This is a genomic window from Undibacterium sp. JH2W (assembly GCF_049340425.1).
GTDB lineage: Bacteria > Pseudomonadota > Gammaproteobacteria > Burkholderiales > Burkholderiaceae_D > Undibacterium.
This window is the reverse complement of sequence record NZ_JBMPOT010000012.1, coordinates 109,012-224,354: the sequence shown is the minus strand read 5'-3', so window position 1 is coordinate 224,354 and position 115,343 is coordinate 109,012. Positions and strand designations below refer to the sequence as shown.

97 protein-coding genes are annotated in these 115,343 nt (G+C 52.5%); 53 read left to right on the top strand and 44 right to left on the bottom strand.

What is annotated here, in order from left to right; genetic code table 11:
• The first annotated feature begins 23 nt into the window (after positions 1–23).
• The gene (locus ACO0LC_RS19405; RefSeq protein ID WP_423006096.1) at positions 24–869 is read left to right on the top strand and encodes a sulfurtransferase; all 846 of its coding nucleotides are present in this window, start codon (positions 24–26) and stop codon (positions 867–869) included.
• 179 nt (positions 870–1,048) lie between these two features.
• Here the strand turns inward: ACO0LC_RS19405 and ACO0LC_RS19400 are convergent, their stop codons facing one another.
• Positions 1,049–1,750: a ZIP family metal transporter gene (locus ACO0LC_RS19400; protein WP_423006141.1), complete on the bottom strand. Its 702-nt coding sequence runs from the start codon at positions 1,748–1,750 to the stop codon at positions 1,049–1,051.
• On the opposite strand from ACO0LC_RS19400, the gene ACO0LC_RS19395 reads away from it, so the two are divergent.
• Positions 1,689–1,820 carry a hypothetical protein gene (locus tag ACO0LC_RS19395; protein WP_423006143.1) on the top strand — a complete coding sequence of 44 codons (132 nt, stop codon included), beginning with the start codon at positions 1,689–1,691 and terminating at the stop codon, positions 1,818–1,820. The genes ACO0LC_RS19400 and ACO0LC_RS19395 overlap by 62 nt on opposite strands.
• A gap of 241 nt (positions 1,821–2,061) precedes the next feature.
• Positions 2,062–3,132, top strand: coding sequence for a tetratricopeptide repeat protein (locus ACO0LC_RS19390; protein WP_423006094.1), 1,071 nt, complete (start codon positions 2,062–2,064; stop codon positions 3,130–3,132).
• Positions 3,133–3,348: 216 nt separating this feature from the next.
• Here the strand turns inward: ACO0LC_RS19390 and gorA are convergent, their stop codons facing one another.
• The 3 genes from gorA to ACO0LC_RS19375 form a co-directional block, all read right to left on the bottom strand.
• Positions 3,349–4,701, bottom strand: coding sequence for a glutathione-disulfide reductase (gorA, locus tag ACO0LC_RS19385; protein ID WP_423006092.1), 1,353 nt, complete (start codon positions 4,699–4,701; stop codon positions 3,349–3,351).
• A gap of 104 nt (positions 4,702–4,805) precedes the next feature.
• Positions 4,806–5,687, bottom strand: coding sequence for a dienelactone hydrolase family protein (locus tag ACO0LC_RS19380; protein WP_423006090.1), 882 nt, complete (start codon positions 5,685–5,687; stop codon positions 4,806–4,808).
• Between the two features lie 113 nt (positions 5,688–5,800).
• Positions 5,801–6,211, bottom strand: a complete 411-nt coding sequence (locus ACO0LC_RS19375) for a lysozyme inhibitor LprI family protein (RefSeq protein ID WP_423006088.1) — start codon at positions 6,209–6,211, stop codon at positions 5,801–5,803.
• Positions 6,212–6,308: 97 nt separating this feature from the next.
• Here ACO0LC_RS19375 and ACO0LC_RS19370 point away from each other — a divergent pair, with 97 nt between their 5' ends.
• Entirely contained in the window at positions 6,309–6,557 is a 249-nt protein-coding gene (locus ACO0LC_RS19370; RefSeq protein ID WP_423006086.1) for a hypothetical protein, read from the top strand.
• 220 nt (positions 6,558–6,777) lie between these two features.
• On the opposite strand, the gene ACO0LC_RS19365 is transcribed toward ACO0LC_RS19370, so the two are convergent.
• The gene (locus ACO0LC_RS19365) at positions 6,778–8,850 is read right to left on the bottom strand and encodes a hypothetical protein (RefSeq protein WP_423006084.1); all 2,073 of its coding nucleotides are present in this window, start codon (positions 8,848–8,850) and stop codon (positions 6,778–6,780) included.
• Between the two features lie 341 nt (positions 8,851–9,191).
• Here ACO0LC_RS19365 and ACO0LC_RS19360 point away from each other — a divergent pair, with 341 nt between their 5' ends.
• The 5 genes from ACO0LC_RS19360 (at position 9,192) to ACO0LC_RS19340 (ending at position 14,991) form a co-directional block, all read left to right on the top strand.
• Positions 9,192–10,439 carry a putative Na+/H+ antiporter gene (locus ACO0LC_RS19360; protein WP_423006082.1) on the top strand — a complete coding sequence of 416 codons (1,248 nt, stop codon included), beginning with the start codon at positions 9,192–9,194 and terminating at the stop codon, positions 10,437–10,439.
• Between the two features lie 22 nt (positions 10,440–10,461).
• Entirely contained in the window at positions 10,462–11,451 is a 990-nt protein-coding gene (locus tag ACO0LC_RS19355; protein WP_423006080.1) for a DUF4424 family protein, read from the top strand.
• 184 nt (positions 11,452–11,635) lie between these two features.
• Entirely contained in the window at positions 11,636–12,619 is a 984-nt protein-coding gene (locus ACO0LC_RS19350) for a gamma-glutamyl-gamma-aminobutyrate hydrolase family protein (RefSeq protein WP_423006078.1), read from the top strand.
• 28 nt (positions 12,620–12,647) lie between these two features.
• Entirely contained in the window at positions 12,648–13,844 is a 1,197-nt protein-coding gene (locus ACO0LC_RS19345) for a cation:proton antiporter (protein WP_423006076.1), read from the top strand.
• 1 nt (position 13,845) lies between these two features.
• Entirely contained in the window at positions 13,846–14,991 is a 1,146-nt protein-coding gene (locus ACO0LC_RS19340) for a YbdK family carboxylate-amine ligase (protein ID WP_423006074.1), read from the top strand.
• Between the two features lie 31 nt (positions 14,992–15,022).
• Here ACO0LC_RS19340 and ACO0LC_RS19335 read toward each other — a convergent pair whose 3' ends face one another.
• Complete coding sequence (locus ACO0LC_RS19335) at positions 15,023–15,403, bottom strand: hypothetical protein (RefSeq protein ID WP_423006073.1); 381 nt, start codon at positions 15,401–15,403, stop codon at positions 15,023–15,025.
• 205 nt (positions 15,404–15,608) lie between these two features.
• Between ACO0LC_RS19335 and ACO0LC_RS19330 the strand changes: the two genes are divergently transcribed.
• From ACO0LC_RS19330 to ACO0LC_RS19320, 3 genes are all read left to right on the top strand, one after another.
• Positions 15,609–16,169, top strand: coding sequence for an HD domain-containing protein (locus ACO0LC_RS19330; RefSeq protein ID WP_423006071.1), 561 nt, complete (start codon positions 15,609–15,611; stop codon positions 16,167–16,169).
• 250 nt (positions 16,170–16,419) lie between these two features.
• Entirely contained in the window at positions 16,420–16,962 is a 543-nt protein-coding gene (locus tag ACO0LC_RS19325; RefSeq protein WP_423006069.1) for a cysteine hydrolase family protein, read from the top strand.
• Positions 16,963–17,145: 183 nt separating this feature from the next.
• Complete coding sequence (locus ACO0LC_RS19320; RefSeq protein WP_423006068.1) at positions 17,146–17,619, top strand: hypothetical protein; 474 nt, start codon at positions 17,146–17,148, stop codon at positions 17,617–17,619.
• Between the two features lie 68 nt (positions 17,620–17,687).
• Here the strand turns inward: ACO0LC_RS19320 and creD are convergent, their stop codons facing one another.
• The 5 genes from creD to cdd form a co-directional block, all read right to left on the bottom strand.
• The gene (creD, locus tag ACO0LC_RS19315) at positions 17,688–19,112 is read right to left on the bottom strand and encodes a cell envelope integrity protein CreD (protein WP_423006066.1); all 1,425 of its coding nucleotides are present in this window, start codon (positions 19,110–19,112) and stop codon (positions 17,688–17,690) included.
• 89 nt (positions 19,113–19,201) lie between these two features.
• Positions 19,202–19,627 (bottom strand): hypothetical protein, encoded by a 426-nt coding sequence (locus tag ACO0LC_RS19310; RefSeq protein ID WP_423006064.1) that lies wholly within the window; start codon positions 19,625–19,627, stop codon positions 19,202–19,204.
• 183 nt (positions 19,628–19,810) lie between these two features.
• Complete coding sequence (creC, locus tag ACO0LC_RS19305) at positions 19,811–21,250, bottom strand: two-component system sensor histidine kinase CreC (RefSeq protein ID WP_423006062.1); 1,440 nt, start codon at positions 21,248–21,250, stop codon at positions 19,811–19,813.
• Positions 21,247–21,969, bottom strand: coding sequence for a two-component system response regulator CreB (gene creB, locus ACO0LC_RS19300; RefSeq protein WP_423006060.1), 723 nt, complete (start codon positions 21,967–21,969; stop codon positions 21,247–21,249). Before creB ends, creC begins: the two co-directional genes overlap by 4 nt.
• A 72-nt stretch (positions 21,970–22,041) precedes the next feature.
• On the bottom strand, positions 22,042–22,443 hold the full coding sequence (gene cdd / locus ACO0LC_RS19295; protein ID WP_423006058.1) for a cytidine deaminase: 402 nt from the start codon (positions 22,441–22,443) through the stop codon (positions 22,042–22,044).
• Between the two features lie 51 nt (positions 22,444–22,494).
• On the opposite strand from cdd, the gene ACO0LC_RS19290 reads away from it, so the two are divergent.
• Both ACO0LC_RS19290 and ACO0LC_RS19285 read left to right on the top strand, forming a co-directional pair.
• On the top strand, positions 22,495–23,967 hold the full coding sequence (locus tag ACO0LC_RS19290; protein WP_423006056.1) for a diguanylate cyclase: 1,473 nt from the start codon (positions 22,495–22,497) through the stop codon (positions 23,965–23,967).
• Positions 23,968–24,133: 166 nt separating this feature from the next.
• Positions 24,134–24,802 carry a DUF5610 domain-containing protein gene (locus ACO0LC_RS19285; protein WP_423006054.1) on the top strand — a complete coding sequence of 223 codons (669 nt, stop codon included), beginning with the start codon at positions 24,134–24,136 and terminating at the stop codon, positions 24,800–24,802.
• A 136-nt stretch (positions 24,803–24,938) separates the two neighbouring features.
• Here ACO0LC_RS19285 and ACO0LC_RS19280 read toward each other — a convergent pair whose 3' ends face one another.
• Complete coding sequence (locus ACO0LC_RS19280; protein WP_423006052.1) at positions 24,939–25,913, bottom strand: MBL fold metallo-hydrolase; 975 nt, start codon at positions 25,911–25,913, stop codon at positions 24,939–24,941.
• A gap of 111 nt (positions 25,914–26,024) precedes the next feature.
• Between ACO0LC_RS19280 and ACO0LC_RS19275 the strand changes: the two genes are divergently transcribed.
• A complete protein-coding gene (locus tag ACO0LC_RS19275; RefSeq protein ID WP_423006050.1) occupies positions 26,025–26,900 on the top strand; it encodes a LysR family transcriptional regulator in 876 nt (291 codons plus the stop codon).
• A 369-nt stretch (positions 26,901–27,269) separates the two neighbouring features.
• Here the strand turns inward: ACO0LC_RS19275 and ACO0LC_RS19270 are convergent, their stop codons facing one another.
• From ACO0LC_RS19270 to rbsK, 7 genes are all read right to left on the bottom strand, one after another.
• The gene (locus tag ACO0LC_RS19270; RefSeq protein ID WP_423006048.1) at positions 27,270–28,112 is read right to left on the bottom strand and encodes an isopenicillin N synthase family dioxygenase; all 843 of its coding nucleotides are present in this window, start codon (positions 28,110–28,112) and stop codon (positions 27,270–27,272) included.
• A gap of 12 nt (positions 28,113–28,124) precedes the next feature.
• Positions 28,125–29,123 (bottom strand): nucleoside hydrolase, encoded by a 999-nt coding sequence (locus ACO0LC_RS19265; protein ID WP_423006046.1) that lies wholly within the window; start codon positions 29,121–29,123, stop codon positions 28,125–28,127.
• A 404-nt stretch (positions 29,124–29,527) separates the two neighbouring features.
• Positions 29,528–30,499, bottom strand: coding sequence for an ABC transporter permease (locus ACO0LC_RS19260; RefSeq protein ID WP_423006044.1), 972 nt, complete (start codon positions 30,497–30,499; stop codon positions 29,528–29,530).
• The gene (locus ACO0LC_RS19255) at positions 30,496–31,578 is read right to left on the bottom strand and encodes an ABC transporter permease (RefSeq protein WP_423006042.1); all 1,083 of its coding nucleotides are present in this window, start codon (positions 31,576–31,578) and stop codon (positions 30,496–30,498) included. Before ACO0LC_RS19255 ends, ACO0LC_RS19260 begins: the two co-directional genes overlap by 4 nt.
• Positions 31,579–31,672: 94 nt before the next feature.
• Positions 31,673–33,202, bottom strand: a complete 1,530-nt coding sequence (locus ACO0LC_RS19250; RefSeq protein WP_423006040.1) for an ABC transporter ATP-binding protein — start codon at positions 33,200–33,202, stop codon at positions 31,673–31,675.
• A 134-nt stretch (positions 33,203–33,336) separates the two neighbouring features.
• Positions 33,337–34,341, bottom strand: a complete 1,005-nt coding sequence (locus ACO0LC_RS19245; RefSeq protein ID WP_423006038.1) for a BMP family lipoprotein — start codon at positions 34,339–34,341, stop codon at positions 33,337–33,339.
• Positions 34,342–34,656: 315 nt separating this feature from the next.
• Positions 34,657–35,586 (bottom strand): ribokinase, encoded by a 930-nt coding sequence (gene rbsK / locus ACO0LC_RS19240; RefSeq protein WP_423006036.1) that lies wholly within the window; start codon positions 35,584–35,586, stop codon positions 34,657–34,659.
• A gap of 437 nt (positions 35,587–36,023) precedes the next feature.
• Between rbsK and ACO0LC_RS19235 the strand changes: the two genes are divergently transcribed.
• Entirely contained in the window at positions 36,024–36,713 is a 690-nt protein-coding gene (locus ACO0LC_RS19235; protein ID WP_423006034.1) for an aspartate/glutamate racemase family protein, read from the top strand.
• Positions 36,714–36,761: 48 nt separating this feature from the next.
• Here the strand turns inward: ACO0LC_RS19235 and ACO0LC_RS19230 are convergent, their stop codons facing one another.
• The 3 genes from ACO0LC_RS19230 to ACO0LC_RS19220 form a co-directional block, all read right to left on the bottom strand.
• Positions 36,762–37,832, bottom strand: a complete 1,071-nt coding sequence (locus ACO0LC_RS19230) for a DUF1176 domain-containing protein (protein WP_423006032.1) — start codon at positions 37,830–37,832, stop codon at positions 36,762–36,764.
• Positions 37,833–38,310: 478 nt separating this feature from the next.
• Complete coding sequence (locus ACO0LC_RS19225; RefSeq protein ID WP_423006030.1) at positions 38,311–38,502, bottom strand: Thivi_2564 family membrane protein; 192 nt, start codon at positions 38,500–38,502, stop codon at positions 38,311–38,313.
• 106 nt (positions 38,503–38,608) lie between these two features.
• Positions 38,609–38,944 carry a collagen-like triple helix repeat-containing protein gene (locus tag ACO0LC_RS19220; RefSeq protein WP_423006028.1) on the bottom strand — a complete coding sequence of 112 codons (336 nt, stop codon included), beginning with the start codon at positions 38,942–38,944 and terminating at the stop codon, positions 38,609–38,611.
• A 490-nt stretch (positions 38,945–39,434) separates the two neighbouring features.
• Here ACO0LC_RS19220 and ACO0LC_RS19215 point away from each other — a divergent pair, with 490 nt between their 5' ends.
• Entirely contained in the window at positions 39,435–40,667 is a 1,233-nt protein-coding gene (locus tag ACO0LC_RS19215; protein ID WP_423006026.1) for an ATP-binding protein, read from the top strand.
• A 10-nt stretch (positions 40,668–40,677) separates the two neighbouring features.
• Positions 40,678–42,360, top strand: a complete 1,683-nt coding sequence (locus ACO0LC_RS19210; RefSeq protein ID WP_423006024.1) for a hypothetical protein — start codon at positions 40,678–40,680, stop codon at positions 42,358–42,360.
• Between the two features lie 179 nt (positions 42,361–42,539).
• On the opposite strand, the gene ACO0LC_RS19205 is transcribed toward ACO0LC_RS19210, so the two are convergent.
• Positions 42,540–44,318, bottom strand: a complete 1,779-nt coding sequence (locus tag ACO0LC_RS19205; RefSeq protein WP_423006022.1) for a hypothetical protein — start codon at positions 44,316–44,318, stop codon at positions 42,540–42,542.
• Between the two features lie 412 nt (positions 44,319–44,730).
• Positions 44,731–45,030 (bottom strand): hypothetical protein, encoded by a 300-nt coding sequence (locus ACO0LC_RS19200; RefSeq protein ID WP_423006020.1) that lies wholly within the window; start codon positions 45,028–45,030, stop codon positions 44,731–44,733.
• Between the two features lie 149 nt (positions 45,031–45,179).
• Here ACO0LC_RS19200 and ACO0LC_RS19195 point away from each other — a divergent pair, with 149 nt between their 5' ends.
• From ACO0LC_RS19195 to ACO0LC_RS19165, 7 genes are all read left to right on the top strand, one after another.
• Entirely contained in the window at positions 45,180–46,280 is a 1,101-nt protein-coding gene (locus ACO0LC_RS19195; protein WP_423006018.1) for a PfkB family carbohydrate kinase, read from the top strand.
• A gap of 49 nt (positions 46,281–46,329) precedes the next feature.
• Positions 46,330–47,256: a pseudouridine-5'-phosphate glycosidase gene (locus ACO0LC_RS19190; RefSeq protein ID WP_423006016.1), complete on the top strand. Its 927-nt coding sequence runs from the start codon at positions 46,330–46,332 to the stop codon at positions 47,254–47,256.
• 30 nt (positions 47,257–47,286) lie between these two features.
• Positions 47,287–47,889 (top strand): hypothetical protein, encoded by a 603-nt coding sequence (locus ACO0LC_RS19185; RefSeq protein WP_423006014.1) that lies wholly within the window; start codon positions 47,287–47,289, stop codon positions 47,887–47,889.
• A 407-nt stretch (positions 47,890–48,296) separates the two neighbouring features.
• On the top strand, positions 48,297–50,195 hold the full coding sequence (locus tag ACO0LC_RS19180; protein ID WP_423006012.1) for an SEL1-like repeat protein: 1,899 nt from the start codon (positions 48,297–48,299) through the stop codon (positions 50,193–50,195).
• A 597-nt stretch (positions 50,196–50,792) separates the two neighbouring features.
• Positions 50,793–51,770 carry a sterol desaturase family protein gene (locus tag ACO0LC_RS19175; protein ID WP_423006010.1) on the top strand — a complete coding sequence of 326 codons (978 nt, stop codon included), beginning with the start codon at positions 50,793–50,795 and terminating at the stop codon, positions 51,768–51,770.
• Positions 51,771–51,787: 17 nt separating this feature from the next.
• Positions 51,788–52,921 (top strand): sensor histidine kinase, encoded by a 1,134-nt coding sequence (locus tag ACO0LC_RS19170; RefSeq protein WP_423006008.1) that lies wholly within the window; start codon positions 51,788–51,790, stop codon positions 52,919–52,921.
• A gap of 14 nt (positions 52,922–52,935) precedes the next feature.
• Complete coding sequence (locus ACO0LC_RS19165; protein WP_423006006.1) at positions 52,936–53,757, top strand: LytR/AlgR family response regulator transcription factor; 822 nt, start codon at positions 52,936–52,938, stop codon at positions 53,755–53,757.
• Positions 53,758–53,795: 38 nt separating this feature from the next.
• Here ACO0LC_RS19165 and ACO0LC_RS19160 read toward each other — a convergent pair whose 3' ends face one another.
• The 3 genes from ACO0LC_RS19160 to ACO0LC_RS19150 all read right to left on the bottom strand — a co-directional run bounded on the left by ACO0LC_RS19160 (position 53,796) and on the right by ACO0LC_RS19150 (position 55,741).
• Positions 53,796–54,329, bottom strand: a complete 534-nt coding sequence (locus ACO0LC_RS19160; protein ID WP_423006004.1) for a hypothetical protein — start codon at positions 54,327–54,329, stop codon at positions 53,796–53,798.
• A 93-nt stretch (positions 54,330–54,422) separates the two neighbouring features.
• Complete coding sequence (locus ACO0LC_RS19155) at positions 54,423–55,529, bottom strand: patatin-like phospholipase family protein (RefSeq protein ID WP_423006002.1); 1,107 nt, start codon at positions 55,527–55,529, stop codon at positions 54,423–54,425.
• Positions 55,530–55,543: 14 nt separating this feature from the next.
• Positions 55,544–55,741 (bottom strand): hypothetical protein, encoded by a 198-nt coding sequence (locus ACO0LC_RS19150; RefSeq protein WP_423006000.1) that lies wholly within the window; start codon positions 55,739–55,741, stop codon positions 55,544–55,546.
• 223 nt (positions 55,742–55,964) lie between these two features.
• Between ACO0LC_RS19150 and ACO0LC_RS19145 the strand changes: the two genes are divergently transcribed.
• The 3 genes from ACO0LC_RS19145 (at position 55,965) to ACO0LC_RS19135 (ending at position 63,238) form a co-directional block, all read left to right on the top strand.
• Positions 55,965–59,273 carry a hypothetical protein gene (locus ACO0LC_RS19145; protein ID WP_423005998.1) on the top strand — a complete coding sequence of 1,103 codons (3,309 nt, stop codon included), beginning with the start codon at positions 55,965–55,967 and terminating at the stop codon, positions 59,271–59,273.
• Positions 59,270–60,925: an SWIM zinc finger family protein gene (locus ACO0LC_RS19140; protein ID WP_423005996.1), complete on the top strand. Its 1,656-nt coding sequence runs from the start codon at positions 59,270–59,272 to the stop codon at positions 60,923–60,925. Before ACO0LC_RS19145 ends, ACO0LC_RS19140 begins: the two co-directional genes overlap by 4 nt.
• Before the next feature lie 381 nt (positions 60,926–61,306).
• Positions 61,307–63,238, top strand: coding sequence for a reverse transcriptase family protein (locus ACO0LC_RS19135; protein WP_423005994.1), 1,932 nt, complete (start codon positions 61,307–61,309; stop codon positions 63,236–63,238).
• A gap of 200 nt (positions 63,239–63,438) precedes the next feature.
• Here ACO0LC_RS19135 and ACO0LC_RS19130 read toward each other — a convergent pair whose 3' ends face one another.
• Together ACO0LC_RS19130 and ACO0LC_RS19125 are read right to left on the bottom strand one after the other, a co-directional pair.
• Positions 63,439–63,909 (bottom strand): cache domain-containing protein, encoded by a 471-nt coding sequence (locus ACO0LC_RS19130; protein ID WP_423005992.1) that lies wholly within the window; start codon positions 63,907–63,909, stop codon positions 63,439–63,441.
• A gap of 206 nt (positions 63,910–64,115) precedes the next feature.
• On the bottom strand, positions 64,116–64,880 hold the full coding sequence (locus ACO0LC_RS19125; protein ID WP_423005990.1) for a creatininase family protein: 765 nt from the start codon (positions 64,878–64,880) through the stop codon (positions 64,116–64,118).
• Between the two features lie 508 nt (positions 64,881–65,388).
• On the opposite strand from ACO0LC_RS19125, the gene ACO0LC_RS19120 reads away from it, so the two are divergent.
• A complete protein-coding gene (locus ACO0LC_RS19120) occupies positions 65,389–65,742 on the top strand; it encodes a DUF1428 domain-containing protein (RefSeq protein WP_423005988.1) in 354 nt (117 codons plus the stop codon).
• A 209-nt stretch (positions 65,743–65,951) separates the two neighbouring features.
• Here the strand turns inward: ACO0LC_RS19120 and ACO0LC_RS19115 are convergent, their stop codons facing one another.
• Entirely contained in the window at positions 65,952–66,878 is a 927-nt protein-coding gene (locus tag ACO0LC_RS19115; protein ID WP_423005986.1) for a LysR family transcriptional regulator, read from the bottom strand.
• Between the two features lie 122 nt (positions 66,879–67,000).
• On the opposite strand from ACO0LC_RS19115, the gene ACO0LC_RS19110 reads away from it, so the two are divergent.
• The 3 genes from ACO0LC_RS19110 (at position 67,001) to ACO0LC_RS19100 (ending at position 69,092) form a co-directional block, all read left to right on the top strand.
• Positions 67,001–67,741, top strand: a complete 741-nt coding sequence (locus tag ACO0LC_RS19110) for an SDR family oxidoreductase (RefSeq protein ID WP_423005984.1) — start codon at positions 67,001–67,003, stop codon at positions 67,739–67,741.
• Between the two features lie 131 nt (positions 67,742–67,872).
• Positions 67,873–68,085: a tautomerase family protein gene (locus tag ACO0LC_RS19105; RefSeq protein ID WP_423005982.1), complete on the top strand. Its 213-nt coding sequence runs from the start codon at positions 67,873–67,875 to the stop codon at positions 68,083–68,085.
• Between the two features lie 302 nt (positions 68,086–68,387).
• A complete protein-coding gene (locus ACO0LC_RS19100) occupies positions 68,388–69,092 on the top strand; it encodes a glutamine amidotransferase (protein WP_423005980.1) in 705 nt (234 codons plus the stop codon).
• A gap of 78 nt (positions 69,093–69,170) precedes the next feature.
• Here the strand turns inward: ACO0LC_RS19100 and ACO0LC_RS19095 are convergent, their stop codons facing one another.
• Positions 69,171–70,058: a LysR family transcriptional regulator gene (locus ACO0LC_RS19095; protein WP_423005978.1), complete on the bottom strand. Its 888-nt coding sequence runs from the start codon at positions 70,056–70,058 to the stop codon at positions 69,171–69,173.
• A 167-nt stretch (positions 70,059–70,225) separates the two neighbouring features.
• On the opposite strand from ACO0LC_RS19095, the gene ACO0LC_RS19090 reads away from it, so the two are divergent.
• Positions 70,226–71,395 (top strand): agmatine deiminase family protein, encoded by a 1,170-nt coding sequence (locus ACO0LC_RS19090; RefSeq protein WP_423005976.1) that lies wholly within the window; start codon positions 70,226–70,228, stop codon positions 71,393–71,395.
• 110 nt (positions 71,396–71,505) lie between these two features.
• Here ACO0LC_RS19090 and ACO0LC_RS19085 read toward each other — a convergent pair whose 3' ends face one another.
• Entirely contained in the window at positions 71,506–72,396 is an 891-nt protein-coding gene (locus ACO0LC_RS19085; protein WP_423005974.1) for a LysR family transcriptional regulator, read from the bottom strand.
• A 145-nt stretch (positions 72,397–72,541) separates the two neighbouring features.
• Here ACO0LC_RS19085 and ACO0LC_RS19080 point away from each other — a divergent pair, with 145 nt between their 5' ends.
• The 3 genes from ACO0LC_RS19080 to ACO0LC_RS19070 all read left to right on the top strand — a co-directional run bounded on the left by ACO0LC_RS19080 (position 72,542) and on the right by ACO0LC_RS19070 (position 74,322).
• Positions 72,542–73,405: an MBL fold metallo-hydrolase gene (locus tag ACO0LC_RS19080; protein ID WP_423005972.1), complete on the top strand. Its 864-nt coding sequence runs from the start codon at positions 72,542–72,544 to the stop codon at positions 73,403–73,405.
• 83 nt (positions 73,406–73,488) lie between these two features.
• Entirely contained in the window at positions 73,489–73,878 is a 390-nt protein-coding gene (locus tag ACO0LC_RS19075; RefSeq protein ID WP_423005970.1) for a nuclear transport factor 2 family protein, read from the top strand.
• A 24-nt stretch (positions 73,879–73,902) separates the two neighbouring features.
• Positions 73,903–74,322 (top strand): hypothetical protein, encoded by a 420-nt coding sequence (locus tag ACO0LC_RS19070; protein WP_423005968.1) that lies wholly within the window; start codon positions 73,903–73,905, stop codon positions 74,320–74,322.
• Here the strand turns inward: ACO0LC_RS19070 and ACO0LC_RS19065 are convergent, their stop codons facing one another.
• On the bottom strand, positions 74,323–75,189 hold the full coding sequence (locus tag ACO0LC_RS19065; protein WP_423005966.1) for a LysR family transcriptional regulator: 867 nt from the start codon (positions 75,187–75,189) through the stop codon (positions 74,323–74,325).
• A 96-nt stretch (positions 75,190–75,285) separates the two neighbouring features.
• Between ACO0LC_RS19065 and ACO0LC_RS19060 the strand changes: the two genes are divergently transcribed.
• Together ACO0LC_RS19060 and ACO0LC_RS19055 are read left to right on the top strand one after the other, a co-directional pair.
• Positions 75,286–76,203 (top strand): DMT family transporter, encoded by a 918-nt coding sequence (locus tag ACO0LC_RS19060; protein WP_423005964.1) that lies wholly within the window; start codon positions 75,286–75,288, stop codon positions 76,201–76,203.
• 17 nt (positions 76,204–76,220) lie between these two features.
• Positions 76,221–77,582 (top strand): aminopeptidase P N-terminal domain-containing protein, encoded by a 1,362-nt coding sequence (locus ACO0LC_RS19055; RefSeq protein ID WP_423005962.1) that lies wholly within the window; start codon positions 76,221–76,223, stop codon positions 77,580–77,582.
• Between the two features lie 35 nt (positions 77,583–77,617).
• Here ACO0LC_RS19055 and ACO0LC_RS19050 read toward each other — a convergent pair whose 3' ends face one another.
• Positions 77,618–78,343, bottom strand: a complete 726-nt coding sequence (locus ACO0LC_RS19050) for a metallophosphoesterase family protein (RefSeq protein WP_423005960.1) — start codon at positions 78,341–78,343, stop codon at positions 77,618–77,620.
• Positions 78,344–78,838: 495 nt separating this feature from the next.
• Here ACO0LC_RS19050 and ACO0LC_RS19045 point away from each other — a divergent pair, with 495 nt between their 5' ends.
• The 3 genes from ACO0LC_RS19045 (at position 78,839) to ACO0LC_RS19035 (ending at position 82,313) form a co-directional block, all read left to right on the top strand.
• On the top strand, positions 78,839–80,602 hold the full coding sequence (locus tag ACO0LC_RS19045) for a DUF4214 domain-containing protein (protein WP_423005958.1): 1,764 nt from the start codon (positions 78,839–78,841) through the stop codon (positions 80,600–80,602).
• 99 nt (positions 80,603–80,701) lie between these two features.
• On the top strand, positions 80,702–81,295 hold the full coding sequence (locus ACO0LC_RS19040; RefSeq protein WP_423005956.1) for a hypothetical protein: 594 nt from the start codon (positions 80,702–80,704) through the stop codon (positions 81,293–81,295).
• A 229-nt stretch (positions 81,296–81,524) separates the two neighbouring features.
• A complete protein-coding gene (locus ACO0LC_RS19035; protein WP_423005954.1) occupies positions 81,525–82,313 on the top strand; it encodes a hypothetical protein in 789 nt (262 codons plus the stop codon).
• Positions 82,314–82,355: 42 nt separating this feature from the next.
• Here the strand turns inward: ACO0LC_RS19035 and ACO0LC_RS19030 are convergent, their stop codons facing one another.
• Positions 82,356–83,567, bottom strand: a complete 1,212-nt coding sequence (locus tag ACO0LC_RS19030) for a DUF6585 family protein (protein ID WP_423005952.1) — start codon at positions 83,565–83,567, stop codon at positions 82,356–82,358.
• 284 nt (positions 83,568–83,851) lie between these two features.
• On the opposite strand from ACO0LC_RS19030, the gene ACO0LC_RS19025 reads away from it, so the two are divergent.
• Positions 83,852–85,498 (top strand): serine hydrolase, encoded by a 1,647-nt coding sequence (locus ACO0LC_RS19025; protein ID WP_423005950.1) that lies wholly within the window; start codon positions 83,852–83,854, stop codon positions 85,496–85,498.
• Positions 85,499–85,635: 137 nt separating this feature from the next.
• Here the strand turns inward: ACO0LC_RS19025 and ACO0LC_RS19020 are convergent, their stop codons facing one another.
• Positions 85,636–85,950: a hypothetical protein gene (locus tag ACO0LC_RS19020; protein ID WP_423005948.1), complete on the bottom strand. Its 315-nt coding sequence runs from the start codon at positions 85,948–85,950 to the stop codon at positions 85,636–85,638.
• A 315-nt stretch (positions 85,951–86,265) separates the two neighbouring features.
• On the opposite strand from ACO0LC_RS19020, the gene ACO0LC_RS19015 reads away from it, so the two are divergent.
• The gene (locus ACO0LC_RS19015) at positions 86,266–86,853 is read left to right on the top strand and encodes a metal-dependent hydrolase (RefSeq protein ID WP_423005946.1); all 588 of its coding nucleotides are present in this window, start codon (positions 86,266–86,268) and stop codon (positions 86,851–86,853) included.
• Positions 86,854–87,078: 225 nt separating this feature from the next.
• Here the strand turns inward: ACO0LC_RS19015 and ACO0LC_RS19010 are convergent, their stop codons facing one another.
• Complete coding sequence (locus tag ACO0LC_RS19010) at positions 87,079–87,543, bottom strand: pilin (RefSeq protein WP_423005944.1); 465 nt, start codon at positions 87,541–87,543, stop codon at positions 87,079–87,081.
• A gap of 822 nt (positions 87,544–88,365) precedes the next feature.
• On the opposite strand from ACO0LC_RS19010, the gene ACO0LC_RS19005 reads away from it, so the two are divergent.
• The 6 genes from ACO0LC_RS19005 (at position 88,366) to ACO0LC_RS18980 (ending at position 97,356) form a co-directional block, all read left to right on the top strand.
• Positions 88,366–89,802 (top strand): MFS transporter, encoded by a 1,437-nt coding sequence (locus tag ACO0LC_RS19005; protein WP_423005942.1) that lies wholly within the window; start codon positions 88,366–88,368, stop codon positions 89,800–89,802.
• 438 nt (positions 89,803–90,240) lie between these two features.
• Positions 90,241–91,224: a LacI family DNA-binding transcriptional regulator gene (locus tag ACO0LC_RS19000; RefSeq protein WP_423005940.1), complete on the top strand. Its 984-nt coding sequence runs from the start codon at positions 90,241–90,243 to the stop codon at positions 91,222–91,224.
• A gap of 60 nt (positions 91,225–91,284) precedes the next feature.
• A complete protein-coding gene (locus ACO0LC_RS18995; RefSeq protein ID WP_423005938.1) occupies positions 91,285–92,514 on the top strand; it encodes an AGE family epimerase/isomerase in 1,230 nt (409 codons plus the stop codon).
• Entirely contained in the window at positions 92,504–93,418 is a 915-nt protein-coding gene (locus ACO0LC_RS18990; protein WP_423005936.1) for a carbohydrate kinase family protein, read from the top strand. The genes ACO0LC_RS18995 and ACO0LC_RS18990 overlap by 11 nt, the downstream gene beginning before the upstream one ends.
• A 64-nt stretch (positions 93,419–93,482) precedes the next feature.
• Complete coding sequence (locus tag ACO0LC_RS18985; RefSeq protein WP_423005934.1) at positions 93,483–94,871, top strand: glycoside hydrolase family 47 protein; 1,389 nt, start codon at positions 93,483–93,485, stop codon at positions 94,869–94,871.
• Between the two features lie 43 nt (positions 94,872–94,914).
• Positions 94,915–97,356: a GH92 family glycosyl hydrolase gene (locus tag ACO0LC_RS18980; RefSeq protein WP_423005932.1), complete on the top strand. Its 2,442-nt coding sequence runs from the start codon at positions 94,915–94,917 to the stop codon at positions 97,354–97,356.
• Positions 97,357–97,554: 198 nt separating this feature from the next.
• Here the strand turns inward: ACO0LC_RS18980 and ACO0LC_RS18975 are convergent, their stop codons facing one another.
• The 5 genes from ACO0LC_RS18975 to ACO0LC_RS18955 form a co-directional block, all read right to left on the bottom strand.
• Positions 97,555–98,289 carry a copper homeostasis protein CutC gene (locus tag ACO0LC_RS18975; protein ID WP_423005930.1) on the bottom strand — a complete coding sequence of 245 codons (735 nt, stop codon included), beginning with the start codon at positions 98,287–98,289 and terminating at the stop codon, positions 97,555–97,557.
• A 3-nt stretch (positions 98,290–98,292) separates the two neighbouring features.
• The gene (locus ACO0LC_RS18970) at positions 98,293–99,267 is read right to left on the bottom strand and encodes a glucokinase (RefSeq protein WP_423005928.1); all 975 of its coding nucleotides are present in this window, start codon (positions 99,265–99,267) and stop codon (positions 98,293–98,295) included.
• A 1-nt stretch (position 99,268) separates the two neighbouring features.
• Positions 99,269–101,713 carry a glycoside hydrolase family 31 protein gene (locus tag ACO0LC_RS18965; RefSeq protein WP_423005926.1) on the bottom strand — a complete coding sequence of 815 codons (2,445 nt, stop codon included), beginning with the start codon at positions 101,711–101,713 and terminating at the stop codon, positions 99,269–99,271.
• A gap of 11 nt (positions 101,714–101,724) precedes the next feature.
• Entirely contained in the window at positions 101,725–104,394 is a 2,670-nt protein-coding gene (locus tag ACO0LC_RS18960) for a beta-mannosidase (protein ID WP_423005924.1), read from the bottom strand.
• Between the two features lie 110 nt (positions 104,395–104,504).
• Positions 104,505–106,397: a beta-N-acetylhexosaminidase gene (locus tag ACO0LC_RS18955; protein WP_423005922.1), complete on the bottom strand. Its 1,893-nt coding sequence runs from the start codon at positions 106,395–106,397 to the stop codon at positions 104,505–104,507.
• An 859-nt stretch (positions 106,398–107,256) separates the two neighbouring features.
• Here ACO0LC_RS18955 and ACO0LC_RS18950 point away from each other — a divergent pair.
• The 3 genes from ACO0LC_RS18950 (at position 107,257) to ACO0LC_RS18940 (ending at position 112,362) form a co-directional block, all read left to right on the top strand.
• Complete coding sequence (locus ACO0LC_RS18950) at positions 107,257–110,391, top strand: TonB-dependent receptor (RefSeq protein WP_423005920.1); 3,135 nt, start codon at positions 107,257–107,259, stop codon at positions 110,389–110,391.
• Between the two features lie 118 nt (positions 110,392–110,509).
• A complete protein-coding gene (locus tag ACO0LC_RS18945; protein WP_423005918.1) occupies positions 110,510–112,027 on the top strand; it encodes a tryptophan halogenase family protein in 1,518 nt (505 codons plus the stop codon).
• A gap of 17 nt (positions 112,028–112,044) precedes the next feature.
• On the top strand, positions 112,045–112,362 hold the full coding sequence (locus ACO0LC_RS18940; protein ID WP_423005916.1) for a carbohydrate-binding protein: 318 nt from the start codon (positions 112,045–112,047) through the stop codon (positions 112,360–112,362).
• Here the strand turns inward: ACO0LC_RS18940 and ACO0LC_RS18935 are convergent.
• Positions 112,278–112,919, bottom strand: coding sequence for a glutathione S-transferase family protein (locus ACO0LC_RS18935; RefSeq protein ID WP_423005915.1), 642 nt, complete (start codon positions 112,917–112,919; stop codon positions 112,278–112,280). The genes ACO0LC_RS18940 and ACO0LC_RS18935 overlap by 85 nt on opposite strands.
• Positions 112,920–112,965: 46 nt before the next feature.
• Complete coding sequence (locus tag ACO0LC_RS18930; protein ID WP_423005914.1) at positions 112,966–114,030, bottom strand: helix-turn-helix transcriptional regulator; 1,065 nt, start codon at positions 114,028–114,030, stop codon at positions 112,966–112,968.
• Positions 114,031–114,588: 558 nt separating this feature from the next.
• Here ACO0LC_RS18930 and ACO0LC_RS18925 point away from each other — a divergent pair.
• Positions 114,589–115,343, top strand: a 755-nt coding sequence (locus ACO0LC_RS18925) for a carbohydrate-binding protein (protein WP_423005912.1), incomplete at its 3' end; no start/stop codon positions are given.

Sequence of the window (115,343 nt, the reverse complement as noted above, 5' to 3'; positions counted from 1 at the left end):
TCATCTTTTTTCAGGAGACCAAGATGTACACAACATTGATCAGTGCAACCGAGCTGGCATCCCACATCGCCGATACCAACTGGGTCGTGCTGGATTGCCGCCATGATTTGATGGATACCAATGCAGGCCAGGCTGCCTATGACCAGGGCCACATCCCCGGCGCGCAATTCGTCCATCTGGACCAGCGGCTGTCGGCTGCCAAAGTGGGTGCTGATGGTGTCTTCCGTGGTCGCCATCCCCTGCCTGAAAAAGCCGACTTCATCGCTACCCTGCAAGGCCTCGGTATCAATAACGATAGCCAGGTCATCGCCTATGATGCGCACGGCGGCATGTTTGCCGCACGCCTGTGGTGGATGTTGCGCTGGGTAGGGCACAGGGCAGTCGCCGTGCTTGATGGTGGCTTGCCAGCCTGGCTGGCAGCAGGGCAGCCAGCCAGCACAGAGGCCCCGGTTACACACAATGGCGGCTTCGCCGAGCGGGATTCACTGGTGCACACAGTTGATGTCATCCAGGTATTGGGCAATATCAGCAGTGCAGCCAAAACCCTGGTCGATGCCCGCGCCGCTGACCGTTTCCGCGGTGAGAACGAAACTATCGATCCTGTCGGCGGCCATATCCCTGGCGCCAAAAACCGCTTCTTCAAAGATAATCTGCAAACTGATGGCCGTTTTAAACCCGCAGAGCAGTTGCAGCAGGAATGGACTCCTATTATTGGCGATGCCAGCAGGGCCATCATGCAATGCGGCTCTGGTGTTACCGCCTGTCACAACCTGCTGGCACTGGAAGTGGCGGGTTTGCCGGGGGCAGCCTTGTATCCGGGATCGTGGAGTGAGTGGTGTGCGGATGCGTCTAGGCCTGTGGAGCGTTGAGTTGAGACGGGAAAGCCTGCAATCGTAGGTTGGGCTACGTTTCACCAGCCCAACACTCGGCGTTTAAATGACGTATACGTTAATGGAGGCCCAGTGTTGGGCTGATAAACCGTAGCCCAACCTACGAGGCCCGGCTCAACCTACTAAGCGCAGCCTAGCGAGGCCAGACTGGTCAAAGATCACCTATGACTAGTCACAAACAACACCAGCACCACCCCCAGTGACACCAGAATAATTTGCGGTATCGTCTCTTTCAAGGTCGCCCGTCTCTGCATCTGCGGCATCAGGTCACTGACCGCAATGTAGATAAACCCGGAAGACGCAAACACCAGCACATAGGGGATCATGCCGCTGGCGCTTTCCAGCGTGTAATAGCCAAGCACACCGCCCACCACCCCCATCATGCTGCAGATCAGGTTATACATATAGGCACGCATGCGGCTGAAGCCAGCATTCAGCAAGACGATGAAATCACCTATCTCTTGCGGGATTTCATGGGCGATGATGGCCAAGCCAGTTACCAGACCCAGCTTGGGGTTGGCCAGAAAAGCTGCGGCGATCAAAATGCCATCAGTGAAATTATGCAAGCCATCACCCACCAGTATCATCCAGCCAGCCTTGCCTGCCTCATGCGCATCATGGCCATGCTCATGATGATGGCCATCGCCTTCATGGTGATGTGAATGACGCAGGATGGCGAATTTTTCCAGCAAGAAAAAAGCCAGCAAGCCGCCCAGCAGGCAGGCAAACAGCGTACGCGGGTCAGCGCCGGATTCAAAAGCCTCAGGCAAGGCATGCAGCAAAGAAGTGGACAGCATGATGCCCACCGACAAACTGACCATGCGCTCCACCACTTTGGATAGTAGCGAAAACGAAAATATGGCAGCAGCAGTGATGCTCAGGACACCAGCAATCGTGGTAGCAAACAGGATAGATAACAGCGTGGAATGAATTTTAAGCCTCGGGAATTTGCAACCAGGTTGCAAATTAAAGCATATTGCGGGGGTTTCTGCAAATGCAGTCTTCACTTGCAGCGATGTCCGCGTCATGAGCATCCGCATAAACTCTTTGGCAATGGCGGCATGGGTAATCGTGAAATGCTTTTGTGCTGTAATAATGGGTATTGTATTTTTGCTACAATACCATCAATGTACTTTTACCTTTTCATCAGCTGCAACTGAACCACAGACAAATGAAAAAACGGACTTTATATTCCCTGTTAGTGTTACTGGCCTTTGGCATCTCTAGTCAGGTTCAGGCGGCGAGTAGTGCAAAGAATAATCAGGAAGCTCAACTCGATGGTTCACCAGTTTGCACGCCAGTACCTGTATCCAAATGCTGGAAGCGTCTCGCTGATTATCTGGAGAAAGCAAAGCCGCCTGAGAACGAGCGTGAATTTGGTGATCAGTTATTTTCTTATATCATGATGGCAAAACTGGCGTATTGGGCGAAAGATTTTGCTGATGCGAAAGAAATTAACCAGCTTGCGCTGGAGTTCAGTAAAAAAAGAAAATTTACAGGAAGAGATGCCGATATGAGCGCCAGTTTGTTTGGCGTCATGATCAATATCAATCTGGCGAATCTTGCCCTGAGCAAGCATGAGTATGCAGAGGCATTGAACTATCTGGACCAGTATTCCTCCATCTGGGAAAAATTGGGCGAACAGGGTGGTGAACCGGGCGAGCTTGTGTTGATGCGCTGTGCCGCCTTGATAGGCATGCAGCGTGGCAGCGAAGCCGAGGTCTTGCTTGAGCAATTGCTGAAGAAACTCAATTTTTCCGGGCAAGCTCCCTGGGAAGCTAATCCAATCGGTTTAGAACCAGTCAATCCCTATGAGGCAGGGCGCCGTATTGCCGCCCATTTCATGCGGGAAGGAAAGTATGACAAAGTCCTGGCCCTGTTGCAAAGCATGGAGCAGAGGCGCACACAGACCATTTCACAAATGTCCAAGGATCCCGTAGCGGGAGGATATTGGGCCATCCATGGTGAGCCAACCGCCTTGCTTGATGATCTGGCTGCGATTTACCTGAAACTCGGCCGCGACGCCGAGGCTGAACCATTATTGCGCGCATCTTTACTGGTGCAGGAAAAGAACGCTGGCAAGAGATTGCCGCTGTTGCTGACCAGGCTGGCTGAACTGAGCCGGCGCAAAGGCCAGCTTGCCGAAGCTGATGCCCTCATGTTGCGGGCGAAAGCAATCCCCAGGCAAGAGCAATGGGAAAGGATAGATCCATTGGCGCAGACTCTGGGCTACATCGACTGAACAAAGCAGGGCCGCTGTGAATACTGTGAATACTGTGAATACTGTGAATACTGTGAATACTGCAAACAGCCCGCCTGCAGGGTGCGTTGTAACACCCCGATTTTGCATTATTGTTCTCGTTCTACCACCACGACCATCACAGCCGGTGTGTTACAACGCAGCCTACTTGGCTGCAAACAGTCGGCAGCACTTCTCTGATGCGACAACTTCCTGAAGCTACACCACCGCCGTCCTCATCGTCACAAACTCTTCTGCCATCGTAGGATGCACGCCTATGGTGGCGTCGACTTGTGCTTTGGTCACGCCGCATTGCATGGCGACGGCAAAGCCCTGGATGATTTCACCTGCATCTGGCCCTACCATGTGCATGCCCAGTACGCGGTCGGTATTGGTGTCGACGATCATCTTCATGAGGCAGCGTTCGGTTGAGCCTGACAGTGTGTGCTTGAGGGCCTTGAATTCGCTTTTGAAGATTTTCACGTGCTCATGTTTTTCTCTTGCCCTGGCTTCTGTCAGGCCTAGCGTCGCGACATTCGGGTGACTGAATACGGCAGTGGCGATGTTTTCATATGACATCAGCTTGCGGCCGTGCTGGAACAGGTTGGCGGCAACGATCATGCCTTCGGCCAGGGCCACGGGCGTCAATGCCACGCGGTCTATGACATCGCCTATGGCATAGATGCTTTCGACATTGGTGGTGAAGTGTTCGTCAACGATGATGGCACCATTTTCACTGACCAGTACACCGGCATTTTCCAGACCCAGGCCTCTGACATTCGGTTTGCGGCCAGTGGCGAACAGGATGCAATCACTGTCAATTGTGCGGCCATCGCTGAGCGTCACACGTTTATTCTCGTCGCTGGTTGTGATGGAAACTATCTTGGTATCAAGGGCAATCTCCACGCCTTTTTTGCGCATTTCTGCAATCAGGAAATGGCCAAGGTCGGCATCCATGCTGCGCAAGATCTGGTTGCCGCGTTGCACCAGGGTTACATGGCAACCCAGGCCATTGAGTATTGAGGCCAGTTCTACGGCGATATAGCCGCCGCCTTGCACAACGGCACGACGTGGCAAGGCAGGTAGGTGAAAGAATTCATCTGAAGTAATGCCCAGTTCACTGCCCGGCAATTCTGGCAGGATAGGGTGGCCGCCCGTGGCAATCAGGATATGCCTGGCGCGATACTGTTTGCCATTGACGGCGACAGTATGCGCATCGATGATCTGGGCATGACCGGCGATGATATCCACCTTGGCATTCGTCAGTATCTGGGCGTAGATGCCGTTGAGCCTGGTGATTTCCTTGTCCTTGTTGGCGATCAGCGTGGCCCAGTCAAACTGCTGTTCACCCATGCTCCAGCCAAAACCGGCGGCATCGGCAAAATCCTCATGGTAATGGGCAGCATAGGACATCAGTTTTTTTGGTATGCAACCGGCATTCACACAAGTCCCACCCAAAGGCCCGGCTTCTGCCACGGCCACGCGTGCACCATATTGTGCAGCAAAACGGCTGGCCCGCACGCCACCAGAGCCAGCACCTATCGTGAATAAATCATAGTCATAAGTGTGCATGCCGGGTTTCCTTGGGTGAGAATGAGTGAAGTAGTTAGATAGGTGGGTAGATAAGGCAAATCCGGCTTGCCCCGGATTTGTCAGGCTCAGGCTGGGGAAATGAATCAGGCTAGGCCATTGGCCTTGAACCAGGCCAGGGCACGGTTCCAGCCATCCTTGGCATCGGCTTCATTATAGCTGGGGCGGTAATCGGCGTTAAAGGCATGGCCAGAGTTTTCATAAACCTTGAATTCTGATTTGCTATTGCCTTTTTTGAGTTCGACTTCCATCTTGAAGATGGATTCTACAGAAATGCCCTGGTCTTTCGCGCCATACAGGCCCAGTACTGGGGTTTTCAGGCCAGCAGCGATATCGATAGGGTGCTTGGGTGTCAGTGCAGTCGCTTCGCCAACCAGGCGGCCATACCAGGCTACGCCGGCCTTGACACTGGGGTTATGGGCCGAATACATCCAGGTAATACGGCCACCCCAGCAAAAGCCGGTGATGCCCAGGCGCTTGGTGTCACCGCCATTATTGCCTGCCCAGGCTACGGCTGCATCGAGATCACCCATGACCTGCGCATCGGGCACCTTGGAAATGATTTCTTTCATCAGTTCGGCCACACTGGGTGCATTCCTGGCATCGCCCTGGCGCACAAACAATTCAGGTGCTATAGCCAGATAACCCTGCTTGGCAAAACGGCGCGCTACATCGGCAATATGCTCATGCACTCCAAAAATCTCGGAGATCACCAGGATCACCGGCAAATTGCTCTTGCCTTCAGGCTTGGCAAAATACAGCGGCACATCTGCCCCAGCCACGGTCAGTTTGGCTACGCCATCGGTCAAACCAGCACGATCAGTCTTGATCATGGTTTGCGCGCATACCGGCGCAACCGCTGCGGCAAAGCCGACACCAACTGCAGTCTGTATAAAACTGCGACGATTGACCGTCGTATTGTCTTCTGTACTGCCAACCAGGCTATTAAAGTCTTCGCGATACTGCATGGTGTTCTCCTGTAAGTTTTCTTCGTGGATGTACTTGCTGAAGTGAAACGTAGTATGAAACAGCAGTGAATTGTACAACCGATTCAGTGAACTTACTTGTCAGGCACTGGTGTTCAAGGTGCAGGCAGCAATGGAGGCGTGCTGTCTGCAAAAGTCAGATACGCTTGCCAGACATCGCGGGTACGGTTGAGTGTCAGGTCTAGCTGGCATTGTGCTATCTGGCGGTAGCGTATGCCGCCACCGGCCCAGAACGTGTAGACATCGCCGCAATGGGCGGAGCGGTAGTCTTCCCAGGCTTTTTGTGTCGTCTCCAGATTGATCCTGCTTTGGCTTGTCTGCTGCAGGCGCGACTTGGCGGCTTGCAGGTAGCTGGACAGTTTCTTGTTGGCCTTGTCCACTTCACCTGCCATGCACTGGGTTTCTTTTTGGGTAGCGCTCATGTTGGCGCACAAGGCTTTTGCATGTGCCGTTGTATTCGCCATGAGGTAGAACAGAGGCAGCATTGCCAAGTGCACAGATTTCATGATTTCCTTTTGCCAGGATGGGTTGACTGCATCCACACTGAAATAGTGCTCAGCAAATAATAGCATAAAGAAATTATATTTAAATTAACATGGACTTGTGGAAATTGTTTTCACTTCAAAGCATGCGCTGTTTTTTCCGGACGCAAGAACAGTGCAGACCCGCCAGGATAAATCTGTCAATGAATTAAGCACCCATACCCTGCTGCATGACGAGCACAGGCAAGACTGGTGCATGTGGCTGCAAGCAACTGCAGCGCAGCAAGTAGACTGGGATAGTGGCCCGGTGTTTGCCGATTCCAATGGCGCACTGGAAGCCGCCAGGCGCGGCCATGCAGTGCAATCTTAAAGAAGCTGTGATTAACCTTTTATTTCAAATTTTGCAGATGTAGGAGCGGCTGCAGCCGCAAATGCTGGATGCGGTTGACAATGACCGATACGGTGAAATGTTCGCGGCTAAAGCCGCTCCTACGGCATGAAGCAAGTGTTAGTTGATCCTGTTTCAAAAACACCCACTATTCGATCACGGCATGGCGGTCCATACTGCAACAAGGCTTCCTGCAATAAAATTATTTAGCCTTGGCACAAATCTCACGCCCAATTTCTAGCGCACCATTCTTGCTCAACCACGCGGCTGCTGCATCAGCTTTCAGGCAATGGGCCCAGGCCAGTGCTGTCACACCATTCTTATCTTTTGCATTCAGGTTCAGTTTGAATTTTGAGGCGGCCATCAGGTCCAGCAGATCGGGCTGGTTTTTGATGACGGCTTGCCAGTAGCTTAAAGAACCGTCCGGCAATGCATTATTGGGATTGGCACCAAATTCAATGAAGGTCTTGACCAGGTCTGCGCGGCCAGATTCTGCCGCAAAGTCCAGGGGATAACCACAAGCCTGACAGCCTGCTGCACTATTCACATTATTGTATTTTGTCAGCATGGCGCGTATCAGGTCTTCACGGTGAGGGCGGACGCCAGTAAAGCGCAAATATAGCATCAATAATTCACCAGAAATTTTCGTCTTCCCATTTGAGTATTCATAATTCTTGTCCAGGCGCAGGCCGCGGGCAATTAACTGTATGATTTTTTCTGGATAATGATGCGCAAAGATGCCTATGTTATTGGGGCTTTGTTGCGCAAACATATGGTTGATATCGGCACCCGCACTGATGAGAAAATCAACTTCTTGCCAATCCAGTTTCTTCTCATAGCTGGCCGCCTCCAGCACATTGGCAAGGATAGCTTCTGCCTCCGCGGGTGGCAATATCGTCCTGGCTTTACTGGCTTTATACTTTTCCTTGGCAGCAGCTAATAAGATCGCATAGGCTGGCTTACCCCAGGCATGTGACAAGACGCCATCGCGAAGAGGGTTGGCACCGTGATCGAGCAAACGCTGCACTGCTGCCAGGTTTTTGCTATCCATGGCATGGTCCATGAGGGTACGGTCATTGATAGCATCTGGCCCTGCCTGTGCCAGCAAGTAGTCAAAAACGGCAGGGTTGACTTTGCCGATATCGCGATACCGCTGTAATAACTCCAGAGCGACCGTCCAGTCTGGTAGCGTTGATTTTTTTTCCTGCTTTTCATGGGGAAATGCCAGGAATTTTTTTTCATTGAATTTTTTCAAAACACGCAAGCCCAGTTCTGCTGGCATGGATTGTGTGTGTTTGAGCAACTCCGTATTCGAGTAGCCATTTTCATAAGGCATAGGCGCTGTCAGGTGTGGCAAGACAGTTTGTTCGAATAAATCATAAAATTCTTTTTGCAATGGCAAGACTACATCCCAGTCATCATTGCCCCTGAGCAGGCCACTGCCGGCACTCAGCCATTGTGCATCGCCTTTCTCATTACGCGGCACCTGTCCGGCGAGTAACAGTTCTTTAAAATTATGAAGAATCGCTGCCCTGTCTTTTTCTTCCTTGGCTCCCATGTTAGGAAACCGGATCATTTCAGATGACAACCATTGCCCGCACAGATATTCCAACTGGGTTTCTGGTGAAAGCTTCCTGAACCAGGTCTTGGTGCTGTCTCCCAGACTGTCATAAGCGGCTTGTTTAAGATCAGGCAGTTTGTTGCCTGGGCATAGGGCGGTATCCGGCACTTCTTTGCCTTCGGGTCTTTGCTTCAGTGGTTCTGGTGCAGGAGGGGAAATGCCTTTCGCGGCGACCGGGTATAAGTCTATGGCCTCCAGCATGAAACCTTGCATGATGTAGTACACATAGCCGGTAGCGAGCTTCTGGGGCATGTAGGATTTTTGAGTAGGCGAGCTGACTTGTATGGAGGTGCCCGCAGGCAGTTTCATCAAGACTCTACCGTCCACCCACATGCCGCACGAGGTCTTCAGCACGCTTTCATTATTGAGTAGTTCGGACAATTTTTCTGGAGGCACGAAATCGCTCTTGCTAAAATTGGCATCCCATTGCTGCGCGCCGGACGGCATGCGATAAGCAAGCGCGCCATATACTTTCTCTACCCTGATAATGGCTGGACCATTTTTTTCGCGGGCAAAGTCACTGAGTAAATCATCTTTGCATCCTGCCATGGCACTGCCAGAGAACAGGCCAGTCAAAAGTACGAGGAAATATGGGATACGAAAATTATGCATATGAATTTGTGTAGTGTTGATCTCGTTGAAGCGGTTTTGCATGACAGGTGAGACGTCATATTGATAAACATGTGAAGCGCATCTCGTCGTTTCAAACTTGTTGACTATGGAAACCTGCCTTCGCTATTTCCTTTTATATCCATATAAATTTTCTTTGTTTTTGCAATGTACTCTCCAGCCAGTTTTCTTATTGATTTGATTGAGCGAGCTGAGAAACTCTAAAGCTGGAAATGGCAATCAAGCAGCTGCAGAACAGTTTTTTCTGGAGTATGGCAGGGGGCCGATAGGAAGATGAATATCGTCCCATCTTACACCGGTTTTTGTCCTAAGCCAGAGTAAGCTCGTGTAAGATATGTATCCATATTTGAGGAAAGAAAACAGTGATGACTTTAATGGAAACATTAGGTGCCGTGATCTTTGGCCTGGCCTTGTTGCATACTTTCAGCGCCAAGTTTTTTGAAGTATTGGCACATAAAAGTGTGACCCATGCGGGCCTGTTTCATTTGCTAGGTGAAGTGGAGGTCGTGTTTGGTTTCTGGGCCTTTGTACTCATCGTGGTCATGGCCCTGGTGGCGGGTGGTGACGCTGCCGTGAGCTATGCCGAATCACGCCAATATACCGAACCCTTGTTTGTCTTTGTCGTCATGGTGGTGGCCGCTTCACGGCCAGTATTGGAAATCGTTGCTCGCTTGCTCAAGAGCCTGGCTGCCTGGACGCCTGTGCCAGATGCTATCGCCATGGTCTGGTTCGGGCTGGCCGTGGTACCACTGCTGGGCTCGCTGATCACCGAGCCTGCTGCAATGACCCTGGCAGCCCTGATGCTGGCCCCCAAAATTTTTCGCAAGGATATGCCAGAATGGCTGAAATATGCTGCCCTGGGCGTGCTGTTCGTCAATGTCTCCATCGGTGGTACGCTGACTTCTTACGCCGCGCCGCCAGTGTTGATGGTGGCGGCGGCCTGGCAATGGGATAGCGTATTCATGCTGGCGACTTTTGGCTGGAAAGCCCTGGCGGCCGTGTTGTTCAATGCGACTGTCGTGACCCTGGTTTTGCGCAAACATATCGCTGCTGCAGCGAGTGAAGAGTCGGTACTCGTTGAGCCTGTACCGCTCATCGTCAGCCTGATCCATCTGGTATTTCTGGCAGGTGTGGTTTTGTTCGCCCATCACCCAGTATTTTTTCTTGGTTTGTTCCTGTTCTTCATGGGTTATACCCAGGCTTATGAACGTTACCAAAGTCCATTGATCTTGAAAGAAGGCTTGCTGGTAGGCTTCTTCCTGGCCGGTTTGGTGGTGCTGGGCGGCATGCAGCAATGGTGGTTGCAACCCATCGTGTCTGGCCTGGCTCCACATACTTTGTTTTTTGCAGCGATCAGCCTGACGGCCATTACTGATAATGCTGCACTGACTTACCTGGGTTCACTGATTGCAGGCCTGAGTGAGCAAGCCAAATACCTGCTGGTGGCGGGCGCTGTTGCCGGTGGTGGTTTGACCGTGATTGCCAATGCCCCCAACCCGGCAGGTGTGGCTTTATTGAAGCGTGGTTTCAATGATGAATCGATAGGCGCTCTGGGCTTGCTGCTGGGTGCTTTGCCGCCGACAGCGGTGGCGGCCTTGATGTTCTTGTTGTGAATTTGAGTTGAATGAAAGTGATATGAAAAAAATCTGGATACTTCCCCTGCTCTTACTCTCTTCATTCCATGTCATGGCAAACGATGGCATAGGCTCCCTCGGTGTCGGTGGCATCGTGTTCAGGAAAACCGAGGCTATCGCCATGAAGAAAGAGGTACTCAATGTCAGTTGGAAAAAAATATCGGTCGACTATGAGTTTCTCAACGAATCAGATGCGGACATTACGGAAACCATATTCTTCCCCTTACCGGATTATGAGGTAGATCCCTCGCCTCGTCACGCCGGGCAACCTGGTGGCTTTTCCATTAGCGTTGATGGTAAAGCAGTAGGGTATAAAACCATCATGCAGGCATTTGAATCAGCAAAAAGTACTGAGGACATTACAGGCGAGCTCAGGAAGATAGGCTTGAGCGATGAGCAGATTGCCTTCTTTCCGCAAGAAAGTCCTTTCAATGTCAAGCTCAAGCCGCTGAGCAAAAAGCAAATGGCGCAACTGCAAAAGAAAGGCTATCTGAAAGATTTAGGTGAACCCGTACCTGGCTGGACAGTGCGTGTCGCCTACCAGTGGCAGCAGAAGTTCCCGGCGGGAAAAATCATTCGTGTACACCATGAGTATGCACCTTTCCGGTCTGGTGGCCCCTCAGAATCGGGTTCCATGGATAAGCAGGTCAAGCCGTATTGCGCAGATAAAACCTATCTTGATTCCTGGCGCAAACTGCATGCCACTGACAAGGACAATGTGCGCGTCACCAATACCGTGGTTGATTACATACTCAAGACGGGCAATACCTGGAAAAATGGCATAGAAGACTTCACCCTGAACCTGAACAAGGAAAGCGCACAGGAATTGATTACCCTGTGCTTCCCGGGCGACTTCAAGCGCATATCACCGACAAAATTGCAGCTACATCTGCTGAATTTCAAACCGACGGAAGACTTGTCTGTGTTCTTTGGAAATATAGAATCCGGGGCAATGATGCCTGAAGAAGACCAGGCACCGCGGCTCAAATAAGGCATCGGTATGAGGGGCACGCAGGTTTATAAGTAGATGTTTGCCAACTATCTGCTAAGATGTGAGTAGCTGTTTACGGTCTTAAGCATGTGCGCGATCGTCAACAGCTTCCAAAGAAGCCAGTGGCAATACCGCAAGATGTAAGCACTTGAAGTTCACTTTTTCAGCAATGGATATACATGCCATGAGTGACGACAATACCAAGCCAGCATCTGAAGATACTTACAGCGCACAGCCAGCGCGGCCTGCGCCTGAAAGCCTGCCTCCCGCTCCAGCAGATCATGCCATCCAGCCTAAATATCTAGCCAATGAGTCGGCCTGGCGCAGTTTTGCACGCATTCTGACCGCACGCCTGCGCGCCAGTTCGATACGTACGGCAAAGAGTATTACCCACCGTACTTTGCGCATAGGTGTTTCTGCCAGGATATTTCATCCGCAAGCAGGGGCCAGGGGCTTGCCCAGCAAGACCCTGCAATACCTGGAAGAATCGATCGCCCAATGGGTCATGGCGCGGGATGTCATGGTTTTCATGATTCCCTCGGTCAATACCAATGGTTTGATACGCCCCAGCAATATACGCTTGCGCGATTATGCCAGCCACCTTGATGGCCTGGTTTTGCAAGGCGGGGCTGACGTGGCACCTGAGAGTTATTCCCAGCAATCCACCCGCCCCGAATGGGCTGGTGACCGCACTCGCGACATGTATGAGCTGGAACTCTTGCATGAGTTTATCGAGGCCGACAAACCCTTGCTGGGCATATGCCGCGGCTGCCAGTTATTGAACGTTGCTTTTGGTGGCAGCCTGCATCAGGACATCCTCACTGAAGTGCCGGGGGCCATCGCCCACGTTAATGACTTGTATGACCAGCATGGCCATGATTTGCAATTCACCCCGCAATCTTCATTGGCAAAATTATTTCCGACAGAGGTAGCTGCCAGGGTGAATTCCATCCATCATCAATCCATCAAGACCCTGGGGCGGGACATCAGGGTAGAGGCGATTTCACCAGCCGATAACATCGTTGAAGCCATACGCTATCAAAACGCCAAATTCGTGGTTGGCCTGCAATGGCATCCTGAATTTCATTTGACGGGGCAAAGTGATTTGCTCGATTGCACCCCCATACTAGACAGTTTTTTGCGCGCCGCCAGAGAAACCCGATTTTAAAAAAAGCCAGGCGCCTTGAGGAGATAGCATGACTGAGTTTTCCATCAACGTCAGCCAGATGGCCTGGCCCTGCATCATGGCGCTGGCATGGTTATTGGGTGATATCGCGTATCGAAGCCTGCGCCTGCCGCGTATCAGCGTGTATGCCTTGACTGGTTTTGTGTTGGTGAATCTGTTTCCCGATTATCTGACACCGCTGGATAATCATAGCCTGGTGCTGCTGGCGAATATCGCTTTTGGCCTCATCCTGTTTGAATTTTCCTATCGTATTAATTTGCGCTGGCTGAGCCTCAATCCCTGGATAGCCGTAACAGGCTTGCTGGAAGCCGCCGCTGCTTTTGCTGCCGTGTATTGCGTGGCATTCTGGTATGGCAGTACACAGTTGATGTCTTTGCTGCTGGGGGCACTGGCGATGTCATCTTCACCTGCTGCCGTGTTACGCGTGATTAACGAGCAACGCAGTTCTGGCCAGGTCAGCGAACGCATACTGCATTTGACTGCCATCAATTCTGTACTGGCAGTATTTGCCTTCAAGCTTATCCTGGTGTTTTGGGTCATGCAAACTTCTGGCGATTTCTTGCAAGCCTCGGCCCACAGTTTGCGTGTCATGCTGGTGGCTTGTGCCTCATTGCTGGCAGGCAGTGTATTTGGCATCTTGCTGCCTACGATTTTGCGCTGGCGTGGCCGGCAGGCGCAGGATGCGACCCTGGGCTTTGCTTTTGCGGTCATCGTGCTGGTGGCACTGATGCATGCCTGCGGTCTGTCCCCCATATTGGCGACGCTGGCCTTTGGCCTGATCGCCAGACACAGGCGCATCAGCCTGGGGCGCACCCAAAGAAACTTTGGGATACTGGGTGAATTGCTGACTGTCGTGCTTTTCGTTTTTGCTGCTTCCACACTGGACTGGCAACAGGTGCTGGCGGGGGCCATGCTGGGCGGCCTGCTCTTGCTCATGCGCCTGGGCAGCAAAATCCTAGTCACCACCTTGCTGGCACCGGTCAGTGGCATTTCCATGCGCAAGGGCTTGCTCACAGGTCTGGGGTTGGCACCGGTTTCTGTCTTCTTGCTATTGAATCTTGAGCAGCCCATCAGCTTTGGCATGGCTTACAACAATGAATGGTTTGCCCTGGTCGCCATGACCCTGATACTGGAAATTGCCGGGCCAATCCTGACCCAGTTGGCCCTGTTCGCCGCCAAGGAAACACCGGAAGAAATGGAGCAATAATATGCCACTGCCAGACTTCACAAATTCAGCCGCACTCTCGGTAGGAGTAGAGCTGGAATTGCAACTGGTCAGCCTGTCTGACTTTGATCTCACCGCTGCCAGCCCCGACCTTTTGCATTTGCTGGCCAAGCGGCCTTTTCCTGGCAATGTGACGCCAGAAATCACCCAGAGCATGATAGAAATCTGCACCGACGTGCACACCACACATCTGGACATCCTGCACCAGTTACAGGAAATACGCGACACCCTGGTGCATGCCGCTGATAGACTTAACATAGGCATTTGTGGTGGTGGCACCCACCCTTTCCAGAAGTGGACAGACCGCAAGATATTTTCCAAGCCACGCTTTGAACAAGTCTCCGCCCTGTATGGTTACCTGGCCAAGCAATTCACTATCTTTGGTCAGCATGTACACATAGGTTGCACCTCGGGTGATGATGCCCTTTTCTTGCTGCACTCACTCAATCGCTATGTGCCGCACTTCATTGCCCTGTCGGCTTCTTCACCCTATGTGCAGGGTGGGGATACCCTGTTCAATTCTGCCCGTCTTAATTCTGTGTATGCCTTCCCTTTGTCAGGGCGCGCGCCTTTCTTGCTGAACTGGGATGAGTTTTCCAACGTTTATTTCAGCAAAATGGAAAAAACCGGTGTCGTCAAAAGCATGAAGGATTTTTATTGGGACATACGCCCCAAGCCTGAATACGGCACCATAGAATTGCGCGTTTGCGACACCCCGCTGAATGTGGAAAGAGCCGCCGCCCTGGCCGCCTACCTGCAAGTCCTGTGCGCCTATCTGCTGGAAAAACGCGAAGCACCACCAGCCGAAGATGATTACCTGGTGTATAACTACAACCGCTTCCAGGCTTGCCGCTTTGGTTTTGACGGCGTCACCGTGCACCCCCAAACTTATGAAAAAACGCTCTTGCGCGAAGACATACTCGCCAGCCTCAGCAAACTCAAACCCCATGCAGAAAGCCTGGGGGCCCAATCTGCATTAAGCCATTTAAGCGAAGTCGCCCGCACCGGCAATGATGCACTCTATCTGCGTCAGCAATACCAGGAAAGCGGCAGCCCGGAAGGCATGGTGCATTCTGCCATCCACATGTTCCGCGACCGGCGCAGGCAGGTCAGGTGGGTGGCGATGTAGTTCTGTGTTGTCGGGATGACTTCTGCTCTTTTTATAAACCCATGGCGTGTAATTTAGCGCGATAGTCAGGGTTTGTCAGGCGCAGGCGTGAAGCGCGTATGTCACGGCGCAACTTGAAGATACCGGCGATTGTCATCAGCGCAACGAAGAAGAGCAGGGTTTGTTTGAAATAGTGAGTGAAAAACGCGCTGTCTACCAAGTGCAGCCATTTCATCAATGTTATAAAAGTGACGGCCATAAATATGCTACCTAGGACGACAAAGACGCTACTCAATACCAGCAGAGCAACTTTGCGCAGCCAGGGCTGCAAATCCCATTCAGTAATTTCCTGGTGCAGGTTGGTGCAGCCACAATTTTCACAATTGAAAAACGGTTGCCCTATGACATCAAGATAAGTGCCTGAATGCTGCAAGGGAGTTTTACACTTTCCGCATGAGATGTTTTGTATAATCATTGCTCGATTTGATCCTGTTAGCAGACTTGTCGGTAACAAGCATCGTCATGTTAGTAGCTGTGTCATGGATTTGGCAATCCACATCAGGCAGAATTGCCCCCTCTACCTACCTTGGTATGTGGTTGCTGCCAAACAAAGCATGGTTTTATTGAAAGGGATGCAAATGAATCACTGGACCCCGGATATTTACGAAAAAGCCTGGTCGTTTTCTTCGCGCCAGCATAGCGGGCAAACCTATGGTGGCAAGGTAGAAGGTGAGCGTGTGGAGTACATCAATCACATTGCCAGCGTCGCCATGGAAGTGATCTGGGCCTTGCAAGCTAATGTTACGGCAGATGGTGCATTGGCCGTGCAATGTGCACTCTTGCATGACACCATAGAAGACACCAGTGCCAGCTATGAGCAATTGAGGGCAGAGTTTGGCAAGGCCGTAGCCGATGGTGTGCAAGCCCTTTCCAAGAATACCTCACTGCCGGGCAAGGCTGAGCAGATGCGCGACAGTCTCAACCGTATACGGCAGCAACCGGCAGAAATCTGGATGGTCAAGATGGCGGATCGCATCACCAATCTGTATCACCCACCGCATTACTGGAGTAATGAAAAAATACTCGCTTACCGTGACGAAGCGCAAATCATCCATGATGAATTGCTGATCGCTGACTTTGGACTGGCGCAGCGTTTGCAGGCCAAGATCAATGCTTATCCGCAGTTCCTGAAAAAATAAATGTCCCGTGCTTGACTATTGCTTTTGCAATAACTAGACTCTCCGCATGAGATTTCAATTGACCACAATGACCGGCTTCACTACCACCACGACTACCACAGGTAGTAGCGGGGTTGGCTGGCGTATGTTTGATTGAGACATTACTGGTAGTGAGCAAACTACCTGATACAGCAAACCCCGCCAGCGATGAGCGGGGTTTTTTCTTGCCTGTACGCTGGCAAACTGACGATGAAAAAAAGGAGTCATAAAGATGGAGCAACAATCATATACAAACCCTGCCTTGCTGGTCATTGATATGCAGGTGGGCCTGTTCCAGGGCGGGCGCACTGTGCATGCAGCCGAGCAGGTGCTGGAGAATGTCAAGCTTGTGCTGGCCAAGGCGCATGCTGCCGGTGTGCCCGTGTTTGCCGTGCGCCACACAGGCCCGCAAGGCTCACCCATAGAAGCAGGTAGTCGCAATTGGCAAATCATGCCTGCACTGGAAATTGATTTGGCACGCGATACCGTATTTGAAAAGACCAGGCCCAGCTGTTTTGAAGGGACAGATTTATTACAGCAATTGCGCGCAAAAGGCATTCAGGAGCTCATCATTTGCGGACTGAAAACCCAGTACTGCATCGATACTAATTGCCGCGCTGCCAGCGAGCTGGGTTTCAAGGTCATCCTGGTGGAAGATGCACATAGCTGCAATGACACAGAGCTGCTTCCTGCCAGCACCATCATTGCGCATCACAATACGACTTTGCAGGGTTTGTTTGCCAGCCTGGTTAAGACTGAGGATTTGCATTTTTAGCGCTTCCTGCAAAAGCCGCTGGCCTCATGCGATCGAGGCTGGTGGCCAGCAAGAGGCAGGAGCGATGATGGAAATTGCAAAAATTTCAATTGCGACTAGAATAAGTATGGTCAGGCTGGTTTATCCCACAGCCAAGTATCTGCCATGACATCACCTGCGCAAATCCTGAATACGGAGGCAAGAATGAAATTACTGCGTTTTTATGTAGAAGTAGGAGGTGAGGAATTTGATGCCGACAGGTTTGCCCTGGCGGCGGATGAGCAGGAACTTGATGGGGCTGTATCCCGCATCATCGATAACAGCAAGACACTCAAGCGCTGGGGGGCGGATGCACAGGTAATGGTCAATCTGGCAGGTGCAGAAGCGCCAGCCAATCATGGCGGGAGCAGGCAATGGTGCACAGGCCTGGTGGAATATGCAGCAGAGGCACAAGCAGGCGCAAATTTGCCAGCCTGGCTGGCAGAAGAAGCGCAATTGCTGGACTTTATAGCGCAGGTCAAGAGCAGATTACCTGACGTGGCGAGTTTTTGTGTAGGCGAATATTTCATCTTGCTGAGGCTGATCTATGCCACTTCCGGCGCTGGCCTGCATTATTCCGAAACCCTGATGCGCAGCCTGGCAGAGATCAACGCAGGGCTGACGATAGACCATGCATGAAAAAAAGCAGAACCTTGCATATGCTGCCTGCAAGGTTCTGCTTGTGATACCGTGAGCTGATACTACTATCAGACGTGATCGTAAGCACTGTCCGTGACAGGCTGGCCCAGGCTGTACCAATCGACTTTGCGGGTCGCCAGCATGATACCTGACAAGACAGCAAACAGCAGCAAGCTGCCCATCATCATGGCATTGTTTTCTGAACTCAATAAACCAAACAGGATGCCGTATAAGACCGTCAATGCTGCACCAAATCCCAGGCCACGCTTCCAGTTATGCAGCACATTAGCCAGATAAATGCCGATGAGTAAAATACAGGCTGCGCTGGCCGTCAGATAGGCTAGCACGAAGCTGATTTTTTCTGACAGGCTGACCAGCAGTAAGAAGAAAATCACCAGCGCCAGACCAACCAGGGTGTATTGCACAGGGTGGATGGGCAATTGCTTCAAGACTTCAAACAAGAAGAAGGCGGCAAAGGTCAGGGCGACAAACATCAGGCCGTATTTGACGGCGCGGTCAGCCTGGCTGTAGATATTGACTGGCTCAATGAAGGAAACACTGAAGACATCTATAGGTGATGCTGTTGATTCGGGATTGTCCATTTCAGATGAATTGCCTGTACGCATATTGACTGCTGCGCCTGCATTTTCCAGCTTAGTCATTTGCAGTTGTGCATTGCTGGATAGCGAAGAAATATTCCAGCTGGCGCTGACACCCTTGTCATCATTGGTCCTGCCTTTGGGCGAAGGCAGGAAGCGACCACTGTATTGCACATGCTGCCAGTTCGAAGACAGCTTGACCTGATTGTTTTTTGCGAGTGGTGCAAAACTCAGTTTTTCTATGCCATCGACATCCAGGTCTATCTTGAATTTAATTTGTTTCGCATCCGCCAGCTTCATGGCATCCAGGCCAGCATGGATGCCATGCGGGAAAGCACTGAGTCCGCTACCCTGTTTGAATTCTATGCTTTGCTCATCCCAGGTGAGCTTGGGGAAGTTTTGCAAGCCACGGGTGTCGCTGAGGCCCATGGAAATATATGGTGCATCAGCCAGGGCGATGACGGCTTTGGGATTATCTTTCTGTACCATGCTGGACAATTCAGGCAGTATGAAGTCACCTGCTATTTTGTGGTGGCCGGTATAGACCAGCACTTTATGGATGCCGCGATAACGCTGGTCAGTATCGATATTACCTATGACCTGCATTTCATTCGGGTAGATATAGTGCTTTCTATTGGCCGACAACTGCCGGCGCACGGTTTTATTGAGCGTTGCATCAAAGCTCTCATCTTCCCAGGTCTCGGTATAGGGCACGACCAGCACGGGGCCAACGATGACCTGCTCACTGACAGAATCCGCCGTGATACTGCGTACCGCCTCTTCGCGGTAATGTATACGCTCCGAGATAGTGGCTTGTATCATGCCCAGCGGCACAAACAACAAGATGGTCAGCAGGCCGACGATGGCGATTTTGAATAACAGACTTCTTTGCATGACATGCTCCGGTAATGGCGAAGCTTGTAATGTAAAAAAGCGATATGCGGGGATGATGTGGTTTGTGTGAAGTACTAGAGTTTTAACGATTAATGGGGTGCTTGTAATATGTGCCTGGGCACTTGTTCAAAGCCCCATTCTTTGGGATCATGAAACGGACTTAATGGAATGTTTTCTTCTCGTTGTACATGGATAATTAGGTTTGGGTGTTTTCTTAATTTTGAGAGTGCTTCAAGTATTCCGTAACCTTCAATGATTATAGGCTGAGCATTGTTTAGACGTTTGTCTATTAGAGGAGATATTTTTGAGGTGTCTATATCGATACCTTCAAAAGGAACCAGATAGAAATCGGTCTCTATTAATGATGTATTAAAATACCACGCTAAGAATCGGCCAAATGTAGTTTTACCATGACCCAATTGCCCAGTAATTGCGATAATTATTGCAGGCCGGTTTACTAGAGCTGGCTTCAATTTTTCTATTAACGCATTAAATTCAGGCGGGCGGATGGGCATACTCTATTTTCCTCGTAGGTTGGGCTACGCCTTACCAGCCCAACACTGGGCCTTTAATAAACGAATACGTCATTGATACGCCGAGCGTTGGGCTGATGAAGCGTAGCCCAACCTACGAAATGTACAAACCGCTCAAATTTCAGTCTATATTAGAATGCTAAGCTAGATGAGTCAAAGCTAAAACTATGCCTCCAAACAAAACCTCGCTACCACTCCAACACTTCCTTGATTTTCCACGCTGATACTCCCGCCATGTAGCAAGGCCACCTCCCGCACAAACGGCAAACCCAGGCCTGTGCTTTTGGCTGCATCTGGTCGCGGCAGGGAGTAGAAGCGGTCAAAGATTTTATCGAGCGCGTAATCAGGTATGCCCGGCCCTTGGTCGCTGATGCTGATTTGCAGGGATGCTGTGCCATCAGGCTTATTGATGACACGGGCTTCTATGCTGATGGTGCTGCCTGCTGGCGCAAAGGCAATGGCATTGTCGAGCAAGTTACCCAGCGCCTGGCGCAAGAGCAATTCATCACCATTGATGCTGGTGATGCCTGCGCCCATGTCTTGCTGTAATTGTAGTGACCTGGCTTGTAGCCTGGGCTGGGCATCTTCCACCACCAGCGCCAGCAGGTGCGGGATGTTGACCAGTTGCACATTGGTCAGGCTTTGCTGTTTTTCCAGCTTGACCAGGGCCAGCAATTTGTCGATCAATTGCCGCTGGCGGGTATTCTGTTCAAGGATGTTGTTCAAAAAATGCTGCCTGTCTGCGGCAGGCAAATCTTCACGCATGAGTTCGGCCGAGCCTTGTATTGAGGCGATGGGGCTTTTTAATTCATGCGCCATGGTGTGCATGAGTTGTTCTGCATATTGCTTGCCTTCGAGCTTGTCGCGCATGGCTTCGAGGGCGCGACCGAGGCTGCCGATTTCATTATTACCGAGTTCAGGCAGGCTGGTTTTTTCGCCATTTTCTACGCTAATAGCGTAAGTTTGCAGCTTGCGCAAAGTGCGGTTCAGCCACCATGAGAACCCCAGGCCTATCAGTAATGAGGCTATCCATAACCAGGCACTGCGCTGCAAAATTTTGCGCTGGCTGTGCTTGATAAAAGGGGCAATGGTGGAGATGGGCTTGGCGACCGTCAATGAACCTATGATGCGACCATGATCGAGGATGGGTGCGGCCACATGCATGACACTGCTGGCTTCATCTTCTGGTTTGCGGCGGGTACTACGCGCACCGTATTTGCCATGCAGGGTCAGGTAGACATCGTTCCAGCGTGAATAATCCTTGCCTACATCCTGGCCTTCGCTATCAAAGATAACGATGCCCTTGATGTCGGTGATATAGATGCGGTAATCGAGGCTGGTCTTGCGCGTGCCATTGACGTTGGCATCGATACTGCGTTGCGCATAGTTTTGCATGCGCTTCATCAAATCACTGTCGGCGACTTTGCCTGCCGCCACATCGTCTGCCACCAGGGTGGCCAGCATTTGGGCCGTATCGATGAGGGTGTCTTCCAGCGTGGCGCGCACGCCGGGTTTGATTTCTTCGACGACCACATTCAGGATCAGCCAGGCACTCAGGCCCAGTATCAAGAAATAACCCAGCAGTATACGCAGGCCTATCTTCATGCAGGTGACCAGCTATAGCCCATGCCGCGATGGGTGAGGATGCCTTCATCATTTGCTTCGCCATCATCAGCGATGCCTGTGCTGCTGAGCCTGGCCTGGCGCAGTTTGGCGCGCAGGCATTTGACGTGGGCATCGACGGTGCGTTCCAGCGTGTCGGGCGCGTTGGTCCAGACGATGTCCATGAGCTGCGCACGCGAGAATAAATGGCCGGGGCTTTCCATCAGCGTCTTGAGCAGCAGGTATTCATAGCGGGTCAGGTTCAGCGTCTGGCCAAAGGCGAGTATGCGGGCTTCTTGCGGTTTCAATTCAAAACGTGGCGCGGTAGTATCTGCCGCGGTTTGCACCTTGCCTTGCTGACGTCGCAAGATGGCGCGTATGCGGGCCACTACTTCGCGTGGTGAAAAGGGTTTGCTGACATAGTCGTCGGCGCCGATTTCCAGACCGACGATGCGGTCTATCTCATCATTACGCGCTGTCAGGAACAGCACAGGCGTATCCGAGAACTGGCGCAACTGGCGGCAGACATCAAAGCCGCTGATGTCGGGCAAACCGATGTCGAGCACGATCAGGGCCGGTGGTGTTGTCGTCGTGCGCAATAGTTCCAGCGCTTGCTGGCCCAGGCTCAGGTGTTGTGGGATAAAGCCGTCGGTCTTCAAGGCATAGGCCAGGGTGTCGGCAATGCTGACCTCATCTTCGATGATCAGTATGGATTTGCTCATGCAGGAGATGATAGGGATGTTGAAAGTCCCGCACAGCGATGTTGCTGGCATGCTGTGCGGGATGGTGGAGACTTATTCCGGTTTCAGGTAAAACGCATCCGGCAATTGCTCGCCGGCGGTGGTGGTCTTGACATCCCCTTTGAGGTTAGTCAGCAGCACCGGCAATTCTGGTCCACCCAGCTCGATGATGACCTGGCGGCAGGCACCGCAAGGGGCGATTGGGCCTTCGGTATCGCCAGTGACGGCGATGGCGGCAAAATCACCGGGGCGGTAACCGGCCGCAATGGCAGAAAACAGCGCAGTGCGCTCGGCACAGTTGCATAAACCATAAGAGGCGTTTTCTACATTACAGCCATGAAAAGTCTTGCCATCCTTGGTCAAAACGGCTGCGCCGACCTTGAATTTGGAGTAGGGCGCATAAGCGGATTCACGGGCTGTATTGGCAGCTTGCAATAGTTCACTTTTGTTAAACATGTTCATCTTTCGTTGGTATAGGCGACATTGTATTATCAAACCATGTCAAATATGGTGAATCAGCTTAAATCCTCCGCACCTGGCTTAGACGGGCAGGGTGGACAGGCACAGCCCGGTTTCAGGAAGAAACTGCCGGAACTGGCTTTGGCCTTATTTGCCATGGGCCTGTACTATCTGGCGGCCCGCACCGGCATGCAATTGTTTGCATTAAAACCCAGCAATATCACCCTCTTGTGGCTGGCTTCTGGCATAGGCATGGTGATGTGCATGCGGCATGGCTTGCTGGCCCTGCCGTTGATCATGTTTGTCAGTTTTTGCGCGAATTATCCCGGCATGGCAGAAGCCCATCTGGCAAACCCGGTGTTATATACCCTGATATCGGCCACCGCCGATGGTCTGGCTGGCACGGTGGCCATGCTGATGATGCGCTTGTCCTTGCCAGAAGGCTTGCGTAAATCTACTGATCTTTTACATTTTGGCATCAAAGTCTGCCTGATACCGACCATGCTCAGCAGCCTCATTCTCAGCCTGAACCTGGCGGTGGGTGGTTATATACAATGGGAAGAGGCCGGCAATTTTTTTCGCATGCTGGTGCTGGCAGATAGTCTGGGTATTTTGCTGATCTATCCACTTTACCAGGCATGGAGTAATGATCGTCAACTGCGTCATGTTGAAGTGCAAAGACTGCTGCTGACCAGCCTGGGCGTGGGCGTCTTGCTGTATCTGGCGTTCCGTGGTTACCCCGGTTTTATCTATTTCATCCTGCCGGTGTTGCTGTTGCTGACTTTCTATGTCAGCCTGAACCTGGTGACACTGATCCTGGCGATTAGTATGGTGGCGATTATTGCCATCACAGGACAGCAACTGGGGCCTTTCCAGAGTCGTAATCTGGTGGAGGCCAACTTCATGCTGGTGTGCTTTGTTTGCACTACTACTTTTACCATCCTGGCCGTGGCCTTGCATAACCACCAGTTGCTGAGCATAGAAGCGGCCAGGCAGGAGTGGCAGCAGGCGGCTGAAGTGGATGCCCTTACCGGTTTGATCAATCGTGCCGCCTTCTTGCCCATGCTGGCAGAAGAACATCAGCGTGCTGCCCGCATGGGCCGCCCCTATGCCCTGGCCTTGCTTGATATCGATCATTTTAAAACCGTCAATGATATCTATGGTCATCAAGCTGGTGATGAAGTACTCGCACACTTTGCCAGCCTGATGCAGTCTAATATACGCGGCATAGACAAGGCTGCCCGTCTGGGCGGCGATGAATTTGCCATCCTCTTCCCTGAGTCCGATGCCAGAGAGGCAGCGGCTGCCATGGAAAGATTACGGCTACGCCTTGAACAGCATCCCATCCAGACTTCGCTTGTCCAGGTCTTGGTCACCAGTAGCATAGGTATTACCGAATACCAGGGCGGCGAGATTACGCCGGACATGGTGCGCACCCGTGCCGATCAACTGCTGTATGCTGCCAAGCATGCGGGCAGGAATCGTGTCATGTTTGATGTGGTCACCGATGAGGCAGCCTGAGCCTGTTATCTTCAAAATTTGTTATACATCAACGATCAATAGTTTTGCTTAATTGGATGATAAGCAAGAATAGTGATTTTCTTTTATCATTGTAATTTCCCTCATCTTGGTACATAACGAAGATAGTGAGGGATCAAATCTCCAAACTTTTCCCTGGAGTAATACCATGAGCATAGAAATTTCTGCAAAAGACCTCTACGTGCGTGCCTACCAAACGGCTCAAACCAAGGCACCCAAATCCGGCGACAAGGCGGCGGAAGATGCAGAGATCAAGCCTGCTCCTGACGAAAGCACCAAGGTCAGCCTGGATAGCTCGGTAGACAGCAGCCAGGAGAGTGCCGTCGTCTACAATGACCCGCGCTTGAACAAGACAGCCAAGCCAGACCTGCAAGCCCTGCTGGAAGAGTCTGATCGCAAGGCTCAGGAAATTGTCAATCTCATCAAGCCTCTGGTTGAGCAGCAAGGCCTGGAAATCTCCAAAGTGGTCAGCGGCCAGCAAAAAATCTCGGCCAGCCCAGAAGCCATCAAGGCCGCCCAGGCAGCCGTGGCCGAAGGTGGTGAATTCAGTGTGCAAAAAACAGCAGAGCGTATTTTGAGCTTTGCCAAAGCAGCCATCGGTGACGACCCCGCCAAGCTGGACAAGGTATCTGCTGCGGTTGAGCAAGGTTTTAAAGAAGCTTCGGATATTCTGGGTGGCAGTTTGCCAGACATCAGCAAGCAAACCCTGGAAGCCATACGTACAGAATTTGCACGCTGGAAATCGGATGGCATACCTAGTGGTGATACCGTGACCCTGGCAAAACCAGCCACAACCACGACTCAGAAAGCTGCTTGAGCGGAATCCTGGTATTCCGTGCGCTGTGCACACCATCTTCGCTTACTGATATGTTTTACAAGCGATGCGCATGTCGCACCCTGCGCTGCATTGCAGATGCCGCCATCACAGCGGCATCTGCAAGTCTCTTGTTTGCTTACTTCCCACCCAAGTCCTTATACGCCGCAGGCACATTCAAGCCTGGGTGCACCCAACCAAACAGGGCATAACCCGCATAGTCTGGCATGCTGACCTGCTTCACGGTTTGCTCCAGATTCAAGCCTTGGTTGATGGCTGTCTGTACCTGGCTGCGTACCGTCTCCAGATAGGCAATCTGCCATTTCAAGTCTTCCTTGCCTATGGCGACGCCATGGCCGGGGACGATGCGGGCATCTGCTGGCAAGAAGGCATCAACACGACGCAAGGTTTCCAGTGTGGCGATCAGGTGTCCATCCAGCAACCAGGGCAGGGCGGGTTTGCCAGCGATGATGGGGTTGCCACTCCACATGATCTTGCTTTCTGGTTCCCACACCCACAAGTCGCCGCCGGTCTGTGCGAAGCCAAAGTCCATGATTTCCACCACCTTGCCACCCAGGTCCAGTTTCAAGGTACTACCAGGTGCGACCAATACATCACCCGTGCGTGCCTTGATTTCTTCTATGCCGCGGCCAGTGCCAAAGTTCTTGATCATGAAAGCCTTGTCATCGTCCAGATGCGCATGGATATAAGTGCTGGTCTGGGCATGCTGGATGATCTTCGTGCTGGCAGGCATATACATATTGCCGTAGGCATGGTCACCGTGTGAACTGGTGTTGACTGCATACAGGATAGGCTTGTGGCCCAGCTTCTGGCTCAGTGCCATCACCTGTGAATTCAAACGTTTGTTGAGCATGGTTTCTATCAACAGGGCACCCTTGCTGCCAACGATCAGGCCGCCACTGGTGGCTGCTGCGCCACCTTTGGCATTGAGTTCTTTGGCGTTATTGGCATAGTAGGCATACACGCCATCCCCCAGTTTCTCGCTGACCATCTCGACCTTGTTGCCATCCCAGATGGGTTCTGCGGCTTGCGTTGCTTGTGCAACTGTTGCAAACAGCAAACCTGTTGTGATTGCCAGGATTGTGCGTTTCATATCTTTCTCCTTTGTAGTGGTTGACTCATCGATTACATACGCAGTGTAGTCACTGCATTTATGCAATACAATTAGCAATTAATGACATAATTATTTGCGAAAATGCAAAGCGTGGAAAATCTCAATGATTTGCGGCTGGTTGCCTGGATAGCCGAGACTGGTTCACTGGCAGGTGCTGCGCGTCGTCTGGGCGTGAATCATGCAACCGTATTCCGCCGCCTGAACCAGCTGGAAGCCGAAACAGGCGTGCGCCTGTTTGAACGCAATGCCGGCCGCTACCATGCAACGGCAGCAGGTGAAGAACTCATGCGCGCCGGTGCTGAGCTGGATGCGATTGCCACCAGCGCCATGCTGCGGGTGGCAGGCACAGATTTGCGCCCCAGCGGCCTGGTACGCATCTCCACCACCGACAGCCTGGCTTTGACTCTGTTGCCACCAATACTGGCCTTGTGCCGCCAGCGCTACCCACAAATCAGGCTGACGCTGGAAGTGGATAACAAATCTGCCAATTTGTCCAAGCGCGATGCCGACATCGCCGTGCGCCCGACGACCACGCCGCCAGACTACCTGATAGGCAAGCACATCGCCCCGCTGGAATTTTGCATCTATGCTGCCTCGTCCTATCTTGCCTTGCATGCAGACCTGCCACTGGATCGGCATCAATGGATAGCACTCGATGATGCCTACAGCGGCCATCGCAGCCTGCGCTGGTTGGGCAATATTCTGCCGCTGGATGAAGTCGGTTACCGCAGCAGCAGCTTTGGCCTGGTCCAACAAGCTTGTCTGCAGGGCATGGGCCTGGCGATCTTGCCTTGCATACTGGGTGACAGCTCAGATGCCTTGCAGCGGGTGGGTGAACCTATACCTGAATGTGCGGCTGCGCTATGGCTGCTGATCCATCCTGACTTGCGCGAGACTACACGTATCAAGGTGGTGTTCCAGCTTTTGCAGGAGGAGTTGGGGAAGGCGATGCTGGGGTTTGCGTAGTGCATTTTGTATCTTGCGAATACGTACACCGCAACTTAAATGCACCCCCTCAAATCCGTCATGCCGGACTTGATCCGACATCCAGTGACATTGCTGGCATACTGATGCTGCTTGCTCGCAGGCAGTGTGCAAATCATTGTTTTTGTTGCGTGTATGGTGAGACAAGCGATACGGCTTAACGACACTGGATGCCAGATCGAGTCTGGCATGACGACTGGGCTGTTAATTGCTGACGGTGGATATTGCCGTGCATAGTGCAGCACGTCAAAGAACATCAAGGTACATGGCGCAACATACAAAAAGCCCGTAACAGGAAACTGTTACGGGCTTTTCAATTGTCGAAGCTTGCAAAACCGAACTACAAAAACCTTACTTCTTCACACCCAGTTCACGCAAACGTTCTTGCAGATAACTGCCTGAGGTATGACGCTCGGACAGCACCACATCCGCACGCGGATGCAAAAAAAGTGGCAGCGAGATGCGGGATTTTTTCGCTTCTTCACCGGTAGGATTCAGTACGCGGTGGATAGTCGATGGGTAGTAGCCTGCCGAGGCTTCATCGAGCATATCGCCAATGTTCACGATCAGCATGCCAAAGTCGCAGGGCACGTCATGCCATGCATCATCCTTGCCCTGCACTTGCAAACCGGCCTGGGTTGCTGCAGGCAGCAAGGTCAGCAGGTTGATGTCGCCATGGGCCGCAGCGCGCACGGCATCCGGTTCTTCATCGCCACGCAGTGGTGGGTAATGCAGAACGCGCAGCAGGGTCAGGTCGCTGTCGGTGATCATGTCTGACAGGGGCATGGAATACTTGGCCTTGACGTCGGCAGGCGAGTGATCTTCTACCCATTGCAACAACTCCGCGGCCAGCTTGGCACCATCGTCATAGTACTGGCGCGCAGCATCTGACACTTCCTCTGGGTAACGGCCAGTAGGGTAGATATGATAAAACTCTTTCAGGTCACGCTTGGTCTGACCCTTGGCAGTCTCGGAAATACTAGGCGAAAAATAGCCATCCATTTTTTCGCGGTCGAAATCATACTTGTTCTTCGCATCGGTCTGGAAAAACTCATACCATTCCTTGTAGATGGTTTCCAGCGTGCTTTGCGACAGCGGGTGATTGGTCAAGACACCAAAGCCGGTGCGGTGCAGGCTTTCAGTGAATTTTTTTGCAGCATCGGGTGCGCGATAATCAACTGGTTCGATAAACATGATGGTCTCCCCTTATTGCGCCAGCGGTGCTTGCAACCAGCTGGATGCCAGGGTTGTATCGATCAATTGCTTACATGCCTCTGCATCGACCTTCATGCAAACACGTGTCTCTGGTTTGCTGGCTTCCCAACCTGCCTGTGGATAAGGGATAGGCAGTTTTGCCATCATGGTCTGGCCATTGCCTATGCCTTCTTTGGCGACGCGTACACGGCCAGAGCTGGTTTCGAAAATCTGCGGTGCCACCAGCCAGACAAATGCCAGCACGTCATGACCATAGCAGGCATGGCCCAGGTCTGGGCGTATGCTTTGGTAGAAGTTGGCGTAGAAGTTGACTGCGTGTGACAAGGTATCCATCGCCACGTGCTTGTGTTTTTCTGCCAGAGCCGCAAAGAAGCTCGAAGGCAAGACCACGCGATGAGTCACGTCCAGACCAACCATGGTCAAATCCCAGCCTGCTGTGAAGACCAGGTCAGCTGCATCAGGATCATTCCAGACATTGGCTTCGGCCACTGGTGAGACATTGCCTGGCTCATCAACCGTACCAGCCATCAGCACGACTTGCTTCAGCAGTTTTGGCAATTGTGGTTCCATCTTCAGGGCCAGGCCCAGGTTACCCAATGGACCAACTGCGACCAGGGTAATTTCACCCGGATGCTGGCGTGCCATCTTGACGATGAATTCAGCCGCGCTTTCTACTTCTGCCTTGCCACCGACTTCAATACGGCTGTTCAGGTTACCCAAACCATCAGCACCGTGGATGAAATCTGGCGGCATGCCAGGCGCTTTGGCGAAAGGTACAGGTACACCTTGTGCGACAGGGATATTGCGGCCAGCAATGCGCGTCAGGTACAGCGCATTGATGGTGGCTTGCTCAACATGGACATTACCAAAAGTAGTCGTGATACCAACCACATCGATATCAGGATGTGCCAGCGCGAAATACAAGGCCATTGCATCATCGACGCCTGGATCAGTATCAAAGATGACTTTATGTTTTGCTGTTGTTGACATGTGTATGCTCTCCAAAATTACACCGGCTGGCCATTGGGCAGAACCCAGTCGCGATGTGAATTGTTGCAGTTGACCCGGTTCAAGGAGGTCGAAATTATGTTTTAAAATCTTAGACCGAAAAGCTCACCACAGAGGCACGGAGACACAGAGGGGGGCACAGAGAAAAGCGGGAGAGTCATGTAGGTTGCAAATACGTAGGTTGGGCCGGGCCACGCTTGGCTACGCTTCATCAGCCCAACACTTAGCCTACAATCAACGAATACGTTATAGAAACGCCGAGTGTTGGGCTGGTAAACCGTAGCCCAACCTACAATTAGCCCAACCCTCGTTGCTCTTCACTCGCCTTTCTCTGTGCCCCTCTGTGTCTCTGTGCCTCTGTGTTGAGAGGTCTTATGTTTTTCAAATCAACGTGACTTCACAAACGGCTGGCCTATCGCTTTCGGGGCGACGGATTTTGCCATCAAGCCTGCCAGAACGATCACGGTCACGACGTAAGGTATCATTTGTATCAAAGAGCCCGGTACTTTGCCTATGCCAGGGAAGACTACGCCTTCTATCTGGACTTGCAGGGCAGCGAAGAAACCGAACATCAAACAGCCCAGGGCTGTGTGCAGCGGACGCCAGTTGCCGAATACCAGCGCCGTCAAGGCCAGGTAACCATTACCGGCTGACATGTCACGCAAAAAGAAGCCGCTTTGCACGATGGACAAATACGCGCCAGAGAATGAGCACAGCACGCCAGCGCACAGCATGGCCATGAAGCGGGTGCGTTCTACATTAATGCCCGCCGCATCGGCCGCATGCGGGTTCTCGCCGACAGCACGCAGGCGCAGGCCAAAGCGGGTGTGGTACAAGACCCAGTGTACGACAGGGATCAGGGCAAAGGCCAGATACACCAGCGCGCTATGTCCACCTATGAGCTTGGTATATACCCAGCCTATGAAGGGGATACCGGCAACTGCTTCAGAACCGGGCAAGACGATATCAAACAAACGTGCTTCACCAAGATCAGGCGTGCGGCCACCTTGCTGGAAGAAATACTGGGCGACGACAAAGGTCAAACCGCTGAGGGCAATATTGAGGGCAATACCGGCGACCAGTTGGTTACCCTTTTGCGTGATACTGACAAAGCCTTGCAGCAGCGCGATGGCAACCGAGATACCCACGCCTGCCATGATACCCAGCCAGGGGCTTTTGGTCACAAAGGCTACGGCAGCAGAGACAAAGGCGGCGGCCAGCATCTTGCCTTCCAGTGCCAGGTCAACCACGCCGCTGCGTTCTGCAAACAGGCCAGCCATGGCAGCAAACATCAATACCGGTGCATTGCGTATGGTCGATACCAGGATGCTGGAAAATTGAAAATCATCAAACATCATTTTTCCTTACGCTTGAGCAGGGCAGACAGGGCAGGGGCATACAGGTTTTCCATGGCACCACAGAACAGGATAATCAAACCCTGGATAAAGATAAACGTCTCTGGCGGGATATTGGCTTTTTCCAGCGACAGATCAAAGCCACCCTGTATCAGCGCGCCAAATAATATCGACGACAGCAAAATACCCACCGGATGCTGACGCCCCATCAGGGCAATCGCGATACCGATAAAACCAGCACCGGCAGGGAAGTTCAGGTTCAGGTAGTGGGTAGAACCCATGACAGAATTGACAGCAGCCAGGCCAGCCAGTGCACCGGATATCATCATCGTCACGATGATCGTCTTGCTGATGGAGATACCGGCATAATGCGCCGCATGCTGGTTCAAACCAGTGGCACGCAACTGGTAACCCCAGGTCGTGCGCCAGACCACGACACCGTAAATCACCAGTGCCACCAGGGCCAGCACAAAGCTGATATTCAAAGGTGTTTCACCCAGCACAGGCAAGATGCTGTTCAACTTGGGCAACCAGGATGCATCGGCAAATACGCGGCTGGCTGTGTTTTGCTGGCCAGCAGGGATGAGAAAGCTGACAATCGCATAATTCATCAGACTGGCAGCGATGAAGTTGAACATGATGGTGGTCACTACCACGTGGCTGCCGCGTTTGGCTTGCAGGTAACCCGGCAAAAAAGCCCAGGCCGCACCAAATACAGCCGCACCCAGCATTGCCAGAGGTATCAGTAACCAGCCTGGCAGGGAAGAATCCAGCCACAGTAACATTAAGGTCAGGCCCAGGCCGCCTACATACATCTGGCCTTCACTGCCGATATTGAATAAACCAGCCTGCATGGCAACCGACACCGACAAGCCGGTGAAGATAAAGGTTGCAGCATAAAACAGGGTGTAACCCAGGCCTTCAGGGTTCAGCACGGCGGCATTGATGAGTATGCTCAGGGATTCTATCGGGCTTTCGCCCAGCAAATAAATCACACCCGCCGCGACCAGTAAGGCGGAGAACAGGTTTAACAGCGGCAGGGCAAATGCGGTGGCCCAGCGTGGGAGGTCGGCTTGATTCATCTTTGTTTGGTCGCTTGTCTGTGCTTGTCTGTATTTGCTTGTTCTTGCAATATTCTTACCAGGGCTTGTTTAATCCTTGGCACTCGCTTGGTGCTTAGTGCGTATGTATACCACCCATGAGGCAACCTATCTCGGTTGCATCAAATTCTTCTGCCTTCAATTCACCCGTGATGGCACCGCCAGAGATGACCAGGATGCGGTCAGCCAGGGCGCGTACTTCTTCCAGTTCTACCGATACCAGCAAAATCGCAATGCCGGCATCACGCATCGCCAGCAGACGGGTATGCAGGCTTTCTATCGTGCCTATATCCACGCCACGGGTAGGCTGGCCTACCAGCATCAGTTTTGGGTTGGCAGCGATCTCGCGCGCCATCACCACTTTTTGCTGGTTACCGCCAGACAGCAGGGCGATACGCAAATGCGGGTCAGCCGGGCGTACATCAAACTTGGCCAGCAAGTCTGTGCAATTCTTCAAAATACTTTTGTAATCCAGCAAACCAAAGGACTTGCCGAGTTTTTTCTGGTAACCCAGGAAGCTGTTCATCATGACCGAGAAATTTTTGACGACGGCATCGCGCAAGCGGTCTTCTGGAACATGGGCTATGCCCAGGTCACGGAAAGTGGCTGGCAAACCATCGGCATCCTTGCGGCCATCAAAGGGCAAATCCTTGCCCTGCATTTGCAGCTTGCCACTGGTGGGTAGGCGCATGCCGCTCAAGATTTCCAGCAATTCACTCTGACCATTACCAGAGACACCGGCAATCGCCACGATTTCACCGGCGCGGATATTGAAACTGACATTCTTCAGCAGGCTGACTTTTTGCGAGTTCACCAGGTTCAGGTCCTTGACTTCGAGCACCGTCTCGCCCGGCGCATAGACAGCACGCGGCAAGTGGGTGACTATAGGGCGGCCTACCATCATCTCGGCCATTTGTGCCGTGGTGGTGTCCTTGGTCGCCACTGAACCGATGACGGTGCCGCCGCGCATGACGGTGACCTGGTCGGTAATCTCTTGTATCTCTTGCAGCTTGTGGGTGATCAGGATGATGGTCTTGCCCTGTTCCTTGAACAGGCGCAGCACTTCAAATAAGGAGGCGGCCTCTTGCACCGTCAATACAGCGGTAGGTTCATCGAGAATCAGGATATTGGCGCTGCGGTAAATCTGCTTGAGGATCTCTACCCTTTGCTGCACGCCGACGGACAAATCCTGTATCGTCGCCAGCGGGTCTACATCCAAAGAATAGCGTTTACAAATTTCGCGCAGCTTTGCCTCGACTTCATGACGCTTGGGTTTCAGGCGAAAACCGCCTTCGGTACCCAGCATGACATTGTCGAGCACTGTCATGTTCTCGACCAGCATGAAATGCTGGTGCACCATGCCTATGCCCAGGTTGATCGCTTCCTGGCTGTTGCGGATATGCTGTTCTGCGCCATTGATGAGCAGCTTGCCGCTGTCAGCGCGGTAATAGCCATACAGTATGCTCATCAGCGTGGACTTGCCTGCGCCGTTTTCACCAATCACGCCATGGATGGACCCCGGCGCAATGGAAAAGCTCACATCACGGTTGGCCTGTACTGCACCAAAACGTTTGGAGATCTGTTGAAATTCGACTGCTGGCTGCATACTTTAGCGTTTCTTTAAATGGCGGTGTGCAAGGGCTTATACATCAATCAGGGCGCATTTGCGCCCCTATAGTGACTTATCGTCAATCTTAATAGTCAACTCTTGGTCAAATCTTAGTCAAATGCTACCCGACATCAGACCGGGCACTTATTGCCTTCACGGAAATCAACAACCTTGACCTTGCCATTGATGATGTCTTGCTTGGCTGCATTGATACGTTTTTCCATGTCCGCGCTGACGACAGCGCGGTTATCCTTGTCCAGTGCCCAATCGACGCCGCCTTCTTTCAGGCCCTTGTATTGGGTACCGTTTTTCCAGTTACCATTTTTCAGCTGCATGAAGCTGTCATAGATAGCCTGGTCTACACGTTTGACCATGGAGGTCAGCATGCTGCCCGGATGCATGTAGTTCTGGTTGGAATCCACGCCTATGCCCAGCTTGCCTTTTTCCTTGACGGCTTGCAAAGTGCCCATGCCACTGCCACCGGCTGCTGCAAAAATCACATCGACACCGCGTTCAAACTGGGCGCGTGCCAGTTCACCACCCTTGGATGGGTCATTCCAGGCGGCGGTAGTGGTGCCTACCATGTTTTGTACTACATCAATCTTGGCTTCCGTGGCTTTGGCACCTTGTGCATAGCCGCAGGCAAAGTTGCGTATCAGGGGGATGTCCATGCCACCGACAAAGCCTACCTTCTTGGATTTGCTGGCAATTGCTGCTGCTACGCCCACCAGGTAAGAACCTTCTTGTTCCTTGAATAAGACGGAGCTGACATTGTCACCAGTAGCAACACCGTCGATCAGGACGAACTTGGTTTTAGGGAATTCCTTGGCAATATTCTGCACAGCCTGCGCCTGGGCAAAGCCAATGGCGGCGATCAGGTCTACATTCTTGCGGGCCAGATTGCGCAAGACTTGTTCAGTCTGGGTGTCGCTGGCGACTTGCACTTCGATAAAGTTGAGTTTGGTTTCTTTCTTGAAACGCTCAGCGCCTTCAGATGCAGACTGGTTGAAGGACTTGTCAAACTTGCCGCCTGCATCATAGATCACTGCAAATTTAAGGTCGGCAGCATAAGCACTGGCCGCGCCGCCGACAGCCATCAGGGTCGCCAGGGACAGGCAGATTTGCTTGAGTTTCATGAAATTTCCTTCATCAGATGTCGTTGTGCTGTTGTGCTCATGAGGAGCATGCAGCGCCCAAATTAAAAACCATGTTTTTTCGCTGCCACAGCCTGGGCTTTGTAAAAAATCAAGCCAGTCTTGAAAGCCTGTGCAAGCCTAACATGGTGCAGACATTTCGTTTCAGCCACGCGGGCGAAATTTTAACAAAAACAGTGTTGCTCAGTGTTGCTACTGGTGGGCAGGGCATGATTTATCGCCCAAGTCCAATTTGTTGTTGTGTTCTCCGGTGCTTATCCTGTGATTACCCGGCGATTATCCAGTTAATCCAGTTAATCAAGCAGCTTTCCTGAGCGCCATGAAATCCAGCACTTGCTGGCGCTGCGGTATGGATGTCTGCGCACCCAGCTTGGTGACAGTCAGTGCGGCTGTGTATTGCGCTTCACGGCTGGCGTCGATGACGCTCAGGCCATTGGCAATACCAACGGCAAAAGCGCCGACAAAGGTGTCGCCCGCAGCGGTTGTGTCCACCACATCCACCTTGACAGCAGGGATGAACTGGCTGCCAGTCTCATCCGTAATCAGGGCACCATGCTCACCCATGGTCAGCAAGACCGTGCCTGTGCCGCGTTGCAGGATTTGTTCCGATGCTGCTTTGGCGCTGTCCTGGTCTGTTACTGTTACGCCACTCAGTTGCGAGGCTTCTGTTTCATTCAGGATCAGGTAATCCACCTGGGCCAGCAAGGCATCTGTCAGGTCTTGTGCCGGGGCCGGGTTCAAAATCACTTTGACACCCTGGGCGCGGGCGATTTCTATCGCGCGGATGACGGTGGCCAATGGGGTTTCAAGCTGGCAAACCAGCAATTGCGCACCAGCGATGGCGGCTGTAGCAGCATCTACCTGTGCCGCTGTCAGTGTGGCATTTGCGCCTGCGGCCAGCACGATACTGTTGCTGCCGCTGTCATCCACCAAAATACCGGCTACGCCTGTTGCTACACCTGCTACGCGGGCCAGATGCGTCAGCTCCATGCCTTCAGCTGCCAGGCAATCGCGGGAAAAACTGCCAAAACCATCGTCGCCTACCGCACCTATGAAGCTGACCTGGGCACCCTGGCGGGCTGCAGCAACGGCTTGATTGGCTCCTTTGCCACCTGGAATTTGACAAAATTCATGGCCATGCAGGGTTTCGCCTACGGCCGGCATGCGCGGCGTGCGAAAAACCAGATCCATATTGACGCTGCCGACTACAGTGATGCGTGGCTTCATGATGCTATTCTCGGTAAAAAGTTGTCGCGCAATCGTTTGCGCAATCGATTTCGTATTTAACTATGGAGCCTGTTTAACGTCAAGCGCAATCTGATTTTTTGGTCAAAAATTGTGCAAAATTGCGGCAGACTGGCAACCATGGTTTGATTATTCTTTGCTGTCACTTTTGCTGGTATTTGCAGAGTGAGGGTTTGCTGCATCGCACCAGACTGGCTCATCAGGAAAAATTGCCATTTAAATCATCATTTATCTGCAAATATGCCAAAGCGCGCTGATTGTGGGGCTCAGCCAGTGAGATGTCAAATGAGTCAATAGATTGAGTAGGTATAGTGCATTTGGTTTGGCGACGATTTGTGTTTCAAAGCCCGAACCGCGATGTGATTTTGAGTATTATGATGTTTTGTTAAATATCATAACTTGACAGGAATGAAACAACCATGAGTTTGCATATAGGTATAGTTGGTTGTTCGGCCGCCGGGGCGGCGCTTTGTTATCGTACCATTTGTGAAGAAGGCGCCAGCTTGCTGGGCCCTCATGCCCATCCTGAAGTGAGCATGCATACGCCTTCGCTGACTTTGTATGTTGATTGCCTGGAACGTGGCGACAGGCAAGGCGTGGCTGATCTGATGCTGGCATCGGCACATAAACTGGCCGGGGCAGGGGCGGACTTTTTGATTTGCCCTGACAATACCATCCATCAGGCTTTTGATCTGGTGCAGGCAAGCTCGCCTTTACCCTGGCTGCATATTGCAGAGGAGGTGGTTACAGCAGCAGTGCAACATGGCTACCGCCGTGTCGCTATTACTGGCACCGGCTGGCTCATGGGTAGCGAAGTCTATCCTGCAGTCTTGCGCAAGCAGGGGCTGGATTTCGCTTTGCCAGATGCAAACGACCAGAAGCGCCTCAATAGCATCATCATGGATGAACTGGTCTGCGGCATCATCAAGCCCGAAAGTGTACGTGAGTATCTGGCTATGATAGACAGGCTCAAAGCAGGTGGATGTGATGCTGTCATACTGGGCTGTACTGAGTTGCCATTGATCGCCAGTGATGACAATTCCAGCCTGCCCACACTGGACTCTACTCGCTTGCTGGCGAGGGCCGCTTTGCGCAAGGCATGTGCATGATTGTGCTTGATGGTGCCGAGCCATCCAGGCTGGCCATACCTCTATTGACTAAGGTCTGGCACTTCGCACCTCGCTGACATAAGTCGGCAACACCCTGTCGCTACCTGGCCCGGGGCCACACATGGAGCTGGAAAATGCATCGGTATGCACAAATTGCCTGCCATCCCATGTCCATTTATCAGCAAACCAGCAATGCCCTACGCTACTGCCCAGTTGAGTGGATGAGATAATGCCATCCTTATATTCAGTCGCTGCCACTGTAATCAAGGCCGCCTGAAATGGCGGTTTCTCATTCACGACCCAATAAGCATCGCTGGTATTGTAGGCACCGGCACTGCACCTGGTATTGATCAGTAATTTATCGGCAGAGAGGCGGGTGACTGCGAATTTGGTTTTTCCTGCGCCGCTTTCTTGCATGTCTGCGCAATAGTTGTCACCCTTCAGTGTACTCAATAAGTCTTTATGCAGCGCCTTGTAGGAGGTGGCGATGAACTTGTCGTCACCGGCCTGCGGCAGGCTGACAGATGCAGCATAGACGACCGGGATGGGAAGGGCGGGCAAGACAGTGTCTTCATCCTTGTTACCCTTTTTGACCAGTGCAGTTTTCGTACCCAGGCGTCCCTGGCTTTCATCCATTTTTATAAAAACGGCAGCCGCTCCCTGGTCTGAGATATGCCAGCGCAGATCGCCGGTCACAAACTCTATCTTGCTGTCACTTGCCAGACTCTTGATGAGCAAGGCGACTTGCTGTTCTGACAGGTCAGCATGCAAATTCTTTTTCTGGTCTATCATCAGCCTGCCTGCGTCGAGGCCATTGATACGCATATTGAGGGCAAACCGGGCAGGTAATTTTTTGAGCAGACCCAGATGTTCGTCCCTGGCCAGCTCAATATCGCCAGTGATATTCTGGTTTTTACCTGCCTTGCGCGTCAGGACCAGGGAGATGCCCAGTTCGTCTTCTGCCGCAGGATTGCCAGCCGCCCTGCATGTTCTGGTGTTGTCACATACCAGTTGCCAGTCTTTGTGGATAAAAATTGAGCCGGGCACTTGTTGTGCAGCCAGCGGCAAGGAAAAGAGTAGTGCTGAAATTCCTGAGCAGACCAGGGCAAACCGTTTCATGTATTTCCTATATGAAGAATGTTATTGCTATTGTAGCAAAGAGCACCTATAAGAAAACTGCGGCCGCCCCGGGTCGCCCTGCACCTTTATCCTGACGTAAAAGTTCGGCTAATCGTGCCTGTATGGCCTGGACTCTGTCTGGATAGCGTTCGGCATTAATGCGGCCAAGAATTTGTTTGAGCTGTGCTTCATCGTAACTGTTGAAGTCAGGGCCATCGCCTGAGTCTTTTATATTTAGGACTTACGCAAAACCGCCCCAGCTGCGTTGCAGCAACAAGCCAAATAGCCAGCCGGGCAATTTTTTCCAGGGTAAGAGGAATCCCATCTTGTTATCCTTTGACTTTGCGCCCATGCCAGTCTGGCAAAGATAAGCGCAACAGGGCAGAGTATATACAAGATGGTGCAAACGATAGCTTCAGGCAGTGCAGGCGTAAGCCCTGGCTTGATAGCCATTACTTTCATCCGTGCCCATTTGCCACTACCAGCGCAACTGCGGCATATGTATGCCAGGCACGATGCCAAAGGCAGACAGGACGATCACAATCAGCAAGACGATGAACAGGACGCGCACTACCTGTGCCACGGGGGCTGGCAAGGGCAGTAATCCGACCAGCCACCAGACCAGGCCGAATACTACAAGATAGATAATGAGATTGATGAGCTGATTCATGATGTCGTTTTCATTAGGTGATAGAGGGAGCCAATACGTGTTTGCCCGGGCTGCGACTGATAAATGCTAAATAAAAAAGCTGACAAACACTGACTGGCCAGCTGCATTATTTTTGTGGCAGGACGACGATGGTGTCGCCAGGTTTTCCTTGTGTGCCTGGCGTGCCTTTGTCGCCAGTCGTACCCTTGTCACCAGTTGCACCCTGCATGCCGTCGGCACCTGCGGGGCCCGTGGCTCCTACGGAAGCGGGCGCACCTTTGTCACCTGTCGCGCCAGTAGTACCTGTGTTGCCTGTGTTACCAGTGGCACCCGTTGCACCGGTAGCGCCAGCAGGGCCAGGCACTGCGACGGGTACCGGGACCACCACTTGTGTAGGTTGGCGCTCACAGGCAGTCGTTGCCATTACTGTGGCGAGTGTCAATATAAGTAAAGTGTATTTCATGGAATTAGCCTAAGTGATTAAAGGAAGGATGGGGACGAAACAGCTCGATAGCGAAGTAGACATTGACCTGAATTTATTTGTAAGCAGGCAATGACAACAGCACCAGCACAGATAGCGCAATGCAGGCAGAGCATGCGCGCAAAATAAGTCCCCATCAGTGCGCTGACGAACATACGGGGACATACTTTTGGCTTATCTTGGCTGTACCGGTAATATCAGGTGTCGTAAAGCACTGGCGTCATCTACCCCAATCGGCTGAGCGGTGAGGCAGTGAGAAAAAGTGTTGGCAGGAATAAATAGAGCAAGCCCGCAGGCCATAAGGTCTGTGGGTTTTTTTGTGGCAAGTGCAAAACCATCGTCAAATTTCAGCTTTACACTAAGAAAAAATAGTACTAAGATTATTTATTGATAAATTTTCTTAGCATTTTATTGATGCATTCTTGGTATTATCTTGGCATACACAGACTAAGATCAATATAAGGCAAACTCCATGGACAACATTGCAGGAACACCGGTAGAAGGCGAAAACTTCTTTGGTCGCAGCACAGAAGTAAGGCGGCTGGCCGAGATTCTTGACAATGATGACATACTCTTGCTGGGGCCGCGTCGCATAGGCAAGACATCCATCTGCCGTGCTGTCATGGCGCATGTCAGGGAAAAAAGCTGGCATGCGATAGAAATCAATGTGGCATCCTGCCAGGACGAGCTGGCTTTCCTGGAAAAACTGCATACCGCCCTGGCACCAGAAATGGCTTCCCTCAGCAGCAAGATCAAAGAGGGCTTCATTGCCACCTTCGATGCCATCAGCGCCCGTATCAAATCCATCAAGATACCCATTCCCGGAGCAGGCACAGCCAGCGTCGACCTGGCTGAGAGTGCAACTGAAGACTGGATAGCCGTCGGCAATGAAGTCTTGCACCTGCTGGTACAGGCCAATCAGCACTGGTTGATCTATATCGATGAGCTGCCCATCATGCTCTTCAATATGATACGCAATGACACGGCGACTGGCGTCAAGCGGGTGCGCCGCTTTCTTGACTGGTTTCGCAACGATGTGCGGGCACTGCCAGACTCCCATTCAGTCAGATGGCTGGTATCGGGTTCGGTCGGGCTCGATACCCTGGTCCAGCAACATGGCATGGCCGATACCATCAATAGCCTGAATCACCAGAACCTGGCTGCTTTTACAGATGAGGTGGCGATTGCCATGCTGTTCAAACTGGCAGACCGCTATCAACTGGCACTGGACCAGGACTCTGCCGCCAAGCTGGTGGCTGCCGTGCAATGGGCGCAACCTTATTATTTGCAAAAAGCCTTTCACTATCTGCGTCAGCGCGTCAGCAGCAATGCCGACGTTGATATCGCCAGCCAGATAGAGTTCGCCATTAATGACATGGTCCAACCCGGATCGGACAATGACTTTCATCACTGGGAACACAGGCTGGTGCAACAACTGAGCAGCAGTGACGCCGCACATGCGATTGCCTTGCTGGGCCTGGCAGCACAAGATGCCAGCGGTGTCCGTCCAGAAAATCTGCTGAGCCATTTGCAGGGCCGCATGCCTAACGACAGTGCCGAAAAACAGAGAGAAGTCTTTATCAATCTGCGCGACATCCTGCAAAGAGATGCTTACTGGTGGCCAGATGAAAGCTCGGGCAATAAACGTTATCGCTTCCATCTTGAACCCCTGAGGCGCTGGTGGATCAGGAGGAACACGCTTTAATGAGCTCGCTATGATGAACCATCACTACAATCCCGACTGGCTCACAGAAGAAGCCTTGCTGGCGGGCTTTGTGGCGCGCCAGAACGACTTTGCTTTCATGCGCGCAGAACTCGCCAGAGCACCGCTGGCGGGCAGTGTCCAGCACTATTTGCTGGTGGGCGTGCGTGGGGCAGGCAAGACCACTTTATTAAAGCGCCTGGCCATTGCCATACGCCGCGACCCGGAGTTGAACAATCACTTGATCGCCCTGTCTTTTCCTGAAGAGTTGTACCAGGTTAAAAACCTGGCAGACTTTTGGTGGGTTGCATGCGAAGCCCTGGTTGATGAACTTGATTATCTTGAACAAAGCCATGAAGCAGAAAAACTTGAGCAAGCCATAGCGCAGGTGCGCACGCATACTGACAAAAATACGCTGACTGCCGATGCAGGCTTCCAGCTATTGCAAGACACTTGTGCCCACTTGCAAAAGCGTCCTGTGATGCTGGTCGATAACCTCGACATGGTGTTTGAGCGCATCGACAAATCTGGTCGCAAACTCAAAGACCCGCATTCTCCTGCTTATTGGGCCTTGCGCGAAACACTCTCCACCAGTACATCCCCCATCGTCATCGGCGGCTCGGTACGCCTGTCTGATGCCTTCATCGATTACGACAAGGCTTTCTATGATTTCTTTTTGCCCAAGCGCCTGGGCAAGCTCAGCCTGGCGGAAGTACGTAGTGTGCTGGAACACCTCGCCGATGCGCAACACCAGCCAGAAGTCAAAGAACGCCTGCACAGCAATCCGGCCCGTGTAGAAGCCCTGTTTGAACTGACGGGCGGTAATCCACGCGCACTTGGTTTGATATTTGAGCTTCTGCGTAGTGGCCCCAATAGCCGCGCAGTAGAAGACTTCGAACGTCTGATGGATATCACCACGCCTTACTACAAGGCCCGCATAGAAGACTTGTCAGAACAAGCCCAGGTCATCATGCACGCCCTGGCTGTACACGATGCCAAACTGGGTTTGCGCTTTGGCCATACTGCGGCAGAAATCGCGAATTACACCGACCTGCCCACCACCAGTATTTCTGCCCAGTTGAGCATACTGGAAAACGAAGGCCTGGTAGAAAAATCTCCCGCCCATGGACGTACTCAATACCGTATCGTTGAACAAATGTTCCGACTCTGGTTGCAAATGCGTGCAACGCGGCGCATACGGCAAAACGTGATTTCTTTGGTCAGGTTTTTTGAGTCCATGTATGACCAGGATGAGTTACGGGCCAAGCCGAAAGAGAGCGGTGAGGGTAATGCGCTTGCTCAAAAAAAAGCTATTCCTGCTGTGGCTTCGACCGAACATGTCTATGCGTCCCAGGGTAGCCAGCTACAGGCTCCCGGATTGCAAGCCTTTAGCACCCTGGAGATAGCCGGGGTACAAGAAACGCTTGAAAGCCTGACGGGAAATATTGATCTCTTGGTCAGTACAGAATTTGTAGAAAAATATCTTGCTTCGTTACTGAAAATTCCAACATCTGCGTCACGCGTCCTGGATGAAATGCGCAGCCTGGGTTACGACAAGTATGCACGCCCATTGATACTGGCCTTCGAAGCGGCGCTTGAAGATAAAGCAGATATGCTAACAGAGCTGGAGCCAGAACTGCAGGGTGCGACCATGCATATGTATGCGCGCCTGACGGGTAAGTCTGGAAAGAAATGAAGTTAACAAGTCGAGAAGTCTGAGGCAGGCTCAAGTCGGGACAGCTCTGTTTCCACGAGCCGTGAATGAAAAATAATTGCCCAAAAAATGGGCAATTGGGCAATTGTTTTTGCAGGTGTGCTTTTACATGACAGCAGCACCACTGGAACTTGCATGTTCAGTGGCGCTGCCTGCAAGTGTTACTTGCTCTTGGCTTTTAACTGCGCCGTTGGCAGCGGGGTTAATTTAGGCCAGATATGACTGGTGTTGACTGTATTCGTCGAATGACAGGCAAAGCAGTTAAGGCTGGGATATTTAGGGTTGCCGCTGACATCGCCCAGCCAGTCAGTACTGACGCCCTGGAACACGGTTTCCATGGTGGTGTTGGCCAGCATGCTGGTGCCGACCTGGTTGATGGCGCCTGCACTTGCTTTGTCGGGTGTTCTGCCGCCTGTGGTCCAGGTCGAACCTATCATGCGATAGTTTTTGCGAACATCGCCGTCAGCCAGTTGTGAGATGACGCTTTGGTTGATAGAGATGATATCGGTATTCGACTCCGGTGGCGTAATCACAGGACCAGGATGAGTGGGGTCGGCCTGGCGTGGATTCTGGTTGGAGGCAGCACCCCAGGCTTTCCAGCGCAGGGTGTTATTGGGTTTGACGACGCAGGGATTGCTTTTATCAAGACAAGTGATGGTGGTGCTGGAAGTGTCATACAGTCTTTGATCAAAAGGGCCAGTGGCACCATCCTGGCTGAACAACCACTTACCCTTGGTATCTTGCGGCACAGTCTTGGTCGCGCCATTGACATCAAAATAAGAGTATTCGGCATTGGGCGTATTGTGATCATGTTCAAAGGTCGCCCAGATCAGTTCAGGGTTACCCTTGGCACTGCCAACCACATGCATGCCGACCAGGGCTAACTCCACCTTGCGCGTTGCGCCATTTTGCAGATTGACAGACTTGATATTATTGGTATCAACTTTGGGTACTTCAGCCTTGATCGTGATGAATTTCTTTTTGGTGGCATCATCAAAACCTGTGGTTTCTATCCATGACATCTTGATTTCCATGGCCAGCGCTTCTGGTGCTGCCAGTGGCTTGAACCCCACTTTTTTTGCATAGTCAGCCACCTTGGCCAACTCTTCTGCGGTGGTGGGGTATTGCAGTTTGGCAGGATCAGCCGCAGCATTTTGCGTGAAAAAGTAGGCGTATAAATCATTGGTGACGATAGAGTAATACACCAGTGAGCCATTTTGTGCCATCAGCACATTGCCTCCGGCCTGGCCTATGGTGACGTCGACATCATTGCCAGCGGCATCCTGATACTTGAATCCGCCTTTGACATTGGCCTTGATACTTTGCACGACGTTTTCTCCCAGGCTGCCATTCTTCAACTGGGTTTGCAGTTGCAGCAGTCTTTTGTTACCCGCTGGCGGTGGCAGCACTTCAACTAACTTGCCGCTCGTGTCAAAACCAATCGGCAAGTTATGTGGCCCCAGTTGCGTCAGCATAGGGCTGAATTTCATGGCATGTTTTTGATCTTGCGGGATGAAAGTACGGGCGGGTGGTTTGCCGCCAACACTGACTTCTGGCGATACGCCATAAAAAGCCGAGGACAAAAATATCCGATCACCCCCACTCAGGTTCTTGGGCGTAGGCGACACCAGCCATAAGAACATTTGCTCTGACCATTGATAGAAACTGCAGGCCGATGCATCCGGGAAATTGACGCTGTCAGCCGGTTTGACCAGGCCATCAACTTGCACCCCAGCCGGATTAAACCATTGCGCAAAAGCTGGTGCAGGTGGTGCACCGGCTGATGGTGGTGTGGACGTAGTGCAGGTAGGTTTGACATCTGCAGGCAAGACTTGCGCCTGTGCCAATGGTGCCAGGCAGGCAGCCAGCAATAAGGCAAAGCCGCTTGCGGTTTTCACGGTACAACCAGGCAGGGCCTGGTGGCAATTGAGCTTGTTCATGGGTTCCCTCGTATTTGGATTTGGTCTGGTTTATGCTGCGCCCAACATCAGTAAGATGCAGAAAAGCAATAGATTGAAGTAGCAGAGCTATCCTGGACTGAGGCCTGATCTGCCAAGTAAAGATTAACATTTATTTATCTTAAGTTGTAAATAAGATTAGTAAATTTATTAATTGTTAAAGATTGTCTGCCCATGCATGTGCACAGATGCGACAAAGCCAGATCACTTATTGCTGGAGGGGAAGAAGTTATGCGTGAGAGGAATGGTGCCAGCGGGCATCAGCAGGAATTGCGTGTCAGGCCCGGCAGTCTTCCATTCCGCAGTTTGGACACGGTCTCTGCCTGTCATGCCAGGTTTATTGCGGCAATTTGCTCATTGCCCTTCTAGCTCAATAGGTCGCAGTTGGGCGATCTCATGTACCGCCCCTGGCTGCTTCGTACTCTCTTCTTATCTTGTCTTCTTCCTTGAACTGCGGCCTGTATTGTTCTAGCACCAGCGTCATCTCTTCTATGGACATGAGTAGTGCACGGCTACGCAGGGCTGAAAAAAACAACATCTCCTCTTCAAGTCGCTTGATTTCAGCTTCATCGGGAACCTTTGCATGATATTGGTCACCCCAGTACGCTGAGCGCAAACTGATCAAGCCGCCCAGCAAGTCATTCACTTGCCCATGACGGGTTTCGAATAAAAGTATGGTTTCGAGGTCTTCCATATCTGGTCTTTTCTAGTGGCTAATAAATAATTTTACCCCTGAGCAGCTGATTTGCTGAGGCTAGCGGTAAATTCTTCATTGACTCTGTAAAAACAAATGTTTATTATTAAAAACAATTGTTTTAAGTATCGATATAGTCCAGCAAGAAAATGACACAGCCCACCTCCAAAAAAGAACAGCTTTACCAGCTCATTGCTGCCCAGCCCTTTATCTCGCAGCAAGAACTGGCAGACCAGCTAGGTCTGTCGCGCTCTGCCGTGGCCGGGCATATCGCAGCCCTGATCCGTGACAAACGCCTGCTGGGCCGTGCCTATGTCTTGCCCGACCAGCGCCCGGTGGTGTGCATAGGCGGTGCCAATATAGACCGCAAGCTGCGCACCCTGGGGCCGGTGCAGATGGGCACCTCCAACCCTGTCAGCCAGCATGAAGCCTTTGGCGGTGTTGCCCGCAATATTGCCGAGAACCTGGCACGCCTGGGCTTGCCCACACGTTTGCTGTGTGCCGTCGGTGACGATGCTGCCGGGCAAAGCCTGCTGGCCCACGCGCAAGCTGTCGGCATCGACATCAAGGCATGCCTGCAAGCTGCTGGCATGCATAGCGGCAGCTATACTGCCTTGCTCAATGATGAGGGCGACATGGTGCTGGCCCTGGCCCATATGGAATGCTGCGAAGCCCTGACACCAGATTATCTGCACAGCCGCCAGCCACAGCGCGGCCATGCCGCCTTCACCATCGCCGACTTGAATTTACCCACGGATAGCATAGGCTTGTTATTGCAAGAAGCACATCAACAAGCCATGCCGCTGATGATGGTGGCAGTGTCTGAACCCAAGATGGCACGCCTGCCGCAAGATTTACGCGGCTTGCGCCTGCTATTGTTGAATCAGGGTGAACTTGAAGCCGCCGTCGCTCATCGCATTAATAGCGATGCCGAAATGGGTACAGCCTGCCAGCAATTGCAGCAGCGCGGCGTGCAAGATGTGATCGTCACCATGGGTGTGGATGGCGTGAGCTATACCTGCAGTGATACAGGGCTAGGCATGCGGCATTTGCCGGCACCCGCTGCCGCAGTGCGTGATGCCACCGGGGCAGGCGACGCATTTGCCGCAGGCGTGGCCTGGTCTTTATACCGTGAGCCAGATGACCTCGGTCTGGCCTGCGTATTTGGCTTGAAACTGGCAAAATTGACGCTGGAAAGCGATGCGACTGTGGCTGCAACAATTAGCCCCACTATTTTTGAAGAAGCTTAGTACACGACTAATACAGGATATTTCTTGTATCTCTAAAAAAGGAAACATCATGCAATCATACTTGGTTCTATCCGACGAAGTCCGCGCCGCCCGCCTGGCCGCCAAACCTGTGGTAGCACTGGAATCCACCATCATCTCGCACGGCATGCCCTATCCGCAAAACGTGCAGACTGCCCGCGAGCTGGAACAAATCATCCGTGATGGTGGTGCCGTGCCTGCCACCATCGCCATCATGAATGGCAAAATCCACATAGGCTTGAGTGATGAAGAACTGGAGCTGCTGGGCAATTCGCCTGATGCCATGAAGGTCAGCCGCCGTGACCTGGCCTATGCACTGACCAACAACAAACTCGGCGCGACCACCGTAGCTGCCACCATGATCTGCGCCGCCCTGGCAGGCATAGAAGTGTTTGTCACTGGTGGCATAGGCGGCGTCCATCGCGGTGCTGAAACCAGTTTTGATATCTCGGCAGATTTGCAAGAACTCGCACGCACTTCCGTTGCCGTGGTTTGCGCCGGTGCCAAATCCATACTTGACATAGGCTTGACGCTGGAATACCTGGAAACCCATGGCGTGCCCGTCGTCAGCGTGGGTCAACCAGCCTTCCCGGCCTTCTTCACTACTGACAGCGGCTACAAGGCAGACTTCCAGCTCGATACCGCAGAACAACAGGCAGAATTCATCCACGCCAAATGGACCCTGGGATTAAGCGGCGGCATCGTCATCGCCAACCCTGTGCCAGTCGAATCTGCCATGCCCAAAGAAGAAATCGAAAGCATCACCCAGCAAGCTTTAAAACTGGCTGACGAGATGGACATCAGCGGCAAAGCCATTACGCCTTTCCTGCTCAATCGCATCAAGCAAATGACACAAGGCCGCAGCCTGGAAACCAATATCGCCCTGGTCAAAAACAATGCCGTCGTCGGCACGCAACTGGCCCTGGCCCTGCATCATTTGCGCAAGCGTACGGTCTGAAAATATTTACATCATATGCGTGGGGGTAATATGGGGTTGGCAGCTAATTTTTACATTGTGACAGACTGGGATTACATCGCAAGTCTGTCAACAGAAGATGAGCTCGCAGCAGTCTTTGATGAGGCCAAAGAACGCCTGCTAGAATGCCCGACCCCGAGCGTAGAGAATAGTACAACGCCATATTGGTGTTATCTTTATGAGGCGGAATTTGCCTTAACATATTGGAAGTTTGCCGGGCGCGCAGGCAGTGAAACATATACCGATGTAATTCGTCCGATTTTGGACGAGACTACCAGAGTAAGGGCCGATGCCTGCCTGCAAGCCCTGTTCTGGCATGGTTGTGACTGTGACTTGCCACAACAACGTGATCTTGAAAAAGGTGAGCAGTTTGTCGGTTACAACCATGGATTTTTAGTCAGCATCAGGCCCGAAAATGTTAGCCACTTGCGTACTGAACTGATCTATCTAATCCAAAGATTCACACATCCTGAAATGCAGCAGGCACTCGGTGCTGCACCTGATTCAGATTACACATGTTCATGGCAAATCTGGGCGGGTTATATCGAACTTTGGCAGGCATTACTAAGCGAAGCTAATTCCAAAAACGCTGGAATACTGGTGGAAGCAACTTAGCACTTCATTACCCCACCGCGGGAGCCCGTCCAATTCCTTCATACAGTCATTTGCGCAAGCGTACAGTGTAAAAACACCGTTCTGTAAGGGGCGCCATGCGCACCAATTTATTTGCCGCGTCTATCGATGAGTGGTGCGCGTGGCGCACCCTACCGGGATGTTGAAGCACACGGACGAGTGCCACTATCTGCAAATTCCCGCGTCCGCCAAATGCAATAGCTGGCACATTTCCCAATAAACCTTACCTTGCATGTCGTCATTCCTGCGCAGGCAGGAATCCATCGCGTTAACGGCCAGGTGCTCATTGCACTTAGTGGTAATGTTAGAATCCTCCAAAGTACATCTCAGTTGCTCTACTGTATCTTACCTACGATATCCACATGGGTTTCTATCAGCATATCATCATCATGGCAGAAAACATCGACGACACGATGGAACTGCCTTCGCTCTTGCTTCACTATGACTATAGTGCACGCAAGCGCCGTTGCAATTGCCTAAAAAAAGAGAATACACTGATCTATACCTATTATAGAAAAAGTGATTATCATTTTGAGTATTTAAAAAACCTCTCTGTCATGTTTCCGACAGTACGTTTTTTGCTGTTCGAAGAATCGCCCGGGGAATGGGGGGCGTCAAGAGTCCGGCGCATGATCAATGGCAGCTTGATTGACGATTATATGGTCTGTGACGAGAAGCGTTATTTTGTTTTGTATTTTCACCCTGAAGTTTTTTATCAGTGGTTCCGTAGCGATGGACCAGAGGAACGAGCATGGGCTCATTTTTTGAGAACTTTGCCTTATGAATTTATGGATAGCTTGCCCTTGTTAAGGGATCTCGAACTGTATGAGAAATTTTCCTATCAGCCAGCACCTTATAATCCAGAAGCTGGCTATCAATTAAAAGACCGTATTCGTGAAAATCCGGCGTTTTATGGTTGGACGAGGTGTCCCTTGAAAACGCGTTATGTACGAGGGGATGCACTTCTGGATCAGCTTATCAAAGTCAGGGAGTTAGAGTTCTCAAAGCATCTTCAAGTGTTTGATAAGCATTTATTGTCTTACCAGCGTTTGGTGGATTTATATTTGATGCGTGGAAATTTGGATACAGCCGTCGCGGTATGCAAGAATCTATTAGAGATATTTTATAGCCAACAAGATCAAAATAGAGCTATTCATGGTGTCAATAAGGTTCTCAAGGTTTTAGTGCCTATTTACCTTGATTATGGTTTATATAAAGATGGCGAAGCTGTTGTAGAACAGTGTCTGTCATATATGGATGCACATGCTGCCGAGAGTGAAGATTTCATAAATACGCTTATCGAATTAGGAAAAATATATCGTGCGCAGAACCAGTATACCCAATTCCCAGTCCTCTACGAGCGTGGTTTAAAGCATTATGCAGACCGTGAAATACTTGTTGCAGACGACGTTTCGTCATTGCTGAAGTTTTCCATGTGTTGCGCCGAAATGCAACTGTTTCAACAGGCTGAGGAACTGATCAGAAAAGCGGACTGCATCTGCAGTAAAAACAATTTACCTTGTGAAGAGTCCAGATTGATCGAAATTGAGATTGTCAAGGCGGATGTTTTCCAGTTGCAGGGCAGGAAGGAGGATGCAATAAGCGCTTATAGGCGCGCCCTTGAAGGTGAGTTGAAATTAAATGGCAATAAACCAGATTTTTTGCCGGCACGTAAAATTCGTACAGCAATGTTGAAATTGCAGGGGCAGACAGAGCTTGCGAGAGAAATGCTTACACCTTTCACTAAACATAGCCTGGAAGGCCTGGATGAGAATTACTTAAAGGATGCTGGAGACAAGGGAGACCTTGATGCTCAATTATTGATGGCTGATATTAAAAATATCCGTGATCCACATCCGAGCGACGAATTCCCTCTTCCCTATGTCTGGGAATTTTATGAGAGTAACCTGGTGTATTGGTATGGCAAGGCCGCAGCGCAAGGCAATGCCATGGCCCAATGTCACATGGGTGATATGTACAGGCTGGGCATGGGTGTATTGCATGATTTTAAGATTGCCATGGACTGGTATCGCAAATCTGCAGAACAAGGGCATATCCTAGCCATGATGTGTCTGGGTATGATGTACAAGAACGGCCTAGGAGTGGAGAGAAATTTACAGCAAGCCAGAGAGTGGTTTGAACGCTACAATTCCAAATGGGCTGAACAATATATGGAAACTCGCATCTTTGAATTATTTGATGAAACAGGCTCATCAAGCCATGCGCCGGACTATCGCAAGTCGCTCATAGAAAAAATGAAAGCCAAGTTTGCTGCACAGGCTAAATGAATTTTTGTGCCTGTTATGCGTTAATGGGCGGCGTAAAACAACATTCTGTAGGGTGCGCATGGCGCACCCTACTGTCATTTCAAAGCGCACTTGTTGAGCGTCGCTATCCCATGCTGCTTGTGCCGAACCAATCCAAAAACTGGCCCCTCCTAATAAACTCTACCCCGCATGTCGTCATTCCTGCGCAGGCAGGAATCCATCGTGTTAACGGCCAGATGCTTTCACTATGACTATAGTGCAGGCAAGCTTCCTTCATTCTGTTGGAGCGGCTTCAGCCGCGAACATCCTGACCGTGCCGATCTTTTCTACATGTGCCAGGTTTTCGCGGCTGAAGCCGCTCCTACAGGGCGTATAACTGGCATCTTATTGTGGTGGCATCTGCTGACGACAAAATTTGACGCCGCATTTCTGTCATTTCGCGCCAGGCCCGGCTTTTTTCGTCGCATGCCTGTGGCAGATGCCGGTGCTTTGATCAAGCATAGGGGACGGTTCATGGTCTTCCTTCATTTTTGCTGAAACTTGCAAGACAGCATGCGCAGAGGTCTGGCTGGCCAGGGGCCCCGATTTTGTCTATGTCATTCTTGCGAAAGCCTCTCCATGAAGTCTTTAGATTACTACCTGCTCTTTGTTGCCGTACCTGTCGTATTGGTGCTGGCCCTGATCGAGGGTATCGTGCTGTCGCGTCGTCATGCTTATGACTGGCGGGCCTTTGCTGTGTCAGCGCTAGACCTGGTGAGCCGGATTGCGGTCAATATCCTGTTGCCCCTGTCGATAGCCGCGCCTTTGGTAAGCTGGGCTTATATGAACAGGTTGACGACGATACAGTTGAATACGGGTGTGGGTTTGCTGCTCTTGTTTTTGGGACAGGAATTTTGCTATTACTGGTATCACCGCGCTGCCCACAGGGTGCGCTGGTTCTGGGTCACGCATTCTGTGCACCATACGCCGAATGAATTGAATTTGTCGGCAGCAGTGCGCATAGGCATATTCAGCAAACTGTCTGGTACGGCCCTGTTTTTTACTCCGCTGATCTGGCTGGGCTTTGATGTCCGTACCGTGTTTTCTGTGCTGACACTGAATTTGCTGTACCAGTTCTGGATACATGCAAGCTGGATACCCAGGCTGGGCTGGCTGGAAGGCATCATCAACACGCCGTCTGCACACCGGGTCCATCATGCCGCCAATACGGCTTACCTGGATGCCAATTTTGGTGGTGTGCTGGTGGTTTTTGACCGCCTGTTCGGGACTTATGTGGCTGAGCGCAAAGACCTGCCTTGCCGTTATGGCCTGGTGCATCCCGTCACCAGCTATAACCCGTTCAAGATACAATTCGGTCCATGGTGGGACCTGGTGCGCGATCTGGCAAAAGTGCGTAGCTTGCGGGCGCTCTTTGGTTATTTGCTGATGCCGCCGGGCTGGGCACCCGACGGGGCTGGCAATACCACGGCAGAGCTGAAGGCACGTGAGCAGGGAGGTGGACAAACACAGCCGCAGACTCAACAACTGAATAAGGAACATAGTCAGCAGCAGAAGCAAAAACCGGGGCAAGCCCTGTTTCCATCGCCGCATAATTGACGCATAATCTGGCTACCATGTCTGCACCCCTGCCTACACCTATGCTTACACCTGCGCATGATCTACGCCGTCGCCTGCACTGGCTGTGGCGTGAATTGCGCATCAGTATTCCAGCCATGCTGGGAGCAGCCTGCTATTTCAGCATCATGTTTCGCGATCCTTTTGGGATTACGCTGGTGTATGTCGGGTGCATAGGCGTGCTGATACAGGTTTTTCTGGAATCCGGCCGTCACGGCATGGTCTGGTATTTACGTAAATATCAGCCAGCACATGCCGCGGCGAAGTATAACTGGCCGGGCTGGATCTGGATGGGGCCGTGGATCATTGTCTCGGGCGTGGCAGGATTTTATTTTGGCACCTTGCTGGCAAATCTGTTCACAGGCCAGCACCGCCAGCCTGGCGACATCCTGAACAATGCGCGCACACTGACGCTGGTGATGTCGGTGGTGCTGGTCAGTACCACTGGCCTGGTGTATCTGATTTATACGCGCGGACGCATCGCCTTGATGGAAATGCGCACACAAATTGCCTTGCGGGCTGCCGCTGAAAACCAGCTCAAGCTGCTGCAGTCTCAATTAGAACCGCATATGCTGTTCAACACCCTGGCCAATCTGCGTGTCCTGATAGGGCTGGACCCGCCGCGCGCCCAGGAAATGCTGGACCGCCTGACGGATTTTTTGCGCGCCACGCTGGAAGCTTCGCGCAACAATACCCATACGCTGGCGGCAGAGTTCGCCCGCATCGACGACTATCTTGGCCTGATGCAAATACGCATGGGGAACCGCCTGCAACATCAGCTCGATTTACCACCTGAACTTGCGCACTTGATGGTGCCACCCTTGTTATTGCAACCGCTGGTAGAGAATGCCATCAAACACGGGCTGGACCCGGTACTGGATGGCGGGCACATCGTGCTAAGTGCCCGGCGCGAAGCCGATGTCTTATTGCTCAGCGTGCGGGATACGGGCGCCGGGCTAGGGGACAGTCAACAGCAGGGTAGCCACTTTGGCCTGCAACAAGTGCGCGAGCGCCTGCAAGCCCTGTATGGCAAGACGGGCAGCCTTGAGTTATCGACAGTCGATGATGCCGAGGGTGGCAGCCTGGCCATCGTACGTTTGCCACTACAGTACTCCAGCTCACACCAGCAATAGATCGCCTATCGCCTATGAAAGCCACTGCCCTGATCGCTGAAGACGAACCCCTGCTCGCCGCCAACCTGCAAGCAGAACTGGCGCAGCTGTGGCCAGACTTGCAGGTGCTGGCCAATGTCACCCATGGCACAGCCGCCTTGCAACAGGCACTGGCATTACGGCCGGATGTGCTCTTCCTGGATATCCACATGCCAGGCATGACGGGGCTGGAAGTGGCACAAGCACTGGCAGAAGACTGGCCTGACGAAGCTGCCGCTTTCCCCCTCATCGTGTTTGTCACCGCTTATGACCAATATGCAGTGCAGGCTTTTGAGCGCGCGGCTTTTGATTATGTGCTCAAACCCGTGCAACCCCAGCGCATGGCGCACACTTGCAGCCGGGTGCAGGCGGCCTTGCAGCAAAGAGCCAGGGCAGCCACAAGTCCTGCAGTACCGGCAATGCCAGCAGTACCTGACCTGATGCAGCAACTGCGCAGCCTGCTAGACAGCAATGCAGCACCACAACAAGGGCCGGCCTTACGGGTATTGCAAGTTCAGTCTGGCAATACCATCATCATGGTGCCTGTGGATGACATCATCTATCTGGAAGCTGCCGATAAATATGTGCGGGTAGTGACAGCCAGCCGTGAACACCTGATACGCATTTCCTTGCGCGAGCTGCAACCCCAACTGGACCCGCAAGTCTTTTGGCAAATCCACCGGGGTAGCATCGTGCGCTGTGATGCCATTGCCAGCGCCGTGCGTGAAGCCAACGGTAAGCTCATGCTCCATCTGCACAACTGCCCTGATCGCCTGCAAGTCAGCCGCCTGTATCTGCATCTCTTTAAAGGTCTGTAACGCAGGGGCCGGAGATGGGGGGGCGAAAGATATCCCTGCTAATCGGACCTGGATGCATTCTCAAATTGCGGGTAGCTCGCGCCTTCCAGCATGTCTGGTACTGAGCAATTTACTCCTGGCAATTTTTCCCAGCTAGGCTCAGTTTCCGTGGTTTGCATCATATTGGCCCAATGCAGGGTCTGGCTGCCATTGAAAGAGCTAGACATCTGCATCTGGAATACCCATTGTTCATCGACCTTGCTCATCTGGCCAAAACCGGTGACAGTTTCCTGAAAATGCTTGTTGCCGATAAAACTGATTTGTACCTGGCCATTCGCCGTCACTGTGCCCAGCATGCTGCGTTGTTGAGGCGACCTGGTCTTGCCGTTTGATTCAGGATCAAATAGCAGGGCTGAGGAGACACCCCAAATATAACCATTCTTATAGCCGGAAATATGCCAGACAGTCTGGTCGCCAGTCCAGCTCAATACATTGTCGCTGCTGGAAAACTGCAAGGCCGGCAGGTCAGGATAAGTGACATACCAATAGGTGTCAGTCAGAAAATCCCAGGTAGTGCGATTGCTTGCAGACATGCTTGACTCCGTCGTTTGCTGTGATACAAATTGAGAACATCAAATCTGTTGCTGGTGTGAACTATGGTTATCTCTTACAAGAAACCAGTCAAATTATTCTTGCGGCAATTCGTGTATGACCAGGCCGGCATGCGGTGGTAAAGGTCTTTGCCATGACTTGTGGTGCAATGCGCGTTTGCAATCATTGACACCGGCAGACCAGCGGGCTTCCATGGTTGCCAGGCTGAAATCGACATCCTTGAAATAATGATCGTCCGGTAGCGCCTTCATGATGAGGTGGACGACATTGATGGTGTGGTCGCAACCCATGGCGATCAGGGGCTGCAAGTCTTCTTTTTTGCGTTCTGCGGCAGGCAGGCGTTCGCTGAGCGTGCGTATGGCGCGCTGCATGTCTTGCAGGCGCTGATAGATCAGCAATTGTTCTGCTGAACGGCTTGCATACTGTATGCTTTTATAGCGTGTCATGGCAGCAGCGATTGATGCTGGCCGGGTTTCGGTAGGGTCCCACAGATCTATCATGAAGCACAGGGCGTCGGCATGTCTTTCTTCATCAAGGAATACATCGAGTGGTGTATTTGAGTACACACCGCCATCCCAATAGGCCCGCTCGCCGATTTTGACTGGCGCAAAGCCGGGTGGCAGGGCACCACTGGCCATGATGTGCTCAGGGCCAAGACGATCTCTCTTGCTGTCAAAGACCACACCCTGGCCACTGTCGATATCCACCGCACAAATGCTGACCCGTATCGGCCCCTTGTTGAGGTAATCAAAGTCCACATATTTTTCCAGCGTGGCCTTGAGGGGTGAGGTGTCATAAAAACCGGCTTCTTCTATCGGCACCGTGGCATTGATATCCCAGGCAGCACCAAAACGCGGTTTGAAAAAACCATTGACGCCCTGCGTTATTGCCGTCAGGGTATTGAAATTATTGGTGAAATTCATCCACGGAGAAAACGTGGGCCAGAAACTGCTACGGCTTACCGCATCGGGTGCCAGGCTATCCCAGAATGCGCGCATCTGCGTGATGCGTTTTTCAGGCGGATTGCCCGCAATCAGGGCACTGTTGATGGCACCGATGGAGGTGCCTATGATCCAGTCCAGCGATGTTTCTGCTTCATGCAATTGCTGATACACACCCGCCTGATAGGCCCCCAGGGCACCGCCGCCCTGCAAAATCAATACGGTATCCTGATTGGCCATTATTTATCTTGGTTTCAGGCAAAGCCGCCGAGTTGCACAAGTTTGTGCTCTTCACCATCATGTGTGACCGAGATCAGGTCAACTTGATAGGCGGCATTCAATTCATGGCGCAGATGTGCACCCTGGCTGACTGCTGCCATAAAATCATCGCCAGCTTCTGTGGATTTGACGATTTCTTTTTGTTCATTACGGCTAATTAAACGATAGTGCATAAGTTCCTCTGGTAAATGCTTGCGTGATTGCTGCACGCATTTTATCACGCACTTTTTTTACGCATGTGACAGTATGTAAATACTGTGAAAATCCATCTTTGTAGCTAAACGTAAGTATGTATTGTTGGCAAAATAAACGATGTCATAATGCTTCGCTTTATGATACCGGAAATGCTGAAATTGTCTTGCGTTTCCGGCTGGCTATATTTTCCGGAGCATGGCTATGCAAGGCATGATTAAATTAGTGAAGCTGGTGCGCATGCAGCCCAAGGAGCGGCATTGCGAAATCGAGCTGTCACAGGCACCGCAGGCTGAAGGTGCAGCACCTGTCTATCTGGTCAATGTGCGTGAGGGCCAGCCCGATGCAGAATGGCAGGAAAGCAGCAAGACCCCTTTCCCTGTTGGCCTGAGCCAGGCAGAAAGCCTGTTTGCACAAGTGCTGGCCAGCAAGCTGGAACAGGGTTTTGTGGATACTTCTGCACCCACTATTTCTGTTCCATCGCCTCAAGCCGGGCCCGACGTCATCAATAGTGATGCCATGCAATGGGGCCATTCTTCGCAAACCCTGGTACACAAAATCAGCAAACCAGCTTCCTTGTCCGGGCAAGAAAAAATCCTGCTGGACAGGCTGCCACCACGCGCCTGGCCGGGCATGTCGCGGGCCGAGCGCACGCGCACGGTATGGCGCATAGGCGAACGCCGCTTGCTTGCTGCTGTGCCACGCCTGGTGGAATTATTGGGTACGGCCGATGCCATGCTTGACTATTGCATAGCCTATGCCATAGGTCGTTGCGGTGACGCTGGCGCAAAAGTCGCCATGCAGGAGCTGAGCCTGCGCTCGCAGGATGCACATGTCCGTCACATGGCCCTGCAAGCCTGGCTGGCATTGGCAACACCGGAAGAAGCACAGCAGTATGCACATGACTTGATCGCGCAATGGCCAGCAGACTTGCAAGCCGCCTGGCAAAAAGCCCAGCTTGCCGCCAGCCTGCAAGCAGGCATGGATGAAATCCTGCTGCTCTTGCCTGCTGCCAAAAACTGGCAAGGCTGGCGTCATGACGACTGGCTGGAGCAACTCGAGATGCTGGCCCGGGCCGGCATCTCGACTTTGGCGCGCCCCTTGTTGCTACAGCAGTTGAGCAGTTTGACTGTGAGTGTGCAGGTATTCCGTGCCTTCCGTCATTTGTACAAGACGGCAGAATTCCATGCTGACGCCGAATTGTTTGGCATCTTGCATCAGCGCTTTGAAAAAGCCTGGCCCTTGTTCTTGCTGACTTCCCATACCAGCTATGTCTACCTGGAAAGGCGTTACGTCAGTTATGCCGATGAAGTCAAAAAACCGAATACCAGAGTCGCCTATTCCAGCCTGACCCGCGATTATCTGCGTCGCCGCACCTGGCGCATCTTGCGCCGTCTGGGCGAGCTGGAAAGTACAGATTTCGCCAGCATGGCAACCGGCGTATTGCTGGCCTGTGACGATGCGCATGCTGGCAAGGCGCAGATACAAAGACTGGTTAACTGGAATTACCAAAGCCGTTCTTACACGACGGAACTGCGCTATCTCTCACCCTATGCCAGCTGGATGGTATTTAACCAGCTTGTGCACCAGCATGATAGCGATGTCAAAACCAGCCGTACTGCACTCAAGTGGTGGATACCCGCGACGACAGACGATCTCGATTATCCGCCACGCACGAAACGGCAAGAAGCCTTCCCCAAATTATGGGATGCCGCACCAGAAAAATTGCTCTACCTGCTACAACATAGTCTTTGCCTGGGCGTGCATGCATTTGCCGCCCGTGCCCTGGTCGATAACCAGGCTTACTGTCAGCAATTGAATATGGAACAGTTGCAGGGTTTGCTGCAAAGCGCCTATCTGCCGACCAAAGAATTTGCTTTTGCTATCGTCAAACAACGCTTGGCACAGCAAACTCCAGACCTCAACTGGCTGATGATTTTGCTGGCGACGGATTATCAGCCTGCCGCAGATTTTGCGCTGGACTTTATTCGCAAGACGCCAGAGCTGTATGCGCAAAACGCTGGCCTGATCCTTGCGATGATCACCAGCCCATCGCAAGGCGTGCGCGAAACTTGCCGTTTGCTGGCGCATGCTACGACTGCTGCGACACGGCAGCTCATCTTGAGCCGCTTGTCCATCTGGGCAAGGCAGACCACCATGGCGGTAAACCAGATCGACACTTTGCGAGATGAGCTGCAATGGCTGATCCAGAATGTGCTGGCAGAACAAGTCGCGCAATTGCCAGACCAGGATATTGCCGTTTGGTGCGATTTGCTGCAGTCAACGAACTTCTGGCAGCAGGCGCTGGCGACGGATATCTTGCTGGCCCACCCGGCTGGCATCGCCCATGTCTCACCATTGACACTGCGCGACTTATTACAGGATGCAGACCCTGGCAGGCAAAGCCTGGGCAGCCGTTTGTTTGCCGCCTTGCCAGTCGATGTATTACGCCAGCAGCCTGACCTCGTCGCCACCCTGGCAACAGCACTGGATACGCGTGTGCGGGCTGCCATGACACCGGTGATTACCCAACTCGCCAATGATGCTGCTTTTGCTGAAAAGCTGTTGGCACACTTTATCGATGTCATCTTTCGCAGTGATAACGCCGATGGTGAGGAGAGTGTGCACGCTGATATCATCCACTGGTGCAGTGGCCCTTTGCTGGCAGCTACGCAGGCCCTGCCTGTCGATGTGCAATGGCGTTTATTGCAGGCCCGCAGCAAGGGCGCGCAAGAACTGGGTGCCATGCTATTGATACAGGTGAGTGGTACATTGGCCGCCAGCCTCAGCGTCCTGCAATGGGCTCTGCTGGGCAGGCACGCCGTCCTGCAAGTACGACTGCGGGCACAACATTACTTCAGTCAGCATGTGCCTGAAGTGCGCGCCAACCTTAGTGAAGCACTGCGCTTACTCGATACCCGCTGGCCAGAAACCCGCTCCTTTGCAGCAGATTATTTTTCCCGCAATATCAGTGCTGATGAATGGTCGCTGAGCCAGTTGCTGGCCCTGTGTGACCATCAGCAAGCTGCCATACAAAGACTGGGCAGGCAGCTTATCACCCGCCATTTCAGGGTGGAAGATGCGGCGGAATATGTCCTGAGCCTCGCTCAACATCCATCCGCCAGCATGCAATTATTTGTCAGCCAGTGGCTGGAGCAAAGTGTGCAGACTTGTGGTGACTTGCCATCAGCCTTGCAACACTTGCAGCAATTGCAGCCTTATTTCCTCAGTGTCTTGTCGCATGTGAACAAGGCCCGTACCGTGAAAAACCGGGTGATACGCTTCTTGCAGGAACAGGGCTTATCGTCGGCAGAGCATGCCCAATTTGTTGCCCGGATCTTTACCCGCCAGGTATTGACCGTGGCGATCCAGGACAAGGAGCAATACATCCTCGGCCTGACACAGTTGCAGGCCAGCTACCCGACCCTGGCTGATACAGCCGACTGGCCCATGCAACTGATTGCCCCACGCTTGCACAAGGATGCAGCCATGATCTCTGCGGAGTCTGTATGAAGTTTGAATACCGCTACTTTGGCAATAGCCAGGTGAATGACAGTGCCACTGCCACCAGCATGCAGTTCGCACCTGATACTTTGCGCACTCCCACTTATTTTGCTGCCACCCTGCAACCCACGCTGGCACTGGCTTACCGCGAAGCCATCAGCGCCATGCATGATGTGGTGGTGTCTGACCTGCGCACCCAGCCCAAGGACAGGACAGCTTACTTTGCCTGGCTGGCAGAGAATGAAGCCAGCCTGCTGGCCGACTTCATGGCGCAGGAAAAAGAGCTGCGCGAAAGAATCGCCCCTGTGCGTGCAGAACTCACCAAGGTGCAAAATCAAAAGTATGGCCTCATGCAGCCTTTCTACAAGGCACAGCTTGAATACTTTGATTATTTGTACAAAGAAAATCGTGACATGTGGATAGTGCTGGACCCTGTCATCACGGTGCATCCCGACAAGGTTTTCTTTGAATGCTTTAGCCGCGATGAATCGACTTATGCCAGCCTGAGCTGTCGCCATAATGTCTTCAAGCACCTCGGTGAATTTGCCTGCGGCACTACGAATATTGATTATTCAGCAGACCTGTATGCAGAATTCCAAAAGATACGCGCCTATAAAGAAACCCGCTTTGAAATCCAGGCAGATGGCTTCCAGGTACAAACCGGCCATGATGAGCAATACCATGAAGCCAAGATAGATTTGCCAGACAGCTGGATGCGTGGTTTTTTGCAGGTCAGCACGGCCATGTCCCTGCCTGCCCACAAGCTCGATTTACACCCCATGGATGTGCACAGCATTTGCCACATCCTGCGCCGCAAGACTGAGCGGGTAGGGCCGCGTTCGATACGCTTCACTCTTGAGCCAGGCCAGCCCATCAGCATGCTGTTTGAACCCTGGGGCATCAAGTTGGTGTGCCAGCGTTCTGTCTTCACTGGCAAAGAAGCCGCAGAAGTCAGGATCTGGGGCCGCCGCCGTCTGCTGACGCTGGAGAGGCTGATCGCTGTTGCTGACAAGTTCAGCGTCATGCTCATGGGCACAGGCTTGCCCAGCTTCTGGATCGCTCATCTGCCAGATATGGATTACACCCTGGGCTTGTCCGGCTGGACGGCGAATGACTGGTCACGTGCCGGGCAATTTGATTTGCTGGCCCCACGCCTGGATGTCGATGACACGACGGCACAAGCCGTGGCACATGCCTTGTCGTCGCAATGGTCGGCCAGCACCGCCAGTCTGGCGCAGCAATTGCAACTTGATAGCAAGCTGGTGGCATCGGCCCTGACTGGCCTCATGCAGGCAGGTCGCGTGGTGTATGACGCGGTTGACCAGGTGGCACGCTGGCGCGATCTGGTGCGCGAACCCATCAATGTCGCCAGCCTGCGCTTTGCCAGTGAACGCGAAGCCCTGGCAGCCCAGCTCGTGCATAAAAACCTGTTACTGGATTTGCAGTCTTCTGTTATTGCCGAGGGCGGCATCGAATGGAAAGCCAGCGTCAGTGCCAGCCTCACCAATACCAAGAAACTCAGCAAGACCATGATCAGGCTGGACAATGATGACAGGCTGGTGGAAGGCAATTGCAGTTGCGATTACTACGTGCGCAACCGCATGTTCCGTGGGCCTTGTGAGCATATGCTGGCTATCCGGCAAGTAGCCAATAACAAGTGAGTTGCTGATTACAAGTTTTTACATCGTAGTTATTTACAGGAGGTGAGCAGGACATTAGAATAGATTTTGGCAGGAAGGCTCTTGCAATCCGGATGGTGTATCGCCATCCATGTTTTTTGCTTAGCTATGCATCACTGAGTTTCTCTTCACTGTGCCGGAAACGACTACCGGCGTGATGACGATGTGGATTCCGTGAACCCCATCACGCCGGTAGTCGTTTCCGGCGTCGAGTGGAGCCTCTCAGTCTGAAGGCTCTTCGATGAGCTTCCTGCCGCTTTCCCTTCTTTTGTCTGGCTCACCGTTTTTGTTCTATTTGGAAAACGTGAATTCTTTTGCACACTGATTACATCAGGCTCTCAAAAGAAAACAGAGACCAGCGTCATGACACAACAACAGCCACAGGCCGCACAGACTACCGCCGCAGCATCTGACAAACCCTTGTCACAGATGACACGCGATGAATTGTATGCCCACCTGCGCACGACCACCAAAGATGCTGTAGTCTTGCAAGAGATGCGTCGTCTCGGTTTTTGGCCCGCTGACAGCGGCAAGCCATCGGTGACCGATGAACTCATCACCCGTGAAGCGGCACTCAGCAAAGAATTGTATGAGTTGACGGATCAACTGCGTCGCGTACAAGACCCCAAGGCTGCGCTGCGCGACATGCGCAAGCAGCGTATGGCGGCAGCAAAAGAAAAACGTGAGCTGACCAAGCAAAAACATGCGCAATTGCGTCACGCCAAGGCGCTGGCCTGGCAAGAAAAGCGCCAGAACGATATCGGCTATCTGGGGGAGGGTGTTTCCACAAGCTTGAACTACACCAGCACCAATACCGACAAGCTGGCACGCTATCAATTGCCAGCGCTGCAAAAATCCCTGGACCTGGCGACAGCTATCGGCATACCGCTGGCAGAATTGCGCTTCATGAGTTTCCAGCGCAAGGTCAGCCAGGTCAGCCATTACCAACGCTTCTCTATCCCCAAAAAGACGGGGGGGCAGCGCTTTATTTCTGCCCCCATGCCGCGCCTCAAGCGTTGCCAGTATTGGGTGCTGGATCATATCCTCGCCAAAGTGCCATGCCATCCTGCGGCCCATGGTTTCTTGCCGCAACATTCCATACTTAGCAATGCCTTGCCGCATGTGGGCCAGGCTGTGGTCATCAACCTGGACTTGAAAGACTTCTTCCCCAGCATAGAATATCCGCGCGTTAAAGGCGTGTTCAAATCCCTGGGCTATGGCGACCAGATTGCCACCCTGCTGGGTTTGCTGTGTACTGAACAGGCAACAGAAGAAGTACGTGTCGATACCCAAAAATATTTCGTCGCTGGCAAAAAACGCAGCCTGCCACAAGGTGCACCATCCAGCCCCATGATCACGAATATTTTGTGTCACAGGCTCGACAAACGCCTGCATGCCGCAGCGACCAAACTGGGTTTTGTGTACACCCGTTATGCCGATGACCTGACGTTTTCCAGCAAACAAAAAGAACGTCCTCCTGTCGGCAAACTCCTGTGGCGCGTCAAGCATATCATTGCCGATGAAGGTTTCACCCTGCACCCCGACAAGCAGCACATCATGCGCCACAGCCAGAAGCAGGAGGTCACCGGCATTGTCGTCAATCACAGCCCCACCATTGATGCCAAGACCCTGCACCGCTTTCGCGCCACCCTGCATCAGGTAGAAAAAAATGGACCGGCTGCTTATCACTGGAATGGCAATACCGACGTGCTGGGTGCGCTGGAAGGCTATGCGCGCTATGTCTGCATGGTCAACCCTGCAAAGGGCCAGCCCTGGCTGCAACGCATCAAGGCCTTGCGTGCACGATATGCGGCGCAAGCGCAGCCTGCACCTGCTGCAAGGCCAACACTGCGCCAGCAAGTGGCCAATGGCAAGACGCCACAAAGAGCTAACGGCCAGGACTGGTGGCAGGCAAGAGAGGCCGCCGCGCCTGTGCTGGAACAAACCACGCAGCAAGTGGCAGCAGAAAAAAAAGCAGTGAAGGAAGAAAAGAAGGCGGCTGCTGCACCCGCAGTCAGGCTGCCTGGTGATGTGGAAAATAGTAATCACCAAACTGCCAGCGCTGCAAGCAGGGAAAACTATACCGCGACAGAAAAAAACAAACTCAATAGACGCCTGTATGGCACGCTGAGCCGGGTCTTTCAAGTCTTTTTGTGCGCCATATTCTCAGGCAGCCTGCACAGTCTTTATCCATTTACATTTGGCATAGCGCTTGTCGCCCTCAGCCTGATCACCGGCCGCAGCAGTCTTGTGTGGGTCATGCTGATGCTGGTGTTGAGCGTGATTTTGTTATAGCCAGTATAGCCAGAGTGGTGCGCATGGCGCACCGCTTTTTATCCGGCATTGATTGTTGATGGAAATAGCAGGGTAGGGGAAGGTATTTGGTTGTAATCTGATTACGGTAGCTGGCCGTGCAGAAAAATCACGGCCAGCCAGTATCGTATTAACAAAATAAATTGAATGCAGTGAAGCTTAAGAGCAGATTTATTTGTAGATTATTTGTAGATACCACAAGCAAAATAAATATCGTCAACCCGCTCTACATAAGTACTTTTGGGTTCCAGTGCCTTGGTCACCGGGTTCACCCATTTATAATCTACCCAGCCCTTGCCTTCTTTGTTGCCTGCGACAGCATTGATTTCCTTGACAAAAAATTTGCCATCGCCATCACGCATTTCACCCAGAGGTTTTCCCAAAAGCTTGGGGTTGCCGCCATGGGCCAGGGTGACGCCACCGGGTTTAACCGTGCCGGCAAATACATATAAATCCTTGTAGATGAACTGGCCCTTGGGGTCGTTCACGGCAGCATAGGTTTTCTCAGGACCATTGGCTTTGTAGTAGGCGATGACCTTCTTGATCATGTCAGTCGCTTCTTGCGCGGTGGCGTGATCGGCAGCAAAGGCAGCTCCCTGAGCGAACAGGGAGATGGAAATGGCAAAGAAGATGCTTTTGAAAAATTGTCTCATGATGTCTCCGTTATATGTTTTTATCTATGCGGCCAGGTACTTTTGATGGATAACAACAACGGATTCAGCGTAGGCTTTGCAAGCTAATTTTGCAATGCAAAGCCCAAACTTACTTTTTCAGCACCTCGCCACAAAGCCAACAGTATCAGATTTCCATGAGGAAATGTTGATGAATATTTCAGCAAGCTAATGGCGATGGGTAAAACTCAGGCAGGTTTTTGTTCTGCGCTGTATGTCTGGATATCGCTCAATAAGCCCGCAACAGCTGTGTCTATGATTTGCTGCCCTAACTCTATGGTCGCGAGGCTTGAATCTGCACCTATGCGGCCATCCGGGAAACGGGCGCGATAATCGATGGCATCGAGGATGGGGCCAGTTGGAGGTATTTTGGGTGTCAGCTCTACCTGGCGCACCTGATCCGGGTAAGCGGCATAGGTGACAGCGATTTCTGAAGGCGTAGCATGCGAACCATGGCCGACCGGGAACATCTCATGACACAGCGATGCGACATTGGGCAAGTCCCACCAGTTTTTGAGCTTCAGCGTCAATGGACAGGTTTTGTTGTTGTACGAATAGTGCGAATAAATTTGCGAGAAGGCCGCTTCGATGGTGGCGATATTGCCGCCGTGGCCATTCAAAAAATAAATGTGGTCAAAGCCATGGCGCGCCAGCGACAAAACCCAGTCCTCAATCGCTGCCATGAAGGTTGAAGGCCGCAGCGAAATCGTACCGGCAAAGCCCAGGTGATGCTGCGCCATGCCGATGTTGAAGGTCGGTGCCAGCATCAGGGTCTGGCCGTTTTGCTGGGCGACTTTTTCGGCAGCGGTGGCGATGATCTCCGGGCACATCCAGTCCGTACCCAGCAAGCCCATGGGGCCGTGTTGCTCATTCGAGCCTATGGGGATGATGACGGTTTTGGACGTGTTCAGAAAAGCCGTGATTTCGGGCCAGGTGGAATAGGCGAGACGCATGGGATTACTTTCAAATCGGGGTGGGCAGGATGCTGCTGGAGTGCTGCTGGGGTATTACTTGTGCGTCCGCTGTGGGTTTGCTAGGGACGACAAAATTCGCAGCCTCTATCTTGCCGCAAATTTTGAAAAACGCCAAATTTTTTTATCTCCCCCCCATCGCCCGTTTGGCGGTGGGATATAGATTTAAGGAATCAATAATCAGGATTCAGGATTCAGGGATCAGCAGGATCAGTATGGTGCTGGTTTAGTACAAGTACAGTACTTGCACAGTGCTTGTATCATACTAGCACCAGAGTGCTCTTGTGCTATCGTAAGTTGATGTTTTTAAAGGATAAATTTGTAAAATATTTTTTGACTCGATGCAAAAATAAACTTTACCCTGATCAAAAATTGTAGATTAAAATTCAGCCACAGCGGCAAGTCAGCTTGTGTATTTTTGTTGCTGTATATGGCACTTGAATCCACCATTTTTTCCTTCATCTAGCCGCGCCTGACCAGGAGTTTTTTCATGAAATATGTCGATGGATTTGTACTTGCTGTCCCCAATGCCAACCGCGAAGCCTACCGCCTGTATTCAGAAAAAATATCACCGGTGTTCAAAGAATACGGCGTGCTCAATATCGTTGAATGCTGGGGTGACGATGTGCCTCCCGGCAAGCTGACTTCTTTCCCCCTGGCCGTGCAATGCAAGGAAGATGAAACCGTGGTTTTTTCATGGATGACCTGGCCATCGAAAGAAGTGCGTAATGCGGCCTGGGAAAAAGTCATGGCAGACCCGCGCCTGAATTCAGAAAGTAACCCCTTGCCATGCGATGGCAAGCGCATGATTTATGGTGGCTTTGAGGTGTTGGTGGAGTTGTGATTTGTTGAGGTGATGGATGCAAAATTGAACCGCATAGCAATGTAGGTTGGGCTACGCTTCACCAGCCCAACACTGGGCGTTTAAATGACGTATACGTTTTTTGAGGCCGAGTGTTGGGCTGATAACCCGTAGCCTAGCGAGGCCCGGCCCAACCTACGAAATTTGATTGTGCTCAGCAATTCCCACAAACATCTGTTCTTTCATCAACCTCACCCCATCTTACCCTCAAGCGGCAAGACCCCAAACTTCTGCTCATACAACCCCACCAGCCAATCCACAAACACCCGCACGCGCGGTGATAACTGGCGGCGGTAGGGGTAGAGGGCGGTGACTGGCAAGGGTGGGCTTTGCCACCCGGCCAGCACTTCTACCAGGCGGCCATCGCGCAGGGCATCGGCGATGTGGAAGCGCGGCAGCTGTATCAGGCCGCAACCAGACAGGGCGCAGGTGACATAGTTCTCGGCATCATTGACTGTCATCCAGCCACCGACATCAAACTCTTGCACCTGACCGGCTATGTTTAGCACGATGGGATAGTCTATTGCTGTCGTGCTGGAAAAGAATCTGACGGCCTGGTGCAGCATCAAATCATCGGGGTGGTGCGGTGTGCCAAACCTGGCCAGATAAGCCGGGCTGGCGCACAGCACTTGCGGCATCAGCGCAAGCCGGCGTGCTACCAGCGTTGAGTCACGCGGGTTACCGCCGCGTATCACGCAATCCACCCCTTCACGTACCAGGTCTACCAGGCGGTCACCACTGCTGACCACCAGGTCTATGCCGGGATAACGCTCGCGAAATTCCTGTATGTGTGGCAACACGACTTGTGTCGCATGGGTGCCATGCATGTCTACTCGCAAGACCCCACGCGGATTGGCGGCCACATGCCGCATCGATGCTTCTGCATCATCGAGTTCACTGATGATATGCACGCAGCGCTCATAAAAAGCCTGGCCATCCAGGGTCGTGCGTACCTGACGCGTGGTGCGCTCCAGCAGGCGCGTGCCGAGGCGGGTTTCGAGTTGCTTGATGGCATGGGTGGCGCTGGCCCGGGGGATGTCCAGCATATCCGCCGCCCGGCTGAAACTGCCGGTTTCAACGATGCGGGTGAATAGCTGCAGGGTATCGAGGCGGTCCATGATTGTTGAGCTGGGTTGAATTATGTTCTGAGTTTATCAGTATTTATCTTGCTGGGTTGAATAGTTAAAGTGTAATCCATGCAGACATATCAGTCTGGATGATCTTCACCAAGGAGAGAAATATGAGTAATGAAATAACTAAGACCGCCATCGTCACCGGTGGCTCGCGGGGCATAGGCCAGGCCATTTCCCTGCGCCTGGCGGCAGATGGCTTTGCCGTCGTCGTCAATTACGCGGGCAATGTCGCCAGGGCGCAGGAGACCGTCAGCGCCATACAGGCAGCCGGTGGCAAGGCGATAGCGGTGCAGGGCGATGTCAGCGAGCCTGAGGACGTGGCGCAATTGTTTGCCACCGCCAAAGAAGTATTTGGCCGCATAGACGTGGTCGTCAACAGTGCTGGCAGCATGTCCATGACCACGATCAACACCAGCAATGTCGATGCCTTTGACAAGCTCATCGCCATCAATTTGCGCGGTGCTTTTTTGGTATTGGCTCAGGCAGCACAGCATGTAGAAAAAGGTGGGCGCATCATTGCCTTGTCGACCAGCGTGATTGCCAAATCCTTTCCTGCTTATGGCCCCTACATCGCCAGCAAGGCCGGGGTAGAAGGACTGGTGCATGTGCTGGCCAATGAATTGCGCGGGCGTGATATCACCGTCAATGCCGTCGCCCCCGGCCCGGTCGGCACCGAGTTGTTCTTCAACGGCAAGACGGAAGAGCAAGTCAATAACATCGCCAGGATGGCACCGATGGAGCGCATAGGCACGCCAGCCGAGATCGCCTCCGCTGTCGCCTTCCTGGCTGGCCCTGATGGTGTGTGGGTCAATTCACAAGTTTTACGGGTGAACGGCGGTTTCGCCTAATTTATTTTTAATGGGACTTACGCAAAACCGCCCCAGCTGCGTTGCAGCTCCTAGTCGTACTAAAGTACTGTCTTCGTCGCTACGCCTTGCTGGGACAATTTTGCGTAAGTCCTATTTAAAGGAAAAAAATCATGCCATTTGCCAATTTCAAATTCCTTGAAGGCATCATCGATGCCAGCCGCAAAGAAGAAATCATTCACCGCACCACCGCCATGTTCGTCGAATATTTCGGTGAAGGCGTGCGGCCTTATACCATGGTGCTGGTGGAAGAAGTCACCGATGGTGGCTGGGGCCGGGCGGATGAGACCCTGACGCTGGAGAAAATGGGGATGAAGGAGAAGTAAACCTGAGTCTGGTTGAGAGCGTAGGTTGGGCCGGGCTAAAGCCGCTACTGCAGTCCTTGTAGGTTGAGTTACGCTTCATCAACCCAACACTCGGCCTCAACTAACACTTACGTCATTTAAACGTCCAGTGTTGGGCTGGTAAATCGTAGCCTAGCGAGGCCCGGCCCAACCTACGAGGCTGCGGATTCGCGGCTAAAGCCGCTACTGCAGGGTGCGGTTGTCAATGATAGTATTCAATACTATATTGTTATTGTGACGTAAGGGGAATTGTCCCGACACCGTTTTTAGAAAGTTTTTCTGGCATGAAAACCGCTCTTATCATCCACCATGTCGCTTTTGAAGACGCAGGCAGTTTTCTTGCACTTCTGAAAGAGCAGGACTTTGCCATTCAGGAAGTCAATGCCAGTACCCAGAGTTGGGCCTTGCTAGACCCGCTGGCAGCCGATGTTTGTATCGTGCTGGGTGGCCCTATCGGTGCCTATGAAGATGACAATTATCCCTTCTTGTTGCAAGAGGTGTATTTCCTGCAGCAACGCCTGCATGCAGACTTGCCTACCCTGGGCATTTGCCTGGGGGCACAAGTGATGGCGCGGGCGCTGGGGGCCAGTGTTTATCCTGCTGCTGCCAAAGAGATAGGCTGGTATCCGCTGACGATGACGAACGAAGGCAAGGACACGCCAGTGCGGCATTTTGATGCACGGCATTGCAATATGTTCCACTGGCATGGCGATACCTTTGATTTGCCAGAGGGCGCGCAATTGCTGGCATCGAGTGAGGCTTGCCACAACCAGGCATATAGCTGGGGCAAGCATGGCCTGGCATTTCAATGCCACCCAGAGGTCACGGCAGCAGGGCTGGAAGCCTGGTACGTAGGCCATGCTTTTGAAATGGCACATGAGAAATTATCGGTAACGCAGATGCGCCAGCAGGCCGCTAGTCTTGCGCTGGACCTGGCACATCAGGCGCGCTTGTTTTTTACAGAATGGCTGAGGGTGTGCGGAGTGTGATGCAGGATATTTCCTGTGCCTGCATCTGTGCCTGTATTTGCGTCTGTATTTGCGTCTGTATCTCCATCGATATCTGAGTTATTTTTTTGCTTCAGCCTGCAACCAGTCAAACACTTGTTTGACGATGTCGGCCCTGGGCGTGGTCACCATGGCAGACAAGTACCAGGTCTGCCCCGCGGTTTGCGGGTAGGCATCCAGCATGCACAGGCGGCCATCATGCAGAGCTTCATCTGCCAGCAGGCGCGGCAGACAGGCAATACCACGGCCTCGTTGCACCGCATCGAGCAAGAGACGCATATCATCAAACAAAGCAAGTTTGCGGAAATGCATCAGCTCCTGCAAGAACAGCGATGCAGTTTTTTCATCGCTCAGGCTTTGTTCCAGACATAGCAAACCCGCATGCAAGTGATGTTCACTGGCGGGCAATGCATTGATGTGATCGGCCAGCGATTTGTTGGCAAGCACTACCCAGCTATCCTGCAGCCACGGCAACTCAGTCAAGCCTTCCTGCAGCAAGGGCCGGTCACTGATGCTGATATCGACATCGACTTCATCGACAAAGCGCGCTGTCATATCGGTGGAGAGCATGAGACATAGATCAGGCAGTTGCTTTTGCAGACTGGCCAGGCGGGGTTGCAGCCAGCCATGGGCGATGTGCGCAGGGCAGGTCACGACGACCAGGCCAGGGTCGAGATAAGTGGCAATCTGCCCCAGCCCGGCCTTTAGTACGGTCATCGCGCGCTGTACGCTTTTTAGCAGAACTTCTCCAGCGACATTCAATTCCACCCCACGGCCCACGCGGCGGAACAACGGCTGTTTCAGTTGCTCTTCCAGTTGTTGTACTTGATGGCTGATAGCCGATTGGCTAAGGTGTAACTCATCTGCCGCTCTGGAAAAATTGCCATGCCGGGCTGCTGCTTCAAAACCTGCCAGCAAAGTCTGTGAAGGAAGTTTTTGTTTTGACATGGATAAGATATGAGAAAACTTGATTAATAAGGACAAATAATATCGCTTTTTCTCATGATTAAAGTCAAGGACAATTCTGTACATGCCCAGATCACTGAGATATCTTGCTTTTAATGCAGGTATTTTCCAGTCTGCTTGACGCTAACATGAGAAAGCCAGAGAAAATGATGAATACCAAACGCAGAAATTTTTTGACCAGGACCATACACACCAGCGCCATCGTGCTTGCCCCTGGCTTGCTATATGCCTGCGGTGGCGAAGCCAGTTCAGAAGTTGCCAATACGCCTGTGAGCCTGACAGGCAGCAACAATAGCGCACCAAGTCAGACGGCTGAAGCCTGGCGCATGCCAGATGAAGCCGATCCACATGCAGCAACCTGGATGGCCTTTGGTGCATCAGAAGCCATCTGGGGCCGCCGCCTGTTGAATCCGGTGCGTGACAGCCTCGCAGGCATCGCCAATGCGATTGTCGCCTTTGAACCTGTGAACATGCTGGTGCGCCAGCAAGACCTGGCCCTGGCAAAACAAAAGTGTGACCCGCGCATCAAACTCATCGTGCAAGAAATCGATGACCTGTGGTTGCGTGATACTGGTGCGGTATTTGTACTTGGCAGCAAGCGCGCCAAAGCCGGGGTGGGTTTCAATTTCAATGGCTGGGGCAAAAAGCAGGCCTATGCACTGGACCGCCAGGTGGCAGCAGGCATGGCCAGGCAGACTTCCAGCAGTTTCATCAACAGCAGCCTGACGCTGGAAGGCGGTGGCATAGAAGTCGATGGCAGCGGCACGGCCATCATCACCGAGAGCTGCGTGCTCAATGCCAACCGCAATCCAGGTGTGACAAAAGCAGAATGCGAAAAAGAACTCTTGCGGGTACTCGGCATCAAAAAAGTCATCTGGCTACCTGGCATTGCCGGGGCCGATATCACCGACGGTCACACTGACTTTTATGCGCGCTTTGTTAGGCCCGGCGTGGTAGTGGCCAATCTGGATGATGATACTTCGTCGCCAGAATACCAGGTCACCAGACGCCATCTCGACATCTTGCGCAATAGCCGTGATGCACAGGGTCAGGCCTTGCAGGTTTTCCCTATCCCGGTACCGAGATCAGTGCGGCCAGCATTTGAAAACAAGAATTTTGCGGCAGGCTATATTAATTTCTATGTCTGTAATGGCGCCGTCATTCTGCCAGAATTTGGTGATGCAGAAGCAGACAGCTACGCAAAAAAACAACTGGCTGACCTGTATCCGGGCAGGCGTATCGTGCAGTTGAACATAGACCCGATAGCAGCAGGCGGTGGCGGCATACATTGCACGACGCAGCAAGAACCGCTGGCATAGTCACGGACTTGTAGAATCGTGCAGGGGCATGTAGGAGCGGCTTCAGCCGCGAATGGTCGCGGACTATTGTTGACCATTCGCGGCTGAAGCCGCTCCTACGAGCAATCAAATCACCAGGGCTGGCTGGCAAATTCTGCCACCAGAAAATCCAGCAAGGCACGTACCGCTGGTGACAAATGGCGGCGTGAAGGGAAGAGGGCATAAATGGTTCTGTCCGGTGCTTTCCATTCAGGCAGGATGATGTGCATGTCGCCTTTACGTACATGGTCACCCATCAGATAGGTCGGCAACACACTAATGCCCGCGCCAGCCAGCGCAGCTTGCAACAAAACGGTCGCGTCATTGGCATTGAAATGGCTGGCGATATCGACTTGTACGGCCACATCCTCGCGCTGGAAATGCCAGGTGTTGCGGCCATAATTGATGTGGGTCAGACAGCGATGCGCCGACAAGTCTTGTGGATGTTGAGGCAAGCCAGCCTGGTGCAGATAGGCGGGCGACGCCACCAATACCGAATCACACACTGCCAGTGGCCGTGCTATCAATAAGGGATCAGGGTCACTACTGATGCGTATCGCCAGATCAATGCGCGCTTCCACCAGATTGATGGCGCTGTCACCCGCATGCAAGTCTATCTTCAGCAAGGGGTGCAATGCCAGGAACTTGCAGACTGCGCGCGCCAGGTGTGCAAATGCAAATGATGCACTGCAAGTCAGGCGCAATTGCCCGCGCAATTCTGCATCGTCGCTGCGGGTTTCTTCTTCTATGTTTTCCATCAGCGCCAGCATTTGCTGGCTGCGGCGCAGGCATTGTTCACCGGCATCCGTCAGCGTCACGCTGCGCGTGGTTCTTTGTAGCAGGCGGGCATTGAGCCAGCTTTCCAGCTCACTGACATAACGCGTCACCATGGCGCGCGACATGTCCAGCTTGTCAGCGGTCGCACTAAAGCTGCCACTGGTCGCCACCTCGCAAAACACCCGCATTGCTGTCAGTCTGTCCATGATTTTCCCGTAATTTGATCGAATTTTGAAACAGTAATGTGCATTTTAACGGGTTTATCTGATTGAAAAATGAAATTAAACTGCAAGCACTGAATCGCTGAAGATTCATCAACTGATACTCAACTGATACATACTGGAACCCACCATGCTGCGAACTACCATCCTGGCCACTACCCTCGCCCTCACTTTCGCCTCTGCCGAGGCAGCCACACCTTTGCAGGTTAAGGTTTATACCGCTGACGGCAATAGCTTCAATGTTAATTCCACCCTGGTCTATGGTGAAAAAGAAGCCATGGTGATCGATGCTGGTTTCACCCGTGCAGATGCCTTGCGCATCGCTGCCAATGTGCTCGATAGCGGCAAGCAACTTAAAACCATACTGGTCAGCCAGGCCGACCCTGATTATTACTTCGGTGTAGAAACCCTCAAAGAAATCTTTCCGCAGGCAGAAGTCGTCGCTACGCCAGAAGTGCTGGAAAAACTGTCTGCCAAAGTGGCAGCCAAAGTCGCTTTCTGGGGACCAAAACTTGGTGTCAATGCGCCACGTACCCCCGTCTTGCCCAAGGCATTTAAAGGCAATAGTCTGACTGTCGATGGTGAAATGGTAGAACTGCGCGGCAATAAAGGCTTGCTGGCACACCGCCCTTATTTCTGGATACCTTCGATCAAGGCCATCGTCGGTGACATCGGCGTGTTTGGCAATTATCACGTCTGGACAGCAGATACCCAAACCCTTGCAGAACGCAGCGCCTGGGTTGCACAGCTCGATGAAATGGCCTCACTGCAACCCAAAATTGTCGTCCCCGGCCACATGAAACCAGGCACCGCCATCGACATCAGTGCGATTACTTTTACCAGGGGCTATTTGCTGTCATTCGAAAAAAATGCAGCGGCGACGAAAACTGGCGCAGAGTTGATTGAGGCCATGAAAAAAGCCTACCCTGATGCGCCACCAGGCTTGTCTCTGGATATCGGTGCAAAAGTGAATAAAGGTGAGATGAAGTGGTGAGTTTGCTCAAGTCAATTCACTAGAAAGGCACTGAACATGGCGAACGATGGTTCGCCATGTTGCTAACTGCGAAGCGTAAAAAAATGAGCAACCTCGCTATCATCAAAAGCACTTACGAAGGCAAGACCTCGGAAGAAAACGGCAAGAACCTCGAACGCTATCTGGCGACAGACGCCAGCTGGACAGAAGCGAAAGGTTTCCCCTATGCCGGTACTTATATTGGCCTCGCCGATATACAAAAGAATGTCTTTTACCGTCTCGCCACAGAATGGGAAGGCTACAAATTCACCGTGGAAGATTATGTCGCCAGTGGCGACAAGGTCATGGCTTATGGCACTTATAGCGGCAAGCACAAGGCAAGTCAGAAGTCTTTTACAGCCAGGGTCGCCCACCTGTGGCAATTAAAAGAAGGTAAGATCATCCGCTTTGAACAGTTTGTTGATAGTATTCCTGTTGTTGCCGCCACTAACTGATCGCTACCGATCATCAAAGATAAAATGCGTATCACATTGTTTCTTGTTTTACTTTTTTCTTTACATTGCGCTGTCGCTCAGCCGCAAGAAATAACTCATTCTTCATTCCGCTCGGGTAGTAAAGAACAGATAGAGGAGAGAATGGCTAAAGTATTTCCAGGGGCAGCAGTAAAGGAATTTGAATATGACGGAAAGTCTTTTATTTCTGTGATTGTGGATACAGGCTTCGGGACTTATCGTAAAGACGCATATTTATATTTGAAATCGAAACAGGATAATCATTTTTCTTTGCTGGTTTTCCGTAGAAGCAATTCAAGCGAAATCACCATCAAACAAGAAAGTGATGGCATCTCCCTGATTTCAAGTACAGGAAAAAAATTGGTTTATTTACCTAAAGAAGCTTTGAATCTCGATTTTGACCCGAATGAGCAAGCTAAACCATAACTAAGACCCACGCCGCTCACTCAGCACCTGCATAATCTCATTCGCCAGACACTCCGCCGCAGGCGAATTATTTTTCCTGCCCTTGATCAGCACAATATCCAGCGGCGCTATCGGTTTCAGCCCTTCTGCTTTGCCCAGGCGCACCAGATGTGCGGGCACGCTGCATTCGGCCAGGGCGGCGATTGCCAGGCCCGCTTCCACCATTGCCAGTATGCCCAGCAGGCTGGGGCTGCTGTAGGTGGAGTGATATGGCAGGCCGCTTTTTTCCAGTGCCGCGAGGGTATGGGCGCGGGCGACGCAGCCCTTGTCGTACAGGGCAACTGGCAGCGGACTTTTTTTCCACACTGCATGTTTTTCTGCACCTACCCAGACCATGGGTTCGCGGCGTATGAAGGCACCATCGAGGCCTTCATCGCGGGTGACGAAGGCCAGGTCGATGGCACCTTTCTTCAGCAAGGGCCTGAGCAACAGGCTTTGCAGGCACACCAGCTCTATTTCTACGCCAGTGAATCTCCTGGAAAACCTCTCCAGCACAGCAGGCAATAGCGAGGACACATAATCGTCGGGCGAACCCAGCACCACCTTGCCCACCACTTGTTGCGTACGTAATGCATTCAGTGCCGCCTGCTCGGTCTGCAATAGCTGACGAGCATAGGGCAATAGGGTTTCACCCGCCAGCGTCAGGGCGATGCGCCGGGTATGCCGTTCAAACAGGGGCTGGCCGAGGCTGGTTTCGAGTTTGCTGATCTGCATACTGACTGCGGCTTGTGACCTGTGCACTGCTTCTGCCGCACTGACAAAGCTCAGGCGTTCGGCGGCCAGCACAAAGGTGCGCAACTGGCTGAGGTTGAGTTCAGGGAAATTCATGATTCAGTTTTTCGAATGTATAACTTCAATTTAATCAGCTTGTCTGATGCATCAACAAAACCCATGATAGCGCAATACTCTAGCAGGGAGCAAAGCATGTCTGCATCACCAGTCACTATTCCATATAAGCGCCACGCCACTCTGGCTTACATCGCCGCCATGCTGATGCTGGCAACGCTGGGCATATTTATTCACGAAGCGGGCCTCGATGCGGTGACGACGGTGTTCTTCCGCTGCCTGTTTGCCGCCATCGCGCTGGCACTGTATTGCACGTACAAAGGCATGTTTGTTGCAAGCAATTTCTCCCGCAAGAACCTGGCTCTGGCTGTGTTTGGTGGTCTGCTCATGGTGCTGAACTGGGTCACATTTTTTGCCGCCATACAGCGCATCGGTATTTCTGTCACGACCATCGTTTTTCATGTACAGCCGTTTATCGTCCTGCTGCTGGGCGCGGTATTGTTCCGCGAAAAAATCGCTGCCAACAAACTGGCCTGGGTAAGCCTGGGCTTTGCCGGGCTGGTGCTGGCTTGTGGCTTGCAGGCTGGTGACATGCAGATGAGCGAGCAATACTTGACGGGTTTGTTGCTGACACTGACAGGTGCTTGCGCCTATGCCGGTGTCACCCTGAGCACGCGCGCCATGCGCAATATGCCGCCGCATTTGATTGCATTGATCCATTGCCTGGTTGGATTGATCTTGTTGGTAGGCTTCATCAGCTTGCCTGCCGGTGGCATACAGATACAGCAATGGGCATGGCTGGCTGGCCTGGGTTTGCTACCCACCGCGCTGGCCTATGTGCTGATCTATGGTGCTTTGCCCAAGATGCCCACTACGGCAATTGCTGTGCTGACTTTTATTTATCCAGCGACGGCAGTTGGGGTGGATTACCTGGTCTATGGCCAGCGCATCAGCCTGGTGCAAATGCTGGGCCTGATCCTGATCGTGCTGGCCAGTCTGGGTGTCAACCTGAACTGGGCCTGGCGTCCAGAAAAACATGCAGCTAGCCAGCTGTAAAACCTTGAGGATGTAGTATGTCAGAACTCGTATCCACGCACATTTACGCGAATAGAAGAGCCAGGCTCATGGCGCATATGCGTGCCCTGGGCGGTGGTGTCGCCATCATCGCCAATGCCGCAGTAGTCATGCGTAACCGCGATGTGGAATATCCCTATAGGCACGACAGTTATTTTTATTACCTGTCCGGTTTCAGTGAGCCCAATGCTGTGATCGTGATCGTGCTCGTGGCAGGGGAGCAGAATGAGTCCATCTTGTTTTGTCTTGAGCAAGACCCTGAGCATGCAATCTGGCATGGCTTTCGCCATGGTCCCGCAGGCGCGCGCGCACATTTTGGTTTTGATACGGCGTATTCTGCGACTGTTCTGGATGAACAGATGCCAGGTTTGCTGGCAAATGCAGCTGCTTTGTATCATGCGCAAGGCAGCAATGCCAGGCTGGATGCTGGCTTGCAAAGCTGCTTGCACAAGCTGCGCCAGCAAGCCCGCAATGGTGTACGCCTGCCAGCTGTCACCCACGATGTGCATGCGATCCTGGATGAGATGCGCCTCATCAAAGACGAGTCTGAAATCGCACTCATGCGCAAGGCGGCCAGCATATCGGCCGCAGCCCATGCGCGCGCCATGCGATTTACCCGGCCCGGCCAGACTGAATACCAGCTGGAAGCTGAATTGCTGCATGAGTTCCATCGCCAGGGGGCAGCAGCACCAGCCTACCCGGCCATCGTTGCCAGCGGTGCCAATGCCTGTGTATTACATCACAATCCCGGTGCCACCGTCATCAAGGCGGGTGAGTTGGTGCTCATTGATGCGGGTTGTGAATACCAGGGCTATGCCTCCGATATTAGCCGTACTTATCCGGTCAGTGGCAAGTTCAGCGCGGTGCAAAAGACTTTGTATGAGATTGTGCTGGCGGCGCAACTGGCTGCCATCGCAGCGGTGCGCCCTGGTGCAAGATTCATGGACCCGCATCAGGCAGCCATCAGGGTATTGGTGCAAGGCATGCTTGATTGCGGCCTGCTGGACAGTGAGCAATGCGGCAGTGTCGACGATGTCATCAGTCATGGCACTTATCGGCAATTTTTCATGTGCCGCACCAGTCACTGGCTGGGCATGGATGTACATGATGTCGGCGCTTACCAGGAGCCAGCAGATGCCGGAGAAAACCCCTGGCGCATGCTGTGCCCCGGCATGTGCCTGACCATAGAACCCGGCATCTACATACTGCCCGCACCTGGCGTGCCTGAACAGTACTGGAACATAGGCATACGCATAGAAGATGATGTGCTGGTCACTGACCATGCTTGCGAGGTATTAAGCCACGCCGTACCCAAGACAGTGGTAGAGATAGAGGCCTTGATGGCCAACAGGAAGGTGTAGGCTTCCCTGCTCAGTGCAGTGCAGTGCAGTGCAGTTCAGCGCCGGTGCAGCGTAGCCCAGGGCACTTCATGATCATGCTTGCCCGCCACGACGACATTGCCATCGAGATCGCTCATCCCGCATAAACCTACTCCATAGGCGTTAAAGCCCAGGCGCTCGCGGTGCTTGCTGTAGTCGATGCGGTCATGGTGGTGGCCATGGAAACTGCGGCTCACGCGCATGCGCTGGGCCAGTTCATCGATAGCGGCAAAACCATGGGGATGGGCACTGGGCGCTTCGTGGGTGACGAGGATGTCGGCGCGCTGGCTGGCCAGGTAGTTGTAGTCGGTCGGGAAGATAGAGCTGTAGTGCTTGCGAGGCAAGCCAGCGCGCCAGCGGTTTTCTTTACCGGCTTTGGCGGTGTATTCCCTGTGCGTATGAAAATTCTTTGGCCCTGGCGGTATCCAGATATGGCCGCGGAACACACCACCCAGACCGGCAATCTTATATCCCGCTACGTCGACCACGCGACCATGCAGGTTGCGATGGGCGAGGGCAGAGCCAAACAGATGGTCGTAGTCAGCATCGGTATCGGTGTCATGGTTGCCATGGATATACCAGACCTCGGTCAAGTCCAGGATGGTGGTCAATTCCACTTCCAGTGGTTGCCTGGCTTGCAAATCGCCTAGAAAAACGATGGCAGCCGGGCGCTTTTCCTGCACGGCATCAATCACGTGCTGGAAGTTGCCATGGGTGTCACCGCAAAAAAAGATGTCTGGCATGCTGGGCTTTAGTTTATATAAATGCTAGTTGTATTTTTGCAAGTTGTTGATTTATTCGGATGTCCAAATGAAAGTCTTGATCAAGACCACGCCCGACCTTGTCTATGCATTGTATCAAAACTGTTTGCCCATACTGACTATGCTGCAGGTTTGAAGTGTTAGACAGAACAAATAGAATATCCATAAGGCAGGCAGTTTTTGCCATCCTATTTTGCCATCATAAATTGGCCCGCGGCTGGCAATGCTTATATCTGGGCCTATGACAATAATGCCGCTTATCTGTATGCCTATAGCCTGCAAGCACGACAGGTTTGCAAGCGGCAGACGTTGCCATGATAGGTATTTTCAATGACAGGCTCAGTTTAGCCAGTGTGCCCTTGTTTGAAATTTCCTAGCATAAGCAATCTGGCATGCCCGGCTTTAAGTCATACAAATGTCACTTGTGTTTTTATACATCGCTGATATATTCGGGTTTCCAAATTGCTAAGGTTGATGATGAGTACTTACACTACAGTCTTACAGCAACTTTATATCGCCTATTTTGGCCGGCCCGCAGACCCTGCAGGCCTGGACTATTGGGAGAATCGCCTGGCAAGCAAGCAAATCAACATACAAGATATTGCCAAGTCTTTCAGTGAGCAGCAAGAATATAAAGCTGTCTATCTGAACAAGACCACTCCCGAAATCATCAATGCTCTCTACCTGAATTTGTTTGGGCATAGCGCTGATGCAGCGGGCATGAAATATTGGGCAGGGCAGCTGGAGAGCGGCGCCATATCCATGGGGCAAGCTGCATTGGCTATCATGAGCGGGCCCGCCGCAGCGAGCATGGATCAACAGGCACTCTTGAATAAAGTGGCGGCTGCCAGCGTATTTACCTCCAAGCTTGATACGGCAGATTCGATTATTGCTTACTCGCGTGCATACAGTGTTGATTCAGTCAAAAGCTGGCTCAAAAATATTGATGCAGATGCAGTCAATATTTTTTCTTCTCTCAATAATGTGAGCAATATTTTCTCGGGAGCCCTGGACCACAGGCCATTCCCCTCCCTGCCGGATTTTGCCCAGGAGATGAGCACCGCTCTGACCACCGTCACTGGTGGCAATGTGCTCAGCGTTATCTCAGCCGGTTTTGATACCGGCACAGGCAAGGGCATCTACAACGTGAATGGGCTGACGGCCAGTGCTGGCAGTGACATGCTGACGGTCAATACCAGCATGCTGACCGGTGGTCGTATTGATCTCGGGGCAGGCAGCGCAGATAAACTCAGCATCAGTGACAGTATCAGCAGCAAGAGCCTGAGCACGATAGATACGGCTGGCAATATTGAGATTTTGGTGCTGACAGGCGGCACATCCGGTTTGTACCAGGTCAATAATCCCGGCCTGAAAACGATAATTCTGCAGAACCCATCCTACATCGAGCAATTAACTGCCAATGATACCGTGGTATTAGGCTCGGCAGCGCCAGACACCATCATTGGTGGTGCTGGCAATGACACTATCTATGGGGGCGAATCGCGCGATGTCATCTATGGCGGTGCGGGCAACGATTATATTTATACATGGGCTGGCGATATTTTTGCCGGTAGCGGCAATGATGTCATCACGCTCAGGGATTTGACCGTCAACACTAGCCGGGTCGATGCGGGTGATGGTGATGATTTTCTCTATTCCTCTGCGAATGTAGAGGGGAGCTTGTTTGTTCGCGGCGGTAAAGGGATAGATAATATCAATGTCTTTGGTGTCTTCAGCCCAGGTTCAGGCTTGAAGACCGTGGAAATCAGTTTTGCCGATGATGCTTCCACACCAGGTATCAACACCTCGGCAGACCGCGATACTGTGAACTCATGGCTGGCCCCTGGTGTCTTGCATGTGCGTCTGGATGCTGACCAGACCAGCGCCGTGGGCATAGCTGGCAAAGCCCAGGTGCAAGAAATCCTGGGTGGCGTTAACCTTATCTTGCAAAAAAATGCCGATGTAGCCGTGATACGCTATGACATCGCGGGTGACAAGGCTGTGCTGGCCAATGTGCTGGATGGCTCCGCCTTGCTGGCCAACCTGGGTGCTCCTCTGCTTGCAGAACAAAGCGGTAATACCGGCAGTGGTTATATCTGGGCCTATGATAATAATGTCGCTTATCTGTATGCGTATAGCCATGCAACCACGACAGGTTTGCAAGCGGGAGATATTGCCCTGATAGGCATTTTCAATGACAGATTCAATACGGCCAATGTCCCCCTGTTTGAGATTTCTTAGCCTGGACCCCTCGCAATAAAGAGCTTACACCCCGTACAAATTGACCTATGATATTGATTTTCTGCAAGTCATTGCAGGTTCATGGTACAGGGTACAAACATGTTTTCATGGCGTTGGCTATTCGTTGCAATCGTTCTCATCTTCGCAGTACAACACTGGCGTAATCGTCCGCTGCCGGTGCCGCCTGGCAGCATCGCACCGAATGAACCGGTGCAAACCATGCTCAGCAATGGTACGGTGTATGAGCAAAATAATTACAAGCTGACTGCGCTGGCAGATTTCACGATAGAAGCGCGGGTCTTATCCAAACAAACCTATTCTTCTGACCGTGAAGCCCAACTGGCTCCTGTCGATCTGGCGCTGGGCTGGGGTTCTATGTCGGATACGGCGGTCATCGAGCAACTTTCCATAGGGCAGAGCAACCGTTTCTATTTTTATCGCTGGGAAAAAGAACCACCTCGACCACCATCAGAAATTGCCACCCATAGCGCCAATATGCATTTGATCCCCACCACGCCTGCGCTGGAAAAAATCATGCGTGATGTGCGGGTAGGCCAGGTGGTCAAGATACGCGGTCAACTGGTAGAAGCCAGGGCAGCCGATGGCTGGCACTGGCGTTCTTCGCTGACCCGCGATGATACGGGGGCAGGCGCTTGCGAAGTCATACGGGTGGAAGCGATCGAGGTAAAGTGATGCTGCAAGCCCTGAGACTTTTCCTGGGATTGACAATAAGTTCTGTTAAACGATACCTTTCGTGCAAATATCCGCTACCTTGCTCAAAAATATAGCACCTTGTGCTGAAAATGAGGACACTGGGATCAAGACTGCAGGCCTGATCGTGCAAAGATAGCACTTGCTGGCCAGCATGGACAGACCGACAGGGATCATCCTTGTCCGGCAAGATCACCCAACAAGGATATGTATGCATGCTGTTGTCCCCTCTACTGTCAGATATGCCACCGTGCTGGCATGCATGCTGGCATCACTGAGTCTGGCTACCGGGCCAGTTCAGGCGCAAGCCCAGACCGCTGTGCCAGCTAGTACAACTAGTGCTCACGCCAGTGCCACTGATGAGCCACAAAGCGTGGAAGTCAAAGCCATCAGAGATCCGGCCATCATGCCGTATAAAGTCGCCTATGACATGATTTCCAAAGTGAAGGCTGCCAGCAAAGACAAGGTTGAGATTGTCATTCGCGTTACCGCGGCCAAGACCCACGCTGTCATCCCCAATCTGGCAATTTATCTCGACAGTAAAGAAAACCGCAAGAAACTGGAGATATCCGCCGCCGGTGATGTCAACGTGCCGCTGGATGCCGTGGCCTATGCCGAAGGGGCAGAATTTGTCACCAACCAGAAAAAAGGCAGCATGGACGTCAACATCATGTTGCTCCCCAAGTTACCACCCGATGTTTTCAAATATGCTGACATCAACGACAGCCTGGAATCTGCCCGCCTGGCTGTCAAAGAACTGGTGCCCTGGTATTTGCGCTTGTTCATGCCCACCATCCATGGCGTAGGCATTTGCTACCCTAGGCAAGACCAGACGGTACTGGTCAAAGGCAATGAGGAAAGCCAATTGCCAGCTACGAGCAATGAAACCGATATGATGAAAAACAAGGTGTATTGCGCCAAATTTCCTACCAGGGATGTTGTCGCTGCCAAGGATAATCTGGTCATGCCAGCGGCGGGCTGGCAGGCGATATTCTTTTAAGAATGTGATGCCTTGCATCCTGGCCTGGCAGGAAAAATTTGTTCAGGTGGGTGCTGCTTTTTTTGCCGCTGGCTTTGTCTCTGGCTTGAAATACAGGTTCAGCAATGCCAGCAATACATGGAAATTAGCCGTGTCGGCCATGCGCAGGCGGTAAAAGTCTTTTTTTGATTGTTTTTGTCGTATGACCAGCAGCACGTCGAGCAAGGTATTCTTTAATTCTATGCTGCCTATATCGGTAGCGTTGATGACTTGTTTCGCCGTCATGAGCTGGGACTTGCGTATCTTCAGGCCAGAAAAATCCAGGGTAGCACCAAGCTGGTGTTGGGCTATGAAATGCGGCAACAAGTAGCTGACTTGCAAGTGACGCAAGCGCTGCAACAAATCTTGCATGTTGGCGATATTGCCGGGGATGTAGAGACGTATCTTTTTGCCGTCTTGCCGGTCTTCCACCATCACGCTGTCATTGAGCCTGCCAGAAAATATGTCGGTCCTGTTACTGCTATAGTAGGTATGGATTTCTCGTATGCTTAAAGCCGGACTGAAATACAGCAAGCCCGCCTCCAGCGGCCCTAGTATCACCAGGCCTTTTTCATACAAATCAATGCGATAAGCAAACTGACTGATCAGCAATAACACGAAGGGTGCCAGCAACAGCACCCCCATCAAGAGCAAGGGTAAGGAAGATATGATCCAGCCCAGGCACAGCGGCAAGCAGGCTAGCATGAAAAGTCGCAGATGCTTGCTGCCTAGTGCCCAGTTCTTTTTATAACTGGCCAGCCAGGGGCCCATGGCTGCTTCAGAAAATGCCACTGCACAGTGCAGCTTGCGTGCATGCAGTGCTTGTGCCTGCCTTAGCAGGATGTATAAAAACCCAGCAAGTATAGGCAGCCACAAGGCATTGCCTATGGCCAGGTCGATCAGCCTGAGGTGATAGTCAGGCAGCGGGTTTGGCAACATGCCGCTGGCCTGCAATTCTGCCACTCGCTCGGGCGGCAAGGGATAATAATCAGTACGGCTGCCTTTGACACCCAAGACATAACCCTCATCTGCAATGTAATAGGGCAGGAAAAATACTTCGCTGCGCAAATGCCTGCCCAGATACAAGGCTTCCCCCTCGTCGCCTTGCGCCCTGGTGTCGGCGACCCAATCAATTTCATGCTGAGTCCGCACCCCGCCGGCATGGGCATTTGCCGTGAGCAGACAACATACAACTAACAGGCAAGCTGACAAGAGGTGGCTAAAGCTTTGCTTCAAAATGGGTCCAGATGATAGGGGAAAAGGGAGAGGGGTAGTATGCCATTGCAGGGCTGCATACTCAAAGTTTACGGCACTATTTTTGCAGGGAACGATGTTGGGCTTATCTCATACCAGGGTGGCTTATTGTAATATGAGCATCAATGCAGTGCTGGCAAAATAGCTTGCTCAGGCTTGTCGGCGGCAAGGGATGCGTACAGCATGTTGTGCACTCCCACACTTATAGTCAACTTTATTTAAAGGCTGCGATGAAAGTATCTTCCTTCGTGATTTTAGTATCAAGTATGTTTTTGCTGCAACCAGTGCTGGCGGCAGATGAGATGGCAGCGCGGGTAGATAAAATCGCCCAGGCGCGCGTCAGCAGTGGCGCTATCCCCGGCCTGGTGCTTGCCCGCATCTCGGGCCAGGAACAAACAGTGCAGGGCTATGGCCTGGTCTCGAATGGCAAAGCAGCAGCACATCAGCCAGATGCCAGTACGGTATTTGAAATTGGCTCTGTCAGTAAAACCTTCACTGCCTTATTGCTGGCGGATATGCAGGTACGTGGCCAGCTCAAGCTGGATGATACAGTGGCCAGCCTGCTGCCGGGATATGAGATACCGCAATACCAGGGGCGGGCCATCAGCTTGCTGGATTTGGCGACCCAGACCTCGGGCTTGCCACGCCTGCCTGCCAATCTCATGCCCAGGCAGGTGGACAATCCCTATGCTGACTATACCGAAAATAATTTACGTGATTTCTTGCGTAGCTACCAATTGACACGTGCCCCAGGTAGCAAGTATGAGTATTCAAATCTGGGCTTTGGCTTGCTGGGCCATGCCCTGTCGGTGCGGGCAGGCAAGTCGTATAGCGAATTGCTGCAAGAACGCATTACCACTCCCCTGGGCATGCCAGATACCGGTATCAGCCTGACAGCCGCCATGCAAGCCAGGCTGGCAACTGGTCATGATGGCCATGGCAAGCCAGTGGCTAACTGGGATTTCACCACGCTGGCGGGGGCTGGGGCCGTGCGCTCGAATGCGCAAGACATGCTGCGCTATGTCAGGGCGCATATGCAAGGGGCAACTCTTAATACACCAGCAGGCTTGCAACTGGTACAGCAGCCGCAACGCCCTACTGGGATGCCGGGTTTGCAGATAGGGCTGGCCTGGCATGTGCAGGCTGTGCGTGGGCAAACCCTGGTCTGGCACAATGGCATGACAGGCGGCTATGCCTCTTTTGTCGGCTTTACCGCAGATGGCCAGCGTGGTGTGGTGGTGCTGGCCAATGCCAGTGTCAATGTTGACGATATAGGCATGGCAGCCTTGTTGCCAGCCGCGCCTGAGACTGAGGTCAGCCAAGCTGGCCAAACCAGCGAAGCTCGCCTGTCAGCGCAAGCAATGGCGGAATATGTTGGGCACTATCAACTCGCCCCCGGCGTCAGCCTGAATATCAGTGCCGGGCCTGAGGGTTTGCTGGCGCAAGTGACAGGACAGTCACAAGCACCGGTATTCCAGCGCAAGAAAGATGAATTTTTTTATAAAGTCGTCGAAGCCAGCCTGCATTTCGAACGTGATGCGCAAGGCAAAATCCAGTCTCTGAGCCTGCATCAGGATGGCCGTGTCATGCCTGCCCCGCGCATGAGTACTACTGTGCCTGAGTCTGTCCAGCGGGTGGCAATACAGCTTCCAGCCGAGCAGCTTCAGGCTTACACGGGCAGCTATACCCTGGCACCAGGCTTCAAGTTGCAGGTGACAGCAGAAGCAGGGCAATTATATGTGCAAGCCACGGCACAGGGGCGCAACCCGGTGTTTGCCCAGGCACGCGATGAGTTTTTCTATAAGGGCCTGGACGCGCAACTGAGCTTCCAGCGTCAGCCAGATGGCAAAATAACAGGGCTAGTCTTGCATCAGAATGGCCGTGATCTCCGCGGTCCAAGGGACGCAGATTAAGCTTGTCATTGCTTGCCAGGATCAGGCTGAATAAATAAGAGCCTGGCAAGCTCTATGCTCCCATGCCTGCTTCAGCGGGACATGTATAGCATGCACTTGTATCATGTTTTGATGATGATAGACATAGATCGCGGAAATCAGCCTGTCTGATCTGCAAGTTTCTTTTTTCCAGGCGTCATCATCATTCGGTAACCAGCAGCTCCTATGATCAGGACTGCAGCAATGATCCATTCAGAAGCCAGATTCTCCATGATCAATTTTTTGTCGCTAGTGATGCCCAGCAGTTGCATGACGAACACACTCAGAAACCTGAGTGCAATCATAGGCAGTATCCACATCAGGCGATGCCCTTTACCTGCAATCAATAGCGACAGCACACATCCCAGCAGCACGGGCAGAACACCGCACAAAATAAAAAGACTGGCGATGAAATTGCCTGCACCACTACCCATGAATTTACCTGAAAAAGAAAACTGGCAATCAGTGTAGCATCCACCGCGGGTAAGACCAGCACCAACCAAGCTGGCGGGACAAAACCGCTACCCTGTCAAATGCGCAAAGCAGAGTCAGATAGCCAGGAGGGTAGACCAAGGCAGGGGCAGGTCAAGGAAGGGGCTGGCCAGGCGTGCCGTGGAAAGATATATTTTTAACGGCGTGGAGCGCGCGCACCTACTTTTTGCGGCACTTCACGCACAGCGCACATGCACTTCACACGCCTGAGCTAAGCTGGGGCATCTCCACAAGCTGCCATTTGGTCACGTTTATCTATGTCTTCACTGCTGGCCCATGTCGCCGCTGGCCTGACGCTACATTTTTGCCGTAGAGAGCAACAGGCCAGGCGATGGCATGCCAGCATGGCTTTGCCAGTTTTGCTGGCGATCGCCCCTGACTTTGACTATTTTGGTATCTGGTTTTTACATCTGCGCTATGCCCAGCGCTATACCCATTCACTCTTGTTTTGCCTGTTGTTGAGTAGCCTGGTCTACTTGTTGGCAAAGCGCTGCTGGCCCACATGGAATGCCAGACCCGGTTTTTTGGTCTTGTCATTGGCAGCCAGTTCTCATTTGTTACTCGATATGCTGGTAGGCCGCGCACTGCCCTTGATGTGGCCATTTGTGGATAATGAATTCTTCCTGCCGTTGGCATTCTTGCCGGGGGCCTCGCATACTGGCATCATCAGTTATGCGTTCTGGCGCAATTTATTCATGGAGACAGGCCTGCTCTTGCCTATACTGGCGGCCATGCTGTTGCTGAGGCACCGCTGGACGCTAAGGGCTTATCTGCCCGAGATTTTGCTGGTGCTGGCCATGTGGTCAGGTTTGGTTTGTGCAGCTGGAAAAATGCTGTACACCTGATCTTTATCAGATGTACCGTGATTCATGGTGAGGCTGCAAAAAATGCCGATCAAAGAGGCTATCCTGTTCTGCAATACACCCTCAGGCCAGGAGCATGCTCTACTGCATTCAGCATGGCTTGCGCTTGCTACTTTATCAGAGTAAAGGAAGTCTGAAGGAATGACAGGCAAAAAAATACCCTTCACGTGGAAGGGTATTTTTTTTACTTAAAGCAAAACTCAATAATCAGCAACCGCCAGCACCAGTTTTCAGGCCGCGATTACCATCGCAGATAGTGCTGGTACCCAAAGTCCAGCCCATGTTAGCTTGGTTGGTAACTGTGGTCGCTGTCAGAGTACCTACCAATTGTGTAGTATCGCTAGTACTTATTGTTGCAGTAGAAGTGAAAATCACTTGACCAGCGGACAGTGCAGGAATAGCTGCCATGAACTTGGTCGTTGCAACAACGGGAATACCATTGCTACCTGTTGTTGAGCAATTATCCCAAACACCATTTTCACCTTGTACGCACAAAGACATGCTTTTCAAAGTGCTTTCGATCTCAGCCCTTGCACCAGCAGCGCGGGTACGGGATGTGTAATCAGAGTATTGAGGAATAGCGATCGCTGCCAGGATACCGATAATTGCAACAACAATCATCAATTCTATCAATGTAAAGCCGCGTTGCAGTCGTTTAGGAATAGATTTCATTTTCAGTATGAGTAAAAGATTAAAAGTATAACTTCAACAATATTAACTTATTTGCAAATATCATGCAAAAGCTTATTAAATTTCAAAGATGATAATTTGGCAGTAAAAAGTAATGGCATTTGAATGATTTGCCTATAGAAATCATCAGAAACTGCAGGCGACTGGCAAAGAGAAATTGTAAAAGTATGTCAAATGTAATGTGAAATTATAAAGGTTTCTAATAAAGAATGTTAATTGTGTGAAAAAATATTTCGAAAATATTGATGAAACGATCTGTTTGAGCTTGATTGAAGCAGCGCGCTGATTGGTACTGAAACTTGAATTAGCTTGCTGCATATTTTGCAAGTCTTGCGGTGCAAATTATCCTATTTATCTTGTAGAGTGGGGACAGGAGTGATAGCCGTAGCATTTTCAGGGATAGTCGACGCGGGCACTTGCCTTAATGTACTAAGCCATCTTTGCTTGAAAAATCTAGCTAATGAGACTGGTGCGCACAGTGCACCCTGCAAATTTACCCGCCTCATCCATGCAGCACGCAGATTTGCCGAACTGGATTCAGGCAATCTTCATCCGCAGTTCTCATGCCTGCTTTGCGAGCTTGCCTGGATCGTCGTTTAGTAAAAATCATAAACATCATCCAAATATAAAACTGGAATTGCACGTCCGCCCATAGAGCGGTATATATACAAACTGCAGTTTCCTAATCAAAGTGCAGATGACGGTGATCTCGGTCATTGTGCTTGAATACCACCACCCAGTCAGAGGGAGACAAAAACTGGTAAGTGCAACATGTGCAGTCAAACCTAAACTACTTATATCACTATGCATGCGACAAATACAAAAACACAATGGGGACAATTTTTACCGCTGGTGACAGTGTTCTTCTTCTGGGGCTTTGTGGCCGCCAGCAATGACATTCTCATCCCCGTCTTCAAGCAAGCCTTTCACCTTAGCCAGGAGCAAAGCCAGCTGGTTTCTCTGGCTTTTTATGTGGCTTATACCGTGGGTTCGCTTATCTATTTGGCGGTTTCACGCTTTATCGGCGTCGATCTGGTCAATAAACTGGGTTACAAGAATGGGTTGGCGCTGGGCTTGCTGATTTCTGCCGCGGGCACGCTGCTATTCTTGCCAGCAGCGAATAGCGGGTCTTTCCCTTTGATGTTGTCAGGCTTGTTTATCGTAGGCCTGGGATTTTCACTGCAGCAGACTGCCGCCAATCCTCTGGCGATTGCCCTGGGGTCGTCTGAAACAGGTTCGCAAAGGCTGACCCTGGCAGGTGGGGTGAATAACTTTGGTACGACCATAGGCCCGCTCATCGTCAGTTTCGCCATCTTTGGTGCACCGACCAGCATGAACCGGCAGCTCAGTATAGAAAGCGTCAAATTTCCCTATCTGATGCTGGGCGCAGCCTTTTTGCTGGTGGCTATCCTGTTGAAATTTTCCTCCCTGCCAGATAGACCTGCGATACAGAGCAGTGAAGATGCCGGGCATGCCTCGGGCAGGCAATCGGCACTGCAATTCCCGCAACTGCTGATGGGCATGCTGGCTATTTTTGTATATGTGGGTGTGGAAGTGTCGACTGCCAGCAACCTGCCTGCCTATATGGAAAGCAAGCTGGGTTTGCAAACCAAGGATGTTGCACCGTTTATTTCGCTTTACTGGGCCAGCCTGATGATAGGGCGCTGGACCGGCGCGGTTGAGGCCTTTGATGTGCAGGCAGGGCTGAGCAAGTTACTCAAGTTCCTGGCACCTTATCTGGCTTTCAGCGTGTTTTTGCTGGTGAACGCAATAGCCCAGCATGAACTCAGTCATTTTTATGTGTATGCCGCCATCGTGCTGATCCTGATTGCGGCTGACATGATGAGCCAGGGTAACCCTGCCAAAATGCTGGGCATCTTTTCTCTCCTGGGCATCGCAGGCCTGGTCATAGGCATGAGTACCACGGGCATGGTCAGTATCTATGCCTTCACCAGCATAGGCTTGTTTTGCAGCACCCTGTGGCCCTGTATTTTCACGCTGGCGATCAGTGGGCTGGGCAAGCATACAGGTCAGGGCAGCAATTACCTGATCATGATGATCATGGGCGGCGGCATAGTCAGCTGGCTGCAAGGATTTGTGGCGGACAAAATCGGCATACAAATGAGTTATCTGGTGGGCGTAGTCTGTTTTGCTTACCTAGCCTTCTACGCCTGGAAAGTGCAGGGCATCTTGCGCGCGCAGGGTATCAAACTGGGTAAAACTGGCACAGCAGCACACTGATATCCTCAGACTTGACTTGCATGGCGCGCCCTATCTGGCGCGCCATTTTTTTGTGCGCTGCAGTGCCAGGCCCGAGGTGCATCCTGAGTGAGCGAAACTATCGAATAATCCATCTTTTTGCCAGCTTGTTTACTAAAATTAATAAACTAAGACTATTTGCCAGCAGTTGATTGACCCTCAATTTTGCCACCTGTATAAAAGAGTTACTCTGAGAAGTACAGCATTTTACGGTAAATGATGGTGTGTAAAAAATAGCCTGACCGTTTATTAAACCTGTCATCAAGGATAGATCAGCAGTAGTCTTGCATGAGATTTTAAGCGGGATTGATAAACGCAAAAAAAGTAACAAGCACTATTCGTAAAATTAGGCGCAATGAACAAGATAAATGCCCACTTTCCAGAAATGGAAACTGACTTAACCAGCAAGGAGTTCACGGCATGAGTGTGACCATACGCGATATTGCACAGGCGACTGGACTGTCGATAGGTACGGTGTCACGCGCCTTGAAGAACCAGGGCGGGCTGACTGAAGAAACGCGTGTGCGCGTCAGCAAAGTCGCCCGTGAGCTGGGCTATGACTTTGGCAATCTCAAACAGGGCAGGATCAGGCGCATCGTTTTTCTCTTGCACCGCCAGCACAATACCTTGTCCAGCAGCCCGTTTTTTTCCCCTGTGCTGCATGGTGCCGAAGAAGCCTGTCGCAGGGAGGGTATTGCCCTTTCCTTTGTAGCGATAGGCCCTTCAGAACCTGTGATGGAGCAGATACGCCTGCACCAGCCTGATGCGATCTTGTGTGCCGGTTTTTTTGAGCCCGAGCTGCTGCAAGCCCTGCTGCACACCAGCAAGCCCATCGTGCTGGTGGACATGCGTTTGCGCGGTTATACCTCGATCAATCCCGACAACCGGCTCGGTGGTTTTCTGGCGACCCGTCATTTGATACAGACAGGCCGCAAACGCATCGCCATGATCTCGGGATCGATGGCGCACTTCAGTATCCAGGAGCGGGCACGCGGTTTTCGTCAGGCGCTGTATGAATCCAAGACCCTGGCAGACCCCAGCCTGGAAGTCAGTATCCCTGACCCCAGTGATATTGAAGGTGGTGTACGCGAAGCCATGCGCGAACTGCTGAGTCTCAGCCGCCCGCCAGACGCCGTATTTTGCTACAACGATAGCGCCGCCCTGACTGCGCTGCACTACTGTCTTGATCTCGGCATGAAAGTGCCGCATGACATTGCCATTGTCGGCTTTGACGATATCAGTGCTGCCGCCAAGTCGATTCCACCTCTGAGCAGCATACGGGTGAACAAGGAAGCACTCGGCGCTACCGGTGTAGATTTGCTGATACGCAAACAGACCGATGACATCGTAGAGAAAACCCTGGCTGTTGAATTGATCGTACGCGAAAGCAGTTGTGACGATTAGCAGCAAAGAAAGTTTATCCGTAAAAATTTTTGGCCCTTATTGACCACCACCCATATCCGTATGCATCCCTTTCCTGACTTCAAATCCATTTCTGTGCTGACTGAGCATATCAGTGACACGCTGAATTTCTACTATCCGCGCAGCATAGATAGCAGTGGCGGCTTTTATCACTACTTCAAGGACAATGGCAGTATTTATGATAGCCATAGCCGTCATCTGGTCAGCAGCACGCGCTTTGTTTTTGTGTATGCGATGGCTTACCGTCATTTTGACAATCCGGCCTATCTGCAGCAAGTCAGGCATGGTGTCGATTTCTTGCGCCAGGTGCACCGCGACCCGGTAACTGGTGGCTATGCCTGGCAATTGCGCTGGGAAAATGCCAGCAAGACCGTCATCGATGGCGATAATCATTGCTATGGCCTGGCCTTCGTCATGCTGGCCTATGCCCATGCCCTGATGGCTGGCGTCGCCGAAGCACGCGACTATCTCGATGAAACCATGGCCTTGATGGAAAGTCGTTTCTGGGAACCACAACATGGTCTGTATGCCGACCAGGCCAGTGCGGACTGGCAGCAGCTGGACAGCTATCGCGGCCAGAATGCCAATATGCACGCCTGCGAAGCCTTGCTGGCCGCCTATGAGGCAACCGGTGAGCTGCACTTCTTGCATCGCGCAGAAACTGTGGCACATAACATCACCCAGCGCCAGGCCGCGCTGGCTGCTGGCATGATCTGGGAACACTACGATGCCAACTGGAACATAGACTGGAACTACAATCTCGAGGACAAGGCCAATTTGTTCCGCCCCTGGGGATTCCAGCCCGGGCATTTTACTGAATGGTCCAAGTTATTGCTGCAACTGGAAAGCCACGCCCAGCATCTGCAACACGACCATGCATGGCTATTGCCTACCGCCGAAACCCTGTTCCAGAAAGCCCTGCAATTTGCCTGGGATGAGCAATACGGCGGCATCTGCTATGGCTTTGCTCCCGATGGCAGCATCTGCGATGGCGATAAATATTTCTGGGTGCAGGCAGAATCCATGGCTGCCGCTGCCTTGCTGGCGAAGCGCACTGGCAAGCAAAGCTATTGGGATAGTTATGAGCATCTGTGGCAATACAGCTGGCAACACATGATAGATCACGAGTATGGTGCCTGGTACAGAATTTTATCGCGTGAAAATCACAAGCTCAGCGATGAAAAAAGCCCGGCTGGTAAAGTCGATTATCACACCATGGGTGCCTGTTATGAAATCCTGCGCGTCTTGAAGGAGGCACAACATGGCAGCTGAATTCCCCCTCATGCTGAGTGCCGGTGAAGCCCTGACTGACATGATAGCCTGCGGCCATGGTCAATGGCGCAGCGTGGTTGGCGGCTCAACCTGGAATGTCGCCCGCAGCATGGCCAAGCTGGGTTTGGCAACCGGCTTCGCTGGTGCAGTCAGCCAGGACTTGTTTGGGCAGGAACTGGTACGCGCCAGTGCCGATGCTGGGCTGGATCTGCGCCTGCTGCAGCAATACGATCGCCCACCCTTACTGGCAATCGTCGGCGAAAGCACGCCACCCAGTTATTTCTTTATAGGCAGTGATAGTGCGGACCTGCATTTTGATCCCGAGCAGCTGCCAGCAGGCTGGAGTTCACGCTTGCAATGGGCGCACTTTGGCGGCATCAGCCTGGCCCGCCAGCCTTTGGCTGGCAAACTCCTGGGCCTGGCCCGCCAGTTGAAAGCGCAAGGTGTGCGGATTAGTTACGACCCTAATTTTCGTAACAATATGCATGCTGACTATGACCCCATCCTGCATGAAATGGCGCAACTGGCAGACCTGATCAAGGTGTCTGACGATGACCTGCGTGGCCTGTTCCGTTGCCCGGATGCCGATTGGGCATTCACGCAATTGCGCGCCATTAATCCTGCTGCCACCGTCTTGTACACCCGAGGGGAGCTGGGCGCGTCGCTGCATATGGGTGAACTGGCATGGCAGGCCGATGCCTTGAAGGTGGCAGTCGCCGACACCATAGGCGCGGGTGATGCCAGCATCGCCGGCTTGCTCTACAGCCTGAGCATGCATGCTGACAGAGAGCCGCGCAGTCACCTGCGTTTTGCTCTCGCCGCCGGCGCGGCAGCTTGCCTGGCAGCAGGAGCGCAGGCACCCAGCCTGCAACAGGTAGAGGCACTTTTCAGTGTGATGGAATGATTGAATAATTGAATAGCGGTCCTGACAAAAAATAATAGTCATATCAGTGATTGAGGAGAACAAATTGCGTATCAAATTATTGCCTGGCATAGTGCTGGCGGCCGCCCTGAGTATCAGTAACCTGAGCCAGGCAGCCAAACAAGACAGCATCTCAGAAAAAGAAGCGGCCCATCTGGCGCTGCAAGTTAAAAAAGAAACCCAGCATGCCTGGCAATCCTACAAGCGCTATGCCTGGGGCCACGATGCCTTGAAACCCTTGAGCAAATCCGCGCATGACTGGTATCCACAATCGCTGTTGATGACACCGGTGGATGCACTCGATACCCTGCTGATCATGGGTTTAAAAAAAGAGGCAGATGAAGCGCGTGAGCTGATTGCCAGCAAGCTCTCTTTCGACCAGGACATGGAAGTCCAGAATTTTGAAATCACCATACGTCTGCTGGGTGGCTTGCTGTCCGCCTACCAGATGACGGAAGACCCAAGATTGCTGAACCTGGCAACAGACCTGGGCCAGCGCTTGCTGCCTGTGTTTGCATCACCGACCGGCATGCCTTATACCCATGTCAATCTGCGCACTGGCAAGGTACGCGGCAAGATCAGTAACCCGGCTGAAACAGGCACCTTGCTGCTGGAGTTTGGCATGCTCAGCAAGCTGACTGGCAATCCGGTGTTTTATGACAAAGCCAAACGCGCACTGGTCGCCACTTATGACCTGCGTTCCAAACTGGGCCTGGTCGGCTCTGCCATTGATGTTGAGGCGGGCGTCTGGGTCAACAAGGATGCCCACATCGGTGGCGGCATCGATTCCTACTATGAATACCTGTACAAATGCTGGAAGCTGTTTGGCGACCAGGATTGCAAAACCATGTGGGACAATAGTATCCCGGGCGTCAACCAGTATCTGGGTGACGAGGTGCGCGGTGAACTCTGGTATTGCCATGCCGACATGGAGACAGGTAGCCGCAAAGCCAGTCAATATGGTGCCCTGGATGCCTTCATGCCAGCCTTGCTGGCCCTGGGTGGTGACATGGATAGAGCAAAACGCCTGCAGGATTCCAATCTGAAAATGTGGCGTCTGCATGGCATAGAACCAGAAGCACTGAATTATCAAACCATGCAAGTCACTTCGCCGGAATATGCCTTGCGCCCCGAGATCGTTGAGTCAGCCTATTACCTCTACCATTACACAGGTGACAGCAAGTACCGCGCCATGGGCAAGGAATTTTTCCTCGACTTTGTCAAACGCTGCCGCAGTGAGGCAGGTTTTACCGCACTCAAGGATGTACGCAATAGCAGCCGCGAAGACTCGATGGAGAGCTTTGTGTTTGCCGAAACCTTCAAATATTTTTATTTGCTGTTCGCGCCCAAAAAGACCATCAATTTTGATGCCGTCACTTTCAACACAGAGGCGCATCCATTCAAGCAGATAGAAAATAATAAGACAAATAAATAAACCTGGTCGCGATAAAAGCGGCATCAAAGTAGCAGGAGACAAATTGAATACACTATCCACCTTCAGACGCGTGGCGGTCACTGGCATGATGGCGCTGCTGGCCAGCACCAGCATTAACGCTATTGCGCATGCAGACACAGCGCGAGACAAGAATTTTCCGGTGAATACCTTTATCGGTACCCAGGATGATGGCAATACCTTTCCTGGTGCGGCTGCGCCCTTTGGCATGATACAGCTCAGCCCTATCGGTGAACACTATTCAGGCTGGCGCTATACCGATCCTAAAATCCGTGGCTTTGGCCACTCTTTTCTGTCTGGTGCAGGATGCTGGGAACAAGGTGGTCAACTCTCGGTCTTGCCTGTGACTGGCAGCATCAAAGCTGGCGGCAATTTTGATACGAGTAAAGTAGGCAGTTTTGACCAGAAAGTCTATGGTTCCAATTACTCGCATGATGGTGAAGTGGGCCATGCAGGTTACTTCAAAGTCAGGCTCACCGATTATGGTGGCATCACTGCCGAGACCACCGCACTGACACGCGCCGGGGCCGAGCGTTATACCTTCCACGACACTACTGCGACAGGTCATATCCTGGTCAATCTTGGTCAGGCAAATGAGCGCCACTCCGTGGTGGGCAGCCACCTGCAAGTAATAGATGACCATACGCTGGAAGGCAAGATAGTCACGCGCAGTTTTTGTGGTGGAGCGCAATACACGACCTGGTTCAGGATGGAGTTTGACCAGGCTTTCCGTACGCATGGTATCTGGGATGAAAGCGGCGGTACCGAAGCCAGCATGCAATTGAGCCAGCAAGGCGACAGCAAGCCGCATGGTGCCTGGTTCAGTTTTGACTTGAAGACCAACAAGGCGGTTACTGCCATCAGCGCCATTTCGCATGTCGATGCAGAAGGTGCAAGAAAGAATTTGCGGGCAGAAGGCAAGGCCAATGGCAAGCTGCGCAGCTTTGACAGCATGCGCCAACAGGCACAGGATGAGTGGAACAAAGAACTCTCCAGCATACGCATAGAAACTGCCAATCAGGATGACCGCACTGTTTTCTACACTGCGCTTTATCATGCCCTATTGCAGCCACTGACAGGCAATGACAGCGATGGCCGTTACCGTGGCTATGATGATGTCATCCACAAAGTCGACAAGGGCAATTACTACGAATTCTTTTCGCTGTGGGACACTTATCGCGCCCAGAATCAGCTGATCGCCTTGCTGCGCCCGGCCAGGGCTCGTGACATTGCCGACTCCATCCTGAAAATACAGGAACAGGCTGGCTGGCTGCCGCGCTGGGGTTATGCGAATTTTGAATCGAATGTCATGACGGGTGACCCGGTCACCCCTTTCCTGGTTGACCTGTGGCGCTATGGTGCGCTGGCTGGCAAGGAAAAAGCGGCCTATGCGGCCTTGCGCCAGAATGCCTTTGAAGTACCCAGTTTCAAACTGCGCTCAGAAGGGCGAGCAGGCAATCCGCAATACCTGCGCGATGGTTTTGTGCAATACGACAAAGGCTTCAGGGCAAAGGGCATGGACGTAGACCCGCATCATGGTGCCTCGGCAACCCTGGAATATGCTGCTGCCGATGCTGCGCTGTCTTATATGGCAGAGGCGCTCGGTGAAAAGGTAGACGCTGCCGCGTTACGCCAGCGTGGCCAGAACTGGCGCAAGCTGTGGGACAAGGACGCCACCGATAAAGAGCTGGGCTTCAAAGGCTTCCCACGCCCACGTCTCGAAAATGGCGACTGGTACACAGAACTGCAAGGCCATTACAATCCGCGCGCCGAGCATGGTTTTCATGAAGGCACAGCCTGGCAGTATCAATGGCTGGTACCGCAGGATAGCCAAACCCTGTTTGCTGAAATGGGTGGACGTGAGTCAGCCGTCAAACGTCTCGACGCCTTCTTTGCCTTTGATGAAATCGAAAAAAACGATTACCAGGCCGTACGCAAGGACTGGGTCGTGGGGCCATACAGTTACTACAACCAGTACCGCTACAATCCCAATAATGAACCGGATTTACATGCACCCTGGATGTATACCCTGGCAGGCCAGCCCTGGAAAACCACCACCGTCCTGCGTGCCGCCGAAACCCTGTTCAGCAATGCCCCCAATGGTGTGACTGGTAACGATGACCTGGGCACCATGTCCGCCTGGTATATCTTCAGCAGCCTGGGTATTTACCCATGGATGCCAGGCAGCGGCCAGTTCTTGCTGCATGCGCCCAAGTTTTCCAGGATTGAGCTTGACCTGGGAAATGGCAAGACACTGAGCATAGACAGCAAGGCGGCAGCACGTACCCCCATACGCTATATCCGCCAGGCACAGTGGCAGGGCAAGCCTTTATCACAAGTCTGGCTATCCTGGGAACAGATACAGGCTGGCGGCAAACTCAGCCTGGATTTAAGCAGTGATGACAAGGCCAAGTCCTGGGGCAATAGTGTGCAGGCCCTGCCGCCGGGGGCTTTGGATAAACGATAAACAGGAGCGGCTTCAGCCGCGAACATTTGGAGGCCATTGTTGTGCTGACTGTTCGCGGCTGAAGCCGCTCCTACGGGGAAATACTTTCTCCATTTAAAGAATGATGCTTAATCAGCGTCTCAGTAAAAATTTCTAGCTTCCACCAAGCTTAAAAGCAGGACTGCCCCCGGTCCTGCTTTCTTTTTTTCTGCTGGTGAATTAGGGATACAGTTGATCGATGACCTGGCGTAATGCCCTGACCAGTTGCGTTTGTGTTGCCAGAAAATCCGTCTTAAGCCCAGGCAATTTTCTTTGCTCCTGCATGGCACTATATTGCAGGCCGCTGGCTGATGCGTGCACCTCGGTAACGCCGCTTGCTGCCACCAGTGCTGCAATATTCTCAGGCCTGATGCCTGCACCTGCCATGATGCTTATACGCTTGTCAGCCAGCCCTACCAGACGGGCGAGTTGCATCTGACCTGCCTCGGCGCTGTCGGCCAGACCTGAACTCAAGATACGCGCAAAGCCAAGCGCGATGATTTCTTCCAGACTTTGTTCAGGTGCAGCGCAAAGATCAAAGGCGCGATGGAAAGTCAGTGACATCTTGCCAGCCGCTGCGCACATGGCGCGACAAAATTCTGTATCCACTCTGGCTTCTGCATTCAGCGCGCCGACCACCACCGCGTCGCAACCCAGGCGCGCGCAGTGTTCTATGTCATACAGCATGACTTCACGTTCTGCCTCGGTATACATAAAATCGCCAGTGCGTGGCCGTATCAAGACATGGATGGGGATGCGCAGGCGTTCGCGCGCAATGGCAATCGTCCCATGGGAAGGGGTGGTGCCACCTTGTTCCAGATGATCGCAAAGCTCAATGCGGTCTGCGCCACCGGCCTCGGCGGCCAGGGCAGATTCTATAGAATTCGCGGCAATCTCCAGAATGATGCCTGCCATTATTTAACTCTCCGTTTGTAAATACCAATGGGCTGCACCTAGCAGGGCAAGCTGGCCAGGCTGTATCAGAAAGACAGTACAATTTTCCACCACGGCACGCATCACACCTTTATTCAAAAAGCGATTTCTGAATTCACTTTTTTGTAGCAGTTCACTGATTTGCATGGGTACACCACCGGCCAGATAGACTGTCTGCGCCCCATAATAAATCGCCAGGTCACCAAGCAGGCTGCCCAGCATGGCGCAAAATATCTCTACGGCTTCCTGGGCAATGGCATCTTGCCCGGCGATGGCGGCAGCGCTCACCTCAGCGGGCTGTTGCAGAAGAGCAGTCTTGTCCTGCATCAGCGCGAGTGTGCGATACAGACGCAACAAGCCAGGGCCAGACAAGAACATTTCATTATCAACGTGGGGCGTCGTTTTCCAGCATTGCGCCAGCAATGAGGCCTCACGTGGATTGCCGGCCGCCAGTGCCGCATGCCCCGCTTCTGTCGCCAGTATCGAGCTGGGTGGTCCCGGTAGCCAGACTGCTGCACCCAGGCCGGTTCCCGGTCCCACCACCAGCACAGGACCAGCAAGCTTTGCCGCATGGCCTTGATTAAGAATAATCGCATCCACCGGTTTGATGAGCGGCACTGACCAGGCAAGTGCGGCAAAGTCATTGAGAAAGCGCAATTGCGCCAGCCCGCTGTCCTGCATGGTTTGCCTGCAAGAGACTGGCCAGGGCAAATTGCTATTACGCACCTGGTCTGCTTCTATCACACCGGCAATGGCAATACTGGCATGCTTGAATTGCTGACCCGTCATGTCACGATAGGCACAAATGATCGCGGCCAGACTGGCATAGTCTGTGCAGGCAAAGCGATGATAATTCCTGAGTTCAGCTTCACCATGGGCATTCAGCTTGACTATAGCAAAACGCGCATGAGTTCCACCCACGTCAGCGACCAGCAGTTGGCCAGGTATCAGGTCAGTCATCTCAATACCTGAGCGTGATTTTTTCGGCACTGTTGGCTATCGTCACGGCGGGCAAGTTCAACTCTTTATCACCCTTGCCAAGAAAGCCGACATGATGCACCTGTAAGGGTAGGGTCTTGCCATTCAACTCTACACTGCTGACATCATGAAAACCGTGCAGGATGATTTGCAGCTTGCGGAATTTGCATGCATGCCTGCCTTCGACAGCATCTAACTGTATCTCCTTGCGTTCAGGCAGGAAGCTGATTTGGCGCTTGTAGTATTCGCCATTTTGGTAGGCATAGGATTTGCCATCATCTTCGTAATAACTGACGCTGCTGCCTTGCGGCCCTTGATAAACATGGATGAACAAAGTGTCTTCCGGCGGTTGTGCCGTGCTTTGCACCAGCGACTGCATGGTGACGATGCTGCCAGCCTTGACATAGACTGGCAAGTGCTCCAGATGCAACTCCAGGGCTTTGGTTTGCCTGCCATGTTCCAGCTGGTCGCTATACAAATCATACCAGTCACCCTGAGGCAGGTAGAGGCGGCCCAATTCCTTGTTACTGGCGAAAGGCGCAACCAGGAAAGCATCGCCAAACATATACTGGTTTTGATAATGCCTGCTATAGACCTGTTCATCATGGGTGTAATCTATCGCCAGTGAACGCATGATGGGCAGGCCGGTGGTGCTAGCCTGGTAAAAACTGGAATACAGATAAGGCATGAGCCGGTAGCGTAAATTAATGTAGTTACGGCTGATATTGAGCACGTCTTCACCATAAGTCCAGGGCTCGGAAGAACGGCTGTCACTGGCTGCATGGTTGCGGAAGTAGGGGGTGAAAGCACCAATCTGCATCCAGCGCGCATACAGGCCAGGCGTGGGCGTGCCGGTGAAACCACCAATGTCCATGCCGGTAAATGGCATGCCACTCAGGCCCAGGCTATTGAGCAGGCGTACCCCAAGCAGCATATGATCTTCATCGGCCGTATTGTCACCTGTCCAGATCGCTGCATAGCGCTGCAAGCCTGCATAACCTGAACGCGACAAGGTGAAGGGGCGTTCTCCCGTCGCCTGCTTCATGCCTTCATGGCTGGCCCTGGCCATTTCCAATGCATAGACATTGCGGCCCTGTTTGTGGGTGGTGGGGTGTTCATCATAATCGAAGAGTATGTTATTGGGCATTTTCTGGCCCCAGGTGGATATCTCATTCATGTCATTCCATATGCCAGCAACGCCTTGCCTGGCATAACTGGCGACTTCAGCCTGCCACCAGGCACGAGTCGCAGGGCGGGTAAAATCAGGGAAATATACCCAGCCCGGCCATACTTCACCAGAATACGGCGTGCCATCGGCATAGCGCAAAAATACATCCTGCTGCATGCCCCTTGCATAGGTGGCGTAGCCTGGATCTATCTTGATGCCTGGGTCAACTATCACCGTGGTTTTAAAACCCAGTGCAGCCAGTTTGTCTGTCATGGCCCTGGGGTTGGGGAAGGCTTGCCTGTCCCAGCTGAATACCCGGTAGCCATCCATGTAGTGGATATCCAGCGTGATGCCATCCGCCGGGATTTTCTTTTCGCGCAGGGTATTTGCTATGCGCATCACTTCTGCTTCTGGATAATAAGACCAGCGGTTTTGCTGGTAGCCCAGGCTCCATAAGGGGGGTAAGGGCATGCGCCCGGTCAGGTCTGTATAGGCGCGGATAATGTCGGCCACACGGGGCTGGAAAATGAAATAATAATTAAGCTCACCACCCTGGGCAGAGAATGAAGAAAAACGCCGGTTGCTGGCACCAAAATTGAAATCAGTCTGGTAGCTGTTATCAAAGAATATCCCATAACTCAGGCCATGATGTATGCCTATGTAAAAAGGGATGCTCGCATACAGGGGATCGGTGTCTCCGTTATAGCGAAACGCATCGGTATTCCAGTTGGTGTAGGCACTGCCGCGCCTGTCGAGATTGCCGGTCTTTTCACCCAGCCCGATAAAACGCTCACCCTCTTGCAGGCTCTTGTAGCTGCTGACTTCATCACCTATCCAGGCATTCGACAAACCGGGTTCATCCTGGTTGATGAGCACGCCATCCGGGGTTTCAAAGCGTACAGAGAATGGCTGCTTTTGTATCTGTACCTGCAACGTGGCCGTCTTTAACACCAGCTTGTCTTTCAGCTCTGTGAGCTGGAAATCTGTTTTTCCTGGCTTGCCTGTGACGGCATATGAGAAGTCCGGACCCAGGGCTTTCTTGTCCATGCGCACGCGTATGACGCCGGGTGAAAACACCGTCAGCGCGACATGGGCATTCTCGGTTGCTATACTCACACCGTCGGCATTGCGTGTGAACGATGTCAGCTTGCCTGCCTGCATGACGGGCTGGGCAGAGACCTGATTCACCTCCAGCAACAGGCAGGCGCTGCATAGCAGGATGGACAAAGTAGTTTTTAGATTGATCAATTTTCCTCGCATAGGATTTCTCTTCAAGGGGACGTAGCTAATTGGGCCAGATGACGTATGCGCAGGCTGGCACGCAGAGTCGCCAGGCTTTGCTTGCTATCCAGACGCAGGGAGATGCTTTCACCTGGCAACAAGCTCAAGGCATTGTCTGATAGTTTGTAAGCATGTTCGCCAAAATCCAGCCAGACTGCACGCGCCAGCTTGTCCGCGTGCAAGTCCAGGCGATAGTGGTCGGCCTCAGCGACTATGGTCGCTACCAGCCCGGGGTCAGGTAATTGCATGAGTTTGGATGGCAGCAGATAGGCAATGCTGCGCGCTATGCTTTTTCCGTCTTTCATCAGCTCGACCACGACATACGTGGTTTTTTGATTTGCCTCTGCAGGTAAATCTGCATCCTTGATTTGTGCCAGTTCCATCGCGCTGTTGGCGGGCAGCTTCAGTGCCTGGGTTGTATCGCGCCAGACCTTGCCATCGACATCCATGATGCGTAGCCGCCACGCCAGGTTTTGTTCTTGCAACAGATCAGAAATGACACTCAGACGGGTGACGCCTTTGTCATGCAAGGCAGCTACAGTCAGCGATGCAAAAAACCTGCGTGCATGAAAATGCAAAGCCTTCCAGTGACCAAAATAATCGACGCTGGACCATGAGGCACCGGGCCATACATCATTCAGTTGCCAGTACAGCGAACCCATGGTGCGCGGCATGCTGCTGCGGTGATGCAGGGATGCCATCTCTATGCCTTCTGCCTGCATTAACTGGCTCAGGTAAATAAAATCTGCAAAGCTTTTTGGTTCGTGATAATTGGCGCGTATGTAGAGCAGCAGGCGCTGGTTGCCATCCCCCGCCAGGAACTTCTGGTGCGCGCGGATTAGCGGGCCATCTATCTTTTGTTCACTACGCGGTGCGAATGCATCGACCGTGCTTTGCACTGGCCAGGCTTGCAAGCCAAATTCCGACATGAAGCGCGGCGTCTCAGACAAATAAGCTTCGACCGGCTGCGAACCAGCCCAGACATCCCAGTAATGTTTATCACCATTATTACTATCATTGGCCTTGTCAGCCAGATCATTGCTGGGTGAGCTGGACCAGTAGGGGACACCTGCACCATAGCGGGCAACCTGTTCACGCAAATCCTCGCCAAACAGGGCGACATAGCCTGACCAGACATGCTCGGCAAAAATCGGGTTTTCTTCCGCAAGTTTTTTGCCTATTCCCCAATCCTTCCAGGCGGTTTCTTCTTCATTATTGCCACACCAGAGTACGATGCTGGGATGGGAGCGCAAGCGCAGTAACTGGTCTTTTGCTTCGGCGACGACATTCTCACGGAAATTTTTATCATAGCCAGGGACTACGCCACCACCAAACATGAAATCTTGCCAGAGCATCAAACCCATTTCATCTGCCATGTCGTAAAAGGCATCGCTTTCATAGTAACCGCCACCCCATAGCCGTAACATATTCATGTTGGCATCTTTTGCTGACTGCAAAATCGCACGCATCTGCTCAGACTTGACGCGGTTGGGGAACATATCGAAAGGGATCAGGTTGGCACCCTTGGAAAATACGGGGATGCCATTGATGACAAAGCCAAATGACTGCCCCCATTGATCCTTGTCGCGGCGCAGCGCCACCTGGCGCAGGCCCGTACGTTTTTTTTGTTCGGCGATGACTTGTCTGCCCTTTTTTAAACTGAGGTCGAAACTATACAAGGCTTGCTCGCCCATGCCATGCGGATACCAGCGACGCGGATGATCGATTTGCAGTGGTAGCGCCAGCTGGTTCAGACCTTTCTTGAGTCTGGCATGCAAACTCCGGGACATGATCTGTTTACCATCCGGGTCAGAGACGCGCATCTCCAGATCTATCTGGGCATCTTTATCGGCCTGCACATCAAACCTGGCTTGCAACGCAGCGCTTTGTGCGTTGAGCTGGTCTTGCTGGATATGAAAATCCTGCAACAGGACATCGTCATAGCTGGTGATTTTTACCGAGCGCCAGATACCGGCAGTCACATAGCGCGGCCCCCAGTCCCAGCCATAATGATAGCCAGGCTTGCGAGCGAAATTGCCGGTCATGGCATCACGCGGCTCATCACCAAAAGGTGACGGATAGTTACCCGCCAGCTTGCTGGGCATGGCCTGCACTTGTGGCAGCAGGCTTTGTATGGGGGAATGAAGAATGATTTTCAATTCATTCTGGCGTTTTTTCAGCAGGCTTTTTGCAGGTAGTACCCAGCGCCGGAAGGCATTGTCTGTTGCTGCAATCTTTTTGCCATTCAAATAGATGTCGGCAAAAGTATCTATGCCTTCAAACACCAGATCCTGATGTCTGGCATTGAAGGTTTTTTCATCAATATCAAATTCCAGTTTATATTCCCACGCGGCATTGCCTATCCATTGCAAGCCAGCTTCAGCATCGCCAACATAAGGGTCGGCAATCAAGTGATGCGCCAGCAAGTCCGTATGGACATGGCCAGGCACTTGTGCGGCATGCCATTGCGTGGTGTCGGCATGTTGAGCGGTGGCAGGGTCATTGGGCAGCAAGCGGAAAGTCCAGGTGCCGGATACCTCCTGCACACGGTTGCTGGCCGCCTCGGCTGGCATGAGCAGGGCCAGGCTGGATGAGGCAGCAAGCAAGGCCAGGCAAGTGCTATGCAAGAAACGCCTGAGGGAATGTCGCGACGTGTTCATATTGAAATCCTGATCATGAAAGGATGAGAGAGATAAGCCCGTCCGCAAGCTTGCCCGCCAAGTGAAAAGGGGCGGGCCTTACTGAAGGCCAGGGCAGGGTCACAGCCGACTTATTTCTGCACAGCGCCCACACCATGGGTGACACTGCGCTGTATCGCACCATGTCTGCCATCGGGGGTGACAGTCAGCACTTGCACCAGGCTATCCTGGCCTGGCTTGACTGCAATCACCAGCGGGTGCAGATACTGGGGCGAACTTGTGCCGGGTGCTGCACCATCCACGGTGTAATACATTTTGCTACCCGCTACAGGTGCCTGCAGGTTCAGGGTTTGCGTTTTATCTGTCGCATTGACTTGCGCTGGCAAGCCAATTGGCCGGGGGATGCGATATGCCAGCCCGGCTTGCTGCAATCTCGGGTAATGGGTCACCAACCTCTGCTCAAAGCCGGAATATTCTTTTTTTGCTGGCGCGGTCCACGCCACTTCGGCCATCGCCAGCAGGCGGGGATAGACCATGTACTCTATCATCTCTGGCTTGCTCAGGTATTCAGTCCAGATATTGGCTTGCACGCCCTTGATATGGCCTTGATCTTGGCCATTGAGAACAGGAGGTACGGGATTGTAGGCATACACTTTTTCCAGGCTGAGTTCACCACCCAGTTGCCATGACTCTTGTTCTTTCGGCCCTTGGCCCGCATCAAAATAGCAGTGACTGGTCGGGCTCATGATGACATCATGGCCTTGTCTGGCTGCGGCGATGCCGCCTTCTTCACCACGCCAGGACATGACGGTGGCATCCGGTGCCAGGCCGCCTTCCAGAATTTCATCCCAGCCTATCAGGCGCTTGCCCTTGCTGTTGATGAATTTTTCTATGCGACGTATGAACCAGCTTTGCAATTCCTCTTCATTCTTGAGACCTTCCCTGCGCATGACCTCTTGCGCCAGCGCGCTGTTTTTCCAGCGTGCCTTGGGGACTTCATCCCCCCCTATATGCAGATATTGTCCGGGGAATAAAGCCATGACTTCGCTCAGCACCTTTTCCAGGAAACCGAAAGTGGCTTCGCTAGGGCAATAAATATCTTCAAATATCCCCCAGTTGGTCGCCACTTCAAATGGCCCGGGTGTACAGGCCAGCTCGGGGTATGCCGCCAGAGCTGCCTGGGCATGGCCGGGTAATTCTATTTCTGGCACTACCGTGATATGGCGGGCTGCGGCATAGGCCACCACTTCCCTGATCTGCTCCTGGGTGTAGAAGCCGCCATAGGCTTTGCCATCGCCTATGTAAGGTTCTACATGGCGACCCAGTGTGCTTTCCTTGCGCCAGGCACCGACCTCGGTCAGTTTGGGATAAGCTTTTATTTCTATGCGCCATCCCTGGTCTTCTGTCAGATGCCAGTGAAAAGTATTCATCTTGTAGAACGCCATCTGGTCGAGGAATTTCTTGATAAATTCTACCGACACCAAATGCCGCCCCACATCCAGATGCATGCCTCGCCAGGAAAAGCGAGGCGCGTCTTGTACGTTGACGCTACGCAAATGGGCCAGCTGGCTGGCCCCGGCAGGCAGCATTTGCAGCAAGCTTTGCATGCCATAGAATTGCCCGGCTGCCGAACCAGTTAAGGCGATGGCGTGCGGATTGATGCTCAATGCATAGGCTTCATTCTGGTTTTTCTGGCCTTGCACAGGAGCTTCCGTCTTTAACAGCAAATAGTTGCTATCAGCCTTGCCCGGCCGTCCTGCCAGCACGGCCAGCCTGAACCCCTGCGTCTGCTCCAGTCTGTCGTTGAATAGATTTGCATTCGACAAAGCTGCTGCATCACTGGCGTACAAGCGGGTTTTAGCAGACAGGCTAAAACTGCCTTGGCCCCATTGCTGTTGGGCCGGTTGGGGAATAATGGCCAGCTCAGCTGCTTGCTCAACTGGTTTTTTTGCCTCAACTGCAAATGAGTTGGCACAGAAGATAGTGCTGCAAAATGTCAGAACTGCTAAAACCTGGTAGGACATGGGGGACTCCAATCAAGCTGAAAGACAGGCACCTTGATGTTGAAATAACATCAAGGACTCATATTCAAAATAAATGTGCGGGGACCAGAGGTGCTTGCGCATACCAAAATGAAGAAGGCCAGTTTTTTGCTGCATCTTCATCGCCTCCATGCCCTTGTTTATTCAAGGTTTAATAAACGCAAAGGCGCTGTTTTTTTGCCATTTTTGTGTTTGCATCAGGCTTTTTTCTAGATGATATTTATATCGCGGCAAATTATTTACTTCAATTGAATCACCAAAAAGCATGTTTGTTTATAAAGTTCACTAAACAAAAGAGCTGCTCTTTCGAAGTACTCATTCACCCGCAGGCATGTCTTCTAACGCTGTGCAGGTGCGCTTACAGATACGTGCAAATCTGCATGTCTTAAGCAGCTCATACGAGTAAGACACCAGAGTCACGATGACTCCCTATTTCTTTTCCCAGATGACGCATTGCCTGTCCTGGCTTGATACTTGTCCATGCGCACGAGGCTGCGCTGAGGCAATCGCGCTTTTTGCGGCTGCTAAATGTGGCGGAATCACCACACCCCTCATGTGACCGGCGTTTACTAATCAAACTAAACTTCGGCCTAATTTTGAAATCTTGTTTCAGTGCCGTATTTTCTTTTGTATAAACATCTCTGGGTGCAATGCAATGCCCAACGACATGCAGATGCAAATTGTGTCGTTTAGTAAATCGTCGGGACTCTCACCAGTTTGCGTTGTACGCTCACCGGGAAAGCGAACAGATGCGGAAGGTACCCGTCTGTTCCACGAATGAAGAGAACCCTGCCAGCGCCATATAAAAAAGCCCGTCGTTGGGCACAACCAGGAGACATACATGAGCTTCAGAACCCATACCGCTTCACACCATCGGCGTTGCCGCGTGACGCCCATCGCCATGGCGGTGGGTGCTGCACTGCTGGCCTTATCCAGCGCGCACGCGCAAACTGTGACCGCTGAAAATCCGGCTGCAAAGCCAGCCGAGAAGGCTGCAGAAAAATCGGCAGACACGGGCCAGCCCACCTCGGTAATCGTGACCGGCTACCGTTATGCGATCGAGAAAAGCCTGGATCAAAAGCGCGCCGCCAACGCCATTGTTGAAGTCGTCACTGCTGAAGATGTCGGCAAGTTCCCTGATAAAAACGTCGCAGATGCATTGCAGCGCGTGCCGGGCGTGATCATTAATCGTGAAGGTGGTGAGGGCAAGAATGTCAGTGTTCGCGGTTTGTCGTCCGAGTTGACGCTGACCCAGTTGAACGGCAACTACATCGCCACGGCAGAATCCAACGGCGACCCGACACGCTCATTCAACTATATGTTGATGCCATCGAATATGCTTTCCAGTGCCGAGCTCTACAAGACGCCGGAAGCGCGTCTCGACGAAGGCGGTATAGGTGGCACGGTGATACTGCGCACGCGCCGCCCGCTGGAAGTCAAATCCAACAGTGGCTTTGTTTCTGCCGAAGGCACCTGGGCCGATACCAGCAAGAAAGTCGATGGCCAATTCTCTGGCCAGTATGCCTGGCATGATGAAGACAATCGCCTGGGCGTGCTGGTCGGTTATACCCAGCAAAAACGCACCACCCGCACCATGGGTGCCAGCACAGAAAACTGGCAGTGGTATGCCGATGACTACAAGACCCATCCCGCCGTTGATGTCAATGGCGCAGCGTCTGGCCTGAATTCCAAATGGTGGGGCCAGTCTGGCTTCTACGATCAGAGCGGCAAGTACTATAGCAATTTCATGATGCCGACTTCGGTCAATCTCGATGTCAAGACTGAGGAACGTGAACGCAAGGGCGGGCAATTGACGCTGCAATTCAAGCCGGTGCGCAACCTGAACCTGACGGCCAATTACTTCCGTTTTGATCTGTCACAAAATTCACAAACCAATACCCTGAAAATTCCTGAGTGGAATCTGGCACGCTATGACGGCGATGGCAACTGGCCCGGTGGCCGCATGCTCGATGGGCTGACTTTTGACCGCAGCGGCACTATCGTCACAGGTGCCCAGTACAGCGCCCGTGCTGGCAAGACCTATTATTGCAGCGGCGATGCAGCGGCAGCAGGTGGGCTCAAAAACACTGGCGGTTTCGGCCCAGATGACTGCACCATACCAACACCGCAAATCACCGGCAGCTATAACCGCGAACGCTCTTTGTCGCAGACGGCCGATTTTGAAGCGGAATGGAGCGGCACATCGGTTGACGCGACTTTCAAGCTTGGCCGTACCTGGGCCAGCGGTGGCCCCGAGATGCAATTCACCATGCCGATCAAGCCGCGCATGCAAAACGCCGACAATAGCTGGACACTGGGTAACTACGCCAGTTCCTGGAGCACGGTAGGCACGCCCACCATGAACTTCTCGCCGCAACTGATGGCGAATTTGCAAAAAGGCATAGGCGAAATTGACCTGGGTTCAACCTCCTCGTCATGGACCAAGAACAGTACCGAGCAAAAGTATGCTCAGGCTGACTTTACCTGGCATACCGATGGCAACTGGCTCGATTCCCTGCAGTTCGGTGCCAAGTACCGCGACGGTGGCACGCATCGCAGCACTGGCAATAATTACTGGGCCTGCAAGGGTACAGATGGCAGCAACTACGACAATCGCTACCAGGCAGGTTGCGATTCCAGTGCGTCCAAATTCCAGCCTGGCTTTTTGTACCCGACATCGCTGGACAATATTGCAGGTGGCTTCAACGCCAGTGCCTTCCCGGCCATCAATTTCCCGGCCTATATCGCTTACCTGAACCAAACTTACGGCCAGATGCGGACGCGTAACGAAGACAACTTCGTCTACAACGTCAACGAGAAAATTTCTGCGGCTTATCTGCAAGCCAATATCAAGACCGATCGCCTGCGCGGAAATTTCGGCCTGCGACTGGTGCAAACCAAGCAGCATGCTGATTCCACCGACCAGGTAGATTACTACAACGATTATTTCTTCAACGGTGCCAATGGTACGCCAGCACCATGTCTGGCGGGTGGCTTGCCTGCTGCTGGTGCTCCGGCTGGTTCCGGTTGCGTCAGTGGCTACACCACGCTGCCAGAAAGCACAGGACGCAAATCCTCCTTCGTGGTCAGCTCGCTGGATCGCAGCTACACTGATGTATTGCCCAGCTTTAATCTGGCCTATGATCTCCGTGACAATTTGGTGTTGCGCGCAGCGGCTTCCAAGGTAGTGGCACGGCCAGGCTATGGCGACATCGCTTCGCCAGGCAGCTTGAATTACTATAGCCAGGAATATGTCAATGACCGTCGCCTGATCGGTGGTGCTGACCAACAGGGCTGGTTTGGCCAGGGTAGCAACAAGGCGCTGGAACCGTACAAGGCGACCCAGTTCGACCTTGGCCTGGAATGGTATTTCCAGCGTGGCTCTGTGCTGGGTGCCGGCCTGTTCCGCAAGAGCGTCAGCAACTTTGCCGTGCCGGTTGTGCTGAGCATGCCCATGGTCGTTGGTGGCAACACCGTGACCGTGCAAAACTACTCAACCAGTGCTGGTGGTCGCGATGCCGTCTCCCAGGGGATAGAATTGTATGCGCAGCATACGCTGAAATCCGGCATAGGCTTCCAGTTCAACTATACCTATAACAATACCAACCAGGCTGCCATCACCCTGGCGGATGGCAAGGAAATCGGCAAGTCGCCACTGGTAGGCAGCGCCAAGAACCAGACCAATCTCACTGTGTTCTATAGCAATGATCAATACCTGGTGCGGGCTTCGTACAACCGTCGTGGTGAAGTCGTGGGTGGACTGGTGAATGGTTTGAACGTGTATCAGGATCCCTACACCCAGCTGGATTTGAACGCAGCATATAACTATAACGCGCAGCTCAGCCTGACTGCTTCGGTGTTGAACCTGACCCGGGCAGAGTCCAGCTCTCACCTTGGCAATGACACCAAGGACCGTTTCTACTCCAACAGCTATGCTGGTCGTGTTATCTACGTAGGTCTGAATTATAAGTTTTAAGCTATCAGTTTTTATCTATAAGTTCCAACCCGCTACCTCCTCGCGCCGCAAGGCCGGGGAGTGTCTTTACAGGCAGTGGCCGACCAAGCGGCCACTGCCGTTTTTTCTGGGAGACGCAATGACAATGAACAAGCGCATCAGCAAGATTACTATCGTCGGTGGCGGCAGCGCGGGCTGGATGGCCGCCGCTGCCCTGGCCACCTATCTGGGCAAGGGCGCGACGATACGCCTGATCGAGTCCGAGGAAATCGGCATTGTTGGCGTTGGCGAGGCCAGCGTCCCCCACATCCGGCTATTCAATGGACAATGGCTGGGCATAGACGAAGCCGAGTTCGTCAAACGCACCCAGGGCACCGTCAAGCTAGGCATACAATTTAATGACTGGGGCCGCATAGGCGACAGCTATATCCACGGCTTTGGGGCTATTGGCCGTTCGCTGGGGCCGTTGCCGTTTCATCAGTTCTGGCTCAAGCTGTTTCTGTCTGGCCGCGCGTCACCGATAGGCGATTATTCACCGCAGACCGTGATGGCAGCACGCGGCAAGTTCGCGCCTGGCGACCAGAATGCCGCACCCAATTCGCCACTGGCCGACATCGCCTATGCCTATCATTTCGATGCCACCCTGTATGCACGCTATTTGCGCGAGCTGGCAGAAGGCCGCGGCGTGCAACGCATAGAAGGCAAGATCGTTGGCGTCAACCAGCGTGCCAGCGACGGTTTTATCGAATCGCTGACGATGGAAAACGGCGCAGTCGTTGACGGCGAATTGTTTATCGATTGCTCAGGCTTTAGTGCGCTCTTGATCGAGCAGACACTCAAGACCGGCTATGCCGACTGGACGCACTGGTTACCCTGTGATCGCGCCCTGGCAGTGCCTAGCGAGAGTGTCGACCCCATCACCCCATACACGCGCGCCACCGCACGTGCGGCAGGCTGGCAATGGCGCATACCGCTGCAGCACCGGGTCGGCAATGGCTATGTGTATTCCAGCCAGCATCTCAGTGACGACGAAGCTGCCGCGACACTGCTGGCCAATCTGGATGGCAAGGCGCTGGCTGAGCCGCGCCAGTTACGCTTCACTACCGGCATGCGCAAAAAGTTCTGGAACAAGAATGTGGTGGCACTGGGGCTGGCCAGCGGCTTTCTCGAACCACTGGAGTCGACCAGTATCTACCTGGCCCAGTCCGGCATCACGCGCTTGCTGAGCCTTTTCCCCAAAAACGATTTTAATCCCTTGCTGGCGGAACGCTACAACCGTGAATCTGTGACTGAATACGAGCGTATCCGCGATTTTCTTATCCTCCACTATCACGCAACTGAACGCGACGACACACCATTCTGGAAGCATTGCCGCAGCATGGAGATACCAGACAGCTTGCGTGTAGCCATCGATTTATTCCACTACGATGGCCGCTATTTCCGCAACGGCGAAGATTTCTTCGCCCTGCCAAGCTGGGTCCAGGTCATGCTGGGCCAGCGCATCCTGCCGCAAGGCTATCACCCCATCGTCGATGACATGCCCGAGGACAAGCTGGCCGATTATGTCGAAAGCATGCGCACCACACTATTGCATGCCGCAGATGCGATGCCTACGCATCAGCAATGGATAGATCGATACTGGAAAGCACCAGTGTAGCGATAGAAAGATGAGGCATGGTTTGCATTTGGGAGGGGGGCCCCAGCATCAGTCGCGCAATCTGGAGCAATACCCAGATTTATACTCAGGGCAATTGCGTCACCTACCAGAGGATCACTTACCAGGCCAAGTGGTGGACGCAAGGGAATGTGCCGGGAACGGAGCAGTGTGGGCCATGGGAAGTAAGCACGGTCACGCCAACTCCGACGCCGACACCGACACCAGCCAGCGAGCCAGCCAGCAATCAGGATCAGGTCAGCAATGGCGTCAGGTCCGGGTCGCCTTTGGACATTGCGCTGCGATATGCAGGACGCTCTCCTATGCGCTGCAAATAAGCGCGGATTTGATGATAGGGGCTAAGATCAACAGGCTGGAAAAGGCGCATGGTCGTCAGGGAAAATATGCTCATGATATCGGCGGCACTTAATTCTTGCCCTGCTAGATAGGGGACATCGCCGAGGCGCGTGTCCATGGAACGCAGGATCTTGTCCAGTCTGTCCTGTACCGATGTCTGCATAGGATGATCGATGGGCAGTTTCGCGCTACGCACTGTCATGAGGCGCAACATCACTGGCTGAAGATTGCCATTGGAAAAATGGAACCAGTAAAGAAAGTCTGTATAGTCAGGGTGCTCAGGGCCGGGCTTGAGGCGACCATTGCCATGTCTGGTGATAATGTATTCAACGATTGCTGCTGATTCAGCCAGGAGCAGACCCTCATCCTCAATCAGTGGCGCTGCGCCAAGAGGGTGCATGGCCTTTAATTCAGGTGGTGATAACCTGGTGACAGCATCGCGCTTGTAATGCACCAGTTTATACGGGAGACCTAGTTCTTCGCACAGCCAGATAATGCGTTCAGATTGTGAATGACCGAGGTGATGGATTGTTATCATGATCTTTTTAGAGAGATTATGGAAGTCAAAAACAGAAGTTGAAAACTCAGCACGTACGCTGATGTCCACGCACAGTGGTCGGCGCGAAGCCAAAACGCTGCCGGAACCTGATTGCAAAGCGGGACGGTGACTCGTATCCAAGCGCTAGTGCTATTGCAGATACTGGCTGTGTTGTTGCCTGCAAGAGTGTGAGTGCTGTTGCCATACGTACATCCACCAGCAAATCCGTAAGCGTATTGCCCTCTGCTGCAAGGCGGCGCCTGAGCGTTGCTTCTGACAGCGCCAACTCCCTGGCGATACGTTCAGCCGTCCATGCATAGTCCAAAGACTGGGTAATCAAGTCCCTTACCTTGCGCGACACATTCTCGATCAGCTTGGGATTGCGCAGTGCTATGCCTTCTTCCATCAGCCAGTGCAGCACCTCAAGAGCGCGCTGGCGCGCTACCGCGTCCGGGATACCATTGCCGCTAACCAGCGCATGCCATGCGCGCCCAAAGGCACTGCGCAAACTATCCCTGACTTCTGGAATCAGGCGCACCGGTGCCTGACTCTGCTTGCTGGCTTCCAGCGCTTCTGCCTGGCAGCGATAATAAGAGTCTTCAAGTAATGTCACATCAAAGACCAGCCAGCGTGCTTCATAAGTCATGCCAGCTTCCAGCAGGTTGGTGAAATCAAGGGTTTGATTTCCACCAAGCAGTATGGCTTGCCCGGCTTTTGCCTGAACACAGGCACCAAGATCAGCCCGCACAGATTTGCTGCCTTTCTCAACGATGATGAGTGAGGGGTGCTGTACATGAATGCGTCTTACCTCCAGCCCGTTTCCCTGTATGACGTGAGCGGCAATACCTATACCTTTTCTGGCATGTATCTCTCTTGTTGTGAGAGCCTTGTTCTGTTCATCGACGATGTGGCTAGTCAAATTGCGCCCCTTGCGGCGCTGCGCAGCCGGGACTTTGCAATGACCAGGGTATGAGGCAGCAAGTAGAAAAATGAGTGAGCAGGCATGTCCGCAACTGGTGATGTAAACAAGCTCAGTATAGCTGCCGTAGCGATCTGACTCTGTGCTGTGCAAGTCGAATTTGGTGCCAAGCCAGTCAAATTTTTTAAGCATCCCTGTGTCACAGTATGAGTAGCAGGGCGAGTGGCAGCAAGACTGGCAGCAACGGTCGTAGCAAAGGTCGCAGCAAGGTCCAGGCTAGGCCTTGTTACTTTAATTGTCAGCATAGGCAGGGCGAAAAGAGGGGGCGTTTTTTTCCACATGGTAAAACCTGTCCTGTCATTCGTGAATGCTGGATTTTCATTGGCAAGCTTCAATTGCGTATCTATTCAGTCCTGCAAATTCTCCGGCGAGCAGAAATAAGTCCTGCCATCTGATAGCTGCATTTTCGCGATAATACCACTTTGGCTAATTGTAATTATTGGTATTGTTAAGGTATCTAATTATTGATACCAATTTCATCGCTACGCCTCACAGTTTTTATTTTCCAAATTGCAGCTTCTTCAATTGGACTCTTCTTTTGTAACAATATTTTGTTTCAAAAAAAACCACTTGACCGCCTCATATTTAAGCAACATCTTGGAATCGGTTTCGGAAAAAAATGAGACCACAAACCCGAAATGACCTCACAGAATCGGGGCATTTCTCTATCAACAGTTCAGGGGGAATAGGATGAGACATAGAACTGGAATTCGCATTAATCACCTCATGCTCAGTCTGGTCGGCGGTATGCTGGCAGCCTGCGGCGGTGGAAATAACACCAGCAATTTGACAGACACACCCAAGATAGGCGCGCATGTGGCAATGCCGCCAGCAGAGGTACCCAGCAGTTGCCCAGTCTGGAGCAATACCCAGATTTATACCCAGGGCAATTGCGTTACCTACCAGGGCATCACCTACAAGGCCAAGTGGTGGACGCAAGGGAATGTACCGGGAGCGGATCAGTGGGGGCCATGGGAAGTAAGCGCGGTTACGCCAACACCTACGCCAACTCCCACACCGACCCCGACGCCGACTCCAACTCCGACGCCAACACCTACGCCTACGCCTACACCGACACCAACGCCAACTCCCACAACAGGATGCGCACCTTATGTGGCGAAGACCAGTTATCTGGCAGGTAATGTCGTCAGCAATGCAGGTGGCTATTATCGCTGCGATGTCGCGGGATGGTGCTCATCCGGTGCTTCTGCCTATGAGCCTGGTGTAGGCTGGGCCTGGACCAGTGCCTGGACTTCTGTGACTGTCAGTGCCTGCCCAACACCAACACCAACACCAACACCAACGCCAACGCCAACACCAACACCAACACCAACACCAACACCAACACCAACACCAACACCAACACCAACACCAACACCAACACCAACACCAACACCAACACCAACACCAACACCAACACCAACACCAACACCAACACCAACACC

Coding starts and splice junctions, on each gene's coding strand:
- ACO0LC_RS19180 (WP_423006012.1), top strand. CDS start 48,297: ATGGCAGAAAACATCGACGACACGATGGAACTGCCTTCGCTCTTGCTT.
- ACO0LC_RS19040 (WP_423005956.1), top strand. CDS start 80,702: ATGTTTTCATGGCGTTGGCTATTCGTTGCAATCGTTCTCATCTTCGCA.
- ACO0LC_RS18975 (WP_423005930.1), bottom strand. CDS start 98,289: ATGGCAGGCATCATTCTGGAGATTGCCGCGAATTCTATAGAATCTGCC.
- ACO0LC_RS19245 (WP_423006038.1), bottom strand. CDS start 34,341: ATGAAACTCAAGCAAATCTGCCTGTCCCTGGCGACCCTGATGGCTGTC.
- ACO0LC_RS19330 (WP_423006071.1), top strand. CDS start 15,609: ATGAATCACTGGACCCCGGATATTTACGAAAAAGCCTGGTCGTTTTCT.
- ACO0LC_RS19285 (WP_423006054.1), top strand. CDS start 24,134: ATGAGCATAGAAATTTCTGCAAAAGACCTCTACGTGCGTGCCTACCAA.
- ACO0LC_RS19235 (WP_423006034.1), top strand. CDS start 36,024: ATGAGTTTGCATATAGGTATAGTTGGTTGTTCGGCCGCCGGGGCGGCG.
- ACO0LC_RS19105 (WP_423005982.1), top strand. CDS start 67,873: ATGCCATTTGCCAATTTCAAATTCCTTGAAGGCATCATCGATGCCAGC.
- ACO0LC_RS19325 (WP_423006069.1), top strand. CDS start 16,420: ATGGAGCAACAATCATATACAAACCCTGCCTTGCTGGTCATTGATATG.
- ACO0LC_RS19080 (WP_423005972.1), top strand. CDS start 72,542: ATGCTGCGAACTACCATCCTGGCCACTACCCTCGCCCTCACTTTCGCC.
- ACO0LC_RS18945 (WP_423005918.1), top strand. CDS start 110,510: ATGACAATGAACAAGCGCATCAGCAAGATTACTATCGTCGGTGGCGGC.
- ACO0LC_RS18935 (WP_423005915.1), bottom strand. CDS start 112,919: ATGATAACAATCCATCACCTCGGTCATTCACAATCTGAACGCATTATC.
- ACO0LC_RS19120 (WP_423005988.1), top strand. CDS start 65,389: ATGAAATATGTCGATGGATTTGTACTTGCTGTCCCCAATGCCAACCGC.
- ACO0LC_RS19355 (WP_423006080.1), top strand. CDS start 10,462: ATGAAAAAAATCTGGATACTTCCCCTGCTCTTACTCTCTTCATTCCAT.
- ACO0LC_RS19045 (WP_423005958.1), top strand. CDS start 78,839: ATGAGTACTTACACTACAGTCTTACAGCAACTTTATATCGCCTATTTT.
- ACO0LC_RS19260 (WP_423006044.1), bottom strand. CDS start 30,499: ATGATGTTTGATGATTTTCAATTTTCCAGCATCCTGGTATCGACCATA.
- ACO0LC_RS19225 (WP_423006030.1), bottom strand. CDS start 38,502: ATGAATCAGCTCATCAATCTCATTATCTATCTTGTAGTATTCGGCCTG.
- ACO0LC_RS18960 (WP_423005924.1), bottom strand. CDS start 104,394: ATGAACACGTCGCGACATTCCCTCAGGCGTTTCTTGCATAGCACTTGC.
- ACO0LC_RS19175 (WP_423006010.1), top strand. CDS start 50,793: ATGAAGTCTTTAGATTACTACCTGCTCTTTGTTGCCGTACCTGTCGTA.
- ACO0LC_RS19130 (WP_423005992.1), bottom strand. CDS start 63,909: ATGAGACAATTTTTCAAAAGCATCTTCTTTGCCATTTCCATCTCCCTG.
- ACO0LC_RS19345 (WP_423006076.1), top strand. CDS start 12,648: ATGACTGAGTTTTCCATCAACGTCAGCCAGATGGCCTGGCCCTGCATC.
- ACO0LC_RS19405 (WP_423006096.1), top strand. CDS start 24: ATGTACACAACATTGATCAGTGCAACCGAGCTGGCATCCCACATCGCC.
- ACO0LC_RS19280 (WP_423006052.1), bottom strand. CDS start 25,913: ATGAAACGCACAATCCTGGCAATCACAACAGGTTTGCTGTTTGCAACA.
- ACO0LC_RS19255 (WP_423006042.1), bottom strand. CDS start 31,578: ATGAATCAAGCCGACCTCCCACGCTGGGCCACCGCATTTGCCCTGCCG.
- ACO0LC_RS19005 (WP_423005942.1), top strand. CDS start 88,366: ATGCATGCGACAAATACAAAAACACAATGGGGACAATTTTTACCGCTG.
- ACO0LC_RS19380 (WP_423006090.1), bottom strand. CDS start 5,687: ATGCAGTATCGCGAAGACTTTAATAGCCTGGTTGGCAGTACAGAAGAC.
- ACO0LC_RS19270 (WP_423006048.1), bottom strand. CDS start 28,112: ATGTTTATCGAACCAGTTGATTATCGCGCACCCGATGCTGCAAAAAAA.
- ACO0LC_RS19100 (WP_423005980.1), top strand. CDS start 68,388: ATGAAAACCGCTCTTATCATCCACCATGTCGCTTTTGAAGACGCAGGC.
- ACO0LC_RS19110 (WP_423005984.1), top strand. CDS start 67,001: ATGAGTAATGAAATAACTAAGACCGCCATCGTCACCGGTGGCTCGCGG.
- ACO0LC_RS19015 (WP_423005946.1), top strand. CDS start 86,266: ATGTCTTCACTGCTGGCCCATGTCGCCGCTGGCCTGACGCTACATTTT.
- ACO0LC_RS19290 (WP_423006056.1), top strand. CDS start 22,495: ATGGTGAATCAGCTTAAATCCTCCGCACCTGGCTTAGACGGGCAGGGT.
- ACO0LC_RS19055 (WP_423005962.1), top strand. CDS start 76,221: ATGTCAGAACTCGTATCCACGCACATTTACGCGAATAGAAGAGCCAGG.
- ACO0LC_RS19140 (WP_423005996.1), top strand. CDS start 59,270: ATGAAGTTTGAATACCGCTACTTTGGCAATAGCCAGGTGAATGACAGT.
- ACO0LC_RS19060 (WP_423005964.1), top strand. CDS start 75,286: ATGTCTGCATCACCAGTCACTATTCCATATAAGCGCCACGCCACTCTG.
- ACO0LC_RS19265 (WP_423006046.1), bottom strand. CDS start 29,123: ATGTCAACAACAGCAAAACATAAAGTCATCTTTGATACTGATCCAGGC.
- ACO0LC_RS19205 (WP_423006022.1), bottom strand. CDS start 44,318: ATGAACAAGCTCAATTGCCACCAGGCCCTGCCTGGTTGTACCGTGAAA.
- ACO0LC_RS19375 (WP_423006088.1), bottom strand. CDS start 6,211: ATGAAATCTGTGCACTTGGCAATGCTGCCTCTGTTCTACCTCATGGCG.
- ACO0LC_RS18995 (WP_423005938.1), top strand. CDS start 91,285: ATGCATCCCTTTCCTGACTTCAAATCCATTTCTGTGCTGACTGAGCAT.
- ACO0LC_RS19200 (WP_423006020.1), bottom strand. CDS start 45,030: ATGGAAGACCTCGAAACCATACTTTTATTCGAAACCCGTCATGGGCAA.
- ACO0LC_RS19340 (WP_423006074.1), top strand. CDS start 13,846: ATGCCACTGCCAGACTTCACAAATTCAGCCGCACTCTCGGTAGGAGTA.
- ACO0LC_RS19000 (WP_423005940.1), top strand. CDS start 90,241: ATGAGTGTGACCATACGCGATATTGCACAGGCGACTGGACTGTCGATA.
- ACO0LC_RS19310 (WP_423006064.1), bottom strand. CDS start 19,627: ATGCCCATCCGCCCGCCTGAATTTAATGCGTTAATAGAAAAATTGAAG.
- ACO0LC_RS19035 (WP_423005954.1), top strand. CDS start 81,525: ATGCATGCTGTTGTCCCCTCTACTGTCAGATATGCCACCGTGCTGGCA.
- ACO0LC_RS19125 (WP_423005990.1), bottom strand. CDS start 64,880: ATGCGTCTCGCCTATTCCACCTGGCCCGAAATCACGGCTTTTCTGAAC.
- ACO0LC_RS19360 (WP_423006082.1), top strand. CDS start 9,192: ATGACTTTAATGGAAACATTAGGTGCCGTGATCTTTGGCCTGGCCTTG.
- cdd (WP_423006058.1), bottom strand. CDS start 22,443: ATGTTTAACAAAAGTGAACTATTGCAAGCTGCCAATACAGCCCGTGAA.
- gorA (WP_423006092.1), bottom strand. CDS start 4,701: ATGCACACTTATGACTATGATTTATTCACGATAGGTGCTGGCTCTGGT.
- rbsK (WP_423006036.1), bottom strand. CDS start 35,586: ATGAAGCCACGCATCACTGTAGTCGGCAGCGTCAATATGGATCTGGTT.
- ACO0LC_RS19210 (WP_423006024.1), top strand. CDS start 40,678: ATGATGAACCATCACTACAATCCCGACTGGCTCACAGAAGAAGCCTTG.
- ACO0LC_RS19390 (WP_423006094.1), top strand. CDS start 2,062: ATGAAAAAACGGACTTTATATTCCCTGTTAGTGTTACTGGCCTTTGGC.
- ACO0LC_RS19365 (WP_423006084.1), bottom strand. CDS start 8,850: ATGCAAAACCGCTTCAACGAGATCAACACTACACAAATTCATATGCAT.
- ACO0LC_RS18970 (WP_423005928.1), bottom strand. CDS start 99,267: ATGACTGACCTGATACCTGGCCAACTGCTGGTCGCTGACGTGGGTGGA.
- ACO0LC_RS19215 (WP_423006026.1), top strand. CDS start 39,435: ATGGACAACATTGCAGGAACACCGGTAGAAGGCGAAAACTTCTTTGGT.
- ACO0LC_RS19395 (WP_423006143.1), top strand. CDS start 1,689: ATGCCCACCGACAAACTGACCATGCGCTCCACCACTTTGGATAGTAGC.
- ACO0LC_RS18930 (WP_423005914.1), bottom strand. CDS start 114,030: ATGCTTAAAAAATTTGACTGGCTTGGCACCAAATTCGACTTGCACAGC.
- ACO0LC_RS19010 (WP_423005944.1), bottom strand. CDS start 87,543: ATGAAATCTATTCCTAAACGACTGCAACGCGGCTTTACATTGATAGAA.
- creB (WP_423006060.1), bottom strand. CDS start 21,969: ATGAGCAAATCCATACTGATCATCGAAGATGAGGTCAGCATTGCCGAC.
- ACO0LC_RS19250 (WP_423006040.1), bottom strand. CDS start 33,202: ATGCAGCCAGCAGTCGAATTTCAACAGATCTCCAAACGTTTTGGTGCA.
- ACO0LC_RS19085 (WP_423005974.1), bottom strand. CDS start 72,396: ATGGACAGACTGACAGCAATGCGGGTGTTTTGCGAGGTGGCGACCAGT.
- ACO0LC_RS19170 (WP_423006008.1), top strand. CDS start 51,788: ATGTCTGCACCCCTGCCTACACCTATGCTTACACCTGCGCATGATCTA.
- ACO0LC_RS19050 (WP_423005960.1), bottom strand. CDS start 78,343: ATGCCAGACATCTTTTTTTGCGGTGACACCCATGGCAACTTCCAGCAC.
- ACO0LC_RS18950 (WP_423005920.1), top strand. CDS start 107,257: ATGAGCTTCAGAACCCATACCGCTTCACACCATCGGCGTTGCCGCGTG.
- ACO0LC_RS19160 (WP_423006004.1), bottom strand. CDS start 54,329: ATGTCTGCAAGCAATCGCACTACCTGGGATTTTCTGACTGACACCTAT.
- ACO0LC_RS19185 (WP_423006014.1), top strand. CDS start 47,287: ATGGGGTTGGCAGCTAATTTTTACATTGTGACAGACTGGGATTACATC.
- ACO0LC_RS19145 (WP_423005998.1), top strand. CDS start 55,965: ATGCAAGGCATGATTAAATTAGTGAAGCTGGTGCGCATGCAGCCCAAG.
- ACO0LC_RS19320 (WP_423006068.1), top strand. CDS start 17,146: ATGAAATTACTGCGTTTTTATGTAGAAGTAGGAGGTGAGGAATTTGAT.
- ACO0LC_RS19150 (WP_423006000.1), bottom strand. CDS start 55,741: ATGCACTATCGTTTAATTAGCCGTAATGAACAAAAAGAAATCGTCAAA.
- creC (WP_423006062.1), bottom strand. CDS start 21,250: ATGAAGATAGGCCTGCGTATACTGCTGGGTTATTTCTTGATACTGGGC.
- ACO0LC_RS19195 (WP_423006018.1), top strand. CDS start 45,180: ATGACACAGCCCACCTCCAAAAAAGAACAGCTTTACCAGCTCATTGCT.
- ACO0LC_RS19075 (WP_423005970.1), top strand. CDS start 73,489: ATGAGCAACCTCGCTATCATCAAAAGCACTTACGAAGGCAAGACCTCG.
- ACO0LC_RS18940 (WP_423005916.1), top strand. CDS start 112,045: ATGGTTTGCATTTGGGAGGGGGGCCCCAGCATCAGTCGCGCAATCTGG.
- ACO0LC_RS19020 (WP_423005948.1), bottom strand. CDS start 85,950: ATGGGTAGTGGTGCAGGCAATTTCATCGCCAGTCTTTTTATTTTGTGC.
- ACO0LC_RS19220 (WP_423006028.1), bottom strand. CDS start 38,944: ATGAAATACACTTTACTTATATTGACACTCGCCACAGTAATGGCAACG.
- ACO0LC_RS19350 (WP_423006078.1), top strand. CDS start 11,636: ATGAGTGACGACAATACCAAGCCAGCATCTGAAGATACTTACAGCGCA.
- ACO0LC_RS19165 (WP_423006006.1), top strand. CDS start 52,936: ATGAAAGCCACTGCCCTGATCGCTGAAGACGAACCCCTGCTCGCCGCC.
- ACO0LC_RS19135 (WP_423005994.1), top strand. CDS start 61,307: ATGACACAACAACAGCCACAGGCCGCACAGACTACCGCCGCAGCATCT.
- ACO0LC_RS19095 (WP_423005978.1), bottom strand. CDS start 70,058: ATGTCAAAACAAAAACTTCCTTCACAGACTTTGCTGGCAGGTTTTGAA.
- ACO0LC_RS18965 (WP_423005926.1), bottom strand. CDS start 101,713: ATGCGAGGAAAATTGATCAATCTAAAAACTACTTTGTCCATCCTGCTA.
- ACO0LC_RS19115 (WP_423005986.1), bottom strand. CDS start 66,878: ATGGACCGCCTCGATACCCTGCAGCTATTCACCCGCATCGTTGAAACC.
- ACO0LC_RS19065 (WP_423005966.1), bottom strand. CDS start 75,189: ATGAATTTCCCTGAACTCAACCTCAGCCAGTTGCGCACCTTTGTGCTG.
- ACO0LC_RS19025 (WP_423005950.1), top strand. CDS start 83,852: ATGTTTTTGCTGCAACCAGTGCTGGCGGCAGATGAGATGGCAGCGCGG.
- creD (WP_423006066.1), bottom strand. CDS start 19,112: ATGCAAAGAAGTCTGTTATTCAAAATCGCCATCGTCGGCCTGCTGACC.
- ACO0LC_RS19230 (WP_423006032.1), bottom strand. CDS start 37,832: ATGAAACGGTTTGCCCTGGTCTGCTCAGGAATTTCAGCACTACTCTTT.
- ACO0LC_RS18955 (WP_423005922.1), bottom strand. CDS start 106,397: ATGTCCTACCAGGTTTTAGCAGTTCTGACATTTTGCAGCACTATCTTC.
- ACO0LC_RS19070 (WP_423005968.1), top strand. CDS start 73,903: ATGCGTATCACATTGTTTCTTGTTTTACTTTTTTCTTTACATTGCGCT.
- ACO0LC_RS19090 (WP_423005976.1), top strand. CDS start 70,226: ATGAATACCAAACGCAGAAATTTTTTGACCAGGACCATACACACCAGC.
- ACO0LC_RS19155 (WP_423006002.1), bottom strand. CDS start 55,529: ATGGCCAATCAGGATACCGTATTGATTTTGCAGGGCGGCGGTGCCCTG.
- ACO0LC_RS19190 (WP_423006016.1), top strand. CDS start 46,330: ATGCAATCATACTTGGTTCTATCCGACGAAGTCCGCGCCGCCCGCCTG.
- ACO0LC_RS18990 (WP_423005936.1), top strand. CDS start 92,504: ATGGCAGCTGAATTCCCCCTCATGCTGAGTGCCGGTGAAGCCCTGACT.